Genomic DNA, 115,343 nt, shown 5'->3' on the forward strand with positions numbered 1-115,343 from the left:
TCAAACAAACGTTCCAGATTAGCGGGAACCTGGCCGGACATCGTATTCGTAATCATCACGTTCACACAGTCACTGTCACGCTCAAGGTGTATCGCTGTACAGGTGTTATCGGGAGAATACTTGATTGCATTGGAAAGCAGGTTACTGAAAGCACGTCGGAGCATATCGCTGTCTCCGGCAACAACGCCCTCTCCTTCAACCGTGATTGTCTTTCCTGTTTCGTCTGCCAGGGGCTCGAACAACTCACGTAATTCATTCAGTTCGGCTGCCAGATCCACATCATGTTTATCCAGCCGCAGCAGACCATGCTCTGAACGTGCCAGAAAAAGCATGTCACTGGTCATTCGTGACAACCTTTTCAGTTCTTCCAGGTTAGCGAATAAAATTTCGCGGTAATGCGAAACATCCCTTTCCTTAGCCAGTGCAAACTGCGTCTGCATCATCAGATTACTGACTGGTGTGCGCAGCTCATGCGCGATGTCAGACGAGAAATCTGACAGTTTCCGGAATGCCCCCTCCAGGCGATCAAACATATTATTGAACTCCTGCATGGTCTCAGAGATTTCCGGCGGAGCCAGATCGGGATTTAGACGCTGATCCAGGCTGTGTACGGTCATGGAGGAAGCCAGACTGGTCATTTCCCGTAGCGGTTTCAGACCAATACGTGTGGTCAGCCAGCCCAGAAAAACAGAAATAAAGACCAGACCGATATTGAACCAGAACAGCCAGGTACTGAGTTTGTCCATAAACAGGGTGTGATACCCAGTATCCGTGGCAACCGTAATGATGACATGTTTGCTTTTACCCTGTTCCGGCGTCACGGCAACCCGCCGCGAGATACTGCGGTACACGGTGTTATTTTCTTCCGTCTGGATCATATAGTCGAGAATATCACCCGACTTATTAAGCAGGACCGCTGGAACAACAGAATTTTTGGCATAGAGTTCAACAATTTTTTCATTTTCCATGTTTTTTATAGAAATGAATAAGCCATTGTGCCCCACCATCGCATCGTTTATTTTTTCTGATAATGACTTAATATCCGTTTTGTTCCTGAACGTCTCTGTTTTAAGAAACTCTTCGGTGAGCTGAAGTTTACCTGTCAGAAAATCGCGGTCCTGATTATCGAAATAGCCATTAAGGGTGCTAATCAGGATAAAACTTGATAACCACCATACCGTAAGCATCACCGCGGCTTTGTTGAATAAATCGAACTTTTGCTGAGTTGAAGGATCAGATCACGCATCTTCCCGACAACGCAGACCGTTCCGTGGCAAAGCAAAAGTTCAAAATCACCAACTGGCCCACCTACAATAAAGCCCTCATCAACCGTGGCTCCATAACTTTCTGGCTGGATGATGAAGCTATTCAGGCCTGGTATGAGTCGGCAGCGCCTTCTTCACGAGGCAGACCTCAGCGCTATTCTGACCTTGCCATCACGACTGTGCTGGTCATTAAACGCGTATTCAGGCTGACCCTGCGCGCTGCGCAGGGCTTTATTGATTCCATTTTTTCTCTGATGAACGTTCCGCTACGCTGCCCGGATTACAGCTGTGTCAGCAGGCGGGCAAAGTCGGTTAATGTCAGTTTCAAAACGCCCACCCGGGGTGAAATCGCACACCTGGTAATTGATTCCACCGGGCTGAAGGTCTTCGGTGAAGGCGAGTGGAAAGTCAAAAAGCATGGCCAGGAACGCCGCCGTATCTGGCGTAAGCTGCATCTCGCCGTTGACAGTAAAACACATGAAATCATCTGCGCTGACCTGTCGCTGAACAACGTTACGGACTCAGAGGCCTTCCCCGGGTTAATCCGGCAAACCCACCGGAAAATCAGGTCAGCCGCCGCCGATGGCGCTTACGATACCCGGCTATGTCACGATGAACTGCGGCATAAGAAAATCAGCGCGCTTATCCCTCCCCGAAAAGGTGCGGGTTACTGGCCCGGTGAATATGCAGACCGTAACCGTGCAGTGGCTAATCAGCGAATGACCGGGAGTAATGCGCGGTGGAAATGGACAACAGATTACAACCGTCGCTCGATAGCGGAAACGGCGATGTACCGGGTAAAACAGCTGTTCGGGGGTTCACTGACGCTGCGTGACTACGATGGTCAGGTTGCGGAGGCTATGGCCCTGGTACGAGCGCTGAACAAAATGACGAAAGCAGGTATGCCTGAAAGCGTGCGTATTGCCTGAAAACACAACCCGCTACGGGGGAGACTTACCCGAAATCTGATTTATTCAACAAAGCCTCGTTAAGGTTAACCTAAGATTTCAGAATGATAATCTCTGCTTTGCAGCGAATAAGGCAATCATAATATTAGATTGAATTGTTGTAATTATCATCAATGTTTTTACTGGTTTACTATTTTCCGGAGGTGTTAATGCCTGTACTTTTCAGGGTGAAAGTTATTCCGCTGGTTTTACTTCTGGCAATGATCTTTGCGTTTTTACTTAACTGGCCAATATTGCTGCATTTTTACGAGATTTTGTCGCATTTAGAGCATGTCAAAATTGGTTTTGTCATTTCTATTCCCTTTGTTCTGGTTGCGGCGCTTAACGTTGTTTTTATGCCTTTCTCAGTTCGTTTTCTGCTGAAACCTTTCTTTGCTTTACTGTTTATCACTGGCTCACTGGTCAGTTATTCGACACTAAAATATAAAGTAATGTTTGATCAAACGATGATTCAAAACATTATTGAAACTAACCCCCAGGAAGCGCATTCCTATCTTAATGGCTCAATTATTATATGGTTCGTCTTTACCGGTATCCTTCCTGCCATCCTCCTTTTTTCAATAAAAATTCAATATCCTGAAAAATGGTATAAAGGCATTGCTTACCGTTTGCTCTCCGTGCTGGCATCGTTGAGTTTGATTGCAGGTGTTGCCGCACTTTATTATCAGGATTATGCCTCTGTCGGCCGCAATAACTCGACATTGAATAAAGAGATCATCCCGGCGAACTACGCTTACAGCACTTTCCAGTATGTTAAGGATACGTACTTTACGACTAAAGTGCCTTTCCAGACGCTGGGGAATGATGCTAAACGCGTCGTCGCTCACGAAAAACCCACGCTGATGTTCCTGGTGATTGGCGAAACGGCACGCAGCCAGAATTTCTCGATGAACGGTTATTCGCGTGATACCAATGCCTTTACCAGCAAATCCGGCGGCGTTATTTCGTTTAAAAATATGCATTCCTGCGGTACCGCTACCGCAATATCCGTTCCGTGCATGTTCTCGAATATGAATCGCACCGAGTACGACAGTAAAAAAGCATCTAACAGTGAAAATTTCCTCGACATCGTGCAGAAAACCGGTGTCTCGCTGTTATGGAAAGAGAACGATGGCGGTTGTAAAGGCGTATGTAGCCGCATCCCGACTGTCGAAATTAAGCCTAGTGATAACCCGAAACTGTGCGATGGCAAAACGTGCCATGACGAGGTGATGCTGGAAAACCTTGATGATGAAATCGCCAAAATGCCAGGTGATAAGCTTGTCGCCTTCCATATCATTGGCAGCCATGGACCGACTTATTACCTGCGTTATCCGGCTGAGCATCGCCACTTCATGCCCGAATGTGCACGTAGCGATATCGAAAACTGTACTCAGGAACAATTGGTCAACACCTACGACAACACCCTTCGTTATACAGACTATGTATTAGCTGAGATGATTGAAAAGCTAAAAAATTACAGCGATCAGTACAACACCGTGCTGCTTTATGTGTCCGATCATGGTGAATCATTGGGCGAAAGCGGGCTATATCTGCACGGCACGCCGTACAAACTGGCACCGGATCAGCAGACGCATATTCCGATGCAGGTCTGGATGTCACCGGGCTTTATCGCCGGGAAACACATCAACATGTCTTGCCTTGAAAATAATGCGGCGAAAAAATCATATTCCCACGACAACCTGTTCTCATCGATTTTGGGGCTGTGGGACGTAAGCACCAGCGTCTATAATCCTGACCGCGATTTGTTCCGCGAATGCCGTGGCTAATCGATTGTTAGTATAACAAAAAGCCTTACGGCAACCTGGTTGCCGTAAGCTGCAAGAATGCAATAAGGCTTATAATATGAAACAACTTACTTTCAACGACCTACGCAAGCAAAGCGCACAAGCCGCAAATTCCCCCCGCTTACGTGCCCATCATAATTTCCACCCTGAATTGAGCGACCCGGTGCAGCGTCTGGCTATTGCTATGGAACCGGGAACTTATGTTCGCCCTCATCGCCACCCGCATACTTTTGAACTGCTGACATCCCTTACCGGTCGCTTTTTGGTATTGAACTTTGATGACCTGGGTAACCTGACCCAGCGCGTCGTGTTAGGTGAGGACTGTAAAGTGCTGGAGATGGATGCAGGCACCTGGCATACCGTATTGTCACTGGATGAAGGCGGCGTTATTTTTGAGGTAAAACACGGTAGGTACCAGCCTGTTGCTGATCAAGATGCCGCCCCATGGGCCCCCGCCGAAAACGAGCCGGGAACTGCAGAGCTGATGAAATGGTACACACAGGCGCAAGTAGGTGATGGCGGATATCCGCGGTAATTAATGCGTTGCACGGAGTGCCATTCTCTCCTTCGCGCCAACTTCAAAGGCTAAGACGCTTCCTCCCAAATCACCTACTCGTAAACCTGTGGCAAGAGTAGAGGCACTGTTGCAAATAGTCGGTGGTGATAAACTTATCATCCCCTTTTGCTGATGGAGCTGCACATGAACCCATTCAAAGGCCGGCATTTTCAGCGTGACATCATTCTGTGGGCCGTACGCTGGTACTGCAAATACGGCATCAGTTACCGTGAGCTGCAGGAGATGCTGGCTGAACGCGGAGTGAATGTCGATCACTCCACGATTTACCGCTGGGTTCAGCGTTATGCGCCTGAAATGGAAAAACGGCTGCGCTGGTACTGGCGTAACCCTTCCGATCTTTGCCCGTGGCACATGGATGAAACCTACGTGAAGGTCAATGGCCGCTGGGCGTATCTGTACCGGGCCGTCGACAGCCGGGGCCGCACTGTCGATTTTTATCTCTCCTCCCGTCGTAACAGCAAAGCTGCATACCGGTTTCTGGGTAAAATCCTCAACAACGTGAAGAAGTGGCAGATCCCGCGATTCATCAACACGGATAAAGCGCCCGCCTATGGTCGCGCGCTTGCTCTGCTCAAACGCGAAGGCCGGTGCCCGTCTGACGTTGAACACCGACAGATTAAGTACCGGAACAACGTGATTGAATGCGATCATGGCAAACTGAAACGGATAATCGGCGCCACGCTGGGATTTAAATCCATGAAGACGGCTTACGCCACCATCAAAGGTATTGAGGTGATGCGTGCACTACGCAAAGGCCAGGCCTCAGCATTTTATTATGGTGATCCCCTGGGCGAAATGCGCCTGGTAAGCAGAGTTTTTGAAATGTAAGGCCTTTGAATAAGACAAAAGGCTGCCTCATCGCTAACTTTGCAACAGTGCCTGGAGTCGGTGAGGCTCCTGAACTGGACACCGTGCTTGTGCAGATCGCCGACCAGATCGACCAGTTGCTTGACCGACCGGCCCAGCCGGTCGAGCTTCCAGACGACCAAAGTATCGCCTTCGCGCAGCATTTCGAGCGTCTTGGCCAAGCCAGGCCGGTCTGCCCGCGTGCCACTCACCTTGTCCTCGAAGACCTTTTTACATCCGGCCTTGCTCAAGGCTTCGCGTTGCAGCTCCAGGTTCTGATCCTGCGTCGAGACGCGCGCATAGCCAATCAACATGGCTTGTCTCGCGCCCGGTCGATGCGTTCCTGCATCGCCTGCATCACTTCTTCGTGGGTGTACGATCTGGCGTTGGCGTCGGTGGCTTGCCGCAGGGCTTCCTCAACCTCGCGCGTCATCCGCTCGTAATCCTCCGGCCACAGCGCTTGCTCCATGCGCAGCGACGCCTGACCCAGCAGGTGCAGCAGGCTGAACAGCCGCATGTCGTTGGTGGCGACGATGCGCTCCCGAATCTGCTCCTGAATAGCTTCGCTAGCCCGATGCGCTTGTGGTGTGGCAGTCCCCTCGTAGTCAGCGGGGAATTCCGCTTCCTCGGCAATCCTTGCCCAGGCGCTGGCCAGCGCCTCGATGGTTGACGTGCTCATTTCCGCCGCTCCTGTGCTCTTTGGCGAATCAACCGGCCAAGGGGCCTCGACGCGAAAACCAGCAGCATCACGCCTATCGGATACCAGGTCGAGAAGACCACCAAGGCATCGAAGGCTGGCCGTCCGGTGTTGGTAGGCAGTACGGCGGTCACAGCCATCAACCCGCCGACCGTCCAGATGATGCGCCACACGTAGGGCATCACGCGGGGCACGTAGCCGTCATCGAAAGCGGTCTGGTAGTAGCGGCGCAGGCCGCGCTCGGCAAGCGCCTGGCGCTGCCGCTCCGACAGCGCATCCGTCCGGCCATACCAGCGCCGGAATGGTGGACAGCGCAGCAGCAAAGGGGTGAAGAGGATCATCACCGCCACGATCGCGACACCCCACGCCATGACGGCGCCGGCATCGGGCCGCTTGGCGTTCTCGATCACGGGCGCGAAGACGCCCGGAGCACCGATCATCTAGAACAGCGCAATGTGCTGATGGAAGGAGAGCTTCATTTGCTCATCCACTTGCGCAGCAGGCGCTTTTTCAGGGAGGCGCGTTCTTGCGGGTTGCGTCCCTTGTGATTGGCGATGCGATCCGCCGTGGCGGCCTGGCGCTTGACGGGCCAGTAGGAGCGGCCATCCTTGCCCATCGACCAGACGCTGCTGGCCTGGTTTTCCAGCAGGGGCAGATGGGCGCTCAGGGCTTCGGGCGACGCGCTGGTCAGCGCCGTGCGCTCACGGGTGCGCCAGCGCTGATGCCAGAGCTTCTTGTCCTCGCGCTCGCTGCCGCAGGTCGTGTGCCCGACGATGGGTGTTTTGCGGCGGCTGCGGCTCATAACGTAGTGGTCTCCAAGAACATTCAGGACTGATCCCAGGCGTCGATGGTCAAGACCTGATCGGCAGGACAGGCGGCTACGCGGTCGGGAACTGGATGGTGTTCAGTCTCATGCCGACCCCATTCGATTGATCGCGTCGCTTGCGGCACGCTGCGACGCAAGGAGGTTTGCGACCTGGTTTAGCAGCCGTGTCCGCTGCATGTCTGTTACCTATCTCCCCGACCGCTCATTGGACCAACTCCAGAGATTGGGCTCTATCGCTCAGCCAATACGAAACCGGCATTGGCTGATGCCACAACCGAGACGAACACAAATGGCTCGGTACCTGTATTTCGCGCCCCGTGCACTTGGCCCGGTCTTGCCACGGCTATCTCACCTTCCCTGAGGGCACGAACAATCCCATTGCCCTGAAAGTAATCAGCCATTCCCGACAAAACAGTCCACGTGTCTTGGCCGTGAGGATGAATGTGAGCCGCAATTTCCTGCCCGGGATGGACATGCCAAACCACGATAATTGAGTCTCGGGTTTCAAGCACAACGGAACGAATAGGCTCGCCTTCGGACGGCTGAACATACTCGGCTACAGAAAATATTCTCGATTCAACAGTCATCGGAGATTCCTCTTTCACAGTGCCCACAGACAGGCTGGATATGAGTTCTAACTCGAATTTGAACGGGAGGCTGGTCGTGCGGTCGTGCAGTTGCCGATGAGCGTGTCGGCTGCTGCCTCCTTGCCCACCAGCGAACTCACGTCCGTTGCGGCCATCCAGAAGGTCTTGCCCGAGCGCGGCTCATAGGTCGCGGGATCGAACACGCCAGAGGGGCCGAACATCGGCGGCTTGATTGGTCATGGCTCCATGCCTTTGTCGTTACGGTCTTCATCGTCGGCATCCTGACGCACGGCGGGCAATTGCTGGAGCAACGCCGGCAGCCATTCCTGTACCGTCTCCCACACCACATCGAGGTTGATGTCGAAATAGCCGTGAGCCATGCGATTACGCATATTGCGCATGCTGCGCCACGGCACGTCGGCATGCGCCTGGGTGAACTCGACGTAGCCATCCATCACCTTTGTGGCCGCCTCGCCGATGACGATCAGGCTCATGATGACGGCCTGCTGGGTGCGCTTGTCGGCCAAGAAGTCGTCCTTGGCCATCCCTTCCACGAAGCTGCGCGCATCGGTTGCGGCCTGCTGAATGTGGTCGAGGTAATCGGGCAGGCGGTTCTCGCTCATATCGGTTGCGCCTCCGCGAGCACCTTGGCCCGGAACTTCGGCGGCAGGTCGCCGGGAGTCAGCAGATCGACGTCAACGCCGAGCAGCGATTTCAGTTCTTCTTCCAAATCGCCCAAGTCCAACAACGTGGCACCGGGCAGCGCATCGACCAACAGGTCGAGGTCGCTGCCATCCCGGTCGGTGCCATGCAGCACCGAGCCGAAGACGCGCGGGTTCGCGGCGCGAAAGCGGCCTACCGCTTCACGCACTGCGCTTCGCTTCATGTCAAGCACAACAGACGGTCGCATGGGCATCCTTTCTTATCGAAACTCGTTGAGATGATATGCAATCAAGAATAGAATTTCAAGAACTATTTTCGAGAATCGCAATGCCTTGATTCCCGTGCCGCGCCGGTTGCCTTGGCGGGCTTGTCACAAACCTACGTTTTCAAGAAGAAGGAAACCGCATGCCCCGCCGTTCGATCCTCTCCGCCGCCGAGCGCGAAAGCCTGCTGGCGTTGCCGGACACCAAGGATGAGTTGATCCGTCACTACACGTTCAGCGAAAGCGACCTCTCCATCATCCGGCAGCGGCGCGGCCCGGCCAATCGGCTGGGCTTCGCGGTGCAGCTCTGCTACCTGCGCTTTCCCGGCGTCATCCTTGGCGCTGATGAGCCACCGTTCCCGCCATTGCTGAGACTGGTCGCCAACCAGCTCAAGGTCGGCATCGAAAGCTGGGACGAGTACGGGCAGCGTGAGCAGACCCGACGCGAGCACCTGGTCGAGCTGCAAACGGTGTTCGGCTTCCAGCCGTTCACGATTGGCCACTACCGGCAGGCTGTCCAGTTGCTGACCGAGCTGGCCATGCAAACCGACAAGGGCATCGTGCTGGCCAGAGCCTTGATCGAGCACCTGCGGCGGCAGTCGGTCATTGTGCCCGCCCTCAACGCCGTCGAGCGGGCGAGCGCCGAAGCGATTACCCGCGCCAACCGGCGTCTCTACGACGCCTTGGCTGAGCCGCTGACGGACGTGCATCGCCGTCGCCTCGACGATCTGCTCAAGCGCCGCGACAACGGCAAGACGACGTGGCTGGCCTGGCTGCGGCAATCCCCGGTCAAACCGAACTCGCGGCACATGCTGGAACACATCGAACGCCTCAAGGCGTGGCAGGCGCTCGACCTGCCCTCCGGCATCGAGCGGCTGGTTCACCAGAACCGGCTGCTCAAGATCGCCCGCGAGGGCGGCCAGATGACGCCCGCCGACCTGGCGAAGTTCGAGCCGCAGCGGCGTTACGCGACCCTGGTGGCGCTCGCCATCGAGGTCATGGCCACCGTCACCGACGAAATCATCGACCTGCATGACCGCATCCTGGGCAAGCTGTTCAATGCCGCCAAGAACAAGCATCAGCAGCAGTTCCAGGCATCCGGCAAGGCGATCAATGCCAAGGTGCGGCTGTTCGGGCGCATCGGCCAGGCGCTGATCGAGGCCAAGCAAGCGGGCCGCGATCCGTTCGCCGCCATCGAGGCCGTCATGTCCTGGGATGCTTTCGCCGAGAGCGTCACCGAAGCGCAGCGGCTCGCGCAACCCGAGGACTTCGATTTCCTGCACCGCATCGGCGAGAGCTACGCCACGCTGCGCCGCTACGCGCCGGAATTTCTCGACGTGCTCAAGTTGCGGGCCGCGCCCGCCGCCAAGGACGTACTCGACGCCATCGAGGTGCTGCGCAGCATGAACAGCGACAACGCCCGCAAGGTGCCCACCGACGCGCCGACCGAGTTCATCAAGCCGCGCTGGCAGAAGCTGGTGATGACCGACACCGGCATCGACCGGCGCTACTACGAACTGTGCGCGCTGTCGGAGCTGAAGAACGCGCTGCGCTCCGGCGACATCTGGGTGCAAGGCTCGCGCCAGTTCAAGGACTTCGAGGACTACCTGGTGCCGCCCGCGAAATTCGCCAGCCTCAAGCAGGCCAGCGAATTGCCGCTGGCCGTGGCCACCGATTGCGACCAGTACCTGCATGACCGGCTGACGCTGCTGGAAACGCAGCTCGCCACCGTCAACCGCATGGCGCTGGCCAACGAGCTGCCGGACGCCATCATCACGGAGTCGGGCCTGAAGATCACGCCGCTCGATGCGGCGGTGCCCGATACCGCACAGGCCCTGATCGACCAGACGGCGATGATCCTACCGCACGTCAAGATCACCGAATTGCTGCTGGAGGTAGACGAATGGACGGGCTTCACCCGGCACTTCGCCCACCTGAAGTCAGGCGACCTGGCCAAGGACAAAAACCTGTTGCTGACCACGATCCTCGCCGACGCGATCAACCTGGGCCTGACCAAGATGGCGGAATCGTGCCCCGGCACGACCTACGCCAAGCTGGCCTGGCTGCAAGCCTGGCACATCCGCGACGAAACCTACGGGGCGGCACTGGCCGAGCTGGTCAACGCGCAGTTCCGACATCCCTTCGCCGAGCATTGGGGCGACGGCACCACGTCATCGTCGGACGGCCAGAACTTCCGCACCGGCAGCAAGGCCGAGAGCACCGGCCACATCAATCCGAAATACGGCAGCAGCCCAGGGCGGACGTTCTACACCCATATCTCCGACCAGTACGCGCCGTTCCACACCAAGGTCGTGAACGTCGGCGTGCGCGACTCGACCTACGTGCTCGACGGCCTGCTGTATCACGAATCCGACCTGCGGATCGAGGAGCACTACACCGACACGGCAGGGTTCACGGACCACGTCTTCGCGTTGATGCACCTGCTGGGCTTCCGCTTCGCCCCGCGCATTCGTGACCTGGGCGACACCAAGCTCTACATCCCGAAGGGCGATGCCACCTACGAGGCGTTGAAACCGATGATCGGCGGCACGCTCAACATCAAGCACGTCCGCGCCCATTGGGATGAAATCCTGCGGATGGCCACCTCGATCAAGCAGGGCACGGCGACGGCCTCGCTGATGCTCAGGAAGCTTGGCAGCTACCCGCGCCAGAACGGCCTGGCCGTCGCCCTGCGTGAGCTGGGACGCATCGAGCGCACACTGTTCATCCTGGACTGGCTGCAAAGCGTCGAGCTGCGCCGCCGCGTGCATGCCGGGCTGAACAAAGGCGAGGCGCGCAACGCGCTGGCCCGCGCCGTGTTCTTCAACCGCCTGGGGGAAATCCGCGACCGCAGCTTCGAGCAGCAGCGCTACCGGGCCAGCGGCCTCAACCTGGTGACGGCGGCCATCGTGCTATGGAACACGGTCTATCTGGAGCGGGCCGCGAACGCCTTGCGTGGCCACGGTCAAGCCGTCGATGACGGCCTGTTGCAGTACCTGTCGCCGCTCGGCTGGGAGCACATCAACCTGACCGGCGATTACCTCTGGCGCAGCAGCGCCAAGATCGGCGCGGGCAAGTTCAGGCCGCTACGGCCGCTGCAACCGGCTTAGCGTGCTTTATTTTCCGTTTTCTGAGACGACCCCTTCAAGGTCTTCAAAGCGTATTGAGTGTTCATAAGTGATCTTCCGTATCGACGGGTTAACAAGCACAACGAATGGATTTACAGCAGATAAGCTGTAATACTCATTAACAGACTATAGGCTGTAATACGCCTCTTGCCAAGATTCGGCATCTTTCAAAAACAAGGCCGTGTTGAGTAAGCAGTACTGGTATCTAGCACCCCTGACCACTTTGCTTGAGAGTGACCCAGTGACATTTATCGTGATCGTAGGTCTTTTAGACGTTGTTGCTAACCGGCATCATACTCAGGTGGTAACCCCCAGGGATACTCGGGAAGTGATAATTTATTCCCGCCCTAATCAAAATATATAACCCTATCTTATTAGCTTTCTTAGTAGTTTATAAATGAAGTAAAAATTAGCGAAGAAGCTTTACATTAAAAAGTGAGCAAAAATTTTTACCATTGAACCGGCAAAATTTGCAATCTGCGGCTTTTAGCCTGAGAAAATCCACATTAACAGAATAATCATCAAGTCCAACAGAGGCATAACTTACGTCCTCGAATAAATCGGTAATAAATGAGTTGAAATTACAAAAATTAACCTCACTCAATATCCTGAACACCGCAGAAATATAACTACTATGCATTATCCTGACTTCAATAACCTTTAATAAACTAGAATGCGATTTACTTTTAAAGAGGTCAAAGAGAAAGTAAACCAGCTCATTTTTATTGTCAGAAATCCATTTTAAAATTTTATCCCTGGCACATGGCAATAAATACACTGGAGTTTTGAAAGGATTTGAAATGTCAACCACAAGGGAACAATAACCATGAGGATTTATTCCACTTATAATTAAGTCACTAAGTCCTTTCACTGCATCCAAATAGTTGTCAAAACAAACCTCATATAAACAGGTACTATGAGCTGCACATTTAGATTCAAACAACCATCTATGACGAAGATAACCAATGCCTTTAGAGTGTATATCTTCAATAATACATTTATGGCAGTAATGAATCTTTGAGATGTTTACCAATGGATATGAATTAGTTATGTGTAAATTATTTCGACAGGCATCTTCAACAGCGTTGAAATACCCGTAAACACCAGAAGATAACGACACTATATTGGAAGTTAGTATATAACCATTTCTTGTGGCAAGAATGTCATATATATCCTGCAAACTATGCAATTTGTACATATCAATCAGTTCGAGCCGAGGAAAGGCATCGTACCTTAGTTCACCATGCTTAGATATTATGTTCCTGCAATTGGATAAGTTATACATTATCTGTGAACGCAGAAGAAAACTGTGCCACAATTCATTTTCGTAAACCATATCACTCCCTCTTATTTAATTAGATTCTTTTTCCTGAGAAGTGTCATTGTCATTGGTAGTTTATCTCTGTATTTCAAAAGCCAGTTATGCCCCCCCCAGTAAAGCATCCAGGCTTGTAAGTGACATCGGGTATTGCCCCTGAGATAAAACAACATTTATTAATGATGATGAGATTATATCTCTCTCGCTCCAGTCTACTCTTTTATTTCTATAACATCGTACTGCTTTAGGAAGACAGGAATTAAGCCAGCCATTTTCATGTTTATTTAGCCAAAAGAAACTAGCATAACAACTTTCCTTGACTAACTTTCGCGTTACAGAAATGGATTGATTATGTATAAATCTTAATATTTTCTGCTTATGACGCCGTCTTAAAGAATCTTTTTTACATTTTTTACGCCATGAGCATAAACCGTAACAAGATGAAATTACAGAGGATACAGTTCCTTCCGATAATGAGTTTTTCTCAGCTATGGATGCCAGACTAAACCCCCTTACAGCCATAGACTTGATAAGCAATTCAGTGAATATATTAATTTTTGTGTTTCGCTTAAACGCCCTCAGGTATTTTTTATAAATAAGTGTTTTAATGTAACATCTGCTGCGATTAAATTCTCTCCCAAGGTTGCTAACACTAGTATTATTTTCAGCCATATGAAAGCTGTATTCCTTATGACTTTTAAAGATTTCTTTCTTTTTATTAGGACGACTTCCTGCATACGTTGGCCAGCAAGTATTTAACAAACAATAACAAAGCAAAAGGTGTTTTGTGGGATGCTGACAACATTTATCTTTGAGTATAGGCTCCCAGTAGTGATAATCAGTAAGGGATGTCGGTAGAAGCTCCGATGAACCCTCCCCAAATAACTGGCACTTAGCATAAACATGTGCGTAAAATACATTTTTCTTCAGATTCCCGTCCAATGATAATAAATTTAACTTTTTAAGTACATCCATGTAATTTGGGTGACAAATTTCTTTTCTTCTGATTATATTTATGGACTCATAACAAAATTTAGCAAAATCGAAGTCTGTCTCATTGCTGAGTTGTTCTGTATACGAAACAGGAGGCATCAGTCCAATACGTATGTGCGGTGCAGAAGGGACATTGATGCTTTCAAGCACTACCTGGTGCCGATGGCAGGTTGTAACCCCATGAAGTTGATGCGCCAGATGCCAATAAGTAACACCATAATGAAAAGTATCTTCACGAGCGCAAACCGGGCAAAACTTCAATAGTGTCCGCTGTCCTAGTGAAAAATTACTAAGGCGGCACAATCGATTAAGCCTGGCAGGGGTCGTGTTGAAATCCATAATTTCATTACGACTGATTGGTAGTGCCCAGGCAAACAGAGGGAGTAAAGTCTGTTCATGCCAGAGCTGGTCTGCACTTTCGGATGTATGAAGAGAAATAGCCTTTAATCCTGAATTGAGAATTGGATGGACGCTCATATCAGGTTTGTGGAAAATGATCGTTAACAGAGAAGATGGGGACATACCGTACACGGTAGCTGTCCGACAAAACCGACTGAACAAGGATTCATCAGGTAAAACAGACAACATTCTCATTTACCCCACCTCTCTTTGACCGTTACGAACTGATGACCTCATTACAATTTATTAAGTGGATCTGTATTTATAAGCCCGCAACGCTGAAGAGCATCGTAGGTATTTTTCTTTTCAGCTGTTCTGGTGATAACAAGATCATGGTCAAGAGACAGTATTTTCTCGTCGAAATTGCGCATAACCTCGTCTATTTTTCTTACGAATTCCTTGTGCTGTGGCCTGTCTATATCTCCAGGGATCAAAGCTTTTAAGGGCTTCTCTGACATGAACTTAGCCGAAGCATCACTTTCATTAGATGCAGAGAGCCATTTGGCTTCCTCGTCTTCAGTCGCTGCCCCCGGGAGTAAAGTATCCTTATATTCCTCCGTATGGCTTACGAGTACCGGTACAGAGGCCGACAAGACTGCACCAGTTATGATTTCATTACCGCTACCGATAACCTTTAATTGTGCCCCCCGATAAATCATCTGAGCCAATCCAATGTTGCCTTTAGATAAAATGAATAATTTTTCGTTTAACTCATCATTTAATGGTGTTTCAACATTTGTCCATTGTAATGGCCATAAATAATGAATAAACGATTGCCAGTCTTGTGAGTCGTATCTGACATTTGAAATTTTCATATAACCACCAGACTCTGCCCGCCTGGCAATTCTCATTTTCTTTGTCAGAGTCTCGTCAAAAGGATGATTTCCACAAAAAACCATAGATACCCCCATCGAATCTACAATTTCATGTAAAAAATCAATCAACTTACTCTCACCTCCAGTTCTTGAAAATTTTAGCCTCTGCATTTCATCAATAACAAGGATACCTAAAAATGATGATTTTATTCTTTGCGCAATCTGGCGAGCCAGAGCACCATTTCTAATCTCTGGTGTAGTTCGTTCAATACCAATTGCATCATCTAATTTTTGTAAAATCTCTTCACAAAGGTCTCTCACACTTGAGTTGTATGGACAATTAATCTTTACCCATACGATTTGCTTACTGAAGCCGGGAAAAACTCCTTTATAGCTGCTGTGTTCTATAATCTGAGGGAAATGATCCATGACTTGCTCGATCATGGTAGTTTTTCCAGAACCACTCATTCCAACTATCGTAATGGTTTCAGCCTGGGATTTAAAATATCCACTTTCGGGTTCAATATCAGGACGCTCAGTCCCATAGTAATGAAGATATTGAATAGTTCCGCTTTTTAAAGGATTACGGGCTGCATAGCTTTCCCTAAGTGCCCGTAAAATCATTTTATAAGCCTGGATAAGATTGGTTTGAGGGCAACGGAATTTCTTTATACGTTCGACATACTGCTCTCTAACATTCGCCGGGGCAGTCCAGCGGATTTTTTCGTCAATTTCGGGAAAATAACTCATTTCCAGAAGTACTTCATCTTCCGTAAGCGCTTCAGGAAGTGCTTCAATTAAGGGGTTGCCACGATACTCAGGTAACTCCTGTTCTTTATATATCGCTGAAACGCTCCGTATAAGGTTCATTATTCTGCGTCCTCAGTCTTCTTCTTACCTTTTAACCATCTTTGTTTCTCCTCCCGGCCAGGCAAAAGCAGAACCTTACTGGATGACGGAAGTAGGGGTTCAGGTCTTCCATTAGCAACATCAGTTCGCCCTAATGAATCAAGTTCATTTTTCCTGTTCTTTTTAATATCTTTACCATGTACCCGTCGAGATTCGTATATTTCATTTAATCTTTCGTTACCTTTCTTGTTAAAATCATCTTTATTATTGATATTGCTGAGTGAATTCAGAGTAAATAAATTAATTTCTTTTTGAGTATCTACCCAATCAGCCATTACATCTGTATCAAGATGAGCTTTACCTTTAAATATATCTCTTTTCTTAAGCAGGTAATGCTTTTTGAAAATGCTATTTTTGTCAAATCTTACATATATATAATCTACGCAATTGTCATCTATTCTTGCTTCACAAGTGGTTCTTCCAAATACTCTGGCACCTGATGCAATGTCTGGATCACATTCATAAAAAAGATTATTGTACTGAATCCCACCGGCGGTAATGTTAGCGTTCACAGGGATCAACAATCGTGCGATCACTTCGTCGGCCCCAACGGCTCTTGCGCTGAATCTCCCGTGCTTTAAGCTTATCATCCAACTATTTTTTGGTGATATTACGAGATCATTTTCAATCAGTAAGGGATTGATATAAGCCAGTTCTTCATATGTTCTCTGATTATGTGCAAGTATCTCCCGAATCAGTAAAGACGTGACCTCCTGAATCGTTAAACAAGCCCTGGATTGCGGTGTTGGCTCTCCTTTAACAATCTTACCCCTTCGTGTTGTTCCAATAAGCCTATGAATAACTTCATCATTTAGAATACCGAAACAGCGTTCAACAATGCTTTTTCTGTCGCCTCTACCGACTGGCGCAAACTCAAGTTTTGTCAGGGGGGTCATCTTTTCCTGAGGTTTAAGACCAATCATCTCCCCGTTGTCACACATCAATGTTAATGGAATATGAGAACAAGGCCAATCATCATTAGTAATAGAGATTCCAAATAATCTACAATATTCTTTTTTTGGCATAAAGCAATTTGCTAACGCTTGTCGGGCAGCTCGCCATGAAGCATGGTATAAAGAAACATGAAGGCCAACAATCATTCTTGTTGCGCGATCCACCACTGTATAAATAGTTGGGCGCCCAATGACTTTTCGTCTGTTTAAACTCGAAATAAGATGTACATCAGCGACAGTTGAGTCTATTTCGAAAACATCACCCGGTAAAACAGTTGTATTAGCCGCACTACCTAAAAGCGCCCGCATTTTGAGGTCTATTTCTTTTTTCGTGTTCTTCTTCTTTATCGAGAAATCTTTAGTGAAGAGTTTTTTATTCCAGTATGAAAATTGTTTTAAAGAAGGAACATATGGAGCTCTATTTTCTAAGTTCGCTGTTTTAATTTCATCCCTAAAATACAAATCAATATGTCTCTCTAATGTTTTCTTTATCGTATCTCCGTTAACTTTATAATGATACATAATGAGAGATTTTCTAATATTATTTATATCTCTTTCATTAAGAATGAAAACACGTGAACGTTCATTAGGTAATGCTCTGTTTTTCTTGGAATTCCCAAGTTTAATTTCATGTTTGATTCTACTTTTCCCAGCGGCACCACAGTTCGAGAATGCGGGTAGTAATGCATAAACATCCTGCCCATGTCGCCAGTACAACGCCAGAAGCGTTCTGATAGTATATTGTGATATTTTTTTATTTCTGGAGTAGTCCATTAAAAGGTGAGACTTTTTATGTAATGCATAGTCGAACAGAAACATTCTGTCATCTACAAGATCTTTAATGATATTGTAATTTTCATCTCGCCTTCCCCTGTCTTCATCTGTTATTTCTTTCTCATCTACTAACATATATGAAGGGTATATATAATCTTTACAAGTTATGCTATTTGATTCAATATAATATTTAAACAATGAAAATGAGAAAGGAATTGGCTTACCCGTTCTTTCTGATTTTATTTTAAACAAAATTAACAAATCAACCTTTTTGTCAAAATCCAAAACACGATAAAGCCCCTCTGCAAGCAAATCAGTGCCTTGAGAGAGCCAGACTGAATTTCTAATAATATCCATTTGCGTTCAGTCCTATATAGTGGCCATTGGATATTATCTTTATCAGACCGGTTTCGAGTATTGGATATGATAAATCAATTTTTATCATTTTTAATCCAATCATTGCCTGCAATAACATCATCGCTTCTTGTGCATCTACCCCAATGATTGATGAAATCATTGCACGTAGTCCCACTATGGGATAAACATCTGGTTTAAGCTTCCATAGGATTTTATCAAGAGGATATTTATCATAAAATTCAGAACCATCTCTTAATACAGAAGTAGCCCAGCAAATGTTTTTACCGACGACGTTATTGAGTTCCGAGCCAACATAAATTTGAAACTCAACATCAATCAACTGCCAAAACATCCTCTCTATTTCAAGTTTTTGGGCTTCGCGTTCAGGTATGCTCTCGTTATGTTTTACTGCTATAGCTTTGTATCGAAGTCCGCCTTCAGGAGTTCTCAAGGTCAGTAAAAAATCGGTTGTCATAACATTCAGAACTTCGACAGGTACTCCTCTTACTCCCCTCACCATAGGATGTTGAAAATGTAGATGATTTGCTATTTGTTGGGTAAGCCGGAGAGGAAAGAGTGGGAATTGTTCCCGGATATCAATCACCGAGTCATTAAACTCAGCCAGATAGAAAAAGTTACTTTCGACAGAAGAAAGGAGATGATGGTTTCGAAACGTCTTAAGGCCAAAGACTATCGAACGGTTTCCACGGGATTTAACGTCCTGAGCTCTAAGCCAGGGCTGATAACTTTGGCCATAGCCCACTCCTATGCCGTCACCTAGCGCATTTTCATAATCCAAATAGGATTTGAGACGCCTACCCCTACCCATGATCGTACCCAAAAAACGACATTGATACGTACCTATATGTGCATTTTATAGTCTCCAACCCTATAACCACACATTCAGTAAGTATACAACATTAGCGTCGTTTTTTGAGAATGGTTACAACTTTAGTGCTTTGTGTACAACTTTATTGTCTTCGGACAGCAGGATCGTAGAGTCTTTCGCCTCTGATACCCGGTTCACGAAACTTTTATCGATTTTAATATAATCAATCGCCAGCGCGTGCAGACAGGAGAGTCCGGAATACCCGGTCCCAAAGTCATCAAGCGCAATGACGAAACCGGCGTTATGTAACGCAGTGAGATTTTCCACCAGATGAGGATTATCGATCAGCGGTTCACGCTCGGTCACTTCGAGAACCAGTTTGACCTCTTTACCATAAAAGCCTTTTCCAAAGACCCGGCAGTCAGCGATAAAAGAAGGCGCATTGATGTGTCTGGCGCTGATGTTCACTCCGATGTGAAATCCGTCCGGCAACTTAGGCAAAAGCGGCTTAAGCTCGGTCACCACTTTCGCCATTAACCCTTTGGTCAGCGGAATTATCAGGCCGCTGCGCTCGGCAATCGGAATAAAAACATCCGGTGGGATAAAGCCTGATTTTGGGTGCTTCCACCTTGCCAGTACTTCCACGCCATACAAACCGCCGGTATCGCCATTCACGATCGGCTGATAGTACGGAACGATCTGGCCGTGGATGATGGCTTTACGCAGATCGTCTTCAAACGAGCTGCTTTTCCCCCTGTAGCGACGGATAAGAATGCCAACAGCTACAGATAACGCAAGGATAAGCAGTATGAGGCTCCATCCCTGGTGCAGTAAACGCGTCAGGCTGAAAAAGGCGGGAGGCTGCCAGGCCATGCTAAACGGAAAATGTGCCGATGCTGTTATGGAGCCCGCCCACTTCACGGGGGGCCAACTGGTCACATCGCCCGCGCCGGCTATTGCTTTATCGCCAACAACCAGCCTCAGTCCCGTGCTGTTTGCTGCACTCGCAATAACATCCCGCAAATGCGCGTCGCTAACGCTTACGATAACGCGCCCTTTCGCGACGGGCATCTGAAAAAGTAACACCGGAATGCCGTTCACCAGGCGATTACCGGGGAGCAGCATCAATCCTTTGTTGGGCAGCGTCTGCGGGCGAACAATCAATACGCCGTTTCCGGGAAGGGAGGTACAGACGATCCTACCCTGCTGCTCAATCATAATGGCGCGAAGATGCGGTTTCAGCGCAGCTTCCGAACCCAGTTCACGCTGTCCGGTGTCGGTACACCCTGCAGCGGCGACCCGTTTTGCTGTATCTGCAGCACTGACAGCCTCAGCAAGAATGGCCTCAATTTTACGCGTGCTTGCGGCGGCGGTTTCGGCATAATTTGACCGGGCCATATGCCACAACTGCCAGTTAATGATCAGCATGCCACTCAGAAACACAAATAAGGCACACAGAATGGGGAGCATAACGTTGCGCACGATTTTTTCCTTAAGAGAAAAACGCTCATTTATGACCTGTATAAGGCGATCGCCTGGCAAACTCTGCGCTGCTTAAAGCAATGTGAAAAGTTTAGTTAAGATTTATCTTAAAAAACTGGTACTTCCGCATGAGTTACTCTGACTGAATAAGATAAACCTCCGTTATTATCAGGCTTGTGCCTTGCCCTGGCTGTGTTAAGATTTGTCAAATCAGGGAGCGAACGGGACAACTGGAAAATGAAAAAGATCATTGCCGTTGCTATCATTTCAACGTTGCTGGTCGCCCTCTCTCTCTACGCGGTTAATGCGGTTATCGTGGCCCAGCAAAAGAGCAAACAGCTCGAGGTTTCCCATTCCCTTTTGCAATATTCAGAAGGCCTCTCTCAAAGTGTGGCGCAGGCGCTCAAAAGCATTACTACACAGGGTTGTGATAAAACCAGTCTCGATAGTTACAGGCAGATAAAGTTAGATAGCCTCTATTTCGGGGATATCGGTTTTATTGAAAAGGGGAAAATAGCCTGTACTGCTTTTTGGGGTAAACTCGCCACTCCCGTTGCCCTTCCTGCAGAGCTGCATAAAACGCCACGGGGTTTTCTTCTGGCACAGTTTTCCAGAAAAGATTTTTTTACAGGCAATGCGGCAATTTATAATAGCGTGATTATATTCACCTCCCGCTATGCTTACGATAAGTTCACGCCGATTACGGCGAACTATTCACTGAGTACGACGACCAAAGATTTCGGCAGAACATTTTTCTCAGCCTCCCCGGTGATAAAAGAACAGAGCTGGCTGCATTCGAATCTGTTTACCTTAACCCTGACGCAGTGCAGCGCCGTATGGGATTTGTGTGTGATCGTGAAGCATCACAACGCAGGGCTGGCTTCATTGTCTCTGGTGGTGTTTACCCTTCTCACGGCAATTCTGGCTTTCATCTGGATAGCGATCACGCTGTTTTTCTTCCGCATCTATGAAGATCGGTTCTCACTGGAGCGCACGCTGGTTAACGCGGTAAAAGCCAATACCATCAGCGTTAACTACCAGCCCATTATTCGAATCCAGGATAAAAAAATGGTGGGCGTTGAAGTTCTGTCGAGATGGCGCGATAACAATCATGGAGAGGTCTCGCCTGAGCTCTTTATTCCCTTAATTAAGAAAATTGGCCTGTATCAAAAGTATTATATCAATATCATCGAAAAATCCCTGGCAGAAATCGCCTCGCTGGCGATTAAACATCAGCTGGTGATTTCATTAAATATTGGCCGAACCGAGATTGAAGACGGGCAATTCATTAAGATTCTGTGTCGTGAGTGTTTAGTGAATAGCATTCCACTCTCCTTGATAAAAGTCGAACTCTCTGAAAAGGCGGTTTCCACTGCGGATGTTCTCGAAGGGTTCTGTCAGGCGTTAAAATCATTGGGTGTGAGAATATCAATTGACGATTTTGGAGTACAAAACTCTAACCTCGCCCGCATATCGCTTCTGGAATACGATGAGATCAAAATAGACAAATCGCTGGTAGATGGTATTAATGAGCATTATAAACAGAATATATTCGTCATCTTTAGTGACGCCCTCGCCAGACTGAATAAAACGCTCGTCTTTGAAGGTGTGGAAAGCGAAACGCAATATCGCTTTATCGCTGACCGGTATCCTGATGCCCTGATTCAGGGGTGGTATTTCTCTAAATCACTGACCATTGGTGAACTGACGCAGCAACTTAACAACGATAAGCAAAAACCAGCGCGTTAACGTGTCAACATTGACGACGTGACGGCTCTGCATAGCGTCCAGTTATAATTCACGACGTTGAGTTTTAGCTCTCCGCAAACCTCACCGTAACGCTGCATGCGGCGCTCCCGGAAAAACGCCCTCAGTGATTCAGGCAGACAGTCTGCCTGGTAGCGCAACAGCGTAGTGTGCCAGAACGGCGCTGGCAAAGGGGTATTGCCATGGCGTAAGCGCAACGCCGCTTGCCAGTCCGTGGTTAACAGACGTTCACAAAACGCCTGCCGCTGCCTCAAGGCAAGTGTATCGGGTATGCCTGCAAGCAAGAGCTGGTTGGGCAATGCCACCAGCCTGAGTTCCCGAACCGTGATGCCCAGACCGGCAAAAGGGGTCCATGCGTCGATAAGCTGATGCGTCTTCGCCGGTAACGGTGCATTCTCGTCGTAGAGAGGGAGCGTTATGGGTACGAAGGTGAAATGGAAGCCGGATGGCGGCTGGAGGTCTACTAACGAGTCGTGGCGGGTCAACGCCCGCAGTTCCCGAAACAACATGTCGAGAGACGCGGTCATTTCCGGCTGGAAACCTGTCGCCAGTGCGAGCTTTTGCGTAGCATAAAACGGCTCCCTTACCGCTCCGATACCGTCCCGCTTTTCCCAGAGCGCCAGCGTCTTAGCGTTGGTGTCGTGGTAATGTTTTTCCAGATCAGACGTTTCCATTTCTTTCCTAAAAACATATAGTCGTCACATTCAGACCGTAGATTACCCTGAAGCACACTCTCATTTGGTTAAAACGTGAAAAATTCTCTGTTGTTTCCGCTGGTACTCTTTTTCCTGATCGTTATTTTCGCCCTGCTCATCGGTAAACCCTCAACGCACATCCCGGATAAAAAATGCATGTGGTCCGATAGCGTGATGCTGAGCTGTTTAGCAAAGCATCATCACAACGGTTTTTGAGGCGGACTATTCATTTCCCCACTGATTGAGGAAGTTCGCAATATCATCAATGCGCGCGCTACGGATGCCGGCTTCACTCGCCATCTCTTGCTGGGCTTCCTCGCTGATCTCTTCATTGTTCGATAAACGGGTGAGCAGCAACTGGAAATAACAGGCAAGAGGATCGCGCTCTGCCTCACTTACCGGCTCCGCGGCTTCCGACGCGTATTCATCGACGATGTCATAATACTTAAGTGGAATTTCATTGGGCATAAACAGTCTCTTCTCTGACCTTTAAGGGTAATGCGTAAGTATATCGGACGGCACTCTTAGACCAAAGCCTTGTTAATCAACGCAACCACAATGCAATCAATGCAGCCAGCGCCGGTAAAGCCTGAACATAGAGTATTTTTCGGCTGGCGGTCATGGCACCGTAAATGCCCGCAATCAGCACGCAGGTCAAAAAGAAGAAGACCACAGGAACACCGCTTTCACCAAGCCACAGTCCCCAGAGCAGTCCCGCCGCCAGAAAACCGTTATACAACCCCTGATTTGCGGCCAGCACACGGGTATCGCGTACAAAATCAGGGCTGAGATTAAATGCCTTGTGGCCTGTTTTTGTGTTCCACAGGAACATTTCCAGCACAAGTATGTAGAGATGAATTAATGCAACAATAGCGACAAGGATCGTAGCTAACATCTTGCAGTCTCCCGCAGGCAGAGGAAAAAAACGGGGACCTTCTGGCCCCCGTTCACGTTTAACCCAGAATCTGGATGACATATTCGCGATGATCGCGTCGCCAGACTCTGAACATTTTAGCATCTTCTATAGCGTTAACGATCGGGCCAGCGACTTCAACCATTTTATATGGCGCATCAACGTGACACCGGAACGTACATTAACTCAGAACGCTTCCGTTCCATACCTCTCCGAGATTTATTACCCGGTCATTATTGTATGCACCAGAGGCATTCAGGTTTTTCAGCGGGCTCCAGTCATTGTTCCAGGGGATAAACATGGTTGCTTTAGGGTATTTCTGAAGAATAACACTCACTAAATTTGCATAATCAAACTGGCCGTTAATTGTTGATGGCCCCACCTCAGCAAAGGCAAACGGCTTATTCAATGCCACCATTTCATCGTAACCGTTTACAGTGGCAGGATTGTCTGTATACAAGTCCAGGCCAGTAATATCAACATACTCTGCGCCAGGGTAATAAGATGTCTTATAATCCCGGTTTGCATCAGGAGAGAAGACCCAGAGTAAATTGTTTAACCCTTTCGTTTTAACGAAATAGTTAAAGATATCCTGATACAGGCGTCGATACAGATCCATACGTACAGTATCGTTTGTATTCTCACCGGTTGCCCCCCACCAGAACCACTCGCCATTCATCTCATGCAAGGGTCGATAAAAGACGGTGACACCTTTCTCATTCAGTTGCTGTAGGCCCTGAGCGACCTTATCAAGCATTGCCAACCAGCGTCCACGCGACGGTGTTCCAGACTGTAAGATTGCAGAAAATTCATCATTACTCACAGGATGCTTGAGAGCCCCCTTTCCATCACCAGGATTATTCCCCGCAAAACAAGGGTTTGGTAAATGGTGGCTGATCGCGACCAGTCCGCCTTTTTTCCAGTGGTCGATCAGATCGGCATTACAACCAAAATCGATCAAACTGGCTTCCTCTCCTGGGGTACAGGCATCCCAGCCACGGGCATAGTCAGCGCTATAAATAGCGGGGAATTTCCCGGTCAGGGCCTGCAGGTCTTTTCCTTGTTGCAGGGAAAAAGCATCGACGCCGCCGATATTGCTATAGCCACCAAAAATACCTGAAATGAGCTTTTTACCCCGTCGATCGGACAGACCACTCAACCACTGATAAATCATTTTCGCATTATTATCTGCAGACTGATTTGCGGGTACTACAGTAAAAGTACTCATTTGTAGAATATCCTTACGTCTCGATTGGAAAATACATGGCAATGAATGACCATGCGTGTTTGCTACGTACACAATAAAACTGATATTGCCCGGCTTTATTTTTTCGTACAGTTTGTCTGGCTTTTCCCACTTCTGCGGACAGTGCCAGCGCAGCAATACCGTTTGATTAGACAACTTGCTGCGACAGGGATATTTATATCAGCCGCCTGCTTAAAATGATGCTAATTCACGTTGTGCTATCTCCCGTAATACGAGTGATATTCCGCACACCAGAAAGTTATGCTGACAACAGAATTAATGAGGGTTTCACCGTAATCGCGTCGTAGCCGATAAGTCAGATCAGGTATTCATGAGCGCGGCACCGGGTGAGGCCGGACACCATAACAATGAATTTAGTGAGACGTGGAATTAAGATATTCAAGAAATTTTGGGGCATACATCGCCGAATCAAACGGCGAAAGCGCATGATGGCCCGGTAAAGCGTGGACGGTAAATGCTATTGAAGGGAGGGGTTTTAATAACCGTACGAAATCGAATAATAAAAAACGGGAACCCATCGGCTCCCGTTCTTGTTTAACCCAGCAAGTGGATTACATGTTCGCGATAATCGCGTCGCCAAACTCTGAGCATTTCAGCAGCTTAGCGCCTTCCATCAGACGTTCGAAATCGTACGTTACGGTTTTGGCGTTAATCGCGCCTTCCATACCTTTAACGATCAGGTCTGCGGCTTCGAACCATTCCATATGACGCAGCATCATTTCTGCAGACAGGATGATAGAACCTGGGTTCACTTTATCCTGGCCGGCATATTTTGGTGCCGTACCGTGGGTCGCTTCGAACAGTGCGCACTCGTCACCGATGTTCGCACCAGGAGCGATACCAATACCGCCAACCTGCGCCGCCAGGGCGTCGGAGATGTAGTCACCGTTCAGGTTCATACAGGCGATAACGTCATATTCAGCAGGACGCAGCAGGATCTGCTGCAGGAACGCATCGGCGATCACATCTTTAATGATGATCTCTTTGCCGGTGTTCGGGTTCTTGATCTTCTGCCATGGACCACCGTCAATCAGCTCACCACCGAACTCTTCCATCGCCAGCTGGTAGCCCCAGTCTTTGAATGCGCCTTCGGTGAACTTCATGATGTTGCCTTTGTGAACCAGCGTCACAGAGTCACGGTCGTTGGTGATCGCGTATTCAATGGCCGCACGCACCAGACGTTTAGTCCCTTCTTCGGAGCAAGGCTTGATACCGATACCGCAATGCTCAGGGAAGCGAATTTTCTTCACGCCCATCTCTTCGCGCAGGAATTTAATCACTTTCTCTGCGTCAGCAGAGTCCGCTTTCCACTCGATGCCCGCGTAGATGTCTTCTGAGTTTTCGCGGAAGATAACCATGTCGGTCAGTTCAGGGTGCTTAACCGGGCTTGGGGTGCCCTGATAGTAACGAACCGGACGCAGACACACGTACAGGTCCAGCTCCTGACGCAGCGCAACGTTCAGGGAACGAATACCGCCACCGACTGGAGTTGTCAGAGGGCCTTTAATAGCAACGCGGTAGTCGCGGATCAGGTCCAGCGTTTCAGCTGGCAGCCAAACGTCCTGGCCATAAACTTGAGTAGATTTTTCACCGGTGTAAATTTCCATCCAGGAAATTTTACGCTCGCCTTTGTAGGCTTTCTCAACAGCGGCATCAACCACTTTCAGCATTGCCGGGGTAACGTCTACACCGATACCGTCACCTTCGATGAACGGGATAATCGGATTGTGAGGAACGTTAATCTTGCCGTTTTGCAGGGTGATCTTTTTACCTTCCGCCGGAACAACTACTTTGCTTTCCATTAACCTCTCCTTCGAGCGCTTCTGGTTGTTACTGATCTTATGTTAATAAATTGTAATGAGCCCTTCGATAGTACCTGATTGTCCGACGCCATGAAAGGTCTTCGTTAATAGGCTATAATGCGGCAATTGATAACGTCTGAAAATACCATGAAGAAAACTTCTTTTACAAAACACCGGGTTGAGCGATTCAGCTCACGACAAGCCGCCAGAAGACCACAAGAATCCCAGCCAAAGCGGGTTATTTTGTTCAATAAACCCTACGATGTTTTGCCGCAGTTTACTGACGAAGCCGGACGCAGCACGCTGAAGGATTACATTCCTGTTCAGGGCGTCTACGCCGCTGGCCGTCTGGACCGGGATAGCGAAGGACTTCTGGTCTTAACCAACGATGGTGCCTTACAGGCCAGGCTCACTCAGCCGGGCAAACGCACGGGAAAGATTTACTTCGTCCAGGTTGAAGGTGAACCGGATGAAGAGACGCTGGCGACATTACGCCGCGGCGTGACGTTAAACGATGGTCCTACCTTGCCTGCAGGTATTGAGCTCGTCAGCGAGCCGGAATGGCTGTGGCCACGCACGCCGCCTATCCGCGAGCGCAAATCCATCCCGACGAGCTGGCTCAAGATCACCCTTTATGAAGGCCGTAATCGCCAGGTTCGCCGGATGACCGCACACGTGGGCTTCCCTACCCTGCGACTTATTCGCTACGCAATGGGCAACTACACCCTGGATTCACTGGCAAACGGTGAATGGCGGGACGTTACCCCTTAAGGAGTCACTATGTTTAAACCGCATGTCACGGTCGCCTGCGTGGTTCACGCGCAGGGTAAGTTTCTGGTCGTAGAAGAAAGTATTAACGGCAAGGCGCTGTGGAACCAGCCAGCCGGGCACCTTGAAGCCAATGAAACCTTACTGCAGGCCGCCAAACGCGAACTGTGGGAAGAAACAGGTATCCACGCGGAGCCGCAGCACTTCATCCGTATGCACCAGTGGATTGCCCCTGATCACACCCCGTTCCTGCGCTTTTTATTTGCCGTCGAGCTTAGCGAAACGTGCGCCACAGAGCCGCAGGACGATGATATCGATCGCTGCCTGTGGGTCACTGCCGAAGAGATCCTGAACGCGCCAAACCTGCGCTCCCCGCTGGTTGCCGAGAGTATGCGCTGCTGGCAGTCTGCCGGTCGCCTGCCGCTTGAGGTGATTGGAGAATTTAACTGGCCGTTTACAGAGGGTGCCAATGGTGGGGGGGCGTGATAGAATACGCCGCCTTGAAGTTCAATGTCGTGAGTATTCCATGTCAGATAACAGCCAGAAAAAAGTGATCGTCGGCATGTCCGGCGGTGTCGATTCCTCCGTTTCCGCCTACCTGTTGCAACAACAGGGGTATAAGGTGGAGGGCCTGTTCATGAAGAACTGGGAGGAAGATGATGGCGAGGAATATTGCACTGCTGCTGCGGATCTCGCCGATGCGCAGGCGGTGTGCGATAAGCTGGGCATTGAACTGCACACCGTTAACTTTGCCGCAGAATACTGGGACAACGTCTTCGAGCTTTTTCTGGAAGAGTACAAAGCCGGTCGTACCCCGAACCCGGACATTCTGTGCAACAAAGAGATCAAATTTAAAGCCTTCCTGGAATTCGCCGCAGAAGATCTGGGCGCAGACTATATTGCGACCGGGCACTACGTGCGTCGTGCCGATGTGAATGGCAAAAGCCAGCTGCTGCGCGGTCTGGATGGCAACAAAGATCAAAGCTACTTCCTTTATACACTCAGCCACGAACAGATTGCGCAAAGCCTGTTCCCGGTAGGCGAGCTTGAAAAGCCGCAGGTGCGTAAAATCGCCGAAGAGCTGGATCTGATCACCGCGAAGAAAAAAGACTCCACCGGTATCTGTTTTATCGGCGAGCGCAAATTCCGCGATTTCCTTGGTCGTTACCTGCCGGCACAGCCGGGCAAAATCGTTACCGTCGACGGTGATGAGATTGGTCAACATCAGGGGCTGATGTACCACACGCTGGGCCAGCGTAAAGGGCTGGGTATTGGCGGCACCAAAGAAGGCAGCGAAGATCCGTGGTACGTCGTAGATAAAGATGTCGAAAACAATATTCTGGTTGTTGCTCAGGGCCACGACCATCCGCGTCTGATGTCCGTCGGCCTCATCGCACAACAGCTGCACTGGGTCGATCGTGAGCCGCTGAAGGGTACGCTGCGCTGCACGGTAAAAACACGCTATCGCCAGACCGATATCCCTTGTACCGTCACCGCGCTGGATGATGAACGCATTGATGTGCGTTTCGACGAGCCGGTTGCGGCGGTCACCCCAGGCCAGTCCGCCGTATTCTACAGCGGCGAAATCTGTCTGGGCGGCGGGATCATTGAACAGCGCCTGCCGCTGCCGGCCGTTTAACACGATTGCACACATAAAGGAGAACGTGTGGCGAAGAACTATTATGACATCACCCTGGCACTGGCTGGAATTTGCCAGTCTGCCCGTCTGGTGCAACAGCTGGCGCATCAGGGTCATTGCGATGCTGACGCGCTGCACGTTTCACTCAACAGCGTTATCGACCTCAACCCCGGTTCGACTCTGGGTGTCTTCGGTGGGAGTGAAACCAATCTTCGTCTCGGTCTTGAAACTTTGCTTGGCGTGCTTAACGCCAGTAGCCGTCAGGGGTTGAACGCGGAGCTGACCCGCTACACGTTAAGCCTGATGGTGCTGGAGCGTAAGCTCAGCGCGGCTAAAGGCGCGCTTGATACGCTCGGTGACCGCATTGCCGGGCTGCAGCGCCAGCTCGACCATTTTGATCTCCAGTCCGAAACGCTGCTCAGTGCCATGGCCGGCATTTATGTTGACGTCATCAGCCCGCTGGGCCCACGTATTCAGGTCACCGGCTCTCCTGCCGTGCTGCAAAGCCCGCAGGTTCAGGCAAAAGTTCGCGCCTCCCTGCTGGCGGGTATTCGTGCCGCCGTGCTGTGGCATCAGGTTGGCGGTGGCCGCCTGCAGTTAATGTTTTCTCGTAATCGCCTGACGACTCAGGCAAAACAAATTCTTGCTCATTGTTAACCTCCCGGAGTTGCGAATTATGGAATTATCCTCACTGACCGCCGTATCCCCTGTAGATGGACGCTACGGCGATAAAGTCAGCGCGCTGCGCGGGATCTTCAGCGAATATGGTTTGCTGAAGTTCCGTGTTCAGGTTGAAGTACGCTGGCTGCAAAAGCTGGCCGCCCAGGCAGCAATCAAGGAAGTTCCTGCTTTTGACGCCCAGGCAAACGATTACCTCGATAAAATCGTTGCTGAATTCAACGAAGAAGATGCTGCGCGCATTAAAACTATTGAGCGCACCACCAACCATGACGTAAAAGCGGTTGAGTATTTCCTGAAAGAGAAAGTGGCAAGCGTGCCTGCGTTGCATGCCGTGTCTGAATTCATTCACTTCGCCTGCACCTCAGAAGACATTAACAACCTGTCTCATGCGCTGATGCTCTCCACCGCGCGCAAAGACGTGGTGCTGCCTTACTGGCGTAAAATCATCGACGCGGTAAAAGCACTGTCTGTCGAATATCGTGATATTCCGCTGCTGTCCCGTACCCACGGTCAGCCGGCCACTCCCTCCACGATGGGTAAAGAGATGGCAAACGTGGCGTACCGTATGGAACGTCAGTATCGTCAGCTGGAGCAGGTCGAGATTCTGGGTAAAATTAACGGTGCGGTAGGTAACTACAACGCCCACATCGCCGCCTACCCGGAAGTGGACTGGCATCAGTTCAGCGAAGCGTTCGTGACCTCTCTGGGCATTCAGTGGAACCCGTACACCACCCAGATTGAGCCGCACGACTATATCGCGGAACTGTTTGACTGCATCGCTCGCTTCAACACCATTCTGATCGATTTCGATCGTGACGTGTGGGGTTACATCGCGCTGAACCACTTCAAACAGAAGACTATCGCCGGTGAAATTGGCTCCTCAACCATGCCGCACAAAGTCAACCCAATCGACTTCGAAAACTCCGAAGGCAACCTGGGCCTGGCGAATGCGGTGCTGCAGCACATGGCGAGCAAACTGCCGGTTTCCCGCTGGCAGCGCGACCTGACTGACTCCACCGTGCTGCGTAACCTGGGCGTGGGTATCGGCTACGCGCTGATCGCGTATCAGTCCACCCTGAAAGGTGTAAGCAAACTGGAAGTGAACCGCGACCGTCTGCTGGACGAGCTGGATCACAACTGGGAAGTGCTGGCAGAGCCCATTCAGACCGTCATGCGTCGTTATGGCATTGAAAAACCATACGAGAAACTGAAAGAGCTGACGCGCGGCAAACGCGTAGACGCCGAAGGCATGAAACAGTTTATCGACAGTCTGGAACTGCCGGAAGACGAGAAAACCCGCCTGAAAGCGATGACCCCGGCAAACTATATCGGCCGTGCCATCACCATGGTTGACGAGCTGAAGTAACCTCCCTTCCCCCTTTCCGCCTGGAAAGGGGGCTGCTTTTCCCCGGTTTACTTAATGTTTATCCCCACAACAACATAATCAGCGTTAAACTATTCATACCATTCATATAGGGAGAAAAGATGATGCGCGTACTGGTTGTTGAGGATAACGCATTGCTACGCCATCACCTGAAGGTTCAGCTTCAGGAGATGGGTCATCAGGTGGACGATGCCGAAGATGCAAAAGAAGCCGATTATTATCTCAATGAGCACCTGCCGGACATCGCCATCGTCGACCTCGGATTGCCTGATGAAGACGGTTTGTCGTTGATTCGTCGCTGGCGGAGCCATGATGTCTCCCTTCCGGTTCTGGTGTTGACCGCACGTGAAGGCTGGCAGGACAAGGTTGAAGTGCTCAGCGCGGGCGCGGATGATTACGTCACCAAGCCGTTTCACATCGAAGAAGTGGCGGCACGCATGCAGGCACTGCTACGCCGCAACAGCGGCCTGGCCTCCCAGGTGATTTCGATTCCCCCTTTCCAGGTTGATCTCTCCCGTCGTGAATTCTCGATCAATAATGAAGTCATTAAGCTGACCGCGTTTGAATACACCATCATGGAAACGTTAATCCGCAACAGCGGCAAAGTGGTGAGCAAAGACTCCTTAATGCTTCAGCTTTATCCGGATGCCGAGCTGCGTGAGAGCCATACGATTGATGTGTTGATGGGACGTCTGCGCAAGAAAATTCAGGCGGAGTACCCGCAGGACGTGATCACGACCGTCCGTGGTCAGGGCTATCTGTTCGAAATACGCTAAATGAAAGGGATCTTGCGTCATATTCTGCCCCTCTCGCTGCGGGTTCGCTTTTTACTGGCAACGGCCGCCGTCGTGCTGGTGTTATCCCTCTCCTACGGCATGGTGGCTCTGGTGGGCTACAGCGTCAGTTTTGATAAAACAACTTTTCGACTGTTGCGTGGTGAAAGCAACCTGTTTTATACCCTGGCGAAATGGGAAAACAACACGATCACCGTCGAAATGCCGGAAAACCTTAACCAGCAAAGCCCGACCCTAGCCCTGATTTATAACGAAAAGGGAAAACTACTTTGGGCACAACGCGATATCCCATGGCTGGTTAAAAGTATTCGTCCGGAATGGCTTAAGACCAATGGTTTCCACGAACTTGAAGCCGATCTGAACACCACCAGCTCGCTGCTGCGCGAGGACCGCTCCCTGCAGCAAAAGCTGAATGAGATCCGCGCAGACGATGCCGAAACAGAAATGACGCACTCCGTGGCGATTAACCTCTACCCGGCCACGATGAACATGCCGCAGTTAACCATCGTGGTGGTCGATACCATCCCGGTCGAACTTAAACGTTCTTATATGGTATGGAACTGGTTCGTCTATGTTCTGGCCGCGAATCTGCTGCTAGTAATCCCGCTGCTGTGGCTCGCCGCGTGGTGGAGTTTACGCCCCATCGAATCGCTGGCGAGAGAGGTGCGCGAGTTGGAAGAACATCATCGTGAGAAGCTCAACCCGGACACTACCCGCGAGCTGACAAGCCTGGTGCGTAACCTCAACCGTCTGCTAAAAAGCGAACGTGAGCGCTATGATAAATACCGCACCACCCTCACCGACCTCACGCATAGCCTGAAAACGCCGCTGGCGGTGATGCAAAGTACCCTGCGTTCGATGCGCAGCTCAAAGCTGAGCGTTGATGACGCCGAGCCGGTGATGCTGGAACAGATCAGCCGTATTTCTCAGCAAATTGGTTACTATCTGCACCGTGCCAGCATGCGTTCCGGCAGCGCGTTATTGAGCCGCGAACTGCATCCTGTGGCACCGCTTCTGGATAACCTCACCTCCGCGCTCAACAAGGTTTACCAGCGCAAAGGGGTCAATATCAGCCTCGATATCTCTCCCGAAATCAGCTTTGTTGGTGAAAAAAATGATTTCATGGAAGTGATGGGCAATCTGCTGGATAACGCCTGTAAATATTGCCTGGAATTCGTGGAAGTTTCCGCGCGTCAGACGGATAACGAATTGCATATTATCGTTGAGGATGATGGCCCGGGGATCCCGCGCAATAAACGTGATGTGGTATTCGACCGCGGTCAGCGTGCGGATACGTTGCGCCCCGGCCAGGGGGTTGGGTTAGCGGTGGCACGCGAAATCGTCGACCAGTACGACGGAAAAATTGAAACCGAAGACAGTTTACTCGGAGGCGCCAGAATGGAGGCCATTTTCGGTCGCCAGCAGCCCACATCGAACGATAGTTAACCCGTTATGTGAAAAATGCGAGGATCTCGCACCCAGGCTCCTGTGCTTCCGTTATAATCCGAGTCAGTAAGAGCCTGCGGAATAAAAAAATATGGATTATCACTTAACACTTAACTGGCCCGAATTTATTGAACGTTACTGGCAGAAACGCCCGGTCGTTCTTAAACGCGGGTTCAGCAATTTTGTCGATCCCCTCTCCCCTGACGAACTGGCCGGCCTGGCCATGGAGAGCGAAGTCGACAGCCGCCTGGTAAGCCACCAGGACGGGAAATGGCAGGTCAGCCACGGTCCTTTCGAAAGCTACGATCACCTCGGTGAAAACAACTGGTCATTACTGGTTCAGGCGGTTAACCACTGGCATGAACCGACTGCGGCGTTAATGCGTCCGTTCCGCGCCCTGCCCGACTGGCGAATGGACGATCTGATGATCTCCTTCTCCGTGCCAGGAGGGGGCGTTGGTCCGCATCTGGACCAGTACGACGTGTTCATCATTCAGGGTACAGGCCGCCGCCGCTGGCGCGTGGGCGACAAAGTGCCGATGAAACAGCACTGCCCGCATCCGGACCTGCTTCAGGTCGATCCGTTTGAAGGGATTATCGATGAAGAGCTGGAGCCGGGTGATATTCTCTATATCCCACCTGGGTTCCCGCACGAAGGGTATTCGCTGGAAAACTCGCTGAACTACTCCGTCGGATTCCGCGCACCAAGCGGTCGCGAAATGATCAGCGGCTTTGCTGACTACGTGCTGCAGCGTGAACTGGGCAGCCATCGTTACAGCGATCCGGATGTGCCTGCACGCGAGCACCCGGCTGATATTGTGCCAGCCGAACTGGACAAGCTTCGCGGCATGATGCTGGATTTGATCAATGAACCGGCGCATTTCAGCCAGTGGTTTGGTGAGTTTATCAGCCAGTCACGCCATGAGCTGGATGTGGCACCGCCAGAGCCGCCATACCAGGCCGACGAGATTTATGACGCATTGCAGCAGGGCGACAAACTGGTTCGTCTGGGCGGGTTGCGCGTACTGCGCATCGGTGAAGATGTTTTCGTTAACGGCGAGAAGCTGGACTCCCCTCACCGTCCGGCGCTGGAGGCTATTGCCAGCCACTTGACCTTAACGGCCGATACCTTTGGCGATGCGCTGGAAGATCCCTCTTTCCTCGCGATGCTCGCCGCGCTGGTGAACAGCGGGTACTGGTTCTTTGAGGACTAAACCGTAAAGAAAAGCGTGCCGGGTGGCGGCTTCGCCTGACCCGGCCTTTTTTTTGTCCTTACCGCGCCGCGGTCAGCTCCGCAATTCGCACAATCACCTTCACCGCTTTTTCCATTCCTTCCAGCGTCACGAATTCGTGCTTGCCGTGATAGTTGTAGCCACCGGTAAACAGATTCGGGCAAGGCAGCCCCATGAACGACAGCTGCGAACCGTCTGTGCCGCCACGAATCGGTTTTAACAGCGGTTCAATATCACAGTCACGCATTGCCTGCTGCGCGATATCGAGGATATGCGGATGCGCCATCACTTTCTCGCGCATATTGTAGTAGCTGTCTTCGATAATCAGCTCGATATAGCAATCCGGATGCAGGCCCTTACCGACCTTTTTGGCTATCTCCATCATCTTACGTTTACGCGCTTCAAATGCTTTACGGTCAAAGTCGCGAATGATGTAGTGCATCTGCGCACTGTCTACGGTGCCCTTAATGCTGGTCAGGTGATAAAAACCTTCATAACCGTCGGTCTGTTCCGGGCTCTCTTCTGGCGGAACTTCCGCATGAATACGCGCCGCCAGCGACAACGCGTTCACCATGACCCCTTTGGCGGAGCCAGGATGAACGTTGTTTCCGACGATTTTGATTGTCACGGACGCGGCGTTGAAATTCTCGAACTCCAGTTCCCCTACGCCGCCACCGTCGACGGTATAGGCCCACTTCGCGTTAAAGGCCTCTACGTCGAAGTGTTTTGCCCCCTTGCCGACCTCTTCATCCGGCGTAAAGGCGACACGGATATCCCCGTGCGGGATATTTTTCTCTTTCAGCACCGCCAGCGCCGTCATGATCTCGGCAATACCCGCTTTGTCATCGGCACCCAGCAGCGTTTTGCCGTCGGTGGTGATGAGCGTCTGACCGAGCAGCTGGTGCAGCACCGGGAACATCACCGGCGACAGCACTTCGTCACCAATCCCCAGCGCAATGTCACCGCCGCGGTAGTTTTCAACAATCTGCGGGTTCACATGTTTACCGCTAAAATCCGGAGAGGTGTCGACATGGGAGATAAAGCCAATCGCCGGGATATCGCCGGAGACATTCGCAGGCAGCGTTCCCATCACAGTGCCTTTCTCGCTTAACGTGACGTTAACCAGCCCCATGGCGTCGAGCTGCTCTTTGAGCAGGTTTAATAACTTCCACTGGCCTTCGGTGCTTGGCACCTGGCGGACACCCGGTTTAGATTGGGTATCCAGCGAAACGTACTGTAAAAAACGCTCAAGTAATTTATCCATGCAGTCACCCTCACTTTTTGTGACAACATTATCAATAAGCATCAAAAGGCAAATATTGCGTCAGGTCACTTTTATCCCGCAAACGAGAATATTTTCCGTTTATATCGTATCCGTTAGTAAATGTAGCTTATGAATCAGTGACAAGGATTGGCGATTACAGTGGTTTGCCGTAGAATGTCCGCCCTCATTACGAGTCACCAAGGTGGTTACACACAAACCCCGCTTCGGTCTGCATCCCGGAGCGTCTATATGGGACAGCGCAAAAATTGAATACACAATCCCGTTCACGTTCACCGCTGGTGCAACTGGAACGAATTCGTAAAAGTTTTGATGGTAAAGATGTTATTTCCGGGCTCAACCTGACCATCAATGACGGTGAGTTCCTCACGCTGCTTGGCCCCTCTGGCTGCGGCAAGACAACCGTACTGCGCCTTATCGCCGGACTGGAAAACGTCGATAGCGGTCACATCCACCTTGAACACCAGGATATCACCCAGGTCCCCGCCGAAGAGCGGCACGTGAATACCGTCTTTCAGAGCTATGCCCTGTTTCCGCACATGACCGTGTTCGAGAACGTCGCATTTGGCCTGCGGATGCAAAAAACACCGGCCAGCGAGATCCCTGCTCGCGTTACCGACGCGCTGCGCATGGTGCAACTGGAAGAATTTGCCCAGCGTAAGCCACACCAGCTTTCCGGCGGCCAGCAGCAGCGCGTTGCTATCGCCCGCGCTGTGGTCAATAAACCGCGTCTGCTCCTGCTGGATGAGTCACTTTCCGCGCTGGACTACAAACTGCGCAAGCAGATGCAGAACGAGCTTAAAGCCCTGCAGCGCAAGCTCGGCATTACCTTTGTCTTCGTTACCCACGATCAGGAAGAGGCACTCACCATGTCGGACCGTATCGTGGTGATGCGTGACGGCAAAATCGAGCAGGACGGCACGCCACGTGAAATCTATGAAGAGCCGAAAAACCTGTTCGTGGCCAGCTTCATTGGGGAGATCAACATTTTCAACGCCACGGTGATTGAACGCCTGGACGAACAGCGCGTGCGGGCCAACGTAGAAGGCCGCGAGTGCAATATCACCGTGAATTTCGCCGTCGAAAAAGGGCAAAAGCTCAACGTCCTGCTGCGCCCGGAGGATCTGCGCGTTGAAGAGATCCACGGCAATACTGATGCCGAGGGACTGATTGGCTATATCCGGGAGCGCAACTATAAAGGGATGACGCTGGAGTCTGTCGTCGAACTGGAAAACGGTAAGATGGTGATGGTCAGCGAGTTCTTTAATGAGGACGACCCTGATTTCGACCACTCCCTCGACCAGAAAATGGTTATCAACTGGGTAGAAAGCTGGGAGGTTGTACTGGCTGATGAAGAACACAAGTAAATTCCAGAATGTGGTGATTGCTACTATCGTCGGTTGGCTTGTGTTGTTTGTCTTCTTACCCAACCTGATGATCATCGCCACCAGCTTCCTGACCCGCGACGATACTGACTTCGTAAAGCTGGTCTTTACGCTGGACAACTACTCGCGTCTGCTCGATCCGCTCTATTTTGACGTGCTGTTGCACTCGCTCAATATGGCGCTGATCGCCACCGTTGCCTGCCTGGTGCTGGGTTATCCCTTTGCATGGTTTCTGGCGCGTCTGCCGCAAAAAGTGCGTCCACTGCTGCTCTTTTTGCTGATCGTGCCTTTCTGGACCAACTCCCTGATCCGCATCTACGGGCTGAAAATTTTCCTCAGCACCAAAGGCTATCTGAACGAGTTCCTGTTGTGGCTGGGCGTGATTGATACGCCAGTGCGCATCATGTTTACGCCGGGTGCGGTCATTGTGGGTCTGGTCTACATCCTGCTGCCCTTTATGGTGATGCCGCTCTACTCCAGCATTGAGAAGCTGGATAAACCGCTGCTGGAAGCTGCGAGAGACCTGGGCGCCAGCAAACTGCAGACCTTTATCCGGATTATCATTCCGTTGACCATGCCTGGCATCATTGCAGGTTGCCTGCTGGTAATGCTGCCGGCAATGGGCTTGTTCTACGTGTCCGACCTGATGGGCGGCGCGAAAAACCTGCTTATCGGCAACGTGATTAAGAGTCAGTTCCTGAACATTCGCGACTGGCCGTTCGGTTCCGCTACCAGCATTACGCTCACGGTGGTGATGGGTCTGATGCTGTTGATCTACTGGCGTGCTTCACGATTACTGAATAAAAAGGTGGAACTCGAATGATCGGTCGACTGCTTCGCGGCGGTTTTATGACCGCCATCTATGCGTATCTTTATATTCCGATCATTATTTTGATCGTGAACTCGTTTAACAGCTCGCGTTTCGGCATCAACTGGCAAGGTTTCACTACCAACTGGTACAGCCTGCTGATGAACAACGACAGCCTGCTGCAGGCTGCTCAGCACTCCCTGACGATGGCGATTTTCTCCGCCACCTTCGCCACGCTGATTGGTTCGCTTACCGCCGTGGCGCTCTACCGCTATCGCTTCCGGGGTAAACCGTTCGTCAGCGGGATGCTGTTTGTGGTGATGATGTCGCCGGATATCGTCATGGCGATTTCGCTGCTGGTGCTGTTTATGCTGCTGGGCGTCCAGTTGGGCTTCTGGTCACTGCTGTTCTCCCACATCACTTTCTGCCTGCCGTTTGTGGTGGTCACCGTCTTCGCACGCCTGAAAGGGTTTGACGTGCGCATGCTGGAAGCCGCAAAAGATCTGGGTGCCAGTGAGATGACCATTCTGCGCAAAATCATCCTGCCGCTGGCGATGCCCGCCGTTGCTGCCGGATGGCTGCTGAGTTTTACCCTGTCGATGGACGATGTGGTGGTCTCCTCCTTCGTCACCGGCCCGAGTTATGAAATTCTGCCATTGAAGATCTATTCAATGGTGAAAGTCGGCGTCTCGCCCGAGGTGAACGCGCTGGCGACCATACTGTTAGTGTTCTCGCTGGTGCTGGTGATTGCCAGCCAGGTTATTGCTCGTGATAAAACAAAATCTCAGGGGACAATGAAATGAAAAAAATGCTTGCCGCTGCGGCACTGGTGCTCGGAATGGGTGCCGCGCACGCTGATGACAGCAAAACGCTCTATTTCTATAACTGGACCGAGTATGTGCCACCAGGCCTGCTGGAGCAGTTCACGAAAGAGACGGGCATCAAGGTTATCTATTCTACCTATGAGTCGAATGAAACCATGTACGCCAAGCTCAAAACTTACAAAGAAGGCGCGTACGATCTGGTCGTCCCGTCGACCTATTTCGTCGATAAAATGCGCAAAGAGGGCATGATTCAGAAGATCGATAAAACGAAGCTCACTCACTTCAACAATCTCGATCCGGAGATGCTTAATAAGCCGTTTGACCCGAATAACGACTACTCCATTCCTTACATCTGGGGCGCAACCGCCATTGGTGTCAACAGCGAGGCTATCGATCCGAAAACCGTTACAAGCTGGGCCGATCTGTGGAAACCGGAATACAAAGGCAGCCTGCTGTTAACCGACGACGCGCGCGAAGTGTTCCAGGTAGCATTGCGTAAGCTCGGCTACTCAGGCAATACGACGGACCCGAAAGAGATTGAAGCGGCCTATAACGAGCTGAAAAAGCTGATGCCTAACGTGGCGGCATTCAACTCTGATAACCCGGCAAACCCGTATATGGAAGGCGAAGTGAATCTGGGCATGGTGTGGAACGGCTCCGCGTATGTTGCCCGTCAGGCCGGTACGCCGCTGGAGGTAGTGTGGCCGAAAGAAGGCGGGATCTTCTGGATGGATAGTCTCTCTATTCCTGCAAACGCGAAGAACGTTGACGGTGCCCTGAAGCTAATTAACTTCCTGCTGCGCCCGGACGTCGCGAAACAGGTTGCGGAGACCATTGGTTATCCCACCCCGAACCTCGCTGCGCGTAAGCTGCTCAGCCCGGCCGTCGCGAACGACAAATCGCTCTATCCGGATGCGCAAACCATCAGTAAAGGCGAGTGGCAAAACGATGTAGGTGACGCAAGCCGCATCTATGAAGAGTATTACCAGAAATTAAAAGCGGGCCGGTAAGCGGCCAGGCTTTCTTCCTCACTCCGTCTTAGCGGAGTGAGGAACGATTAACTGACGGCGTTCTCCCCGGCCCAGATCGTGGCCTTCCTCATCGCCTCTACGATGTCTTCCTCTGCCAGCCCCAGCGCGTGACTTATTCTGCTTGCCTCATCCCACTGCTGCTGCTCGTAGTAATGGCAGAGGCGAACCATGTCCGCTAACTGCCCTTCCTGATGGCACAACGCATTACTCACGCTCTGCGGGACAGCAATTTGCGTCATCAGCTCTGCCATCGGCAGCTCAAGCAGGGTATCAAGCAGTGAGAACAGACCGCACATGAACGCATTCTCAGCCAGCATCGGCTCGTTCAGTTTCTCGGCAATCAGTTCACAGAATTTCCCGCGCATCATACTCATCGGGTAAAGCTCGGTGACGGTGTCGTTGGCTGCACTTGCCAGCACTACAACGGCTACAAACCTTCTGAGCTGATTTTCTCCAAGATACCTCAGCACTTCACTCAGCGTTAACTTGCTGAAATTACAGGCCCCCATGTGTTTAAAAGCGGTGTGCTTCATATAGCGCATGATTTTATAGGACAGCGTGAGGTCGCTTTTGATTAACGCCTCGATGATCCGAAAGTCAGGTTTATTGCGTCCTACTTCCATTTGCAGACGGAAAATTGCAAGCTGATTTTGCGATAGCCGTTTATATTTAATCACCTCCGGACGACAGAAAAAATATCCCTGAAAAAGAGAAAATCCGGCATCGCTGTATTGTTTGAATTCCTCTTTAGTCTCAATTTTTTCAGCCAGATATTTAATATGCCCGGTCAGGCTTTTACGCTCACTCAGGTAATTTTTAATTTGCGCTAAGGTGTAATTCTGGACATCAAATTTGATGATGGAAATATAGGGCAAGAAAACATCCCATTCCGGTGCGAGAGTGAAATCATCGAGCGCAAAGCAGTACCCGTGCTCATACATTTCTCTCACGGCCTGCAAAAGCGCCTCACCCGGGTCAGCATCTTCCAGGATCTCAATGACCACGTTGTTTTTGTCCAGCGCCTCAGCGCTGCGGTCGATGATCATCCGGGAAGGAAAATTGATAAACGACGTATGTTCCCCGGCGATGCGCTGAGATGGCACGGATAAGAACTGGTCTGATATCATTCTGGACGTGGCATATTCCGCCGACACATCGGGGAAACGGTTGGTCATTCCGTCTCTGAAAAGCAGCTCATAGGCCACGGTATTCATATCGAGGTTAAAAATGGGTTGTCTCGCGATAAATCCATACATATCCCATCCTCCTGAACGTCTTTATATTTATTAGCATCCCCTATCTGCACAACGATAACGAGCATTATCGAACACTAATTTGATTGAATGCACAAAATAAAAGCATCCACACTAATTAACGGGAATTAGCGATCAAAAATTTAAATTAAATATACCCGGTGCTCTACAGAAACATGGCGAAATATCCGATAAGTGATCTGTGCCTGCCCGACATGCACGTCATTACGGGAGTTGAGAATGAAAGACGCCATGGTCCGAAAACAAAAAATAAGAGTCAAGACGTTGATGCTATTGTCCATTTTCCTCACCGTGACGGTGGGCTTTACGGCAACGATCGGTTTTATGATGTGGCAGTGGATGGATCAGCAAGAAGTGCTGGCTAAAAAACACATCCGCCAGATTGCTGAAGTGCAGTCGTTGCAGGTCAGTAAACAGATGGATTCCGCTCTGGCGGCCGCGCGTGACATGGGAAACAGCGCTCAGGCACTGCGCGACGCGGGCATCGCTGATCGACAGGGACTCAACCAGCTGCTAATCCATTATCTCTCAGCGCACCCTCAGTTTCTTTCAATGTCGATGGCCTTTGAACCTGATGCCTTCGATGGCAACGATGCCACCTTTGCCGGTCAGAGCGGTGAAGATCCCGCCGGACGTTACGCCCGCTACGTTGACCGCGACGCCACAGGCAAACCGGCATTACATCTGCTGACGGACATCGAAACGCCCGGCAGCGGTGATTATTATCTGCTGCCGAAGCAACGGCAAAAAGATGTCATCATCGAACCCTATATTTATCCCTACAATGGGGTGGACCTAATGCTCACCTCGATTGCCGCCCCCATCATGCGTGAGGGTCAATTCCTGGGGTCCGTCACGTCGGATTTCTCACTCGCTACCCTGCAATCGATGATCGGGGCGATTAAACCGTGGAACGGTACAGGCTACGCCCTGCTTCTGTCGGCGGGCAACAGCGTGGTTTCCAGCCCGGATAAACGTGCCGTAGGCAAGCCTTACACCGGAACTGTCACAGGGGATGAGGTGATACGCACAAACGATCCTCAACTGAAGGAAGAGGCGTTTATCACCTGGCAGGCGATTACCATCGGCAACAGTCAGACGCCCTGGAAGCTGTCTATCGTCACCCCGGTCAGCGAAGTGATGGCCGAGGCAAGACAATTTTTACTGAAAGCCATCCTCCTGATGGTGTTAAGCATTGTGGTTGTCAGCCTGGTCATGGCGCAAATCTTTACCCGTAAAGTGGACCGCCCGGTGGGGGGCGAACCGTCAGATGCCGCCGGGATCGCGCTGGCCGTGGCCGAAGGCGACCTGAACAACGCTATCCCGGTGCGTCCCGGGGATACCAGCAGTATTTTTTACGCCCTGCACACCATGCAGATGCAGCTCAAGCGCATCGTGGGTAACATCAGCGAAGCCAGCCACTCCGTTCACGGTGGCACCAGTGAAATTTCGGCAGGCAATCTCGATCTGGCCTCACGCACCGAAGAACAGGCAGCGGCGATTGTCGAAACCGCGGCCAGCATGGAAGAGATTTCGGTCACGGTGAAAAATAACGCCGACAATGCGCACAAAGCTACCACCCTTACCGATCGCGCCGCGACCCTTGCCGGACATGGCGAGACGCTGGTCAACGATGTCGTGGTGGTGATAGGGGAAATTGACGAAAGCGCCCGTAAGATTGGAGAGATCAACAGCATTGTGGACGGTATCGCCTTCCAGACCAATATTCTGGCGCTGAATGCCGCCGTAGAAGCGGCGCGCGCGGGCGAACAGGGGCGCGGTTTTGCAGTGGTGGCGGGTGAAGTGCGCAACCTTGCCCAGCGAAGCGCCAACGCGGCAAAAGAGATCTCGCAGCTGATAGCCGAGTCTTCAGGCCGTGTCAGCAAAGGCGTTGAGCTGGTCAATGAAACCGGCGTCATGATGAAGCAGGTCATTGAGGCCGTGTCGCATGTGCATCTGGTGATTAACGATATTGTTCAGGCTCTGGATGAGCAGAATCGGGGAATTAGCCAGGTCAGCATTGCCGTCAATCAGATGGACAGCACGACCCAGCAGAACGCGTCCCTGGTACAATAGATCTCGGCAGCGGCCCTGTCGCTGGACGAACAGGCGAAATCGCTGGAGAAAACGCTGGCGTACTTTACGCCATAAACAAAAAAAGGCACCCGCAGGACGGGTGCCTTTTCAGGCTATCGCGATTACAGCCCTTTCAGGAGCTTATCGACAAACTCCGGTACGACGGTACTGGCCAGGCCATAGTGCTTCTCTTCGAACTCACTGCCCACCTGGCTCGGCTCAAGATTCAGCTCAACCGTATGCGCGCCGTGCAGCCGCGCTTCGTGAACAAAGCCGGCCGCCGGATAGACATGGCCAGATGTGCCAATGGCGATAAAGACATCCGCCATGGCCAGTGCGCTGTAGATGTCATCCATACCAAGCGGCATTTCACCAAACCAGACCACATGCGGACGCAGGCGCGACGGAAACTGGCAGCAGTGGCACTTATCTTCAGGCAGCACGTCCTCTTTCCAGTCCAGCACCTGACCGCTCCAGGCGCAGCGAACTTTCAGCAGTTCACCGTGCATATGGATGATGTTTTTGTTACCAGCCCGTTCATGCAGATTGTCGATATTCTGCGTAACCAGTAAAAAACGATCGCCAAGCGCCTCTTCCAGCTTCGCCAGCGCCAGATGCGCCGGGTTAGGCACAACCTCTGGCTGCTGCAGCTGACGACGGCGGGCGTTATAAAACGCCTGCACAAGATCCGGATCGCGGGCAAAGCCTTCCGGCGTCGCCACATCCTCAACACGGTGCTCTTCCCATAACCCGTCCGCAGCGCGGAAAGTGCGAATACCTGACTCTGCGGAGATCCCCGCCCCGGTCAGCACCACCACTCTGGGTTTATCCATCGCTTCTGGCATCATTCTGTCTCTGAAAAAGATCCGCTGGCGCAAGCGCTCACGTAAGCGGCATTTATTTTTGCGAAAACGGCTGAGTCGACCTAAGCGACGCGACAGCATAAAAACCTCGTAAACTAATCGGTGAGATGAAGGAATGCGGCTCCGCGCATCCCTCCTGCGTCCCCGTGTCGCGCACGTTCAATACGCGGCACGCGGGCAACCGGCAATAAATGTCGGGGCAAACGCCCGGACAGCTGTTCCGTTAACGCGCTAAAGTTTGAAAGCCCTCCCCCAATCACCAGCAGATCCGGGTCGACGATGGTGAGAATATTTCCCAGACACACCGCCAGCAGATCCAGATAGCGCTCAACGTGCTCTCGCGCCTGCGCATCCCCCTGCTCCCACAAGGTAATGATTTGAGGGGCTTCAAGTTTCTGATGATAGAAGTGTTCGTAAAGCCATGCAAACCCACGTCCGGAGAGGTAGTTCTCAATACAGCCATGCTGACCGCAACCGCAGCGGGTCAGCGGGAAGTCGCGCCCGACGACCGCCAGGGCATCAACCGGCAGGCGGATATGGCCGAACTCTCCCGTAATGTAACTGCGCCCGGTAATCGGCTTACCGTTGATGACGATCCCTCCCCCTACGCCCGTGCCGAGGATCAGCCCCATCACCAGCGGATAGCGCTGAAACTCATCGTCCCAGGCTTCGGAGAGTGCAAAACAGTTGGCATCATTATCTAAACGCACGTCGCGTTCAAGCAGAGCGGAGAGATCGGCGCGCAGCGGTTTACCGCTGGCAGCAGGAACGTTGGCCGCATACAGCGTACCATCGTCAGTTTCGGGCATTCCCGGAATACCAATGCCGACGCTGCCTTTCACGCCAAAACGTGAATCAGCTTGCGCCACCAGCGCGGCAATGGCAGTTAAAAATTCATCATAGCTTTCGCGTGGTGTGGGAACGCGGGTTTCCCACTGCAGTTTGAGGTTTTTATCAAACACGCCCAGCGCAATTTTGGTGCCGCCAATATCAAATCCATAATACATCACGCATTCCTCTTTTTGATTTGGCGGCCTGACGACCGCTAAATCATGACGTAATTACTGGCCACTTAGTACCCTCGCCGGATCAATTCGGCTTGCGCGACGCGCCGGATACCAGCTTGCCAGCAGACTCAGTAAAAGTGCCGTTACCAGCACATAAAAAACGTCCAGCCAGTGCAATTCAGACGGCAGGAAGTCAATAAAATAGATATCACCTGACAGGAACTGGTGGCCAATAAGCGCCTCGATGCCATTGATAATTGGCGTCAGCTGCAGAGAAACCACCACGCCAATCACCACGCCGCAGAGGCTCCCGAACAGCCCAGCCAGCAGACCGTACCAGACAAAGATGGCGCGAATAAGACCGTCTTTTGCCCCCAGGGTACGCAGGACGGCGATGTCGCCGCTCTTGTCTTTGACCGCCATCACCAGCGTCGAGACGATATTAAAGCACGCGACCCCAATCACCAGCACCATCGCCAGATACATAATGGCGCGGATCATCTGGATATCACGGTACATATAACCGTAAGTGCCAATCCAGCTTTTGATGTAGACATAGTTATTGGTCACGCTACCGGCATCACGCACCAGCTTATTGGCGTTGAAGACGTCGTTGACCTTAATGGCAATCCCCGTCACGCTGTCGGCCATGTCGAGATACTGGCGCGCATCTTCCATCGGTACCATCGCAAAGCTGTGATCGAGCTGGCCGCTTAACTGAAGAATACCGGTGACGTGCAGGCGTACACGTTTAGGCTGCTGCAGCTTGTGGTCGGCACTGGCGTTCGGGATCATGATAGAGACCCAGTCGCCCTGCTTAACCTTCAGGGCCTCGGCAACGCCTTTGCCCATAATAATTTGCTGTTCACCGGCCTTAAAGTTTGCCCACGCGCCGTTTTGCACATATTTCGGCAACGCGCTGAGGCGCTCTTCCTGCACCGGGTTCACCCCTTTTACCTGAATGGCGCGCAGGTTAACGCCGCTCTCGACCAGCCCGGTAAAGTTAATGTAGGGTGCTGCCGCCACGATGCCTGGCACTTTTTCGATTTTGCTCAGGGCATCGCTCCAGTGCGTCCACGGCTGATTCACCGGTTCGATTTCACCGTGCGGGACCACCGCCAGGATGCGGTTATTCAGTTCACGCTCAAAACCGTTCATGGCGCTAAGGCCCACGATCAGCACCGCCACCCCCAGCGCAATACCGATGGTGGAGATCACCGAGATCAGTGACACCATGCCGCCGCGACGACGTCCGCGGCTAAAACGCAACCCTATGAGTAACGATAACGGTGAAGCCATTACTCCGCCCCCATCAGGGTCAGTTCTGGGTTCAGATGACCGTCGCGCATCTCAAGCTGACGTCCCATCCGTTTTGCCAGCTGGAGATCGTGGGTTACCACCAGAAACGCGGTTCCCTGCGAGGCATTCAACTCACCCAGCAGCTGGAAAATACTGTCCGCGTTGCGGGCGTCCAGGTTACCCGTTGGCTCATCCGCCAGTACCAGGCGCGGATTGTTGACCAGCGCACGCGCAATGGCCACACGCTGGCGTTCACCGCCGGAAAGTTCAGAAGGACGATGGCTACCGCGATGCCCAAGCCCAACCGCTTTCAGCATATCGCTGGCGCGGGTGTTAATTTCTGCGGGTTTCTTTTTACCAATCAGCAGCGGCATCGCCACGTTTTCCAGCGCCGTGAAATCCGGCAGCAGGTGGTGGAACTGGTAGATAAAGCCCAGCTCGCGGTTACGCAGCTCCGCTTTTGCCGCAGATGACATTTTGCTCATTGGCTGGCCGGAGAAAATCACGTCACCGCTGGTGGGTGTATCCAGCCCACCGAGCAGGTGTAATAACGTACTTTTGCCGGAGCCGGAACTGCCCACAATCGCCATCATCTCACCTTCTCCCACGCTGAAGCTCACATTGTGCAGCACGTCAGTCTGCACAGTGCCTTCCTGATAGCGTTTGGACAGGTTGTCGCATTGCAACAGGATCTTATTCATAACGTAAAGCCTCAGCGGGTTGAGTGGCGGCAGCGCGCCAGGAAGGATAAAGCGTAGAAAGCAGCGCAATGGCCATCGCAGCCAGCGCAATCCCAATCACCTGTAACGGTTCGATAGCCACGGGCAGAGCCGCACCATCAAGCAGAGCGCCGATGATCGGCATTAAATTGTTAAGCTGGCTGGCGAGCAGCGCCCCCAGCACCGCACCGAGTAGCGCACCGATAATCCCGGCACTGGCACCCTGCACCATAAATACCGCCATGATCTGGCGCGGCGTTAGCCCCTGAGTCTGCAGAATGGCGACCTCACCCTGCTTTTCCATCACCATCAACCCCAGTGAGGTGATGATGTTGAAGGCCGCGACCGCCACGATCAGGCTCAGCAGCAGCCCCATCATATTTTTTTCCATCCGCACGGCCTGGAACAGCTCGCCCTTGCGTTCACGCCAGTCCTGCCATTTGGTCCCTTCCGGCAACGTTTGCTGGCTGAGGGTATCCACTTTTAGCGGGGCGTCGAGCCACAGGCGCCAGCCGGTGATATTCCCCGCCGGATAGCGCATCAGACGTGACGCGTCCTGAATATTCACCAGCATCTGATAACCATCGACTTCGCTGTTGGCGGCAAACGTGCCAACCACCGTGAACAAGCGCTGGCTTGGCAAACGTCCCATCGGCGTAAACTGACTGGCCGACGGCACCATTACGCGCAGCTGGTCGCCACGGTTGACGCCAAGCTGCCCGGCCAGTTGCTCGCCGAGGATCACGTTATATTTGCCGGCTTCCAGGTCGGTCTGCTTCACGTTCACGAGGAACGGCGTCAGCGGGTCGTTTTGCGCCGGGTCAATGCCCAGCATCACGCCGACCGCCACGCTACGGGCGCTTTGCAGCACCACATCGCCCGTGGTTAACGGCGCAACGCGCGTGACACCCTGTAACTTCGCCGCGCTTTCCGGGAGCTGTTGTGGGTTAACGGAACCGTTGGTTGAGGAGAGGATAGCCTGCGGCATCAGCCCCAGGATGTTGTTTTGCAGCTCGCGCTCAAAGCCGTTCATGACGGAAAGAACCGTCACCAGAGCCATTACGCCAAGCGTAATGCCAATAGTCGAAAGCCAGGAGACAAAGCGACCGAAGCGGTCCGCGGCGCGCCCACGCATATAACGTAAGCCTATGAAGAGTGCGACAGGTTGGTACATGAAATCCGTCTGTTTGCTGATAGCAGACCCACGAGTATATAAGCGAATCCCTTAAGCGTAAATGACTGAAACCGTAAGCTTTGGTAATCATTTTTCTGAAAAATTCAGATAAATCAGGGTACTACTCTCTGAAACCTCACTGTACAGCCTCCACCTTTTCCGAAAAACCTCCTGATACAGACTGTTACCCGTTACATCACGGTTTTGTTTAACAACAATTGTTCGTTCGTTTATGGCAAAAAGGTAGTCGCGAACAATGAAGCAAAAAGCATTATGGATTAACCAGATAAAAGGGCTGTGTATCTGCCTGGTGGTTATCTACCATTCAGTCATCACCTTTTATCCCCATCTCAATGGGTTACAACATCCGTTATCCGGTCTTCTCGCCAAATGTTGGGTCTATTTTAATCTCTATCTTGCTCCCTTCCGCATGCCGGTGTTTTTCTTCATTTCCGGCTATCTGATTCGACGTTACATCGATGAGGTGGACTGGCGTACCAGTCTCGATAAACGGATCTGGAGTATTGTCTGGGTGCTGGCGCTGTGGGGCGTTCTGCAATGGCAGGCGCTGAGCCACCTCAACGCCTGGCTTGCTCCCGAGCGTGAACTGGCCACTTCCTCCAATGCGGCCTATGCCGATTCCCTTTCCGGGTTTGTGAAGGGAATGCTCACCGCCAGCACCAGTCTCTGGTATCTGTATGCCCTGGTGGTCTATTTCACGCTGTGTAAACTGCTGAGCCGCTGGAAGCTGCCGGTACTGGGGCTGCTGGCACTGGCGAGCGTCGCGATAAACTTCCTGCCGCTGCCGTGGTGGGGAATGAACAGCGTGGTGCGCAACATGATCTACTACAGCCTCGGCGCGTGGTATGGCGCTGAGCTGATGGCGTGGATGAAAGGGTTCAATCTGCGTCGCGCCTGGCTGGCATTAGCCGCGTTCGCTGCCGTTTCTGTGGTGCTGTGGTTTGCTAACGTCCCGCTGCTGCTCTCCCTGCTGTCGATTGTGTTAATCATGAAGCTTTTCTACAGCATTGAGCAACGTTATGCCGTCCATCCTAATAATCTGCTTAACGTGATCGGTTCTAATACCATCGCGATTTATACCACCCATCGCATCCTGATTGAGGCCTTTAGCCTGTTCCTGATTGGTGAGATGAATGCCGCATACTGGCCGGTCTGGGCGGAACTGACGTTGATTCTGGTCTACCCGTTTGCCAGCCTGTTGCTCTGCACCGTTGCCGGGCTTGGGGTCCGTAAGATCTCCACCGCACTGTTTGGTGATGTGTTCTTCTCCCCGCCTTCCACGCTTTCTCCGTCATCGGCCAGCCGCTGATGCGCTTTTCGCCCCCTTTTGGGGGCGAATTTCCTCCCTGTGCGGTTCCGGTTTGATTATGTAAAACGATCGAGGATAATAAAGACATTGCGTATCAGTGATATGCCCCAATACTGTTGGTATATCCCCAAGAGACTCTGACATAGCCATGCCTGAACACTATCGATATTCCTTGCCTGTCAAAGCGGGCGATCAGCGCCAGCTGGGCGAACTTACTGGCGCGGCGTGCGCCACGCTGGTGGCAGAAATCGCTGAGCGACACCCGGGTCCGGTGGTACTGGTTGCCCCGGATATGCAAAATGCCCTGCGTCTGCATGATGAAATCCGCCAGTTCACTGACAATCTGGTGTTCAGTCTGGCCGACTGGGAAACGCTGCCGTATGACAGTTTCTCGCCGCACCAGGAGATCATCTCCTCTCGTCTGTCGACCCTGTATCAGTTACCGACGATGCAGCGCGGCGTGCTGATCGTCCCCGTAAACACCCTGATGCAGCGCGTCTGTCCGCACAGCTATCTTCATGGCCATGCGCTGGTGATGAAAAAAGGCCAGCGCCTGTCCCGGGACGCCCTGCGCGCGCAGCTCGACAGCGCCGGTTATCGCCATGTCGATCAGGTGATGGAGCACGGGGAATATGCCACGCGTGGTGCACTGCTCGATCTTTACCCGATGGGCAGCGACCAGCCGTATCGTCTGGATTTCTTCGATGATGAAATCGACAGCCTGCGCGTGTTCGACGCCGACACGCAGCGCACGCTGGAAGAAGTGGACTCCATCAATTTACTGCCCGCACATGAGTTCCCGACCGACAAAACCGCAATCGAGCTGTTCCGCAGCCAGTGGCGCGACAGATTCGACGTCAAACGCGATGCCGAACATATCTATCAGCAGGTCAGCAAAGGGACGCTGCCGGCGGGTATTGAATACTGGCAGCCGCTGTTTTTTAACGAGCCTCTGCCCGCGCTGTTCAGCTATTTCCCGGCCAATACGCTGATTGTTAACACCGGTGATATCGACGCCAGCGCCAGCCGTTTTGAGAGCGAAACCCGCGCCCGCTTTGAAAACCGGGGCGTGGACCCGATGCGTCCGCTGTTGCCACCGGAAGTGCTGTGGCTGCGCACTGATGAGCTGAACGCCGAGCTCAAACGCTGGCCGCGTATGCAGCTCAAAACCGATTCGCTCGCCGACAAGGCCGCCAATACCAACCTCGCCTTCCGCACGCTACCGGATTTATCCGTTCAGGCGCAGCAGAAGTCGCCGCTGGATAATCTGCGCAAGTTCCTCGAGTCCTTTACCGGGCCGGTCGTGTTTTCCGTTGAAAGTGAAGGCCGTCGGGAAGCGCTGGGTGAACTGCTGGGGCGGATCAAAATTGCGCCGAAACGTATTTTGCGCCTGAGTGAAGCCACCGATAATGGCCGTTATCTGATGATTGGCTCCGCCGAGCACGGGTTTGTGGATACCCTCAACAATCTGGCGCTGATTTGCGAAAGCGACCTGCTGGGGGAACGCGTGGCGCGCCGCCGTCAGGACAGCCGTCGCACCATTAATCCGGACACGTTGATCCGTAACCTCGCCGAACTGCACCCCGGCCAGCCGATTGTTCACCTCGAGCACGGGGTTGGCCGTTATCAGGGCATGACGACGCTGGAAGCCGGTGGCATCAAGGGCGAATACCTGATGCTGACCTACGCCAATGACGCCAAACTCTATGTGCCGGTCTCTTCCCTGCATCTCATCAGCCGCTATGCCGGCGGTGCAGAAGATCATGCGCCATTACATAAACTGGGCGGCGACGCCTGGGCGCGCGCGCGGCAGAAAGCCGCGGAAAAAGTGCGTGATGTGGCGGCAGAACTGCTGGATATCTACGCCCAACGCGCGGCCAAAGAAGGCTTTGCCTTCAGGCATGATAAACAACAGTACCAGATGTTCTGCGATAGCTTCCCGTTTGAAACCACGCCGGATCAGGCTCAGGCCATTAATGCTGTGCTGAGCGACATGTGCCAGCCGCTGGCGATGGACAGGCTGGTTTGCGGCGATGTCGGCTTCGGCAAAACCGAAGTGGCGATGCGCGCCGCCTTCCTCGCGGTAGAAAACAACAAACAGGTCGCGGTGCTGGTGCCTACCACCCTGCTCGCCCAGCAGCATTTTGACAACTTCCGTGACCGTTTCGCCAACTGGCCGGTTCGTATTGAGATGCTGTCACGTTTTCGCAGTACCAAAGAGCAGACGCAGATTCTGGAACAGGCCAGCGAGGGTAAGATCGATATTCTGATCGGCACCCACAAGCTGCTGCAGAGTGATGTGAAGTGGAAAGATCTGGGGCTGTTGATCGTCGATGAAGAACACCGCTTCGGGGTCCGTCATAAAGAGCGTATTAAAGCGATGCGTGCCGACGTCGATATCCTCACCCTCACCGCCACACCGATTCCGCGAACGCTGAATATGGCGATGAGCGGCATGCGCGACCTGTCGATTATCGCCACGCCGCCGGCACGTCGTCTGGCGGTAAAAACCTTTGTTCGTGAGTACGACAACCTGGTCGTCCGCGAGGCTATTCTGCGTGAAGTACTGCGCGGGGGTCAGGTCTATTATCTCTACAACGACGTGGAAAATATCCAGAAAGCGGCGGACAGGCTGGCAGAACTGGTGCCGGAAGCGCGCATCGCTATCGGTCACGGTCAAATGCGCGAGCGCGAGCTGGAGCGGGTGATGAACGATTTCCACCACCAGCGCTTTAACGTCTTGGTGTGTACCACCATCATTGAGACCGGGATCGATATTCCGACGGCCAATACCATCATTATTGAGCGCGCGGATCACTTTGGACTGGCGCAGCTTCACCAGCTGCGTGGCCGCGTTGGCCGCTCGCACCATCAGGCCTACGCCTGGCTGCTGACCCCGCATCCGAAAGCGATGACTACCGATGCGCAAAAACGTCTGGAGGCTATCGCATCGCTGGAAGATCTGGGCGCGGGCTTCGCGCTGGCGACACACGACCTTGAGATCCGCGGTGCAGGTGAACTTCTGGGCGAAGACCAGAGCGGCTCGATGGAAACCATCGGCTTCTCGCTCTATATGGAGCTGCTGGAAAATGCAGTCGATGCCCTGAAGGCCGGACGTGAGCCATCGCTGGAAGATCTGACCAGCCAGCAGACTGAGGTGGAACTGCGCATGCCTTCCCTGCTGCCGGATGATTTTATTCCGGATGTGAACACACGTCTGTCGTTCTACAAACGTATCGCCAGTGCGAAAAATGAGAACGAACTGGATGAAATTAAGGTAGAGCTGATCGATCGCTTTGGCCTGTTGCCGGATGCCGCGAGAAACCTGCTGGATATTGCGAGGCTGCGCCAGCAGGCACAGAAGCTGGGCATTCGTAAACTCGAAGGCAATGAAAAAGGTGGCGTGATTGAATTTGCCGAGAAGAATCACGTTAATCCGATGTGGCTAATCGGTCTGCTCCAGAAACAGCCGCAGCATTTCCGTCTGGATGGTCCAACGCGTCTGAAATTTACGCAGGAGCTGACGGATCGTAAAAACCGGATGGAGTGGGTTCGTCACTTTATGCGTCAGCTGGAAGAGAACGCTGTCGCATAATTCCCCTTCCCCCCGTTGGCGCAATGCTTACGGGGGGACAATTTACAAACTCTTTGCACTTCACCTGGATTTCCCGACATACCCATTCGCCATAATTATCGTTAACGCCTTATAAAACAATAACCTTATTATTTATATGGATTATGGTGATGATGAACTCTTCGCGTTTTACCCGCTGGATAACCGTGTTTGCGCTGGCAGCAACGGTCGCTGTTGCGCTTCCTGCACGCGCAAATACCTGGCCTCTTCCCCCTGCTGGCAGCAAGGTCGTGGGCGAAAACCGTTTTCATGTGGTTGAAAATAATGGGGGATCGCTCGAAGCGATTGCCAAAAAATATAACGTAGGCTTTCTGGCTCTGCTGCAGGCTAACCCTGGCGTCGACCCCTATGTGCCACGCGCTGGCAGCGTCCTGACCATCCCGTTGCAGACCCTTCTCCCGGATGTCGCGCGCGAAGGGATCGTGATAAACCTTGCCGAGCTGCGTCTTTACTATTACCCACCGGGTAAAAATGAAGTCACCGTTTATCCAATCGGTATTGGCCAGCTGGGCGGCGACACGCTGACACCAACAATGGTCACCACCGTATCGGATAAACGTGCCAACCCAACCTGGACGCCAACGGCTAATATTCGTGCTCGCTATAAAGCACAGGGAATTGATTTACCGGCTGTGGTGCCAGCGGGTCCGGAGAATCCGATGGGTCACCACGCGATCCGTCTTGCGGCCTATGGTGGCGTTTACCTTCTGCATGGAACAAATGCGGATTTCGGTATCGGGATGCGCGTCAGTTCCGGCTGTATTCGTCTGCGCGATGATGATATCAAGACGCTCTATAGCGTGATCACGCCTGGTACCCGAGTGAATATTATTAATACGCCCATTAAGGTTTCTGAGGAGCCGGGTGGCGTAAGACTGGTTGAAATTCACCAGCCGTTATCGAAAAACATTGGCGACGATCCGCAGACACTGCCAATTAATCTGAATGCCGCGATGGTGAGCTTTAAAACGAATGCCCGCACGGATGGCATCGTGATGGAGCGTGCGATGGAGGCGCGTTCCGGGATGCCCACCGATGTCACCCGGCATCAGGATGTCACCCAGCAGTCGATGTGATCCCCAATAAAAAAAGCCCTGCTGAGCAGGGCTTTTTTACAGTGGCATCGCAGTGGCATAAATGAGGGTTTAGCCCGGCTTATTTGTAGATAACAGCGGTGCCGTGCAGGGTGTTAGGACCGGTCACTGAGGTGATGCGGAAAGATTTTGCACCCATCTCGTCAGCTTTCTGCGCCAGCTGATCTTCCAGTGAGCCCAGGTTAGTCCCGGCAGAAGCAGAGATAGTCCCGACTTTATGCTGATCAGCAGGGGTTGATTGCACTTCAACCGCAGCGAAGCTTGCAAAAGAAAGTGAACTCAGAACAGCAGCAGCGATGAGGGTTTTTACGTTTTTCATGATTTTTACCTTTGGGCAGATGATTTGGAGGTCGTTAGCCATTTAGTTAACGATCGATAGGTAAATAATAAATGTGATCCAGCTCACGCGTCAACATCTTTTTATAACGAACATTAATTAAATTTTAAATTCGTTATTTTTCATACCCATATGATTAATTTATTTTTCTCTCATCAGTGCTGGTGGTCACCCGCGATTATTTTTATAATGATTATTCAACAAACCAACAGAGGACCAACGGCAAATGACAACCGACGTGACGAGTTGCGCGAAGAAAAGCCGTGGCCGACCAAAAGTGTTCGACAGGGATGCAGCGCTTGATAAGGCCATGACTCTCTTCTGGCAACATGGGTATGAAGCGACCTCGCTTTCCGATCTGGTGGAAGCTACCGGTGCCAAAGCACCCACGCTGTATGCTGAATTCACCAATAAAGAGGGGCTGTTCAGGGCAGTGCTGGACAGATACATTTCGCGCTTTGCGGCGAAACACGAAGCCCAGCTGTTTTGTGAAGAGAAAAGCGTAGAACAGGCGCTACGGGACTACTTCACCACCGTCGCGACCTGCTTCACCAGTAAAGATACCCCTGCGGGCTGCTTTATGATTAACACCTCTGCCACCCTTGCGGCCTCCTCAAAAGAGATTGCCAACACGGTGAAATCGCGCCATGCCATGCAGGAAGAGACGCTAAGCGCGTTCCTGTCTCAGCGCCAACAACGAGGTGAAATTCCTGCGCATTGCAATCCACAGATGCTGGCGCAATACCTGAACTGTATTTTGCAGGGTATGTCGATAAGCGCCCGTGAAGGGGCTACGCTGGAAAAACTGCAAACAATTACCGCGACCACGCTGAAACTGTGGCCTGAACTGCTCAAAATCTGACGCAAAAAAAAGCTCCTCAGCCTGAGCGCTTGAGGAGCTAAGTTCAGAGAACATCTTTTTTACACTTTGTTATTCAGTACCAGCTGGCCGTTTCCATCCAGCGGAATTTGAGTGCCCGGGTCTTTATCCATGCGGATCTTGCCCTGCTGATCGCCAATTTTGTACGTCACGTCGTAACCCAGCATTTTCTCCGACTTGTCATAGACGGTTTTGCAGCGCTGCTGAGTCGTCGTGTACGTGTCGTTATCCTGCATAGCGCCCTGCACCTGGTTACCGGCATAGCCGCCGCCCAGCGCGCCGACCACGGTCGCCACATCTTTACCACGACCACCACCAAACTGATGGCCAATCACACCACCGGCAACCGCACCCAGTACTGAACCGGCGATACGGTTTTCATCCTGTACCGGACGGCGATGGGTCACGGAGACGTTACGGCACTCCTGACGAGGCGTTTTCACGGTTTCTTTAATCGGGGTAGCAGACACGACCTGTGCGTATTGTGGGCCGCGATCCAGTACGTTGAGACTGGCAACGGCAGCCACACCTAACGCAGCAGCGACGCCAATCCCTATACCCGCCAACATTGATTTATTCACGGGACTTCCTCCTTTGTTGCTATTGGTAACAATTTTGCAATGCAGGTCGCGCTTCGCCAATAAGACAAAGGATCAAAAAGTGGACGTGGAGGAGAGATATATCGTGTTTAGGAGAACTCTTAAGCACTCAATGTACGTTGAGCAGCATGATATGCTAAAAATTCCCTCCGGAGGCCCCGGAGGGAGAGAATATTAGTGCAGCTTCAGGCGTGGTCGAATAACGCGGTTGATTCGTCCCACCAGCATCATCAGCCCGGTTTTGAAGTAACCGTGCAGGGCAATCTGGTGCATACGATAGAGCGAGATATAGACAAAGCGTGCAATACGCCCTTCCACCATCATAGAGCCGCGCATCAGGTTACCCATCAGGCTGCCGACAGTAGAGAAGTTCGAGAGCGATACCAGAGAACCATGGTCTTTATAGACATAGGCTTTCATCGGCTTACCTTTGTACTGCGCCAGAATATTGTGCAGTACCAGGCTTGCCATCTGGTGCGCTGCCTGAGCACGCGGAGGCACAAAACCGCCCTCCGGACGCGCGCAGGAAGCACAGTCGCCGATGGCGAAAATGTCCGGATCACGTGTGGTTTGCAGGGTCGGCTCGGTCACCAGCTGGTTAATACGGTTCGTTTCCAGCCCGCCAATCTCTTTCATAAAATCAGGCGCTTTGATGCCAGCAGCCCAGACCATCAGGTCTGCTTTGATGTACTCGCCATCTTTGGTGTGCAGGCCGCCGTCGTCCGCGCTGGTCACCATGGTTTGGGTCAGAACCCGCACGCCCAGCTTGGTCAGTTCATTATGCGCCGCACCGGAAATGCGCGGGGGCAGCGCCGGCAGAATACGTTCACCCGCTTCAACCAGCGTCACGTTCAGCGCGTCATTGGTTAAGCCTTTATAACCGTAGCTGTGCAGCTGTTTCACCGCGTTGTGCAGCTCAGCAGAAAGCTCGACGCCCGTCGCCCCCCCACCAACAATCGCGATATTAACCTTCCCGTTCGCACCCATATTGCTGGTGTACTTCAGGAACAGGTTCAGCATTTCCTGGTGGAAACGACGTGCCTGATGTGGGTTATCGAGGAAGATACAGTGCTCTTTTACACCTGGTGTGTTGAAGTCATTGGAGGTACTGCCCAGCGCCATGACCAGCGTGTCATACGGCAGTTTGCGCTCAGGAACCAGCAGTTCCCCTTTTTCATCGCGCAGCTCTGCCAGGGTAATGGTTTTGCTCTCACGATTGATATCCACCACGGAGCCCAGCTGGAACTGGAAATGGTGATTGCGCGCATGTGCCAGATAGCTCAGCGCGTCCACGCCCTCATCCAGTGAACCGGTCGCCACTTCGTGCAACAGCGGTTTCCACAGATGGCTATGGTTACGATCCACCAGCGTAATTTTGGCTTTTTTGCCGCGACCGAGCTTCTTGCCTAACTGTGTAGCCAGCTCCAGCCCGCCAGCACCACCGCCGACAATCACTATCTTTTTCAATGGCGTAGTCAACGTGACCCCCTCAAATTATTAACCAATTGTTAATTAAAAGTTATAAAAATAACCCTTAATTAACAACAGGTTACAGCACTGAAACCATTCAGGTGCATTGAGAATACCACGACAGGCGCATTGGTCATACCAAAATTGATATGCATCAAGTTTTGATGGCTTAAAAGTAGACAATTCTGGACAAAAAGAAAGCCCGGCGCGCTTTCGCGGCCGGGCCTGGCAGGTCGTACGCAGTGGCTTAGCCCAGGGTTTTGAAGGCTTTGATCCGCTGCAAATGCGGGGAGATGTTCTTGAATTTGTGGGTCTGTTCTTCATCCCAGACAATTTCATAGTAATGATGCAGCAGCTCAGCCGCCCGGTGGCTGTTAAGGGCTTCATCATTACGCGACAGGATCACCAGACAACGGTCGCGGTTTTTCTCCCGAAAATTACTGACGCACTTGGTGGCAATATCGACATACTCTTCAGGGCGGTCAATTTTACCTTCCATGTTCTCATTCGGGAAAAGATTAGGATTGAACACCACCTGGCGGATATCGCACAGGAATCCAATCCGCTCTGCCCAGTAGCCACCTAATCCCACGCCACAAATCAGTGGACGGTCATCGATGTTGAGCTGCAACATCTTGTCCACCTCTTTGAGCAGGTGCTGCATATCATGCTTTGGATGGCGTGTGCTGTAACTGATCAGCCGGACATCCGGATCGATAAACTGCAGCTGCAGGACCTTCTCATGATTACCAGGACTGTTTGAGTCAAAACCGTGTAAATAGATGATCATTGTCTTCTCACCACGCTACGCCTTCCGGGAGGATTTACAGGCTGGCTTTATGTGCCTGCCAGCGTTCATTCAGGGCTTCAAGCTGCGCGTTGACCGTCTTCCAGCGCGCCGAGTCCATCAGCTCCTGACGGCTAAATGAACCTTTATGATACAATTGTGTAACACGCTGTGCATTGATCGGCGACAGGTTATCCAGCACGCTGACGGCACCTTTACGATTATTGCAGACGAGGATCATATCGCAACCTGCGTCCAGCGACGCCTGACCGCGCTCCGCGTAGCTGCCCATAATCGCCGCCCCTTCCATCGACAAATCGTCTGAGAAAATCACGCCATTAAACCCCAGCTCCTGACGCAAAACGGTTTTCAGCCAGTGCGCGGACCCGCTTGCAGGACGCGGGTCGACGTCGCTGTAAATCACGTGTGCTGGCATGATGGCGTCCAGCTTGTTATCGGTAATCAGGGAGCGGAACACCGACATATCTTTGGCACGAATGTCAGCTTCCGGACGCGGATCGCGCGGCGTCTCTTTGTGCGAGTCGGCGGTCACCGCACCGTGTCCCGGGAAATGTTTCCCGGTGGCTTTCATTCCCGCGTCGTGCATACCGTCAATGAAACAGCTCGCTATCGCCAGCGCAATACGCGGATCTTCATGGTATGAGCGTTCGCCAATGGCGGCGCTGATATGCCCCACGTCCAGAACCGGCGCAAAACTGATGTCGATATCCATGGCAATCATCTCGCTGGCCATCAGCCAGCCGGCCTCTTGCGCCAGTTTGCCCCCCTCTTCCGTGCCCAGTAATGCCGCAAAAGATTGGGCGGCAGGCAGGCGAGTAAAGCCTTCGCGGAAACGCTGTACGCGTCCGCCTTCCTGATCGACGGCCACCACCAGATGATTGCGCGATGCAGCACGGATCTGGCGCACCAGTTCTCGCAGCTGCGCCGGATCGTGATAGTTGCGGGTGAACAGGATCAAGCCTCCCACCAGCGGGTGCGCCAGTATTTCACGCTCCTCCGCATCCAGTTCAAACCCTTCTACATCCAACATGACTGGACCCACACCAACCTCTCTTATCCTTTAGTTTGTAACTGACGCCAGGCATCATCTGCCAGCGCAATAAATTGTTTGTCTCGGGATTGCTGAAAGCGCATTTCAAACCAGCCAGCCATCAGCATGACTACCCACGGTCGCCAGCGTCTCACCTGACGCCTCAGGGCGTCGGCATTCATGTGCGCTATCCGGGCGTAGTCGGTGATGAGCCGCTGTCGCGCAGTATCATCTTCCGACCAGACGGCCGCCAGCTCCAGCGCCACGTCTCCGTCACCGGCATACTCCCAGTCGATAAGCCTCGCACCGAGAGACGTATGAACAATATTTCCGGCATGAACATCCATATGCAGCGGCGAGAGCCGAAGCGGCTGCGGTTCGCCCGTTTTACGCAGCCGTTTTAGCTGTGCCAGCCAGAAGGGGGTTCGCCTGTCGGCTGAAGCCTGCTGCCAGTACTGTTCAAGCAACGGCAGCAGCGTCACCCGCCATCCCAGACGCGGTTGCCGGTGCAGATGACAGAGCATAGCCGCAAGCACTGCCGTTTCCGGTAGCGTGTAGCCGATCTCCCCTGCCAGATACTCCACGGCCATCCAGCCCTGGCGGTAAAAACGGGGCTTTGGCACCAGATCCGCCGGAAGGCGTTTCAGTGCCCGAAACTGACGGCGGAAATGGGATGATGACGCTAAGGGATCGTGATTCTGCCGCAATACCAGACGTTGCTCGCCCTGCTCTATAATGCAACTCGCGCCGCCAAGCCCGGAAGGGGCCTGCGGCGCGATAAGGCGATACTGTGGAAAATAACGCGTCAGGATCTCTTCACGCGTACAGTCAGAGTTGCGTAACGGCACCTTTACCTGACCAGATAATCTCGCCTGTCTGAACCAGCATCAGCTGCATCTGCAGGGCTGGCGTGTTCACGTTACCGGTGGCACTGGAATAAAGCACATACTGCGCACCGACGTTACGGGCAATCCCAATCGCCTTGCTGCGTGAACCGAGGCTGTCCTGCGGTGACAGGCCCAACTGCTGCTTGGCTACCGCGAGCTGCTGTGCCGAGACCAGCGTAAACTTACCGTTATTGGCCAGGGCATTGCGCAGGGTTTCTGTCGCTTCGCCTGCGTTCAGCGAACCGTTGGTACGGTTATTCACGCTATCAACCAGCAATACGCTGCCCGCGGTCACACCCTGAGCCTGCAGCATTTTGCCGACCATCGGTTGCATCGCACCGTTCCAGTCATAATGACGAACGCGCGGCGCAGGCTGCGATGTCTGATCCGGATGTTCAATTGGACCAGGCTGCGACGGAATAGACGGCACAGTCGGTACGGTTGGCGGCGGCTGCGTTGGCTGTGTCGGCTGCTCGGTACCCGGTTTGGCCTCTTCCACAGGCGCAGGCTCTTCAGTTCGGGTCACACACCCTGCGAGGAACAGAGCGAAAGCAGTCACGAGCGCATAACGGCTCAAATTTTTAATCAAGGTTCACCCCTTACAGATAAAGATAAAGTCTCACCTTATGTGCACCCAGATAGTTGGCGCTGCCATAGAGCGTTACCGACGATCTTGCCGGAATAGTGACGCTGCGCGGCGCTTCCAGCGGATGCATTTCAAGACCTCGTACGTCATACCAGAAAAAACGGTAGTGCACCGTCACTGGTTCTTGTCTTTCATTAAAGAGCGTAGAGGAAGCAGAAGAGTTGATTTCACTGATCGACAACGCAGGTTGTTGCGCCGTGATGCCCGCAGCAAGTACGGAGGATTCCATCACCAGCGTCTGTTCATCGCTGACGGGGATCGCCGGACGCGTGCTGCACCCTACGATCAACATCGTCATTACCAGCGCTGCAATACGCCCTTTAAGCATGTCAAAGACCTTTATGTGCCAGCATCGGCCCCAGAGGACGTCCACCCAGCAGATGCATGTGAATATGATAAACTTCCTGACCACCGTGGCGATTACAGTTCATGATGAGACGGTAACCGTCATCAGCAATCCCTTCCTGCTCAGCAATTTTTGCGGCCACTGTCAGCATACGACCTAACGCTACTTCATGCTCGGTTTTTACGTCGTTTACGGTCGGAATCAGAATATTAGGAATAATAAGGATATGTGTCGGAGCCTGAGGAGAAATGTCCCGGAAAGCCGTCACCAGCTCATCCTGATAAACGATATCCGAAGGGATTTCGCGGCGGATAATTTTACTAAAAATCGTTTCTTCAGCCATGACCTTTTCCTTTTTTGTTTAATCTGGCGTAGTGCGCCGCCATTAACACATTCTCAGTATTACTGTGTGACACAACACAAGAGTATGAGCGAGATTCTCCTGTCCTTTCAACCTTCTCCACCGATTTCTTTCCTGAATGTCCTCCAGCTGCCTGGAGAGTGAGCGCTGACGCGTCGCGATCGCCTGAAACATTATTTCAGTTCCTTTTGACACATCTGTTTACACCGTTAATCTCAATGCGTATATTTCGCATTTGCATTTTCATGCGCATTTTCAACATAGAAAACGACATTAGCCCGCACACGCGGGACTGATGCAGACCACCTTCACCATTCATTAAGGGTTTGATGATGTCTTTCATTACTCATACCAGGGATGGGCAACGCCAGCCTGTCGCAACACCTTCGTTGCTGACAGCCTGTATTGCTATGGCATTGATGCCAACCGTCAGTTTTGCCGCCTCCACGACCGAAGATACGGTAGTTGTGGAGGGTGGCTTTGATAACGTACAAGATCCCTCCAGCGGACAGGATCAGGACTACAGCGTAAAAACCACCACCACCGGGACCAAACTGTTACTTGTTCCCCGCGATATCCCCCAGTCCGTCAGCGTGATTAGCCAGCAGCGCATGGCAGATCAGAACCTGCAGTCAGTCGGCCAGGTGTTAACCAACACCACCGGCGTAACGGCCCAGGTACAGGACAGCGACCGCACCGTATTTTACTCACGCGGATTCTTCGTCAGTAACTATGCGTTCGATGACCTGCCGACCTCCATCAGCGAAGTATGGAACTTTGGCGACACCGCCGCCGACACCGCCATTTATGACCGTATAGAGGTGGTTCGCGGCGCTACCGGGCTGATGTCCGGCACCGGTAACCCATCCGCCTACGTCAATATGGTACGCAAGCACGCAGACAGTAACGTATTCAAAGGGAACGTCTCCGCCAGCTACGGCAGCTGGGACAAGCAGCGCTATGTGCTGGATTTACAGGCCCCGCTGGTAGAATCCGGCAAGGTGCGCGGTCGTCTGATCACCGGTTACCAGGACAACGACAGCGCTGTGGATAACTACCACTACCGTAAAAAATTCCTCTATGGCGTGGTGGATGCCGACGTCACCGACAGCACGACCCTCTCCGTAGGCTATGAATACCAGGAAAGCCACACCGCCGATCCCACCTGGGGCGGGCTGCCAACCTGGTATAGCGACGGAAGCAAAACCCATTACGACCGCAGCCAGACCGTTGCGCCTGACTGGGCTTACTCGGATAAAGACAACACCCGTATCTTTGCCAACCTGACCCAACGTTTTGACAACGGCTGGGAAGCGCACATCAACGGCATGCATGCGGAAACCCATTTCGACAGCAAACTGATGTATATGTCCGGCTATCCGGATAAAGAGACCGGGGCGGGCATGGTCGGCTACGGCGGCTGGAACCGCGGTGAACGTAAGCAGGATGCCATCGACGCCTTCCTGCGTGGCGATTTCAGCCTTTTTGGTCGTCAGCATGAGATGATGTTTGGCGGGAGCTTCAGCCGCCAGCGTAACCATTACGATAACAGCATGCCGGATGCGTTATACGGTATGGTGGATGTGGGTAATTTTAAAAACTGGAATGGCACTATCGCCGACCCGCAGTGGACACCGTGGAAGCTCTATAGCCAGGACGACATTCGCCAGTCATCGGCGTATACCTCGGCCCGATTCTCGCTGGCCGACCCGCTGCACCTGATCCTTGGCGCGCGTTACACCAACTATAACATTCGCTATAACCCGGCAGGCTCCCCGGATACCCGTCTGGAAAGTTCCAAAGATGACGTAACGCCTTATGCAGGACTGGTTTATGACATCAATGAAGACTGGTCGACCTATGTCAGCTACACCTCTATTTTCCAGCCACAGGACAAGCGTGACGCGAGCGGCCGTTACCTCGACCCTACGACCGGGAAAAGCTACGAAACGGGGGTGAAAGCGGACTGGTTCAACACCCGCCTGACCACCTCACTGGCCGTTTTCCGTATTGAACAGGATAACGTGGCGCGCAATACCTACACCTATATGCCGAGCGGTGAATCTATTTATGAATCACTGGATGGCGTGGTCAGCAAAGGGATTGAATTTGAGCTAAACGGTGCACTGACCGACAACTGGCAGTTAACCTTCGGGGCGACACGGTTTATTGCAGAAGATAAGCGCGGGAATGCCGTCAGTTCCGATCAGCCACGCACGACCATGAAGCTGTTTACCCGTTATCAACTGCCTATGCTGCCAGAACTGGCGGTGGGCGGCGGGGTGAACTGGCAGAATAAAGTGTGGACGGATGTAGAGGGTGGCCCGGCAGGCCAGTCCCGTGCAGAACAGGGCAGCTATGCGCTGGTGAATCTCTTCAGCCGTTATCAGGTCACCAGGGATCTGGCCTTGCAGGCCAACGTTAACAACCTGTTTGATAAAAAATACTACGACTACGTCGGGTCATACGTTGTCTATGGCGCGCCGCTGAACGTCTCCGTCAGCGCGAATTACTCTTTTTAAGTTTCTACCCATAAAAAAGGCAGCCATTCGGCTGCCTTAGTCTCCCCAGGTCACAGCTTAGCTGTTGCGGATGTACTCATCCATTTCGGTTTTCAGGTTATCGGATTTAGTCCCGAAGATTGCCTGAACGCCCGAACCAGCAACAACAACCCCTGCTGCACCCAGTTTTTTCAGACCCGGCTGGTCTACTTTCGCGACGTCGGCAACGCTAACACGCAGACGAGTGATGCACGCGTCCAGGTTAGTGATGTTCTCTTTCCCGCCGAATGCGGCAACCAGAGCCGGAGCCATTTCGCTTGTCGCGGTGGCTTTGCTGTCTTCTGACGCATCTTCACGACCTGGTGTTTTCAGGTCCAGTGCTTTGATCAGCACGCGGAAGATGGTGTAGTAAACAACGGCATAGCACGCACCAACGATTGGGAACAGCCACAGTTTGCTGCTGTTACCGGACAGAACGATGAAGTCGATCAGGCCGTGAGAGAAGGACGTACCGTCACGCATACCCAGCAGGATACAGATTGGGAACGCCAGACCCGCCAGAACCGCGTGAATGATGTACAGGATCGGCGCAACGAACATGAAGGAGAACTCGATCGGCTCGGTGATACCGGTCAGGAACGAGGTCAACGCTGCGGAGATCATGATACCGCCCACTTTTGCACGGTTCTCTGGTTTAGCAGAGTGCCAGATAGCAATTGCCGCTGCCGGCAGACCGTACATTTTGAACAGGAAGCCACCAGACAGTTTACCTGCAGTTGGGTCACCCGCCATGTAACGTGGGATATCACCGTGGAATACCTGACCTGCTGCGTTGGTGAATTCACCAATCTGCATCTGGAATGGAACGTTCCAGATGTGGTGCAGACCAAATGGTACCAGGCAACGCTCGATGAAGCCGTAGATACCAAACGCCACAACCGGGTTCTGATAAGCAGCCCACTGAGAGAAGGTCTGGATAGCGGAACCGATTGGTGGCCAGATGAAGGACAGGATCACGCCAGTGAAAATCGCTGCCAGACCAGAAATAATCGGAACAAAACGCTTGCCCGCGAAGAAGCCCAGATACTCAGGCAGCTTGATGCGATAGAAGCGGTTGAACATGTACGCTGCAATCGCACCGGAGATGATACCGCCCAGAACACCGGTGTCTGCCAGGTGTTTCGCAGCGATCTCTTCTGCCGGTAAATGCAGAACCAGTGGCGCAACCACTGCCATGGTTTTCACCATGATGCCGTAGGCAACAACTGCAGCCAGCGCAGAAACGCCGTCGTTATTGGTGAAGCCCAGCGCCACACCGATAGCGAAGATCAGAGGCATGTTAGCAAAGACGGAACCGCCTGCTTCGGCCATCACGTGGGAAACTACGGCTGGCAGCCAGCTGAAGTTAGCAGAACCGACACCCAGCAGGATACCTGCGATAGGCAGTACGGATACTGGCAGCATCAGCGATTTACCGACCTTTTGCAGGTTAGCAAATGCATTCTTAAACATAATTGAGAGTGCTCCTGAGTATTTGTGCTTTTTTTACGCTTTCACGCATTGGCCCGGGGGGAGTACCGTGCCGTGGACAGGACATCTAAGCGCCCTTTATTTATTACACAGAGTAAAATAATTCCCTCTGAGTTTGTTTGACGGCTATCACGTTTCAGCTTAAGACGGTCGAAAAACTTTCAGTTATTTACAAAAAGCGTTTCTGGATGTGTCTAAATACACCTTCACCGCCCCAAATGAGGCGGTGAACTTTACTCGTTTTATGTATTAATTACGAGCCTAAAAAAAACAGGCGTATCAAACAGATTGCAGGCGGGCGGGGTCGATATGGAACAGCGTAGAGAAGTTGTCCGTCGTGACGCGGGCCAGCTCTTCAATGCTGACGCCTTTAAGCACGGCCATGTACTCGGCTACGTCTCTCGTCATGGCTGGCTGATTTTCTTTACCGCGATGCGGCACCGGTGCCAGATACGGAGAGTCTGTTTCCACGAGGATGCGATCGAGCGGAACATAGCGTGCAGCCTCGCGGAGTTGCTCAGCGTTACGGAACGTCACGATCCCCGAAAACGAGATATAAAACCCTAAATCAAGCAGTTTACCCGCTGTTTCTCTGTCTTCTGTGAAACAGTGTAGTACGCCACCGCAATCCGTCACCTTTTCTTCCTTCAGGATCGCCAACGTATCGGCGCGCGCATCACGGGTATGGACAATCACTGGCTTGTTGAGCTCGCGACCAGTGCGAATATGATGGCGGAACGACGCTTGCTGGCGCGGTTTCGTTTCCGGCGTGTAGTAGTAATCCAGCCCGGTTTCCCCCATCGCCACGACGCCCTCTTCTGCGGCCAGCCGGCGCAGTTCCTCAACGTCATACTCTTCATCCTGATTGAGCGGATGCACGCCACAGGAGAAAACAACGTTCTCGCGCTCGCCCACCAGCTCACGCATGGCGCGATACCCCGGTAGCGTTGTCGCCACGGCAAGGCAAAACTTCACATCACGGGCAGCGGCTTTGGCCAGCACGTCGTCCACGTTTTTATGCAGGGATTGATAATCCAGGCCATCAAGATGGCAGTGTGAGTCGACTAAAAACATAATGTCTCTCTCAGAGATGGGAAACAGGCGGTGTCACGCCTGGTTGCAGGTAATGTTCGATACGCAGCAACTGGTCGGTCAGTAAAAGCTCGCGATTAAGACCGGTCACTGTTAAAAGTTGTTCACGACTCTGACAGATATCGTGAAGGATAGCGTGTAATGATGCGCCTGACAGGCTGTTCGCCAGCGTGTTAACCAGCGGCCAGACGTCCGGGTTGGTCAGTAGCGTTGCCCCTTGCTGGAGTTTGAGCGCATCCAGAAGTAAGGAGGCCAGCCAGTGCAGACGTTCCGCGGCCTGCTCGCCGTTAAGCACAGGCAATAAACTTAGCCAGTCGCGGCTGGTGATGGAAGACTCAACGGCCCGGCAGAGCGCGTCTCGCTGTGACCAGACCTCTGGCTGCAGTAATGCCAGCGCCGCCGCGGGCGCACCGCTGCTCAGGCGCAACGCAGAGAGCGCCCCTTCCTGTGACGTTGTCACCTCTCGTTCAAGCCAGCTCAGCGCCCATGATTCCTGAGGCACCGCGAGGTGATGAAGACGACAACGGCTGCGCAGCGTTGCCAGCAAACGCCCCGGGTCACGACAGGAGAGAAGGAACCACGTTTTCTCCGGCGGTTCTTCCAGCGTTTTAAGCAGCGCATTCGCCGCCGCCTCGGTAAGCTGTGCTGCGTCTTTGAGCCAGACGACTTTTGCGCCGCTGAGCCGCGCATGTTCGTACAATTTTTCACTGACTTCACGCACGGCATCAATACCGAGCGCGCTTTTGCCCTTCTCGGGCTCGAGCGTGTAATAGTCAGGGTGCGTGCCCGCCTGCATTAACTGGCAGCCACGGCATTTACCACAGCTTTTATGGCCTTCCGGCTGCTGACACATCAGGAAGCGGGTGATGGCGTAAATCAATGCATCATCCCCCATTCCCGGCAGTGCCTGAATCAGTAACGCATGATGCCCCCGACCAGCCTGATAGCTTTCGATCAGCTTTTCAAAATGCGGGCGCAACCATGGGTACCATTTCATGCCTGTTGCTCCTGTAGCCACTGCGTAACCGTCTTCTGAATAGCGCGGGTGACCTCTTCCAGGGATAGCGTCGCATCAATGGTGCGAATACTGCCATCCTGATCCGCCAGTTCCAGATAGCGCGCGCGGGTACGGTTAAAGAAATCAAAAGACTCCTGCTCAATGCGGTCCAGCTCACCGCGAGCACGGGCGCGCTTGAGACCCACTTCCGGCGTCACATCCAGATAGAGCGTCAGGTCAGGGCGAAAATCACCCAGCACCGCATCGCGCAGCGTGGCCAGCATCGTCTGGTCAATACCACGCCCACCGCCCTGATAAGCCTGGGTCGACAGGTCATGACGATCGCCAATTACCCACTTACCATTAGCCAGGGCCGGTTTAATGACCGTCTCCACCAGCTGCACGCGTGCCGCGTAGAACATCAATACTTCGGCTTTATCTGTGATGACCTCGTCACCAACGGATTTGATATCCAGCACCAGGCTTCGCAGCTTTTCGGCCAGTTGCGTACCGCCGGGCTCGCGGGTAAATACCATGTCCGCAACGCCAAGCGATTTGAGCGTATCCACCACCACGTTGCGGGCCGTGGTTTTACCCGCCCCTTCGAGTCCCTCAATGACAATGTATTTACTGCGCATTTTTTTCCTTAAGTGCCTTCAGATAGTCCTGAACGGAGCGATTATGGCTGGCAAGGTTGGTGTTAAAGGTATGCCCCCCTTTTCCATCAGCCACAAAATAGAGATACGGTGTTTTAGCAGGATGCGCAGCCGCACGCAGGGAAGCCTCGCTCGGCGTGGCAATCGGGCCCGGCGGCAGACCGCTAATCACGTAGGTATTATACGCCGTTGGCGTCTCCAGATCTTTTCTTGAAATCTTACCGGTATAACTCTCGCCCATTCCGTAGATGACGGTGGGGTCCGTTTGCAGACGCATGCCGATACGCAGACGGTTAATGAAGACCGATGCCACCTGATCGCGTTCGGCGGCGACGGCCGTCTCTTTCTCAATAATTGAGGCCATCGTGACAAACTGGTTTTGATCTTTGTATGGCAGACCGTCCATGCGCCCTTCCCAGGCGGAATCGACGGCTGCAACCATCTTTTTATGCGCCCGCTTGAGGATAGCCACATCGGTCGTGCCTGCGGTGTACATCCAGGTGTCTGGCCAGAACCAGCCTTCCACCCACTCAGGGTGTTCAAATTTCAGTACCTCGGCCACCGTCTGATAGCGGTCATCTTTCAGGGTATGCTTAATGTACGGAGCATCGCGCAGCTGCTCGAGATAATCGCTCAGGCGCATCCCCTCAACAAAACGCAGCGGGAACTGCGCTTCTTTACCGCTTTCCAGCAGCTGCAGCATCTCTTTGACGGTCATCCCCGGCGTAAAGCGATAGGTACCGGCTTTGAAATGAGACAGTTCAGGCTCGATACGTAACAGCCACTGAAACACGCGCGGACGGTTAATGATCTTGTCGCCATAAAGCTGTTCGCCAAGCGCCAGGCGGCCCGTCCCCGCTTTCAGGGTAAAAATCGTCTCGTCTTTAATCAGGATCTTACTGTTCGCCAGCTGACGAACTTTCCACACTCCCGCTCCGCCGGCAACACCCAGCGCAACGATAAGGAGGAGGACAAAGCGCAACATTTTCTTCATGACTATCGGGTTTGCTCACATATCGGGGCTAAAAACTGAAACAGCTCGCGCGAGGACAAGCTGTATTGACCATACGCGCGGACGGGTACAACCGGCATCAGCGCATTACAGATGATAATTTCATCAGCCTGGTGCAGCGCCTCTTCTCGCGCGCTCACTTCGACAACGCGAAAGCCAGAGTGTGCCAGCTGCTGCAAACAAAACTGACGCATAATCCCGTTGACGCCGGCCTGCTCAAGCGACGGCGTAAAAACATCGTTCCCCTGCCGCCAGAGTAAATTAGCCGCACAGCATTCCGTAATAAACCCTTCGCTGTCAAGAACCAGCGCCTCATCAGCGTCCGTCTGTTCAAGATGAGTGCGAATCAGTACCTGTTCAAGGCGGTTGAGGTGTTTTATACCGGCAAGCATAGGGTTTCGCCCCAGACGTACCGGGCTGAGCGTTAGCGTAACGCCCTCTTCACGCCAGCGCAGATAATGAGCAGGACAGGCAGACACCGAAAGGATCCGCGTTGGGTGCTGGCAAGCTGTACCGCTGTATCCCCGGCCACCGCTGCCGCGGCTGATAATCACCTTCAGAACACCGCTTTGCTTCCCGGCCGCCAGCTGGCACATCTCCTGACGCAATGTGTCCCAGTGCGTGAAGGGGATCATCAAGGCTTCACAACCCTGCTGAAGACGACGAAGGTGCGCCTCGAGCAGGCAGACATTGCCGTCGAGAATGCGCGCTGTCGTAAAGCAGCCATCACCAAACTGAGTTGCCCTGTCACCAGCAGGCAGCGTGTTTTGCTCAAGGCCATTGATTAAAAACATGGTGGCTCCTTATGCGTGGGCATTTAGTCTGGCAGGATGCCATGCAGCCGACAAGAAGATTAGGCTTAATAAAAAAGGCCCGACAAGCGGACCTTTTTTAATCGCCATGATGCAGTCAGGCTCAGATCTTTTTGAAGATCAGTGAACCGTTAGTACCACCAAAGCCGAAGGAGTTACACAGGGTGTACTCCATACCACTTACCTGACGCGCTTCGTGAGGAACGAAGTCCAGGTCACAACCTTCATCCGGATTATCCAGGTTGATGGTTGGCGGAACAGCCTGATCGCGCAGCGCAAGGATAGAGTAGATAGACTCTACTGCACCCGCCGCACCCAACAGGTGACCGGTCATGGATTTCGTGGAGCTCACCAGCACGCGGCTGGCGTATTCGCCGAAGATAGACTTAACAGCCTGAGCTTCTGCTTTATCGCCTGCAGGCGTAGAAGTACCGTGCGCGTTAACGTAACCAATGTGCTCCGGGGTAAGACCCGCGTCGCGAATCGCGTTGGCCATTGCCTGCGCGGCGCCCGCACCATTTTCTGGTGGTGACGTCATGTGGTATGCATCGCTGCTCATCCCGAAGCCGACAACTTCAGCATAAATCTTCGCGCCACGTTTTTTAGCATGTTCGTACTCTTCAAGTACGATCATACCCGCACCGTCACCCAGCACGAAACCGTCACGGTCTTTGTCCCACGGACGGCTTGCCGCCTGCGGGTTATCGTTGCGGGTAGACAGCGCACGCGCTGCACCAAAGCCACCCACTCCCAGCGGAGTACTGGCTTTTTCCGCACCGCCCGCAACCATAGCATCTGCATCGCCGTACGCAATCATGCGCGCGGCCTGGCCGATGTTATGCACGCCAGAGGTACATGCGGTAGCGATAGAAATGCTTGGCCCACGCAGGCCGAACATGATGGTCAGATGACCTGCCACCATATTAACAATCGTGGACGGAACGAAGAACGGGCTGATTTTTCGCGGGCCGCCATTCATCAGAGATGTATGGTTTTCCTCGATCAGACCCAGACCGCCAATCCCGGAACCGATAGCGGCACCGATACGGGTTGCGTTCTCTTCCGTAATTTCAAGGCCAGAATCCTGCATGGCCTGAACGCCAGCGACAATTCCATATTGAATGAAGGCATCCATCTTGCGCTGTTCTTTGCGCGAGATGATCTCTTCACAGTTAAAATCCTTTACTAAGCCAGCAAATTTCGTTGCATAGGCGCTAGTATCGAAATGGTCGATTAGGCTGATGCCGCTCTGACCGGCAAGGAGAGCTTTCCAGGTGGACTCTACGGTATTGCCGACAGGAGACAACATGCCAAGTCCGGTCACAACTACACGACGCTTAGACACGTTTGTCCTCCAGGGAGGGATAAAAAAGGGATTCGTGGGACAAAAAAGATAAAACTCAGGCGGTCGAATGACCGCCTGGAGATGTTCACTTACGCCTGGTGACCGTTGATGTAATCAATGGCAGCCTGAACGGTGGTGATCTTCTCAGCTTCTTCGTCCGGAATCTCAGTATCAAACTCTTCTTCCAGAGCCATTACCAGCTCAACGGTGTCAAGAGAATCTGCGCCCAGGTCTTCAACGAAGGAAGCGGAGTTCACAACTTCTTCCTGCTTAACGCCCAGCTGTTCGCCGATAATTTTCTTAACGCGTTCTTCGATAGTGCTCATACTCTTAAATTTCCTATCAAAACTCGCTTTCGCGATGGTTTTCGTAGTGTATAAAATGTTGAAAAATTTGCAACTAAATCCCGGCAGTTCTTACCACGATTTTACGTTATTTTGAGGCCATTCGCCCTAATAACGCAAATATTTTTCATCGTGATTAAACCATGTACATCCCGCCGTTGACGTGGAGGGTCTCACCAGTGATGTAACCCGCTTCGTCAGAGGCTAAAAATGCAACCGCGCTGGCAATTTCTTTAGGGTCGCCTAAGCGGCCCGCTGGAACAGCTGCCAGCGTACCCGCACGCTGCTCATCAGTTAGCGCACGCGTCATGTCCGTTTCAATAAAGCCCGGAGCAACAACGTTTACAGTAATACCGCGGGACGCAACCTCACGTGCCAGCGACTTACTGAAACCGATCAGACCTGCTTTCGCCGCAGCGTAGTTAGCCTGACCAGCATTTCCCATGGTACCAACCACAGAACCGACAGTGATAATACGACCATGACGCTTTTTCATCATAGCGCGCATTACCGCTTTTGACAGACGGAATACAGATGACAGGTTGGTTTCGATGATATCGTTCCACTCGTCGTCTTTCATTCGCATTAACAGGTTATCACGAGTGATCCCGGCATTATTTACCAGAATATCCACTTCGCCAAATTCTGCGCGAATATTTTCCAGAACAGATTCGATAGATGCAGGTTCGGTCACATTCAGAACCAGACCTTTACCGTTCGCACCCAGATACTCGCTGATGGCCTTAGCGCCATTCTCGCTGGTTGCTGTACCAATCACTTTCGCGCCGCGCGCAACCAGTGTTTCAGCAATTGCACGCCCGATACCGCGGCTTGCGCCAGTGACCAGGGCAATTTTTCCTTCAAAACTCATGGTATTCCTCTTTTATTGCGAGAGTGCCGCTGACATCGCGTCCGGCTCGTTAATTGCCGAAGCAGTCAGGGTGTCAACAATACGTTTTGTCAGACCGGTGAGGACTTTACCTGGGCCGACTTCATACAGATGCTCAACGCCCTGAGAGGCCATAAACTCAACGGTTTTGGTCCACTGTACCGGGCTGTAGAGCTGGCGAACCAGCGCATCACGGATAGCGTCCGGCGAGGTTTCGCATTTCACATCGACGTTGTTCACAACGGAAATTGTCGGTGTGTTAAAAGTAATTTTTTCAAGCTCAACGGCCAGTTTATCGGCAGCAGGTTTCATCAGTGCGCAGTGGGACGGTACGCTGACGGGCAGCGGCAGAGCGCGCTTCGCCCCTGCAGCTTTACAGGCTGCACCAGCACGTTCAACCGCGTCTTTATGACCGGCGATAACCACCTGGCCTGGCGAGTTGAAGTTAACGGGAGACACCACCTGACCTTCAGCGGATTCTTCACACGCTTTTGCAATCGCAGCATCATCGAGGCCGATGATAGCAGACATGCCACCGGTGCCTTCAGGTACTGCTTCCTGCATGAACTTACCGCGCAGTTCAACCAGACGCACCGCGTCAGCAAACGCGATAACACCGGCACACACCAGCGCAGAGTATTCACCCAGGCTATGGCCCGCGAGCAGCGCTGGCGCTTTACCGCCCTGCTGCTGCCAGACACGCCACAGCGCAACGGACGCCGTCAACAGCGCTGGCTGAGTCTGCCAGGTTTTGTTCAGCTCTTCGGCTGGCCCCTGTTGGGTCAGCGCCCACAAATCATAACCCAGCGCAGCGGAAGCTTCACGGAAAGTCTCTTCGATAACCGGATACTTTGCTGCCATTTCAGACAACATCCCAACGGCCTGAGAACCCTGGCCCGGGAACACAAAAGCAAATTGCGTCATTATTTAATCCTTATACTAGAAACGAACCAGCGCGGAACCCCAGGTGAACCCGCCACCAAAGGCTTCAAGCAAGACCAACTGGCCCCGTTTGATTCGTCCGTCACGTACCGCTTCATCAAATGCGCACGGTACTGACGCCGCAGAGGTATTGCCGTGACGATCCAGCGTCACCACAACGTTATCCATCGACATGCCCAGCTTTTTAGCGGTCGCGCTGATGATGCGCAGGTTCGCCTGATGCGGCACCAGCCAGTCGAGTGCGGAGCGGTCAAGGTTATTCGCTTCCAGCGTTTCATCGACAATGTGCGCAAGCTCAGTCACCGCCACCTTGAACACCTCATTACCCGCCATCGTCAGGTAAATAGCGTTATCCGGATTAACGCGATCGGCGTTAGGCAGGGTCAGTAATTCGCCGTAGCTGCCATCGGCATGCAGATGCGTAGAGATGATGCCCGGCTCTTCGGACTGACCGAGCAGTACCGCGCCCGCACCATCACCAAAAATAATGATCGTCCCGCGATCGGTTGGATCGCAGGTACGTGCCAGCACGTCAGCACCGATGACCAGCGCATATTTCACGGCACCGGATTTAACATACTGATCGGCAACGCTCAGCGCATAGGTGAACCCTGCGCACGCTGCGGCAACGTCAAATGCCGGGCAGCCTTTAATGCCGAGCATGTTTTGCACCTGGCACGCTGCGCTTGGGAAGGCATGCGTGGCAGAGGTCGTGGCAACCACGATCAAGCCAATCTGATCTTTATCGATGCCCGCCATTTCGATAGCACGCTGCGCGGCTTCGTAACCCATGGTCGAAACGGTTTCGTCTGGCGCGGCAATACGACGTTCACGGATACCTGTGCGCGTGACAATCCACTCGTCAGACGTATCTACCATTTTTTCAAGATCGGCGTTGGTACGCACGTGTTTTGGCAGGTAGCTGCCGGTACCTAAAATCTTCGTATACATGTACGCTCAGTCACTTTTAGCTAATACAGATTCCAGGCGAGCGGCAATCCGCTGAGGGACTTGTCGCTGCACCGCCTGCACTGCCTGTTCAATGGCGACAGTAAATGCTCGCTGATTGGCGGCACCATGACTCTTAATCACGATGCCGCGCAATCCTAACAGACAGGCGCCATTATACTGGTCGGGGTTGAGGTGACTGAATCGCCGCGTCAGGCTTTTTTGTAACCAACGCTTTAATAAAATCAACCACCAGGCGCTTTTTTTGCCTTCTCCCTGCGATTTAAGCAGTGAGAGAAACATTCGCACGACCCCTTCCATGGTCTTCAACGTTACGTTTCCGGTGAAGCCATCACACACCAGAACATCCGTTTTCCCCGTCAGCAACTCATTGGCTTCGAGATAACCAATATAGTTGATGGAGGGAACCTGTTTGAGCAATTCGGCAGCTTCGCGAATGCTGTCCAGGCCTTTGGTCTCTTCTTCACCGATGTTCAATAACGCAACACGGGGATTGTTTATCCCGACCACTTCTTCTGCCAGCACCGACCCCATCACGGCAAACTGAGCCAGCATTGTACTATCACAATCGACGTTAGCACCCAAATCGAGCACCACGGTCTTGCCCTTCTGCTGATGCGGTAATACCGTCACCAGCGCCGGACGCTCAATACCTTCAATAGGTTTGAGCAACAATTTCGACAGCCCCATCAGCGCGCCGGTATTTCCCGCACTGACGCAAGCCTCCGCGCGTCCTTCCTTCACCAGCTCCAGCGCCATTCGCATAGAACTGCCCCGGCTATTGCGAATCGCCTGCGATGGACGTGCATCACTGGCAATAACTGACTGCGCAGGAATAATCTGCAGACGTGAACGTTGTTCGAAGTCAGCTTTTGCAAGTAATGGCGTGATTGTGTCGGGATTGCCGACTAAAAGAAGTGTGAGTTGCGAATTAGAATTCAGTGCCTGCAAAGCTGCAGGCACTGTCACGGAAGGGCCAAAATCCCCTCCCATGACATCTAACGCCAGGGTTAGACGTGTCAAGGTATCGTCACAGCCTGGTTCGGTAAATTCCCCGTTTGCACGGGGAAATCCTCACTAAGCCTAATCACGCTGACGCGTGATTACTTAGTGATAACCTTGCGGCCGCGGTAGAAACCGTCAGCGGTGATGTGGTGACGCAGGTGTTTCTCACCAGAAGTCTTGTCTACAGACAGGCTGGTAACTGCAGTCAGCGCGTCATGGGAACGACGCATGCCACGTTTGGAACGGGTTGGTTTATTCTGTTGTACGGCCATGGACCTTACTCCTCAATTACTTACGCTTTAAGCTGGCTAATACGGCAAATGGGTTTGGTTTTTGCGCTTCATCAGGCAGTTCCCCAAAGACCATGTCCGCCTCGGACACTTCACAGTGTTCAGATTCATGCACCGGAACGACTGGCAAGGAGAGGATGATTTCATCTTCAACCAGAGCCAGAAGATCGATTTCACCGAATTCATTAACTTCAATCGGTTCATACGCTTCCGGGAGTGCTTCAGCCTGTTCGTCAGAACGGACCGGACTGAAACAATACGTTGTGTGAACATGCTGTACAAACGGTTTCCCGCAACGCTGACATTCGAGGGTTACCGTCACCTTTGCATCACCGGTTAAAACGGCGAGACGCTGGTTATCGATAGCGAACGACATGGAGCATTCTACATCACTGTCCACACTGACTACGGATTCGGCGACACGCTCAGCCTGATCGGAAGTATAAATACCTTCGTAATCGAGGCGTTTTTGAGCCGTGCGAACCGGATCAAGAGTCAGGGGTAATTTTACCTTTTGCATAGGGCGCGCATATTAACTTTGTAACGTCATATAGTCAAAGAAAAAGGCAACCACAGCTGCCTTTTGCCAATTATTCGCACACATTGCGGCCTGTAGTTTAAAATGGCTGGCATCGATACGCTATATCTGGTGATAAAAATATGCCAAATCTCGTTCTTGCCTCCACCTCACCCTACCGCCGAATGTTGCTGGAAAAGCTCGGGATCCCGTTTGAATGCGCGGCGCCGGAAGTTGACGAGACGCCGCAGCCGGGCGAATCACCGCGTCACCTGGTCACCCGTCTTGCGAAGGAGAAAGCGCAATCACTTGCCGCACGCTACCCTTCGCATTTGATTATAGGCTCCGATCAGGTTTGTGTGCTGGACGGTGTTATCACCGGAAAGCCGCACACTGAAGCGAATGCCTGTCAGCAGCTTATGCAAGCGCGGGGCAATATCGTCACCTTTTATACGGGTCTGGCACTCTACAACTCCGCCTCGGGTCACCTGCAAACCGAATGCGAACCTTTCGACGTCCATTTTCGCCATCTTAGTGAGCAGGAAATCGCCGACTATGTGCGTCGGGAGCGACCGCTCAATTGCGCCGGAAGCTTCAAAAGTGAAGGTCTGGGGATTGCCCTGTTCGACAAGCTGGACGGACGTGACCCAAACACGCTGGTTGGGTTGCCGTTGATAGCATTGTGCCAGATGCTCAGACGCGAGGAGTGTAATCCGCTGAAGATGTGAGTATTACGATTGATGCATCACTCACCGGCCTGAGAGACCTCAGGTCGGTAAGTGCCAGCCAAATCAGCCGCGCAGCACCTTCAGGCAGCGTTTTAACTGCTCATCAAGGGGGGCTTCAATGCGAATTGTTTCGCCGGTATTCGGGTGAGTGAACGTCAGTGCCGCCGCATGCAGGAACAGGCGTGACAACCCGGTGCCCGCCAGTTGCTTATCAAACTCCCTGTCGCCATAGCGGTCATCAAATGCGATCGGATGACCGGCATACTGCGTATGTACGCGGATCTGGTGGGTACGGCCGGTTACCGGGCTGCAGCGCACCAGCGTGGCGAACGCATAGCGCTCTTCCACTTTGAAACGCGTCTCAGACGGCTTCCCTTCCTGATTCACACGTACAATGCGCTCACCGCTTTGCAAAATATTCTTCAGCAAAGGTGCCTGCACTGCCTTAACGTGGGACTGCCAGTGGCCGCGAACCAGCGCCAGATAATCCTTCTGCATCCCTTTTTCACGCAGCTGCTCATGCAGGGAACGCAGGGCAGAACGTTTTTTTGCGACCAGCAACACGCCGGAGGTATCGCGATCGAGACGGTGAACCAGTTCAAGGAAACGGGCTTCAGGGCGCAGCGCACGCAGGCCTTCAATCACGCCAAAGCTGAGACCACTCCCGCCATGGACAGCGGTACCTGACGGTTTATTCAGCACCAGGATATAATCATCCTCATAAAGGATAACGTCACTCAGGGCGGCCACTTTCTGCAACCTGGGTGAAACGACCTCTTCTTCGCGTTCCTCAACACGGACCGGTGGGATACGCACTTCATCACCGGCTTCGAGTTTGTACTCAGGCTTTACGCGTTTTTTGTTAACCCGCACTTCACCCTTGCGCAGGATGCGGTAAATCATGCTCTTTGGCACGCCTTTGAGTTGGGTGCGCAAAAAGTTATCGATACGTTGCCCCGCGTCGTCTTCCGCGATGGCAACCATTTTTACGGCTGGAGTCTCTGTTTTCATGGTTGGCGATTCTAAATATCGTCAGCCATTAGCGCCACTCATTTTTCTATGCTTATATTTACTTTTATCCGGCCTGTCCCCTGTTTCACGCAATCGATTTGGTGGTTATTAAACCAATCACCACCTTGAAGTGAAGAAACTGTGAGTAACCGGGTGATAATTGGTAAAAGTCATCTTGCTATAACCCGGCGAGCAGTGGAATAATGAACTCGTTTTCCGTGTTAAATCCTGGTTAAGTAAGGATCTCGACGGAATGACCAATTTTGTCTGACCGATCATCCACGCAGCAATGGCGTAAGACGTATTGATCTTTCAGGCAGTTAGCGGGCTGCGGGTTGCAGTACTTCCCGGTATAAGGATTGTTCTCTGGAGAGTTCTACCCAGGCAATTCCCCTGATAATTGCGCTGTGTTTCCGTATGAAATACAGGCAACCGACACTCTGCGCCTCTTAAGCGAGCGACAACCGTGAGGTTGGCGACGTGAATAGACACGAGGCCATCGGTTCATACCCCGGAAAGCGTCACCTTGCCCGCAGCTTTGTCGTCAATGTAAGAATAACGAGTAAGTTACGATGAAAAGAATGTTAATCAACGCAACTCAGCAAGAAGAGTTGCGTGTCGCCCTTGTGGATGGGCAGCGCCTGTACGATCTGGATATCGAAAGTCCTGGACACGAACAGAAAAAAGCGAACATTTACAAAGGTAAAATCACCCGCATTGAACCAAGCCTTGAAGCTGCATTTGTCGATTACGGTGCTGAGCGTCACGGTTTCCTCCCTCTGAAAGAAATCGCCCGCGAATATTTCCCTGCAAACTATAACTCCCATGGCCGCCCAAACATCAAAGATGTGCTGCGTGAAGGTCAGGAAGTCATTGTTCAGATTGATAAAGAAGAGCGTGGCAACAAAGGTGCCGCACTGACCACCTTTATCAGTCTTGCGGGAAGTTATCTGGTTCTGATGCCAAACAACCCGCGTGCCGGTGGTATCTCTCGCCGCATTGAAGGTGATGACCGTACCGAGCTGAAAGAAGCGCTGGCAAGTCTTGAGCTGCCTGACGGCATGGGGCTTATCGTGCGTACCGCAGGCGTCGGCAAATCTGCCGAAGCGCTGCAGTGGGACTTAAGCTTCCGTCTGAAGCACTGGGAAGCAATCCAGAAAGCAGCAGAAAGCCGCGCAGCGCCGTTCCTGATTCACCAGGAAAGCAACGTGATTGTGCGTGCCTTCCGTGACTACCTGCGTCAGGACATCGGTGAGATTCTGATCGATAACCCGAAAGTGCTTGAGCTGGCGCGCCAGCACATTGCTGCGCTGGGTCGTCCGGATTTCACCAGCAAAATTAAACTGTACACCGGTGAAATCCCGCTGTTCAGCCATTATCAGATCGAATCGCAGATTGAATCCGCTTTCCAGCGTGAAGTGCGTCTGCCATCCGGTGGTTCTATCGTTATTGATACGACCGAAGCACTGACCGCCATCGACATCAACTCCGCACGTGCTACGCGCGGCGGTGATATCGAAGAGACCGCCTTCAACACCAACCTTGAAGCCGCTGATGAAATCGCCCGCCAGCTCCGCCTGCGTGACCTGGGTGGTCTGATTGTTATCGACTTTATCGACATGACCCCGGTTCGCCACCAGCGTGCGGTTGAAAACCGTCTGCGCGAAGCGGTACGTCAGGATCGTGCTCGTATCCAGATTAGCCATATCTCACGCTTCGGCTTGCTGGAGATGTCCCGTCAGCGTCTGAGCCCTTCACTCGGTGAATCCAGCCATCACGTCTGTCCGCGCTGCTCCGGTACTGGTACCGTTCGTGATAACGAATCTCTGTCCCTCTCTATTCTGCGTCTGATTGAAGAAGAAGCGCTGAAAGAGAACACCAAAGAGGTTCATGCCATTGTTCCCGTGCCAATTGCGTCCTACCTGCTGAACGAAAAACGTGCAGCCGTCAGCGCAATTGAATCACGCCAGGGCGATGTTCGCTGCATCATCGTGCCTAACGATCAGATGGAAACTCCGCACTACCACGTGCTGCGTGTCCGTAAGGGTGAAGAGACCAGCACGCTCAGCTATCTGCTGCCTAAGCTGCATGAAGAAGAGATGGCGCTGCCTTCCGATGAAGAACCTGCCGAGCGCAAACTGCCAGAGCAGCCAGCCTTAGCGACCTTCATCATGCCTGAAGCTCCGCCAGAAACGGCGCTGGAAAAACCTGTGACCAAACCGGTTGCGCAAAAACCAGAAGCCGTTGCGGTCAAAGCCCAGCCAGAACAACCGGGTCTGCTGAGCCGCCTCTTCGGTGCGCTGAAGAAGATGTTTGCAGGCGAAGAAGTCCAGCAGCCTGAGCAACCGAAAGAAGCACCGAAAGAAGCGAAACCTGAACGTCAGCAGGACCGTCGTAAACGTCAGAACAACCGCCGTGACCGTAACGATCGTAATGACCGTAACGAACGCCGTGACAACCGTTCGGACAATAATGAGGGTCGTGAGCAACGCGAAGACAACCGTCGCAACCGTCGCGAGAAGCAACCGCAGAATGTTGAAGATCGTGAAATTCGCCAGCAGGCGGGCGATGAGTCTGAGAAGAGCAAACAGCGCGACGAGCAGCAGCCACGCCGTGAGCGTAGCCGTCGTCGTAACGACGAGAAGCGCCAGGCGCAGCAGGAAGTCAAAAACCTGAACCGCGAAGAGCCTGTTGAACAACAGGAAAGCGAGCAGGAAGAACGTACTCAGGTTATGCCGCGTCGTAAGCAGCGTCAGCTGTCACAGAAAGTGCGTGTAGGTGCCCTGCCGGTGGAAGAGACCGTCATCGTCCCTGCAGAAGCAAGTGACACTGCACCAGGCACTCAACTGGCGAAAGTGGATCTGCCTGCCGTCGTCGAAAACAACGCTGAGCAAGACGATAACGGTGAAGGCCGTGATAACGCGGGTATGCCACGTCGTTCACGCCGTTCTCCGCGTCACCTGCGCGTCAGCGGTCAACGTCGTCGTCGTTATCGCGATGAGCGTTACCCGACACAGTCGCCAATGCCATTAACCGTGGCGTGCGCGTCTCCTGAAATGGCATCCGGTAAAGTCTGGATCCGCTACCCGGTTGCTCGTCAGGAGCAGGTTGTGGAAGAACAGGCTGTCACCGAAGAGGTGATTGCCCCGGTAGCCGCAACTGAAGAAGCGGTAAATGAAGCCGCTATCGTGGTTGAGCCACAGGCCGTTGAGTCAGAAGCGCCTCATGCAGTAGACGTTGAAACCACGCACCCAGAAGTGATTGCCGCGCCGGTTGACGCCGCACCGCAGCTTATTGCTGAAGAAGACACCGTGGTCGCTGAAGACGTTGTTGCTGAGGTTCAGCCAGCAGCAGCGGTAGAAGAGACCCCGGACGTGGTTGTTGAAACCGTGACTGAAGACGTGGTTCAGGACGTTGAAATTGACGTCGAACCGGTGCGTGAAGCCGCGAAAGCAGAAGAGCCAGAAGTGAAAGCCGAGCCGGTAACCACAGCGCCGGCCCCTGCTCACGTTGCGACAGCCCCGATGACTCGCGCACCAGCGCCGGAATATGTGCCGGAAGCGCCGCGTCACAGTGACTGGGTCCGCCCTGCGTTCAACTTTGACGGTAAAGGCTCTGCCGGTGGCCACAGTGCAACGCATCAGGCGACGGCACCGGCTACCCGTCCGCAGTCTGTTGAGTAACGACACATAGCGTAAAAAGCCGACCTTCGGGTCGGCTTTTTTATTGCTCGCGTGCCGGCTTTCTCATACCCGCAATGTCCGGCATCACCCTCTTCATCATCTCCAGAAAACGGCGTAAACGCGCCGGATAATAACGCGACCACGGATAAACCAGATGAACCGGGAGCGCGGCGGGCTGCCACTGTGGAAGCAAATGCACTAAGCGCCCTTCCTGGATATCCTGCTTGACCGTCCAGCTTGAAACCATCGCCACCCCTAATCCTGTCAGGGCGGTATTGCGCGCAACATGCAGGCTATCCGTGCTTAGCCGCGGCGCAATGGAGATGCGTTTTACCTGCGCAAGATCATCCCACAACTCCACATGTCGCTGATAAAACGTGCTGATGGCAATCCAGGGAAGCGCCTGCAGATCCTCCGGTGTGTGAACCGGCGCAAACTGGTCCAGCAGCGCAGGCGAAGCCACCACACAGCGTGGCACTTCCGCCAGCAGCACGGAGACGGTTGCCGGATCCACCTCTGCGCCAACTCGAATAGCACAATCCAGATTGTCGCTCAGAAAATCCACCGACTTATCGTTGAGCATCCACTCCACCGACAGCTGAGGATAACGCTGCAAAAACTCCGTTAACGGTCTCAGGAGCTGATCCTGCCCAAAGGCGTGCGGTGCACGTACCCGTAACACCCCGACCGGCTCGTCCTCCGTCTGGCCGATTTCATCTTCCAGTGCCAGCCAGCTATCAATGACCCGCCGGGCATGTTGATAGCAGCGCTCGCCGTCATCGGTAAGTTTTGTTGCATGGGTGGTTCGCAATAAAAGCCGTACCCCCAGCAGCGTTTCCAGAGACTGAAGGCGGCGGCTCACCGTGGCCTGGCTCGTCGCAAGCAGTCTTGCCGCCCCGGATAGCGATCCGCTTTCCACAATACGAACAAATGTGCGCATGAGTTCCACCCTGTCTATACGCTCAACTCGCTTCATCATTTTTCCTGCTATACGCCAAACGTATAAGCGTTTTACCACCAGGCCCTCTACCGTCGCAAGGCGTAGTGATAAAAAATAGCGGCACATTATGAGTGAGGAACGTCTTATGAACACAACAACTGCTCCCCATGCCGCCAGTCGCTGGGTGATTTTTATGCTGGCTCTGGGGGCTGGCTTTAGCGTCGCATCCATTTACTACGCGCAACCGCTGCTGCCGCTGATAGGCGCCGACCTTCATCTTAGTATTGAAGGGATGGGGCTGGTCCCGACGCTGACCCAGGCAGGCTACGCGCTCGGTATTCTTTTTCTGTTGCCACTTGGCGATCGTCACGACCGCAGGACGTTAATCCTGATAAAAAGCGCCGCCCTGGCACTGTTTCTGCTGGGCTGCAGCCTGACCGGGCAGCAGCACTCACTGCTGATGGCAAGCCTGCTGATTGGCATGGCCGCGACCATGGCACAGGATATCGTTCCCGCAGCGGCTATCCTCGCCCCCGAAGGGAAGCAGGGAAAAACCGTGGGAACCGTGATGACAGGGTTGCTGATGGGCATCTTGCTGTCGCGAACCGTCAGCGGTGTGGTGGGTGAAGCTTTTGGCTGGCGCGTCATGTATCAGCTGGCCGCTGTAAGTATCGCATTCATTGGGGCGGTGATGTGGCGGGTACTCCCGCGTTTTGCCATTCACTCCACGCTGAGTTATCCCGCCCTGATGCGCTCAATGGAACATCTGTGGCGTCGTTATCCGGCTCTGCGTCGTGCAGCACTGGCACAGGGTTTTCTGTCGATTGCCTTTAGCGCCTTCTGGTCAACGCTGGCGGTTATGCTGCTGGAGCGCTATCACCTGGGGAGCGCCGTCGCGGGTGGTTATGGTATTGCCGGGGCCGCGGGGGCCTTAGCCGCCCCGCTGGCGGGAGGTCTGGCGGACAAGCTGGGCGCCGGAAAAGTCACGCAGCTTGGCGCAGCACTGGTTACCGTCTCGTTTGCCCTGATGTTCCTGATGCCCGCGCTGGGTCTTCATGGACAACTGATTCTGATTGCTGTCTCAGCCATCGGGTTTGATCTGGGCCTGCAGTCCAGTCTGGTGGCGCACCAGAATCTGGTCTATAGCCTTGAGCCTCAGGCCAGGGGGCGTCTTAATGCCCTGCTCTTTACGGTGGTCTTTATCGGCATGGCGTTGGGTTCGGCTGCGGGGAGTAAAATCTACACGCTGGCTGGCTGGACGGGCGTGGTTGCCCTGGCAACGGTATGCGGTGTCATTGCGCTGGCAATACGTCTGATTGAAAGTGCACGCGTCGCCTCCGCACCGGCAGAAATCGCGTAAAAAAAATGCCCAATCCACACGGATTGGGCAGTAAAACATGCCCAGTTTCAAGACATGTTCCAAGAGGTCAAGATGTTATCTGTTCAGCTGGAACAGGGACATGCCCTGCATATCGCTAAACGCTTTATAAGATGCCTGCAGCGCGGCCTGCTGCATGGTGTAAGAGGAGATCGCTGCGTTCCAGTCCACATCAACCAGGTCGCTCATCTGCTTAGTCTGGCCCAGTGCACGATCGTCACCAAGTGTATCCAGCTTTTCAAGCTCGTTCATCTTGGTACCCACATCAGCAACAACAGTAAGGATATTGTTCTGGGAATTTTTGATACCAATTTGAGCATTTGCAATCACCTGAGCTTGCGCAGCTGCAGCTGTCGGATCGTTCTCAATCGGCGTTTTCAGCGAGGCAACGGTGGCATCAAGGATTTTGAACATATTTGTTTCGCCATATCCCCCACCCGGCACTTCCTGTGCATTACTCGTAATGCTCTCGAAAATTTGCTGCCCAGTATGGCTAATTGCCATGTTTCGTGCCGTATCGACTTGCTGAGTGATCGGCTCAAGGCCACCTTTGTAATCCCCGGTAGCAGAATCAAACGGTGCACTTTCTGTTTTATATCCTGCAAAGATAAAACGACCATTACCATCGGCTGTATTGGCCAGGTTCATGAGCTGATCGCGCACGCCCTGGATATCAGTTGCCAGGGAAAGGCGGTCATCATCACTTAATGTCCCATTTGCAGCGTAAACTAATTTCTCACGCACGCTCGATAAGGCGGTGTTAACCTGAGCCAGTACATTATCCTCGAGCGAGACTTTTTGCGTAGCAAACGTACGCGCCAACGCAAACTGGCTATTTTGTGACTGTGATTGTGACAGAACAATAGCCTGCGACGCCGCGATGGGATCGTCCGACGGACGATTGACACGCTTGCCGGTGGACATTTGTTCACCATAACTCAACCACTTGCTCTGGGAATCGGTGATCCCGCGCATGTTTTGGTCGTACATCATCTGGGTGCTAATACGCATGTTTCACCTCAGCCTTAGCGAATATTAATGATTGCATCAAAGAGCGAGCTGGCAGTTTGTAGAACCTGCGCATTAGCGAGGTAATACTGCTGATAGCGCTGCAAATTGCCGTACTCTTCGTCAAGGTTTACCCCTGAGATCGACTGCTGCTGTTTGGTTAACTGCGTCGCCACATTCGCTTTCGTTTCGCTGCTGGTTTTCAGTGCCGCTGTTGAGCTACCAACGGTACTGACGAGGGAAGCATAAGCATCATTGAAAGACTTATTCCCGCCGACAAGCTTGCTATTTTGCAGATCCAGCAATTTTTGACCGTTGCGGTTGTCACTTTCGCCACCGGCGCTTGTCGATGCCATCGCCAGTTTGGACTCATCATTAAACTTGAGTTCCATGTTTACGATGACATCAGAAACGGGCTTCACAACAAAACTGTCTTTGTTATTCACGGTACCGCTCACGTTGACATTCAGGCCGTCGAAAGACAGATTGCCGCTCGCATCCGGACTCATCGTGAAACTGGTCTTATCCGACGTACGCGTAATGGTCCAGTCGGTTCCGTTGAACTGCAGCTTATAATCCGTTGCCTGGACTTTGGTACTGTCAGCCACGGAGGCTGTCAGCGCAGCGGTACCTGAATTCTTGCTGTTGGACACAACCGCAGGCGAGCCAAAGTCAAAGAGCTTGCCGCCAGCATCGCCGTTAGCATCAAAACCCGCTTCATGCTGCTTGTTCATCGCGTCAGCAAAGGCCAGCGCCATCTGGTTAAGGCTATTACGCGCTTTATCCAGATCTTCAGAGCGGAAGGTGAGTAAACCGCCAAGGGTGCCGGTGGTAATCAGCTTCTCAGGAATTTCGATATTGCCGGAAACATCATCGGTATAGGCCAGCGTTGTACGGGTTGGGTCTGCGCTGGAATTCACCGCAGCCAGCTGGTTCGCTTTGCTCCCCTGTACCAGGCTGTAACCGGTGCCAAATGAGACGTTATACGTGCCGCCATCCTGCACAGAAACTTCAACACCGACAATTTTATTCAGTTCGCTCACCAGCTGATCGCGTTGATCGAGCAGGTCATTTGGTGATGAGCCAGCACCCACGCCGGTCAGACGGGAAATCTGATCGTTCAGGTTCGCAATCTGTTTGGCGTAGTTATTAATTTGATCGACGCTGGCAGAAATCGCGGTATTCACCTGAGAATCCTGATCGCGAAGATACTGATCGTTGGTTTTAAACTGATTGACCAGGCCATCCGCTTTGCCCAGCACCGTCTGGCGCGCAGCCGGATCTTCTGCGTTGCTCACCAGCGTCTGCAGACTTTTGAAGAAGTCCTGCAGCGTGGTAGAGAGCGAGTTGGTGGTATCCGAGAGCACATCATCGATCTTTGACATCTGCTGATAGCGCGTAGTCAGGCCGCTGCTCTGGGTCTGCGCGGCGCGCAGCTGGTTGGTAATGAATGCATCATACTCACGCTGGACACCGGAGACATAAACCCCGTTACCTACCCAGCCACCGCCGGTCAGCGTGCTGTTTGACGCGCCCAGCACTGTCGTCTGGCGGGTATAACCTGCCACGTTATAGCTTGAAATATTATTACTGACGGTATTGAGTGCCGACTGCGCAGCACTGAGGCCACTCATGGCACTGTTAATCAAACTGGACATGGGGGTTCCTTTTATACGTTCAGACACGAGTCCTGATGAAGGTTATCGGCAGCCTCCACCGGGACTTGAGAACTTTCAGAACAGATTTTCGATATCTGTGCTATAGGCTTTACTGACCTTCTCGCCCATCGATTTCAGCTGCTGAATCATACTGGTGAGCTTACGCGCATAGTTCGGATCGGTGGCGTAGCCCGCGTTCTGCAGTGCCTGAGCGCCCTGCTCCGCGGTTGCCGCCTGTGTAACGGCGGTGTAACGCGGATTTCGGCTCAACAGGCCCACATAGTCGGATAAGGCTTCCAGATAGGAGCTATAGACGCGGAATTTGGCTTTAACCTTCACCGCCGCACCGTTTTCATATTCAGTGGTGGTGATCTCGGTGGTCGGCCCCTTCCAGCTCGACGTGGCCTTCACGCCGAAGATGTTAAAGCTCGGATCGCCGTTTTCTTTACGGATCTGCCGCTGACCCCAGCCTGACTCCAGCGCCGCCTGCGCGAGGATCAGGTGGTGAGGCACGCCGCTCTGTTCACTGGCAAGACGTGCCGGCAGCGAGAGCTGCGCCAGGAAGTCTTTGCTGTCGCCAGAAAGTGGCTCATCGCTGGTGCTCGTGGCCTTCGGTACGGCTTTGCGCACCATCTGCGTCAGGGCCTGATTCTGATAACTGGTCACCGTTTGCAGGTCGAACTTCATAGGCACCTGCTGTGGCTTATCATCCGGCTGGATGCCCTGCGCGGCTTCGGTCTGTTTGACAATCATATCAGCCAGACCGAGGCCTTTCCCGGCGGTCATCTGCTGCGCAATCTGCTGGTCATACATGCTGGTGTAAAGACGGGTTGAATCACTGCTGAACATCCCGTCTTTCGGCAGGGTTTCACGCATGCTTTTCAGCATCATCTGTACAAACATCCCTTCCACCTGGCGGGCGACCGGGCGGATATTCGCCGCCGGGTCCTTACCTGCTTTGGTTTTCAGTTCGTTGAGCGACTGGGCATCCCAGGCAGCACCGGTCAACAGCTTGCTATCGGTCAGCATCAGATGATTTCCAGTTTGGCGCGCAGACAGCCCGCGCTTTGCATGGATTGCAGAATCGACATCAGATCCATCGGCGTCGCCCCCAGGGCATTCAGGGCCCGAACCACGCTATTGAGGTTCGCGCTGGAGCGTACGCTCTGCAGCGATCCACCGCTCTGGCGCAAATCAATCTGCGTTTGTGGCGTCACCACGGTCTGGCCACCCCCGAACGGGGTATCAGGCTGACTGACGTTGGCGGAACGGTTAACCGTCACGGAGAGGTTACCCTGCGCCACGGCACAGCTGTCGAGCGACACTTCGCGGTTCATTACGACCGAACCGGTGCGCGAGTTGATAATCACTTTGGCATCCTGAACCGGAACATTCACTTCCATATTCTGGATATCAGCCAGCATACGGACCTGGTTGCTGCTGCCGGTAGAGGTGCGGATCTGCACGGTACGGGCATCCAGTGCCGTGGCGCTGCCGTAGCCGCGGCTACGGTTGATGGTGTCGGCAATCTGCTGCGCCATCGTGAAGTCTTCATTATTCAGCTGCAGGTTAATGGTGTTGCCTGCGCCAAACTGGGTCGGCAGTTCACGCTCAATGATCGCACCATTGGTGATACGCCCGCCGTTCAGCTGGTTCACCTGCACACTGCTGCCGCCCGCAGACGCGCCGGCACCGCCGACCAGAATGTTCCCCTGCGCCAGCGCATAAACCTGGCTGTCGACCCCTTTCAACGGAGTCATCAGCAGCGTGCCGCCACGCAGGCTTTTGGCGTTACCCATTGACGAGACCACGACATCAATCGTCTGCCCCTGGCGCGCGAACGCCGGATAGGAGGCGGTGACCATGACCGCGGCCACGTTTTTCAGCTGCATGTTGGTTCCCGCCGGGACGGTAATACCGAGCTGGGAAAGCATGTTGTTCAAACTTTGAGTCGTGAATGGCGTCTGGGTGGTCTGGTCGCCCGTTCCGTCCAGACCCACCACCAGGCCATAGCCAATCAGCGAGTTTTCGCGTACGCCCTGAACGCTGGTGAGATCGCGAATACGGTCAGCCTGGGCAAACGTTGCCACCAGCGCCAGCGCCACGGCGAAGATCGATTTAAACATGGGTCACCTCGCTTACATCGGCGATAAGTTAAGGAAGAAACGCTGCAGCCAACCCATATTTTGCGCTTCATTGATGTAGCCGTTACCGACGTACTCGATGCGCGCATCCGCCACCTGGGTGGACGGAACGGTGTTGGTGCCGCTGATGGTGCGAGGATTAACCACGCCCGAGAAACGAATGAACTCAGTGCCCTGATTGATGGCGATCTGTTTTTCACCCACAACGTGTAAATTGCCGTTAACCAGCACCTGGTCAACCGTCACCGTCAGCGTGCCGCTAAAGGTATTGCTGGCATTCGCGCCACCTTTACCGTTAAAGGTATTGCCGCCAGAGGCCTCGACATCAGCACGCGCATTGCCGAACAGGCCCTGCAGATAGCGTGGAACGGTATCGAAACCGAAATTGGTTTTGCCATCGCGGCTGGCATTCGCCGACGAGCTCTTGCTCGCGCTGACGTTTTCCTGCAGCACAATGGTCAACGTATCGCCGACATTACGCGGGCGGCGATCTTCAAACAGCGGTTGATAGCCATAATTGATTGGCTGCGCGGTCTGGAAAATGGAGCCGTTCACCACTGGCGCCGGGCCAGGAACGGGTTGGGCGGTAGTCGCACCCTGCACTAAAGGTTTAGACGGGATCAAGGCACACCCGCTGAGGGTGACAGCCAGAACAGTCAGTATCGGATAACGAAACGCCGCGTTTTTTTGCATTGCCTTCATCTTCGAAAACAGGGAGCCGGCGCGGCGTTGACCGCACCGGGCTACACCTTAGAGTTGCGTCAGTTTCTGCAGCATCTGGTCGGTCGTCGACACTGCTTTACTGTTAATTTCATACGCGCGCTGAACCTGGATCATATTCACCAGCTCTTCCGCAACGTTCACATTCGAGGTTTCCACATAACCCTGATACAACAGACCCGCACCGTTGAGGCCCGGGGTGCTTTCATTTGGCGTACCGGAGGATTGCGTTTCGGTGTAGAGGTTCTCACCAATGCTTTCCAGACCGGTGTCGTTCATGAAGGTGGTCAGGTTTAGTTGTCCAACCTGAACAGGTGCGGCCTGCCCCTGCTGCGTCACACTCACCACGCCGTCACGCCCGATAGTAATACTCAGGGCATTCGCCGGGATGGTAATCGCAGGCTGAACCTGGAAACCACCCGCCGTCACCAGCTGACCATTCTGATCGACCTGGAACGATCCGTCGCGGGTATAGGCAGAAGTACCGTCAGGCAACTGCACCTGGAAGAACCCCTGGCCTTTGATTGCCACGTCTTTGCTGTTGTTGGTCTGAGACAGGTTGCCCTGGCTATGCAGACGCTCGGTGGCTACCGGACGAACACCGGTACCAATCTGCAGACCGGATGGCAGCGTCGTTTGTTCAGAAGACTGCGCTCCCGGCTGGCGGATGGTTTGATAAAGCAAATCTTCGAAAACGGCACGCTGACGCTTGAAACCATTGGTGCTGACGTTTGCCAGGTTGTTGGCAATCACATCCATGTTGGTTTGCTGCGCGTCCAGGCCAGTTTTCGCGATCCATAAAGAACTGATCATAAGGAGTCCTGTTAACTCATAGCCAGAAGTTGGTTAGCCTTGCCCGCGTTTTCATCAACGCTGCTGATAATCTTCATCTGCATTTCAAAACGACGGGCACTGGCGATCATGTCGGTCATCGCTTCGACCGGCTTGACGTTACTGCCTTCCAGAACGCCGGACATCACGCGGATGCTCGGATCGGCCTGTAACGTGGCACCCCGAGTGGCCTGGGTCGCCTGGGTCAGACGGAACATCCCGTCATCGCCACGCTGCACCTCTTTGCCTTCCGCCTTCACCAGCTTCAGACGCCCGACGGGCGCAACGGTATTGGCCGGATCGCCCGGGTTCAATGCCGAAATGGTCCCGTCGGCCGCTATAGTCAGCTCAGACCCTTCCGGCACCGTCAGCGGACCCGCTTCACCCATTACCGGATGACCCTGAATCGTCAGCTGGCCCGTGGCACTCACCTGGATGTTACCGTTACGGGTATATCCTTCACCGCCGTCAGCGGTCTGCACCGCCAGCCAGCCGTCCTGTTGCAGGGCAACGTCCAGCGGGCGTGAGGTGTAATCCATCTGGCCTGGCGTCATATCCGCACCCGGCGTAGAGGCCGTAACCAGCGTACGCGTCGGCAGGGAGAGCCCTTCCACCGGGACCGCACGCAGCGCATTAAGCTGCGCACGAAAGCCCGGTGTAGAGGCGTTTGCCAGGTTGCTGGCAGTAACAGCCTGCTGATTGAGCGTCTGGCTTGCCGCGCCCATCGCGGTATATATTGCGTGATCCATTGCGCTTTCCTGTCAGCCGCTTAACGCAGGTTAACCAGCGTGTTGAGGATCTGATCCTGGGTTTTGATGGTCTGCGCGTTCGACTGATAGTTACGTTGCGCGACGATCATGTTCACCAGCTCTTTACTCAGATCCACGTTAGACGCTTCCAGCGCACCGTTGGTCAGCGTACCGAAGTTACCGGAGCCCGCGGTACCCAGTAGCGCCACGCCGGAAGACTGGGTGGCAGACCAGACGTTATCGCCTTCAGACTTCAGACCTTCGTTGTTGGCGAAGTTAGCCAGCACGATCTGGCCCAGGGCCTGGGTCTGTTCGTTGGAGTAGTTACCCACCACGGTGCCGTCGTCGTTGATCTGGTAGCTCACCAGGTCTCCCGGTTTGTAACCGTTCTGGTTGGTTGCCACGATGTTATTCGCGCCGGTGTTCTGCTGCATGGAATTGGCGAAGCTCATCGCAAACGTGGCTGGCGTTGCACCTGGAACGGTGCCGGTAGTGATATTGATGCTGCCGCCGCCGGTCAGTACGCCGCTGGTGTTGAAGGTCAGCGTGGTCGCCAGGGATGGCGTGCTTCCTGCAACGCTGCCGTCCTGGGCATAGACTTTCCAGGAGTTTGCCGGAGTCGCGTCTTTAACGTAAAACAGGTTCATGTTGTGCGCATTACCCTGGCTGTCAAAGACCGTCACCGTCCCTTTTTTGTTGTAGCTGTCAGGGTTGGTCGGATCAAAGGCCGTGGTTGGCGCGGTGTCAGTAGAGTTCAGGTTGATCTGCTGGGACGCGGTGGAGGTGGATTTCGCCGCCATCAAGGTCGTTGGGATATTGATCGCCTGCGGGTTAGCGCCGGTCTGAACCGTTGGCGGGGTACCTGCAACAGGATAACCGGTTAATTGCAGACCCTGCATGTTCACCAGGTTACGGTTTTCGTCCAGTTTGAACTGACCGTTACGGCTGTAGAACACAGAGCCGTTGGAATCGACCATACGGAAGAAACCGTTCTGGCTGATGGCGACGTCCAGACCACGACCGGTGTTGGTCGTCGTACCGTCGGTAAAGTCCTGAGTGATGCCCGCAACTTTCACGCCCAGACCTACTTTGGAACCGGCAAACATATCTGCAAATGAGGCAGAACCGGATTTAAAACCATAGGTCGCGGAGTTGGCGATGTTGTTGCCAATGACATCCAGGTTGGTGGCCGCAGCATTCAGGCCGCTGACCGCTTGAGAAAAGGCCATGACTTACTCCTGATAAGTGTTAAGGCTTAGATAATCTGCCGAACTTCGTCGAGCGTGGTGGTACCTGAGGTACCCAAATCCAGTTTGTTACCGCCAGCGCCTTTAATCACGCCCTGAACCAGTGCGAACTGCAGCGGCTGCGCCACCAGTTGGGTGGTTCCGTTGCTGGCGCTGATCGCCACTTTGTAAGAACCGTTTGGTGCTTTCGTGCCGTCGGTCAGGCTGCCGTCCCAGGTAAAGGTGTGTACGCCTGCCTTCAGCTCACCAATCTCAATGGTGCGTACCACTGCCCCGCTCGCATCGCTGATCGTCGCAGTCACTTTGTCAGCCGGCTGCTGCAGCTCAACGCCAAACGGCGTGGTGGTCGTGGTTGACGTCCCCTCGGTAGTACTGGTGCCGGCAAGGATCGTGGTCCCCGGGATCATCACCCCATGACCAATCAGATTCGCAGCCTGCAGAGACTGGCTGTTGTCAATCTGACCGGAAACGGAGCCAAGGGTGGTGTTGAGTTTTTCAATGCCGCTGACGGTACTGATCTGTGCCAGTTGCGTGGTCAGCTCGTTGTTCTGCATCGGATTGGTGGGATCCTGGTTCTTCAGCTGCGCCACCAGCAGCGTCAGAAAGCTGCTCTGCAGATCGGACGCGTTACTGCCCGTCAGGGCGTTGGAACCCGTCGAACTTTTGGCGCCATTAACACCTGAGTTCGTGGGATCATTCACATTTACGGCGATGGACATGCATGTCTCCTTTACTGGCCGAGAGTGAGTGTTTTGAGCATCATGCTCTTCACGGTATTAAGCACTTCGACGTTTGCCTGGTAACTGCGTGACGCCGACATGGAGTTCACCATCTCACCCACCACATCCACGTTAGGCATTTTTACGTAACCGTTCGCATCCGCCAGCGGGTTGCCAGGCTCATACACCAGCTTGTCCGGTGCCTGGCTCTCAACCACATCAGAGACTTTCACACCGCCGGTGGCCGCGCCTGGCGCCGCATCGACCTGAAAGACGACCTGTTTCGCACGATAAGGCTGACCGTCTGGTCCGGTCACGCTGTCGGCGTTCGCCAGGTTACTGGCGGCTACGTTCAGACGTTTGGACTGCGCGGTAAGCGCCGAGCCGGCGATATCAAAAATATTCAGCAAGGCCATTTATCAGTTGCCCCCCTGCAGGACGTTCATCATGCCTTTGATTTGTCCGCCGAGAACGGTCAGGCCTGTCTGGTATTTCAGGCTGTTATCGGCAAACTGTGTACGTTCCCGGTCCATGTCCACGGTGTTACCGTCGAGTGAAGGCTGGTCGGGAATGCGATAAAGCAAATCGGTCGTTGGTGCGGTCATCGTCTGAGCGGGAATATGGCGTGAGGAGGTCAGCGCGAGCGCGACACCGCTCCCTTCTGCGCGTCCACGCTCCATCACTTTTTTAAGCTCACTGGAAAAATCAATATCGCGCGCCTGATACCCTGGCGTATCGGCGTTAGCGATATTGGCGGCTAAAATTTCCTGCCGCTGGGCACGTAAATTGAGCGCTTCCTGCTGAAAACGTAACGCGGCGTCGAGTTTATCGAGCATGTCTCCTCCGCTGATGGCAAAATTTCAGTTCACAGCTTAAATCTCAACCCATCCGCCTTATCGACGGAATAAGCGCAAAATGCGTCGCTATTTATTGCGTTGATGAAAAACCACTGCAGGTAGAATTCACTCAATTCTGGAAACGGTGGAACTTGCGATGCAAACGTTAAAACGTGGCCTGATGGCAACTTTCTTGCTTTTTAGCCCCCTGGTGCAGGCGGATGGTTTACAGGATCAGCTAAACACCTTTTTTGCCCAGAAGCTGGCGGGCTTTAGCGATGAAGTTGTCGTCACGGTACGCACGCCACCGAATCTTTATCCCTCCTGTGAGCAGCCGTCATTTACCGTGACCGGCACCACCAGACTGTGGGGGAACGTGAATGTGCTGGCACGCTGCGCCAACGAAAAACGGTATTTACAGGTTGCAGTCCAGGCGACAGGCAATTATGTTGTCGCCGCTGTCCCCATTGCCCGGGGTACCGCACTGCAGGCCAACAGCGTGACGTTGAAACGTGGCCGTCTGGATCAGCTGCCGCCACGGACAATGCTTGAAATTAACCAGGCGCAGGACGCCGTCAGCCTGCGTGATGTCGCACCGGGCCAGCCGATACAGCTGTCGATGCTGCGCCAGGCGTGGCGCGTCAAGGCGGGTCAACAGGTGATGGTGGTGGCCAATGGAGATGGCTTCAGTATCAACAGTGAAGGGAAAGCGTTAAACAATGCCGCGGTGGCGCAAAATGCCCGCGTCAGAATGTCTTCAGGGCAGGTGGTTAGCGGAACCGTCGATTCTGATGGGAATATTCTGATTAACCTATAATCTTTTTAAAGATTTCGCTGCAGCTGCCGATAAATATTCAACTATTGATGATGTCAGGCGCCAACGCCGCGAACCCTCGATGAGGACAACACTATGAGCATTGATCGTACATCAGCCCTGAAGCCGGTAAGCGCTGTACAACCTCGCGAAACGAATGACGCTACGCCGCAGAAAACGCATCTGGAAAAACCGTCAACGTCTAACAGCACCAGCGTAACCCTGAGCGATGCCCAGGCAAAACTGATGCAGCCAGGCGGCAACGATATCAACATGGAACGCGTTGAAGCGCTGAAAACGGCTATTCGTAACGGCGAGCTGAAAATGGACACCAGCAAAATTGCTGACGCCCTGATTCAGGAAGCGCAGAGTTTCTTACAGAGTAACTAACCGTATGAGTCGACTGTCAGAAATACTGGATCAAATGACGGTTGTCCTGAACGACCTGAAAACGGTAATGGACGCTGAGCAACAGCACCTCTCTTCCGGTCACATCAACGGCAGCGCGTTGCAGCGTATTACTGAAGACAAAAGCTCGCTCCTGGCGACGCTGGATTACCTTGAGCAGCAACGTCGCGCTGAGCAGGATCCTAAGCGCAGTGCTAACGACGATATCGTTGAGCGCTGGCAGACTATTACAGAAAAAACCCAGCACCTTCGCGATCTCAACCAGCATAACGGCTGGCTGCTTGAAGGTCAGATAGAGCGTAATCAGCAAGCGCTTGAGGTGTTAAAACCGCATAAAGAAACCGGGCTGTACGGTGCGGATGGGCAGACAGCGACGGCACGTATTACGGGCGGGAAAAAGATTTCGATTTGAAGCATAAGCGACAAATCAAGCAGTGGGGAGCACCATAAGGTGAACTCCCCTTTTGGCGTTTATGCCGTACGGCGGGCAAACTCTTTCACTTTGAAGCCCAACACGGCGAGGGTGGCAAAGTAAGCCACAACCCCAACACCCACCACTGCCATCAGTCGCAGCAGACGATAAGGCATGGTGCCAAGCGACCACTCCGGCATCACGTGCATCATGCCGAGCAACGCCGCTGCCATCACCAGCACCGCGATAACCAGTCGCACAAGGAAACTCGCCCAGCCCGGCTGCGGCGTGAAGATATCCTGCTTACGCAGCTGCCAGTACAACAGCCCGGCATTCAGACAGGCCGCCAGACCAATAGACAGAGCCAGACCCGCGTGCTTCAGCGGGCCAATAAACGCCAGGTTCATCAACTGGGTCATCACCAGCGTCACCAGGGCAATCTTCACCGGCGTTTTAATGTTCTGACGGGAGTAGAACCCTGGTGCCAGCACTTTAACAACAATCAGCCCCATCAATCCCACCGAGTACGCCACCAGCGCCTGCTGAGTCATGGACGCATCATGGGCTGAAAATTTACCGTACTGGAACAGCGAGACGGTCAGCGGTTTCGCGAGGATCCCCAGCGCCACCGCGCTTGGCAGTGCCAGCAGGAAACAGAGGCGTAAGCCCCAGTCCATCAGGCGGCAATACTCATCATGGTTGCCGCTGGCAAAGCTTTTAGAGAGCGACGGCAGCAGAATCGTCCCCAGCGCGACGCCCAGTACGCCAGAAGGAAACTCCATCAGACGGTCAGCGTAGTACATCCAGGAGACCGAACCGGACACCAGGAAAGAGGCAAAGATGGTATTGATGATAAGTGAGATCTGGCTGACAGAAACCCCGAGGATTGCAGGTCCCATCTGCTTCATGACGCGCATTGCGCCAGCATCACGGAAATTAATGCGCGGCAGAACCAGCATGCCAATTTTCTTCAGATGCGGCAGCTGATATGCCAGCTGCAGGACGCCGCCCACGGTCACCGCCCAGGCCAGCGCCAGTACCGGCGGGTTGAAATGCGGTGCGGCAAACAGGGCAAAGCCAATCATGCTGACATTCAAAAACGTCGGCGCAAACGCCGGAACGGAGAAGCGGTTCCAGGTATTGAGGATTGCCCCCACCAGCGAGGCCAGCGAGATCAACAGGATATAAGGAAAGGTAATGCGCAGCAGCTGGGTGGTAAGCGCAAATTTATCAGCGGTGTCGGCAAACCCCGGCGCGGTCACCATAATCACCCAGGGCGCAGCCAGCATCCCCAGGACTGTCACAATAGCCAGCGCCAGCGTCAGCAGCCCGGAGACGTAGGCGACAAACACCCGCGTAGCATCTTCGCCCTGCTTGCTTTTATATTCCGCCAGAATTGGAACGAAGGCCTGCGAGAAAGCGCCCTCAGCAAAAATACGGCGCAATAAATTCGGCAGTTTGAACGCGACGAAAAAGGCGTCCGTTGCCATCCCAGCACCAAAAACCCTTGCCACAATGGCATCGCGCGCAAAACCCAGTACGCGAGAAAACATGGTCATCGAGCTGACGGCTGCCAGCGATTTTAATAAGTTCATTAATGTGAATTTCCACAACCATACGGCAAAACGCCTGCAGAGCAGGCGTAATGAATGCCCGACGGCGTTGCGCTTGCGCAGGCCTTCGGATTTGCAGGCCGGGTAGGCGAAACGCCTCCCGGCGAAACCAACAATCGGCGCTTAGTCTACCCGGATTTAAGGGAATTACTATCGGCAGATGTTACAGAGGGTTATTCACTCATGGCCTCTCGCCAGAGCCGTTCCACGATGCGTTGCGCCATGATGGCCTGTTCACCGGCGGTTTCCGGAACCGTCTGATTTTGCACGCAGCTAATGAAGTGACGGGCGCATCCCGCGAAGCCGCGTTGCTCCAGAGTGCTCTGCCAGCCCGGCGCCGGAAGCGTGACCACACCGTTGCCCTTCTCTTCACGCCACTCCCGCATGTCGGTGATGTCATACAGCGCACCGTCAGTGACGGCCTGGACAAACTCCCGCTGACTGCCCGCACGACGATGCATGCTGGTGGTCACCTGCAGATGTTCCAGCGCAAAGTGGTGCTCGGCGTAGACCATTTCGCCCAGATCGTTGGTCATCAGGGTCCCGCTTTTCAGCTGAGCCTGGCCGTTTGTCAGCCAGAGCGCCGTGTCCACCACGTGCAGATAATCATCGAGAAGCGTAAAGCGCAGATCGTTTGGCCCGACGCTGTCGGTACGGTGTTTATCCATCCTCAGGGAGGCCAGCGCGCCCGGCTGTGACTTCAGCTGCTGATAAAGCGGAGCGAAGCGGCGGTTAAAGCCCACCATCAGCGTCAGGTTCTTGCGTGCCGCCAGCTCTATCAGTCGCTCGGCATCCTGAACGTTCTCCGCCAGGGGCTTATCCACACAGACGTGAACACCGGCATTCAGCAGTTCGCTGACCACCTGATAGTGTGTTGCCGTTGAGGTATGCACAAATACCGCGTCACACTCGCGGGCAAGATCCGACAGCGAAGCGGCGTATGGTATCCGCCAGGTTGCGCAGATGCGTTCAGCCTTCTCGCGGGTAGGTGACCACGCGCCCTGAAGCGTCCAGTCCGTTGCCGCGCCTAATACCGGTAACCAGGCTTTTTGTGCAATACCGCCAAGCCCCACCACGCCTACACGTAATTTTTTCACTGTTAATCTCCCAAATGTGCCAGCAGTGCGTCCAGGCGCTGTTTCAGCCCAGCGACCTCCTCTTCCAGCGCGTCCACGCGCGCCGTCAGGCTGCCGCTGACAACAGTGGACTCTTGTTCCGTTGCCAGCGTCGCGGTATCCACCTCGCCACTGAAGAGATGCATATAGCGGCTCTCACGCTTGCCCGGTTCGCGTGCCAGACGCACCACGTAAGGGCCATCCTCGCGGGTTGCAAGCCCTTCGAGGGTTTGTTCCACTTCCTGCATATCCGCAAACTCATGCATACGGGAAGCCCGTGTGCGCAGCTCGCCGGGAGTCTGTGCCCCGCGCAGTAAAAGGGTCGCGATCACCGCCACTTCCGCGGCGCTCAACTTCAGGTCGCCGAATTCGGAATTACAAAAACGTTGTTCGTACTTGGTGACGCGGTTTCCGAAGCCGCTGACGGTGCGCAGATAATGGCGTTTCACCAGTTCATCCAGCACATCCTGAACGTCATGCTCGCTGAGGTTCATTACCGGCTCGCGGTTGGTCTTTTGGTTGCAGGCCATCATGACGGCGTTGACAGAGAGCGGATATTGCTCCGGCGTCGTGACCTGTTTTTCCAGCAGGCATCCGACGACGCGCGCTTCTGCACCGCTTAACTGATATTTCATCTCTTCTCCTTAGCGACCCGCTGTCCAGTCCCGGGTGGTTAATGCCGTGAGGACATGGTCGCGCCATTCTCCATCTATCAGCAGATAGTCTTTGGCGTAACCCTCTTTCTCAAACCCTAAACGCGCCAGCAAATTACCGCTGCGCTGATTATGCGGCATATAGTTCGCCATAATACGATGGATATGTTGCGTGCGTTGCATATAACGGATTGCCACCGTTAATGCTTCATACATCAGCCCCTGCCCCTGCCATTTCTGACCGATGGAGTAGCCGAGGTAGCAGGCGTGAAACGATCCGCGCACGACGTTTGAAAAGTTGGCGATGCCGATGATCTCTTTTTCTTCAGGATCCAGCAGCGCAAAATAAAACGCACTTCCCTGCTTATGAAATTCCGCAATCATACTGAGGCGCGCCTGCCAGCCGGATGGGTAACAATGGCTCTCATCCCGAACGGGTTCCCAGGGTTTTAAAAACTGGCGATTCTCGGCGTAATAATCCGCCAGACGCCAGGCATCACGCTCATGCACCAGACGAACGACCAGCCTGTCCGTTGTCAGACGCACTTTTGGCACATTACTGCGATAGCCAAACATCGATACCACTCCTTCCCGTCACTTCTGCTAACCCATTAGCTTTACTATACCTGTGCCTGCGCCGTCTGTGAAAACAGTGACATACCATTTTGACCTCTTTTCACATTTTTCGATGAGAACTCTCTATCAAAGCGCTCTTTTGATAAAAAAATATTGTCACGCCCAGGGGTGGGAAAACGCGCAGTAACCCCGCAGAATGTTAGCGTGCTCACCATCCTGTTTTCCCTGGAGGGAAAATGTCCCGCGTATCACAGGCGAGGAGCCTGGGTAAATATTTCCTGCTAGTCGATAACATGCTGGTCGTGCTCGGCTTTTTTGTCGTGTTTCCTCTTATCTCGATCCGCTTTGTCGATCAAATGGGCTGGGCGGCGCTGATGGTTGGCATCGCGTTGGGTTTACGCCAGTTTGTCCAGCAAGGCCTTGGGGTGTTTGGCGGTGCCATTGCTGACCGCTTCGGCGCGAAACCGATGATTGTGACCGGTATGCTGCTTCGTGCGGCAGGCTTTGCCACGATGGCGGTTGCCCATGAGCCCTGGCTTCTGTGGTTCTCCTGCTTTCTCTCCGGGATCGGCGGAACCCTGTTTGACCCGCCGCGCACCGCGCTGGTAGTGAAGTTAATTCGCCCGCAGCACCGCGGACGTTTCTTCTCGATTTTGATGATGCAGGACAGCGCGGGCGCGGTAATTGGCGCGCTTCTGGGGAGCTGGTTGCTGCAGTACGATTTCCGCCTGGTCTGCGCGGCTGGCGCGGTGCTCTTTATTCTGTGCGCCCTCTTTAATGGCCTGTATCTGCCAGCATGGAAATTGTCGACGGTGAAAGCGCCGGTACGCGAAGGGCTGGGCCGCGTCCTGCACGACAAACGTTTTGTCACCTACGTATTGACCCTGACGGGTTACTACATGCTTGCCGTGCAGGTGATGCTGATGCTGCCTATCATGGTCAATGATATTGCAGGAACCCCGGCCGCCGTGAAATGGATGTACGCCATCGAAGCCGCGCTTTCGCTGACGCTGCTCTATCCGATTGCCCGCTGGAGCGAACGGCGTTTTCGCCTGGAACATCGTCTGATGGCCGGGCTGTTTTTAATGACGCTGAGCATGATGCCCATCGGTCTGGTGAATTCTCTCCAGCAGCTGTTTACGCTGATTTGCACCTTCTATATCGGCTCTATCATCGCCGAGCCGGCTCGTGAGACGCTGAGCGCCTCGCTTGCAGATGCGCGTGCCCGCGGCAGCTATATGGGGTTCAGCCGACTCGGTCTGGCCTTTGGTGGGGCTTTGGGTTACGCCGGCGGCGGCTGGCTGTTTGATGCAGGCAAAGCGCTGAATCAGCCGGAACTGCCGTGGATGATGCTCGGCGCGGTGGGCTTTATGACGCTGCTGGCCCTCTGGTGGCAGTTCAGCCAGAAGCGCAGCGCAAGCGGTATGCTCGAACCGGGCGCGTAGCCCTTCCCTCTGGCGGGAGGTCGCTCCCGCCTCACTTCTCAGTTTTTTCTGCTGGTTTCTGCCATTTCACACTGACATACTGACGTAACAGGACAGAAGCGCCGATTTTTCGTTGAGGAACACTATGAAGAAAATTGTCATTGCCGCTGCATTCATTGTCAGCGGTCTGCTGGTGGGCTGTAACCAGCTTACGCAATACACCGTCAGTGAACAGGAAATTAATCAGGCGCTGGAAAAACATAACAACTTTTCAAAAGACATCGGCGTGCCCGGGCTTGCCGATGCGCATATCGTCCTCAGTAACCTGACCAGCCAGATAGGACGTGAAGAGCCAAACAAAGTGACGCTGAACGGGGATGCAAACCTCGATATGACCTCCCTCTTCGGCAACCAGAAAGCCAATATCAAGCTGAAGCTAAAAGCGCTGCCGGTCTTTAACAAAGAGAAAGGGGCTATTTACCTGCAGGAGATGGAAGTCGTCGATGCGGAAGTCACGCCGGACAAGATGAAATCTGTGCTGCAAACCCTGATGCCTTATCTGAATCAGTCGCTGCGTAACTATTTTAATCAGCAGCCAGCCTATGTCTTAAGTGAAGATAAGAGCAAGGGTGAAGCGCTTGCGAAAAAGTATGCTAAAGGGATAGAGGTGAAACCGGGAGAAATCATTATTCCCTTCACTGATTAACCCGTAGGGCGCCGAGGCGCCCTTTTTTTTACGGAAAAGTGTGCAAACGAAAACGTTTCCGCTTATGATTTGTGTCCGGCAAAAACAGCCATCCGAATGACTGATTCCTGACAAGCCGGAGCTTCCATGACTGCACAACCCCAGGTTCTTAAAATCCGCCGCCCTGACGACTGGCATATCCATCTGCGCGATGGCGATATGCTCAAAACCGTCGTGCCTTATACCAGCGAAATTTATGGCCGCGCGATTGTCATGCCTAACCTGGTGCCACCAGTCACCACCGTCGATGCGGCAATTGCGTATCGCCAGCGTATTCTGGATGCCGTCCCGGCGGGCCATGATTTCACCCCGCTGATGACTTGCTACCTGACCGATTCCCTGGATCCAAACGAAGTGGAGCGCGGGTTTAACGAAGGCGTATTCACCGCTGCGAAACTTTACCCGGCCAATGCCACCACCAACTCCAGCCACGGCGTTACCAGCATTGATGCCATCATGCCGGTGCTGGAGCGCATGCAGAAACTGGGTATGCCGCTGCTGGTTCACGGTGAAGTCACGCATGCCGAGATCGACATCTTTGACCGTGAAGCCCGTTTTATCGACACCGTGATGGAGCCCCTGCGTCAGCGCCTTCCCGCGCTCAAAGTGGTCTTCGAGCACATCACCACCAAAGATGCCGCGGAGTATGTCCGCGACGGTAACGAGCTTATCGCCGCCACCATCACGCCACAGCATTTGATGTTTAACCGTAACCACATGCTGGTTGGCGGTGTACGTCCACATCTGTACTGCCTGCCGATCCTCAAGCGTAACATTCACCAGCAGGCGCTGCGCGAACTGGTTGCCAGCGGTTTCTCCCGCGCGTTTCTGGGCACGGATTCCGCACCTCATGCGCGTCATCGCAAAGAAGCAAGCTGCGGCTGTGCGGGCTGCTTTAATGCCCCAACTGCTCTCGCCAGCTATGCAACCGTGTTTGAAGAGATGAATGCCCTGCCGCATTTCGAGGCGTTCTGCTCACTCAATGGCCCCCGTTTTTATGGGCTGCCGGTCAATGAGACCTTCATTGAGCTGGAACGTAAAGAGAGCCAGGTTGAGGAAGCCATTCCACTGACCGATGACACGCTGATCCCATTCCTGGCAGGTGAAACCGTTCGCTGGACGGTAAAACGCTAAAAAATCAGTGCCCCTTGTTGTCAAACCGATAATATGCCTGTATAAATACACAGTATATTACACAGGGGGCATTTATGCGTATTGAAGTCACCATAGCCAAAACTACTGTTCTGCCTGCTGGCGCGCTTGATGCGCTTGCAGGCGAATTATCCCGTCGTATTAACAACACCTTTCCCGAAAACGACGGTGCCGTAACGGTGCGTTACGCGGCCGCAAACAACCTCTCCGTCATTGGCGGCGCGAAAGAAGATAAAGCGCGTATCACCGAAATCCTGCAGGAAACGTGGGAAAGCGCCGACGACTGGTTCATCACAGATTAACACTGCTCCCTCATTGTGTTTTTTTGCCGGGTCGCCCCGGCTTTTTTTCGCCTGAAAATCCAGAAAGTTCAAATTAATTCGGCAACTTCTTTAAAAATCGTGAACAACATGGTGTTTTATTGTTCGAACAATCCTAAAAAGCAGAAAAATGTGTTGCTAGCTGTTTATTTTTCCCTTAGGAACCCTTATTACTTGTATACTGAAGTTGCTTCAGAAAAACATGCATTGAACCTCGAAGTCGTTGTCTTCTAACACGCATTATGGGGGTTATAATGGAAAAGAATAGCGAAGTCATCCAGACCCACCCACTCGTTGGCTGGGATATCAGTACCGTAGACAGCTACGATGCACTGATGCTGCGTTTGCACTACCAGACCCCAAATCAGCTGAACCGTGAAGAAGCGGAAGTTGGACAGACGCTGTGGCTTACGACAGACGTCGCCCGTCAGTTTATTTCTATTTTGGAAGCAGGCATCGCAAAAATAGAATCTGGCGACTACCAGGAAAATGAGTATAAACGGCATTAGCGTTTAGCCCACTTTTCACTCTACAGGCACCCTCGGGGTGCCTTATTTATTTCTCCCTTGTATAAGCCCCCGATGTTAATTACTCTGCTAACAAAGCGTTAGTTTAAGAGATGCCCATGAAATATGATCTGATTATTATTGGTAGCGGCTCCGTTGGTTCTGCCGCCGGATATTATGCCACCCAGGCTGGCCTCAAGGTTCTGATGATAGATGCCCATCTTCCCCCTCATTCAGAGGGAAGTCATCATGGCGATACTCGCCTCATTCGTCACGCCTATGGTGAAGGCGAGCGCTATGTCCCGCTGGTACTTCGCGCGCAAGCGCTCTGGGACGAACTGGCTAAACAGACTGAGGAGCGCATTTTCGAACGCACGGGTATCATTAACCTTGGTCCTGCCCGCTCTGATTTTCTCGCCAGCGTCGAACGCAGCGCGAAGACATTCAACCTGGACGTTGAGAAGCTCGACGCGGCGGGGATCATGTCACGCTGGCCGGAAATCACCGTCCCGGACGATTATGTTGGTCTCTTTGAAGCCCATTCTGGGGTGTTGCATTGCGAAACAGCAATAAAAACCTGGATAGCGCTGGCCGCGAAAGCAGGCTGCGCCCAGCTTTTCAATTGCCCGGTCGAGGCCATTAAACATGACGCTGACGGCGTCACGGTGACAACCCTGGACGGAGAGTACACGGCCTCCCGATTGCTCATCAGTGCAGGTACCTGGGTAACCCGTCTGCTGCCAGACCTGCCCGTACAGCCGGTGCGCAAGGTCTTCTCCTGGTTCCAGTCTGATGGCCGTTACAGTACGCAGAATAAATTCCCGGCGTTCACCGGCGAGTTACCCAACGGCGATCAGTTCTACGGCTTCCCTTCGGATAAAGACGCGCTCAAAATCGGGAAACACAATGGGGGACAAATTATCTCCTCTCCTGAAGAACGTAAACCGTTTGGCGCCTACCCACAGGATGGCTCTGAAGCCTTCTCGTTCCTGCGAAATATTCTGCCGGGCGTCGGTGGCTTACTCTATGGCGCGGCATGCACCTACGACAACACCCCGGACGAAGACTTTATTATCGATACGCTGCCCGGGCATGAGAACACATTGCTCATCACCGGTCTGAGCGGTCACGGCTTTAAGTTCGCGTCGGTGCTGGGTGAAATTGCCGCGCAGTTTGCCCAGGGTATTACACCGCAGTTTGATCTGACGCCCTTCTCTCTTTCACGTTTTAACGGATAATCCACCACGGGCTTCGGACGTTCCGGAGCCCGTCTTTTTGTTACGGTTTACGGGGCGCTATGCGCAAAGTTGTGGGTTTTCTCATCAATAATATTCGTGAGCATTTGATGCTCTATATCTTATTGTGGGCGCTGCTGGCCATCATTGATTTTATTTACATTGTATTTTACTGAAAGCCTGCCTGACATTTATTGACATTACTTTATATTTACTTAAGTTAGAACAATTCCTCAATTAGCCCTTTGTTAAGTCTTGCACGAAGACATTGAATTACCTTTGCGGATCATTTTCAAAACCGCTGAAATAAATAAAATAAAAATCAATATCGACTTATTTCAGTTGCAATATCATTCCTTCCCGTTCATTTTTACTGCTCTGTTTATTTGATAATGGTAATCCTGATGCAATTGCGTAACACCTCCCGGCGCTATGGAATAATATCCATAAGCTTGCACTGGATATTTGCTATTGCGGTCTATGCCATGTTCGGACTTGGCCTCTGGATGGTGACGCTCAGCTATTACGATGGCTGGTATCACCAGGCCCCGGAGCTGCATAAGAGTATCGGCGTGCTGCTGATGATGGGGCTGGTTATTCGCGTGATCTGGCGACACATTTCACCGCCGCCTGCCGCGCCAAAGACCCACAGTAAATTTACCCGTATCAGCGCTGTTGCCGCGCATATTACGCTTTATGCGCTGCTCTTCGCTCTTCTGATCAGCGGCTATCTCATCTCGACAGCAGAGGGTAAGCCAATAAGCGTTTTTGGCATTTTTGATGTCCCGGCAACGCTTGCCGATGCGGGATCACAGGCCGATATTGCCGGGGTGATTCACCTCTGGCTGGCATGGAGCGTGGTTATCCTGTCCGTGCTGCACGGGCTTGCCGCCCTTAAACATCATTTCATCGATAAAGACGATACGCTAAAGCGCATGCTTGGCCGCTCGTCAGTTGACTCTGGAGCTTAAAATGAAAAAACACCTGCTGGGTATCGCACTGGGTTCTCTGTTATTTACCACCGGCTCAGCCGTTGCTGCTGACTATAAAATTGATAAAGAGGGCCAACATGCTTTCGTCAATTTCCGTATTCAGCATCTCGGGTATAGCTGGCTGTATGGCACCTTTAATGATTTTGACGGCACATTCAGCTTTGACGAAAAAAATCCTGCCGCCGATAAAGTCAACGTGACCATTAATACCAACAGTGTCGACACCAATCATGCAGAACGCGATAAACATTTGCGCAGTGCGGAATTCCTGAACGTGTCTAAATTCCCACAGGCTACCTTCACCTCCACGGAAGTGAAAAAAGATGGCGATAAGCTGGATATTACCGGCAACCTGACGCTCAACGGCGTGACAAAACCGGTTACGCTGAATGCAAAATTAATGGGCCAGGGTGACGATCCGTGGGGGGGTAAACGTGCCGGATTTGAAGCCGCAGGTAAAATTCACCTGAAAGACTTTAATATTACTACCGATTTGGGCCCGGCTTCTCAGGATGTCGAACTGATTATTTCCGTTGAAGGCGTTCAGCAGAAGTCATAATAACGACGCCCGGCAGGCTTTCACACTGCCGGGCATCAGCCTTATTCAGGGTCGGGAATACCCAGTTTGGTGTTCAGACGGCCACGGGATTTATTAAAAATCTTGTTACCGTTTTCCCGTCCTGCACGACGACGGCGCTGCTCCTCTTCCGGCAGCATACTCTCTTCACTGCACAGTTCGCTGCAGCATCCGTTAAATTTCTCGGCACAGGTCGGACACTGAATAAACAGCAAATGACATCCGTCATTTTTGCAGTTGGTATGGGTATCACACGGCGTACCGCACTGGTGACAGTGGGCAATCACATCCTCTGAAATACGCTCGCCCATTCGTTCGTCAAAGACAAAGTTCTTACCGATAAAACGCACCGGTAAACCCTGCTCACGGGCACGGCGGGCGTACTCTATAATGCCGCCTTCAATGTGCCAAACCTTATTAAACCCGTTGTGCTTCATCCAGGCGCTGGCCTTCTCACAGCGGATCCCACCGGTACAGTACATCACGATCTTTTTATCTTTATGTTCCTGCATCATCTCAACCGCTTTTGGCAGTTGCTCGCGGAAGGTATCAGCCGGAATTTCCATCGCGTTTTCGAAATGCCCCACTTCATACTCATAGTGGTTACGCATATCGATGAACACCGCATCCGGATCGTCCAGCATCGCATTCACTTCCGCCGCTTTCAGGTATTCCCCGACATCAGCGGCGTTAAACGCCGGATCGTCAATACCGTCCGCGACAATGCGTTCACGCACTTTCATGCGCAGTACCCAGAATGATTTACCGTCATCATCCAGGGCAATGTTCAGGCGTACACCGTTGAGAGCCGGATCGAACCCGTAAAGCAGGTCGCGGAAGGCGTTTACTTTGCTTTCCGGTACGCTGATCTGGGCATTGATGCCTTCACGGGCAAGATAGACGCGACCGAAAACATTCAGCGTCGTGAAGGCCTGATAAAGCGCATCGCGGGTCGCTTGTGGATCGTTGATGGTGAAGTATTTGTAGAATGAGATTGTCGTGCGCGGTTCGGTTTCAGCCAACATACGCGCCTTTAACATCTCATTCGAAACGCGGTTGTGTAACACTGGCATGGTGTACAAGTCCTGCAATCGTTAGAGAGAATGAAAAATCGGTCGGCATCATATAGCAAACAATGACAATTTACATCCACACAATTTACGCTACATTTCACACACCCTAGTTAGTCAGACTTATCAATTGCTGCATTCGTACACGTTTCGAAGACAGACATTTTGGCTACGCCTCAAAAAATGAGACAATAGCTAAACAGGACGTTAGAACACAGGAAAGACATGACCCAGTTACCGAAATTTACTGTCGCCCTTTTGCATCCCCGCTATTGGTTGACCTGGCTTGGCATTGGTTTTTTATGGCTGATGGTCCAACTCCCTTACCCTGTGATTTTCCGTGTGGGCAAATGTGTGGGCCGTATTGGTCAAAAATTCATGAAACGCCGCGCCAGGATTGCCTACCGCAACCTTGAGCTGTGCTTCCCGCAGATGAGCGAGGCGGAACGTCATGAGATGGTTACCAGGAATTTCGAATCCGTTGGCATGGGGCTGATGGAAACCGGTATGGCGTGGTTCTGGCCAGACAAACGGATGGCCCGCTGGAGTGAAGTCACTGGGACGGGTATGGAGCCTGTGCATACGCTTCAGGCCAATAAGACAGGCGTACTGCTGATTGGCGTGCATTTTCTGACGCTGGAGATCGGTGCGCGTATGTTTGGCATGCAGGCACCCGGTATTGGTGTTTATCGCCCTAACGATAACCCGGTGATCGATTTAATCCAGACCAATGGTCGTATGCGCTCCAATAAAAGTATGATCGACCGTAAAGACCTGAAGGGGATGATCCGCGCGCTGAAATCAGGTGAAGTGATCTGGTATGCCCCTGACCACGATTATGGCCCGCAATCCAGCGTATTTGTCCCGTTCTTCGCCGTTGAAGAGGCGGCCACAACCACCGGTACCTGGATGCTGGCGAAAATGTCCAAAGCCGCGATCGTCCCGTTTGTCCCGCGTCGCAAGCCGGATGGCTCAGGCTACGAGTTAATGATGCTCGAGCCGGAACTCGCGCCGCCGCTGGACGATGCGGAAACGACCGCTCGCTGGATGAACAGAGTGGTTGAGAAATGCATCATGCTCGCGCCGGAGCAGTATATGTGGCTCCATCGTCGCTTCAAAACGCGGCCAGAGGGTATGCCGTCGCGCTATTAATTTTCCGTGCGGCCATCAGGGCCGCACGCTCATTTAGCTTTAAAAGCGCCTCCGCATTGCAGCGATCATAACCCAGGCGCATACTTAGCAGGCTTATTACTTCAGGCCTATGGTGCTCTGCACCTCATTATGCGGATTGTTATGTCACCCTCAGATGCCCCCATAAACTGGAAGCGTAACCTCACGGTTGCGTGGCTTGGCTGTTTTCTCACCGGTGCGGCGTTTAGCCTGGTGATGCCCTTCCTGCCGCTTTACGTTGAACAACTTGGCGTCACCGGTCACAGTGCGCTCAATATGTGGTCTGGCCTGGTCTTCAGTATCACCTTTCTCTTTTCCGCGATTGCTTCGCCCTTCTGGGGTGGCCTTGCCGATCGCAAAGGACGAAAGATCATGCTGCTGCGTTCGGCACTGGGGATGGCCATCATCATGGCGCTGATGGGCCTTGCGCAGAACGTCTGGCAATTTCTGATTTTGCGCGCGTTACTGGGCCTGCTGGGGGGCTTTATTCCTAACGCAAATGCGCTCATCGCCACCCAAATTCCGCGACACAAAAGCGGCTGGGCGCTCGGCACGCTCTCCACCGGTGGCGTGAGCGGCGCATTGCTGGGACCGCTGGCAGGCGGACTGCTGGCGGATAACTACGGCCTGCGTCCGGTCTTTTTCATTACTGCCAGCGTCCTTTTTCTCTGCTTTATCGTCACGCTGCTCTGTATCCGTGAACGTTTCACCCCGGTCCCCCGAAAAGAGATGCTCCACGCACGGGATGTGCTGACCTCGCTTAAAAACCCCAGGCTGGTGCTAAGCCTGTTCGTAACGACCCTGATTACTCAGGTAGCAACCGGGTCGATTGCCCCTATTCTGACGCTCTACGTTCGCGATCTGGCCGGTGACGTCAGTAATATTGCATTTATTAGCGGGCTTATCGCGTCGGTGCCCGGCGTGGCGGCGCTGCTCAGCGCCCCGAGGCTGGGAAAACTGGGGGACCGCGTGGGCCCGGAAAAAATCCTGATATGCGCCCTGGTGATTTCCGTTCTGCTCCTCATTCCGATGTCGATGGTACAAGCGCCGTGGCAACTTGGCTTGCTGCGTTTCTTACTGGGAGCGGCAGACGGCGCGTTACTGCCTGCGGTTCAGACCCTGCTGGTTTACAACTCAACGAACCAGATAGCCGGCCGCATTTTTAGCTATAACCAGTCATTTCGCGATATCGGCAACGTCACCGGACCGCTGGTCGGTGCCGGGATTTCCGCCAGTTTTGGTTTCCGCGCCGTGTTTATCGTCACCGCGGGCGTGGTGTTGTTTAATGCGATTTATTCGTGGTTCAGTTTATCGAGGGCTTTACGACCGGTCGTTAATAAGACAAACGCGTGACAGCTTATTTTTGCATTCATACTTGCAGAACCCGATATTCAGCTATTCTTTCCCTGAAACCTTCAGGAAAACAGGGAGACACCAATGACCATGTACGCCACACTGGAAGAAGCTATTGATGCCGCTCGTGAAGAGTTCCTCGCCGATAATCCTGGCGTTGATGAAGAAAATGCTGACGTGCAACAACTTAATATCCAGAAATACGTTCTGCAGGACGGGGATATTATGTGGCAGGCCGAATTCTTTGCTGATGATGGCGAGGAAGGAGAATGTTTGCCGGTCCTGAGCGGAGAAGGTGCGCAGGCCGTCTTTGATGGCGACTATGACGAAATCGAACTACGGCAGGAATGGCTTGAAGAAAACACCCTGCACGAGTGGGATGAGGGCGAATTTCAGCTCGAGCCGCCGCTGGATACGGAAGAAGGACAGACCGCAGCCGATGAGTGGGATGAGCGTTAATTTCCCCTATTCATAAGGGCCGTGCTGAGCGTCGATCGGCAGCAATAGCGTATCGAATACCAGTGAAAACGGTAAATCGAGCACGGTGAGATAGCGCCACGCTGAGTCACGTACATCCCATTTTACCCCGGGGTAGTACTGATTACCGTGGCCTTGCCCTGGAATGGTGCGGCTGATGATGCTGCCACAGCCGCTGAGTAAACACGCCATCATCACGGCGAGGATTATTTTCATCAATGACCTCTAAAAAAATACCGGCTTTTCAGCCGGTATTTTTATTTGCCGGGTAGCATAACGCCGCCGGGCACAGAAGGCTTACTTCGCCTTCAGCGCGAGTGGATTAATTTTAATCTCTTTATAGTGGCTGACCCACGAAGAGTATTTTTCCGGCGCAGACCACACACGGTAGTGAAGGCGTGCCATCGTAACCGGATCGCTCAACAGCACCAGACGACGGTCGCGGTTGAGTTTTTCCGGCGTATCATTCAGCGCCTGCTCAACGTGACGATCGCGGGCAATCTCAAGTACCTGGCTTGCACGGTGACGCGCTGTCGCCATGGCCGTCGCCAGAGCGTTAAATGACGGGTTAAACACCGCGTGCATAAAACCATCTTCCAGCGAACGTTTGCGGTTCTGCTCCAGATACGTGTCGGTATCCACCAGCACCTGTGGCGGCGAATACTCTTCCGGGATCAGGAACAGTTTCCAGCGTTTGGTACGCAGCCCCACCGTTGAACGGCTCGAAATCACTGACACAAACGGTGACAGGATCAGCGAGAAGACAATCGGTGCCAGCCAGAACAGGAAGCGCAGATCCAGCCAGGCCATACCTGCCGCCCATACCAGACCCAGCAGCAGCTGCGAGCCATGACGCATGAAGGCTTCCCCCCACGGCGTGGAGTCATCATCACGCTGCGGTGAATTCCAGACCACTTCCCAGCCGAGGAACGCGCTGACCACAAACACGGTATGGAACAGCATACGCACCGGCGCCAGCAGCACCGAGAACAGCACTTCCAGCAGAAGCGAGAGCGTCACGCGGCAGAAACCACCGTACTCTTTCGAGCCTTTGCACCAGATCAGAATGATACTGAGCAGCTTAGGCAGGAACAGCAGCACCATGGTGGAGGCAAACAGCGCAATCGCCAGCTCCGGACGCCACTGCGGCCACACCGGGAACAGCTGGCGCGGTTGCAGGAAGTATTGCGGTTCCGTCAGAGCATGCACCACCTGTAGCGCAGTAGAGAGCGCAAGGAACATAAACCACAGCGGTGCGGAGAGATAAGACATTACGCCAGTCAAGAACACAGCACGGTGAACCGGGTGCATCCCTTTTACGAGGAACAGGCGGAAGTTCATCAGGTTACCGTGACACCAGCGGCGGTCACGCTTGAGCTCATCCAGCAGGTTCGGCGGCAGCTCTTCGTAAGATCCCGGCAGGTCGTAGGCGATCCAGACGCCCCAGCCAGCACGACGCATCAACGCCGCTTCCACGAAGTCGTGCGACAGAATAGACCCCGCAAACGAACCTTCACCCGGCAGCGGAGCCAGCGCACAGTGCTCAATGAACGGCTTCACGCGGATAATGGCGTTGTGACCCCAGTAGTGAGACTCACCCAGTTGCCAGAAGTGCAGACCAGCGGTAAAGAGCGGCCCGTAGACGCGGGTTGCAAACTGCTGGCAGCGCGCATAAAGCGTGTCCATACCGGACGCTTTTGGCGAAGACTGGATAATCCCCGCATTCGGGTTGGCTTCCATCAGACGCACCAGACCGCTCAGGCAGTCGCCGCTCATTACGGAGTCAGCATCCAGCACGACCATGTAGCTGTACTGATTCCCCCAGCGACGGCAGAAGTCATCGATGTTTCCGCTTTTACGCTTCACACGACGACGACGACGGCGGTAGAAGATCTGGCCTTCACCCTGCACTTCCGCGATCAGTTCCATCCAGGCTTTTTGCTCGGCAACGCAGATGTCCGGGTTGTAGCTGTCACTCAGGATATAGACGTCAAAATGCGCCGCGTTACCGGTTGCCTTTACGGACTCCCAGGTCGCACGCAGACCCGCAAATACGCGGTCAACGTCTTCGTTACAGATAGGCATGATCAGCGCCGTACGGTGCTCAGGATTAAGGGGTTCATCCCCGACCGTTGAGGCTGAAATGCTGTATTTGTCCCGCCCCATCAGCAGCTGCAGGAAGCCCATCAGCGCGGTCCAGAAACCGGCTGACACCCAGCAGAAGAGAACGGCAAACAGCAGAAGAATGCCGCTCTGCAGGATATACGGCAGCAGCTGCATGAAGGAGACCCAGATATCCTGGCCCATCATGTCTGCAGGGTTGATAAGTGCCCAGCCCTGGTAAGGCAGAATGGTTTTCATGTACCAGGTGGCGACCACGGTCTGCGCCAGCGTCAGTAACAGCAGAATGTAACGACGAATGGTCCCCACGGTACGCCATTTCTGTTCGGAGGCCTGCTCTTCTTTCGTCAGGCGCGACAGATAGCGCGGCGTAACATCACGCCCACGCAGGCGATCCCAGAAGCGGCCAACCGGGTTGGTGCGCCACGGGTCAGGGAACATTGAGGAACGCGTGGCTTTCGGCATTGCCTGAAGCTGATCGCGTCCTTCGTCGTCTTTAATCAACTGCCCTTCTGCCAGCGAGTCTGGCCATGCCTGCTCCAGACGCGCCTTTACTGACCCCAGCGGCGTATCATCGTCACGGGAAAACGGACGATGTTCGCCATCCAGCGCGGTATGCACCGCGCGGATGTCGCTTTTAGGCAGCGCCGCTTTTTCAATGTCCGTCAGCGGCATGGCATCAATATATTCAGATGTATTATTCATTGGCAGGTAGCTGATAGCTCCAGGTTTCACTCAGCGGCTGATCGTTACTGACCAGCGCAGCACGCATTTCAGTGGTCTGTTTCGGATCTTTCACTTTCACGCGCAGCGTCAGACGCCAGCCTTTCGTTACCGGGTTATAGCGTACGGTGTTCTCAACGATTTCACCGTTATCACCGATGCTGGCCTGAGCCGCAACGGCAGTATCCGGGGACAGTTTTTTCATATCCTGGCCCGCGAAGTCCACAACAAAGGCCACGGTGCCATCAGGCTGACGGATCAGGTTAGACTGCTTCACATCACCCGTAGAACGGCGAGTCTGCATGACGTACGCGTTATCCGGCGCATGCAGTTTGTCTTCGTCGCGGCTAAAGGTAATGGTGTATTTGAAGTTCATCTCTTTACCGGCTTCCGGCAGCTGATCCGGCGTCCAGTAAGCAACGATGTTATCGTTGGTTTCGTCATTGGTTGGAATTTCAACCAGCTCAACCTTACCTTTACCCCAGTCACCTTTCGGCGTGACCCAGGCGCTTGGGCGCAGGTCATAGCGGTCATCCAGATCTTCAAATCGGGAGAACTGACGGCCACGCTGCAGGAGGCCGAAACCTTGCGGGTTTTCCATCGCAAAACTGCTGACAGCCAGATGTTTCGGGTTATTCAGCGGACGCCAGATCCACTCACCATTACCTGCATGAATAGAAAGACCGTTGGAATCGTGCAGTTCCGGGCGGAAGTTCGTCGCCGGTGACGGCTGATTCGGCCCAAACAGGAACATACTGGTCAGCGGTGCAACGCCCAGTTTGCCGACTTTATCGCGCAGGTAAACTTTGGACTGCACGTCAACGACCGTGTCACGGCCAGGCATAATCACAAAGCGATAAGCACCGGTCGCACGCGGGGAATCCAGCAGTGCATAAATAGTCAGGCGTTTGTCGGTAGGTTTTGGACGTTCAATCCAGAACTCGCGGAAACGCGGGAACTCTTCACCTGATGGCAGCGCGGTATCAATGGCGAGGCCACGCGCAGAAAGCCCGTACACCTGCCCTGCCCCGATCACGCGGAAGTAGCTGGCACCGAGCATGCTGACGATTTCGTCGTTTTTATCTTTGCTGTTGATCGGGTAAAGCACCTTGAAGCCAGCGAAGCCCAGGTCTTTAACCGTATCTTTATCGTGCTGAACATTGCCAAAATTGAAGTAATCCGGGCTGTACTTGATTTTACGTACCGCGGTAGCCGTCACTTCATTAATGGCAACAGGCGTGTCGAAGTACATTCCCTGATGATAAAACTCAAGCTTGAACGGGGTTTTAATGTTGTTCCAGTACGCTTTGTCATGGTTGAACTGGATCTGCTGATAGTCCGCATACTT

General features: G+C 53.2%; 109 protein-coding genes and 3 pseudogenes (1 of these 112 running past the window's edge). 42 read left to right on the forward strand and 70 right to left on the reverse strand.

The features are described 5' to 3' along the window. The coding region (pcoS, locus tag F8561_RS15925; protein ID WP_151887695.1) for a copper resistance membrane spanning protein PcoS at positions 1 to 1,187 on the reverse strand (1,187 nt) is incomplete at its 3' end. Between the two features lie 38 nt (positions 1,188 to 1,225). Between pcoS and F8561_RS15930 the strand changes: the two genes are divergently transcribed. The 4 genes from F8561_RS15930 (at position 1,226) to F8561_RS15945 (ending at position 5,425) form a co-directional block, all read left to right on the forward strand. Then, positions 1,226 to 2,194: an IS5-like element IS903B family transposase gene (locus tag F8561_RS15930; RefSeq protein ID WP_072196614.1), complete on the forward strand. Its 969-nt coding sequence runs from the start codon at positions 1,226 to 1,228 to the stop codon at positions 2,192 to 2,194. A gap of 188 nt (positions 2,195 to 2,382) precedes the next feature. Then, positions 2,383 to 4,002 (forward strand): phosphoethanolamine--lipid A transferase MCR-9.1, encoded by a 1,620-nt coding sequence (locus F8561_RS15935; protein WP_001572373.1) that lies wholly within the window; start codon positions 2,383 to 2,385, stop codon positions 4,000 to 4,002. A gap of 76 nt (positions 4,003 to 4,078) precedes the next feature. Then, positions 4,079 to 4,555, forward strand: coding sequence for a WbuC family cupin fold metalloprotein (locus F8561_RS15940; RefSeq protein WP_001572372.1), 477 nt, complete (start codon positions 4,079 to 4,081; stop codon positions 4,553 to 4,555). A 165-nt stretch (positions 4,556 to 4,720) separates the two neighbouring features. After that, entirely contained in the window at positions 4,721 to 5,425 is a 705-nt protein-coding gene (locus F8561_RS15945) for an IS6-like element IS26 family transposase (RefSeq protein WP_001067855.1), read from the forward strand. Positions 5,426 to 5,478: 53 nt separating this feature from the next. Here F8561_RS15945 and F8561_RS24220 read toward each other — a convergent pair. From F8561_RS24220 to F8561_RS15980, 7 genes and pseudogenes are all read right to left on the reverse strand, one after another. Further along, positions 5,479 to 5,757: pseudogene (locus F8561_RS24220) on the reverse strand (recombinase family protein); the annotation flags it as partial. Continuing rightward, on the reverse strand, positions 5,751 to 6,122 hold the full coding sequence (locus F8561_RS15955; protein WP_003100853.1) for a hypothetical protein: 372 nt from the start codon (positions 6,120 to 6,122) through the stop codon (positions 5,751 to 5,753). The pseudogene F8561_RS24220 and the gene F8561_RS15955, both read right to left, overlap by 7 nt. Beyond that, a complete protein-coding gene (locus F8561_RS15960; protein ID WP_011137969.1) occupies positions 6,119 to 6,580 on the reverse strand; it encodes a hypothetical protein in 462 nt (153 codons plus the stop codon). The genes F8561_RS15955 and F8561_RS15960 overlap by 4 nt, the downstream gene beginning before the upstream one ends. A gap of 35 nt (positions 6,581 to 6,615) precedes the next feature. Next, on the reverse strand, positions 6,616 to 6,942 hold the full coding sequence (locus F8561_RS15965) for a hypothetical protein (protein WP_003100858.1): 327 nt from the start codon (positions 6,940 to 6,942) through the stop codon (positions 6,616 to 6,618). Between the two features lie 254 nt (positions 6,943 to 7,196). After that, entirely contained in the window at positions 7,197 to 7,553 is a 357-nt protein-coding gene (locus F8561_RS15970; protein WP_003465043.1) for a cupin domain-containing protein, read from the reverse strand. Positions 7,554 to 7,789: 236 nt separating this feature from the next. After that, positions 7,790 to 8,176: a DUF86 domain-containing protein gene (locus tag F8561_RS15975; protein ID WP_003100872.1), complete on the reverse strand. Its 387-nt coding sequence runs from the start codon at positions 8,174 to 8,176 to the stop codon at positions 7,790 to 7,792. Further along, a complete protein-coding gene (locus tag F8561_RS15980; RefSeq protein WP_001247892.1) occupies positions 8,173 to 8,463 on the reverse strand; it encodes a nucleotidyltransferase family protein in 291 nt (96 codons plus the stop codon). The genes F8561_RS15975 and F8561_RS15980 overlap by 4 nt, the downstream gene beginning before the upstream one ends. Before the next feature lie 158 nt (positions 8,464 to 8,621). Between F8561_RS15980 and F8561_RS15985 the strand changes: the two genes are divergently transcribed. Then, positions 8,622 to 11,588 (forward strand): Tn3-like element ISPa38 family transposase, encoded by a 2,967-nt coding sequence (locus F8561_RS15985; protein WP_151887696.1) that lies wholly within the window; start codon positions 8,622 to 8,624, stop codon positions 11,586 to 11,588. A gap of 427 nt (positions 11,589 to 12,015) precedes the next feature. On the opposite strand, the gene F8561_RS15990 is transcribed toward F8561_RS15985, so the two are convergent. From F8561_RS15990 to F8561_RS16015, 6 genes and pseudogenes are all read right to left on the reverse strand, one after another. Then, positions 12,016 to 12,942: a hypothetical protein gene (locus tag F8561_RS15990; protein WP_033144814.1), complete on the reverse strand. Its 927-nt coding sequence runs from the start codon at positions 12,940 to 12,942 to the stop codon at positions 12,016 to 12,018. 11 nt (positions 12,943 to 12,953) lie between these two features. Beyond that, positions 12,954 to 14,511: pseudogene (locus F8561_RS15995) on the reverse strand (TnsD family Tn7-like transposition protein). 41 nt (positions 14,512 to 14,552) lie between these two features. Then, positions 14,553 to 16,001, reverse strand: coding sequence for an ATP-binding protein (locus F8561_RS16000; RefSeq protein WP_001049182.1), 1,449 nt, complete (start codon positions 15,999 to 16,001; stop codon positions 14,553 to 14,555). Beyond that, entirely contained in the window at positions 16,001 to 18,124 is a 2,124-nt protein-coding gene (locus F8561_RS16005) for a transposase (protein ID WP_024551181.1), read from the reverse strand. Before F8561_RS16005 ends, F8561_RS16000 begins: the two co-directional genes overlap by 1 nt. Further along, positions 18,111 to 18,953 (reverse strand): TnsA endonuclease N-terminal domain-containing protein, encoded by an 843-nt coding sequence (locus F8561_RS16010; RefSeq protein WP_024551180.1) that lies wholly within the window; start codon positions 18,951 to 18,953, stop codon positions 18,111 to 18,113. The genes F8561_RS16005 and F8561_RS16010 overlap by 14 nt, the downstream gene beginning before the upstream one ends. Positions 18,954 to 19,067: 114 nt before the next feature. Further along, positions 19,068 to 20,435 carry a cyclic diguanylate phosphodiesterase gene (locus tag F8561_RS16015; RefSeq protein ID WP_226778069.1) on the reverse strand — a complete coding sequence of 456 codons (1,368 nt, stop codon included), beginning with the start codon at positions 20,433 to 20,435 and terminating at the stop codon, positions 19,068 to 19,070. A gap of 237 nt (positions 20,436 to 20,672) precedes the next feature. Between F8561_RS16015 and F8561_RS16020 the strand changes: the two genes are divergently transcribed. After that, a complete protein-coding gene (locus F8561_RS16020) occupies positions 20,673 to 22,184 on the forward strand; it encodes a cyclic diguanylate phosphodiesterase (protein ID WP_151887697.1) in 1,512 nt (503 codons plus the stop codon). On the opposite strand, the gene F8561_RS16025 is transcribed toward F8561_RS16020, so the two are convergent. From F8561_RS16025 to icd, 5 genes are all read right to left on the reverse strand, one after another. After that, a complete protein-coding gene (locus F8561_RS16025) occupies positions 22,181 to 22,876 on the reverse strand; it encodes a hypothetical protein (protein WP_148575879.1) in 696 nt (231 codons plus the stop codon). The two genes, F8561_RS16020 and F8561_RS16025, sit on opposite strands and share 4 nt — an antisense overlap. Before the next feature lie 243 nt (positions 22,877 to 23,119). Beyond that, the gene (locus F8561_RS16030) at positions 23,120 to 23,365 is read right to left on the reverse strand and encodes a YmjA family protein (RefSeq protein ID WP_047744441.1); all 246 of its coding nucleotides are present in this window, start codon (positions 23,363 to 23,365) and stop codon (positions 23,120 to 23,122) included. A 76-nt stretch (positions 23,366 to 23,441) separates the two neighbouring features. Beyond that, complete coding sequence (locus F8561_RS16035; protein ID WP_151887698.1) at positions 23,442 to 23,792, reverse strand: DUF1304 domain-containing protein; 351 nt, start codon at positions 23,790 to 23,792, stop codon at positions 23,442 to 23,444. Positions 23,793 to 23,991: 199 nt separating this feature from the next. Further along, on the reverse strand, positions 23,992 to 25,038 hold the full coding sequence (locus F8561_RS16040) for a glycosyl hydrolase (RefSeq protein WP_151887699.1): 1,047 nt from the start codon (positions 25,036 to 25,038) through the stop codon (positions 23,992 to 23,994). Positions 25,039 to 25,628: 590 nt separating this feature from the next. Further along, on the reverse strand, positions 25,629 to 26,879 hold the full coding sequence (gene icd / locus F8561_RS16045) for an NADP-dependent isocitrate dehydrogenase (protein ID WP_014169617.1): 1,251 nt from the start codon (positions 26,877 to 26,879) through the stop codon (positions 25,629 to 25,631). A gap of 117 nt (positions 26,880 to 26,996) precedes the next feature. Between icd and rluE the strand changes: the two genes are divergently transcribed. The 8 genes from rluE (at position 26,997) to F8561_RS16085 (ending at position 34,804) form a co-directional block, all read left to right on the forward strand. Next, complete coding sequence (gene rluE / locus F8561_RS16050) at positions 26,997 to 27,650, forward strand: 23S rRNA pseudouridine(2457) synthase RluE (protein WP_032681233.1); 654 nt, start codon at positions 26,997 to 26,999, stop codon at positions 27,648 to 27,650. A 9-nt stretch (positions 27,651 to 27,659) separates the two neighbouring features. Continuing rightward, positions 27,660 to 28,133 carry an NUDIX hydrolase gene (locus F8561_RS16055; protein WP_151887700.1) on the forward strand — a complete coding sequence of 158 codons (474 nt, stop codon included), beginning with the start codon at positions 27,660 to 27,662 and terminating at the stop codon, positions 28,131 to 28,133. Positions 28,134 to 28,173: 40 nt separating this feature from the next. Beyond that, complete coding sequence (gene mnmA, locus F8561_RS16060) at positions 28,174 to 29,286, forward strand: tRNA 2-thiouridine(34) synthase MnmA (protein WP_032670452.1); 1,113 nt, start codon at positions 28,174 to 28,176, stop codon at positions 29,284 to 29,286. A 27-nt stretch (positions 29,287 to 29,313) separates the two neighbouring features. Further along, positions 29,314 to 29,943: a high frequency lysogenization protein HflD gene (gene hflD, locus F8561_RS16065; protein WP_014169611.1), complete on the forward strand. Its 630-nt coding sequence runs from the start codon at positions 29,314 to 29,316 to the stop codon at positions 29,941 to 29,943. A 19-nt stretch (positions 29,944 to 29,962) separates the two neighbouring features. Then, a complete protein-coding gene (purB, locus tag F8561_RS16070; RefSeq protein WP_063214578.1) occupies positions 29,963 to 31,333 on the forward strand; it encodes an adenylosuccinate lyase in 1,371 nt (456 codons plus the stop codon). Positions 31,334 to 31,455: 122 nt separating this feature from the next. After that, positions 31,456 to 32,127 carry a two-component system response regulator PhoP gene (gene phoP / locus F8561_RS16075; RefSeq protein WP_032670531.1) on the forward strand — a complete coding sequence of 224 codons (672 nt, stop codon included), beginning with the start codon at positions 31,456 to 31,458 and terminating at the stop codon, positions 32,125 to 32,127. Next, complete coding sequence (gene phoQ / locus F8561_RS16080) at positions 32,128 to 33,591, forward strand: two-component system sensor histidine kinase PhoQ (protein WP_151887701.1); 1,464 nt, start codon at positions 32,128 to 32,130, stop codon at positions 33,589 to 33,591. It begins immediately after the preceding gene. Positions 33,592 to 33,682: 91 nt separating this feature from the next. After that, positions 33,683 to 34,804: a cupin domain-containing protein gene (locus tag F8561_RS16085; RefSeq protein WP_032677894.1), complete on the forward strand. Its 1,122-nt coding sequence runs from the start codon at positions 33,683 to 33,685 to the stop codon at positions 34,802 to 34,804. 58 nt (positions 34,805 to 34,862) lie between these two features. On the opposite strand, the gene pepT is transcribed toward F8561_RS16085, so the two are convergent. Then, a complete protein-coding gene (pepT, locus tag F8561_RS16090) occupies positions 34,863 to 36,086 on the reverse strand; it encodes a peptidase T (RefSeq protein WP_032681239.1) in 1,224 nt (407 codons plus the stop codon). Positions 36,087 to 36,319: 233 nt separating this feature from the next. Here pepT and potA point away from each other — a divergent pair, with 233 nt between their 5' ends. The 4 genes from potA to potD are packed head-to-tail and all read left to right on the forward strand — an operon-like array spanning position 36,320 to position 40,131. Next, a complete protein-coding gene (gene potA / locus F8561_RS16095) occupies positions 36,320 to 37,471 on the forward strand; it encodes a spermidine/putrescine ABC transporter ATP-binding protein PotA (protein ID WP_181240015.1) in 1,152 nt (383 codons plus the stop codon). Then, on the forward strand, positions 37,455 to 38,312 hold the full coding sequence (gene potB / locus F8561_RS16100; protein ID WP_020884651.1) for a spermidine/putrescine ABC transporter permease PotB: 858 nt from the start codon (positions 37,455 to 37,457) through the stop codon (positions 38,310 to 38,312). Before potA ends, potB begins: the two co-directional genes overlap by 17 nt. Continuing rightward, positions 38,309 to 39,100, forward strand: coding sequence for a spermidine/putrescine ABC transporter permease PotC (gene potC / locus F8561_RS16105; protein ID WP_014169603.1), 792 nt, complete (start codon positions 38,309 to 38,311; stop codon positions 39,098 to 39,100). The genes potB and potC overlap by 4 nt, the downstream gene beginning before the upstream one ends. Further along, entirely contained in the window at positions 39,097 to 40,131 is a 1,035-nt protein-coding gene (potD, locus tag F8561_RS16110; RefSeq protein WP_014169602.1) for a spermidine/putrescine ABC transporter substrate-binding protein PotD, read from the forward strand. The genes potC and potD overlap by 4 nt, the downstream gene beginning before the upstream one ends. Positions 40,132 to 40,178: 47 nt before the next feature. On the opposite strand, the gene F8561_RS16115 is transcribed toward potD, so the two are convergent. Continuing rightward, complete coding sequence (locus F8561_RS16115; protein ID WP_020884653.1) at positions 40,179 to 41,408, reverse strand: EAL and HDOD domain-containing protein; 1,230 nt, start codon at positions 41,406 to 41,408, stop codon at positions 40,179 to 40,181. Between the two features lie 237 nt (positions 41,409 to 41,645). Here F8561_RS16115 and F8561_RS16120 point away from each other — a divergent pair. Then, positions 41,646 to 43,577, forward strand: a pseudogene (locus F8561_RS16120) (methyl-accepting chemotaxis protein). Positions 43,578 to 43,624: 47 nt separating this feature from the next. Here F8561_RS16120 and cobB read toward each other — a convergent pair. Genes cobB through lolC form a run of 5 tightly spaced genes read right to left on the reverse strand, consistent with a single transcriptional unit; the run spans position 43,625 to position 48,564 of the window. After that, positions 43,625 to 44,446: a Sir2 family NAD+-dependent deacetylase gene (gene cobB / locus F8561_RS16125; RefSeq protein WP_151887702.1), complete on the reverse strand. Its 822-nt coding sequence runs from the start codon at positions 44,444 to 44,446 to the stop codon at positions 43,625 to 43,627. 14 nt (positions 44,447 to 44,460) lie between these two features. Then, a complete protein-coding gene (gene nagK / locus F8561_RS16130) occupies positions 44,461 to 45,372 on the reverse strand; it encodes an N-acetylglucosamine kinase (RefSeq protein ID WP_025204444.1) in 912 nt (303 codons plus the stop codon). 54 nt (positions 45,373 to 45,426) lie between these two features. Then, a complete protein-coding gene (gene lolE / locus F8561_RS16135) occupies positions 45,427 to 46,671 on the reverse strand; it encodes a lipoprotein-releasing ABC transporter permease subunit LolE (protein ID WP_014169597.1) in 1,245 nt (414 codons plus the stop codon). Beyond that, positions 46,671 to 47,372, reverse strand: coding sequence for a lipoprotein-releasing ABC transporter ATP-binding protein LolD (gene lolD, locus F8561_RS16140; protein ID WP_041162538.1), 702 nt, complete (start codon positions 47,370 to 47,372; stop codon positions 46,671 to 46,673). Before lolD ends, lolE begins: the two co-directional genes overlap by 1 nt. Further along, positions 47,365 to 48,564, reverse strand: a complete 1,200-nt coding sequence (lolC, locus tag F8561_RS16145) for a lipoprotein-releasing ABC transporter permease subunit LolC (RefSeq protein WP_025204446.1) — start codon at positions 48,562 to 48,564, stop codon at positions 47,365 to 47,367. The genes lolD and lolC overlap by 8 nt, the downstream gene beginning before the upstream one ends. Before the next feature lie 256 nt (positions 48,565 to 48,820). On the opposite strand from lolC, the gene F8561_RS16150 reads away from it, so the two are divergent. The 3 genes from F8561_RS16150 (at position 48,821) to ldtC (ending at position 54,604) form a co-directional block, all read left to right on the forward strand. Continuing rightward, positions 48,821 to 49,894, forward strand: coding sequence for an acyltransferase family protein (locus tag F8561_RS16150; protein WP_047366428.1), 1,074 nt, complete (start codon positions 48,821 to 48,823; stop codon positions 49,892 to 49,894). A gap of 148 nt (positions 49,895 to 50,042) precedes the next feature. After that, a complete protein-coding gene (gene mfd / locus F8561_RS16155) occupies positions 50,043 to 53,489 on the forward strand; it encodes a transcription-repair coupling factor (RefSeq protein ID WP_113656783.1) in 3,447 nt (1,148 codons plus the stop codon). Between the two features lie 149 nt (positions 53,490 to 53,638). Further along, positions 53,639 to 54,604: a L,D-transpeptidase LdtC gene (gene ldtC / locus F8561_RS16160; RefSeq protein ID WP_151887703.1), complete on the forward strand. Its 966-nt coding sequence runs from the start codon at positions 53,639 to 53,641 to the stop codon at positions 54,602 to 54,604. A gap of 79 nt (positions 54,605 to 54,683) precedes the next feature. Here the strand turns inward: ldtC and bhsA are convergent, their stop codons facing one another. Then, a complete protein-coding gene (gene bhsA, locus F8561_RS16165) occupies positions 54,684 to 54,941 on the reverse strand; it encodes a multiple stress resistance protein BhsA (protein ID WP_013097102.1) in 258 nt (85 codons plus the stop codon). Between the two features lie 244 nt (positions 54,942 to 55,185). Here bhsA and comR point away from each other — a divergent pair, with 244 nt between their 5' ends. Continuing rightward, positions 55,186 to 55,821, forward strand: coding sequence for a TetR family copper-responsive transcriptional repressor ComR (gene comR, locus F8561_RS16170; RefSeq protein ID WP_014169591.1), 636 nt, complete (start codon positions 55,186 to 55,188; stop codon positions 55,819 to 55,821). 59 nt (positions 55,822 to 55,880) lie between these two features. Here comR and F8561_RS16175 read toward each other — a convergent pair whose 3' ends face one another. From F8561_RS16175 to hinT, 8 genes are all read right to left on the reverse strand, one after another. Further along, complete coding sequence (locus F8561_RS16175) at positions 55,881 to 56,420, reverse strand: glycine zipper 2TM domain-containing protein (protein WP_008500779.1); 540 nt, start codon at positions 56,418 to 56,420, stop codon at positions 55,881 to 55,883. Between the two features lie 192 nt (positions 56,421 to 56,612). Further along, positions 56,613 to 57,917 (reverse strand): NAD(P)/FAD-dependent oxidoreductase, encoded by a 1,305-nt coding sequence (locus tag F8561_RS16180; protein WP_025204449.1) that lies wholly within the window; start codon positions 57,915 to 57,917, stop codon positions 56,613 to 56,615. 238 nt (positions 57,918 to 58,155) lie between these two features. Further along, entirely contained in the window at positions 58,156 to 58,698 is a 543-nt protein-coding gene (gene ycfP, locus F8561_RS16185; protein WP_013097106.1) for an alpha/beta hydrolase YcfP, read from the reverse strand. A gap of 34 nt (positions 58,699 to 58,732) precedes the next feature. Then, on the reverse strand, positions 58,733 to 59,758 hold the full coding sequence (nagZ, locus tag F8561_RS16190; RefSeq protein ID WP_151887704.1) for a beta-N-acetylhexosaminidase: 1,026 nt from the start codon (positions 59,756 to 59,758) through the stop codon (positions 58,733 to 58,735). An 11-nt stretch (positions 59,759 to 59,769) separates the two neighbouring features. After that, a complete protein-coding gene (gene thiK / locus F8561_RS16195) occupies positions 59,770 to 60,594 on the reverse strand; it encodes a thiamine kinase (RefSeq protein WP_151887705.1) in 825 nt (274 codons plus the stop codon). Beyond that, positions 60,575 to 61,222 (reverse strand): penicillin-binding protein activator LpoB, encoded by a 648-nt coding sequence (gene lpoB / locus F8561_RS16200; RefSeq protein WP_014169586.1) that lies wholly within the window; start codon positions 61,220 to 61,222, stop codon positions 60,575 to 60,577. The genes thiK and lpoB overlap by 20 nt, the downstream gene beginning before the upstream one ends. A gap of 10 nt (positions 61,223 to 61,232) precedes the next feature. Next, positions 61,233 to 61,607, reverse strand: coding sequence for a YcfL family protein (locus F8561_RS16205; RefSeq protein ID WP_014169585.1), 375 nt, complete (start codon positions 61,605 to 61,607; stop codon positions 61,233 to 61,235). A gap of 1 nt (position 61,608) precedes the next feature. Next, positions 61,609 to 61,968, reverse strand: a complete 360-nt coding sequence (hinT, locus tag F8561_RS16210; protein ID WP_014169584.1) for a purine nucleoside phosphoramidase — start codon at positions 61,966 to 61,968, stop codon at positions 61,609 to 61,611. Positions 61,969 to 62,318: 350 nt separating this feature from the next. Here hinT and fhuE point away from each other — a divergent pair, with 350 nt between their 5' ends. Next, complete coding sequence (fhuE, locus tag F8561_RS16215) at positions 62,319 to 64,508, forward strand: ferric-rhodotorulic acid/ferric-coprogen receptor FhuE (protein ID WP_151887706.1); 2,190 nt, start codon at positions 62,319 to 62,321, stop codon at positions 64,506 to 64,508. Positions 64,509 to 64,565: 57 nt separating this feature from the next. Here the strand turns inward: fhuE and ptsG are convergent, their stop codons facing one another. The 14 genes from ptsG to yceD all read right to left on the reverse strand — a co-directional run bounded on the left by ptsG (position 64,566) and on the right by yceD (position 76,890). After that, the gene (gene ptsG, locus F8561_RS16220; RefSeq protein ID WP_014169582.1) at positions 64,566 to 65,999 is read right to left on the reverse strand and encodes a PTS glucose transporter subunit IIBC; all 1,434 of its coding nucleotides are present in this window, start codon (positions 65,997 to 65,999) and stop codon (positions 64,566 to 64,568) included. Positions 66,000 to 66,296: 297 nt separating this feature from the next. After that, positions 66,297 to 67,091, reverse strand: coding sequence for a metal-dependent hydrolase (locus F8561_RS16225; RefSeq protein WP_151887707.1), 795 nt, complete (start codon positions 67,089 to 67,091; stop codon positions 66,297 to 66,299). 10 nt (positions 67,092 to 67,101) lie between these two features. Continuing rightward, a complete protein-coding gene (gene holB / locus F8561_RS16230; RefSeq protein WP_047744340.1) occupies positions 67,102 to 68,106 on the reverse strand; it encodes a DNA polymerase III subunit delta' in 1,005 nt (334 codons plus the stop codon). After that, positions 68,103 to 68,744 (reverse strand): dTMP kinase, encoded by a 642-nt coding sequence (tmk, locus tag F8561_RS16235; RefSeq protein WP_040017144.1) that lies wholly within the window; start codon positions 68,742 to 68,744, stop codon positions 68,103 to 68,105. Before tmk ends, holB begins: the two co-directional genes overlap by 4 nt. Next, the gene (gene yceG, locus F8561_RS16240) at positions 68,734 to 69,756 is read right to left on the reverse strand and encodes a cell division protein YceG (RefSeq protein WP_014169578.1); all 1,023 of its coding nucleotides are present in this window, start codon (positions 69,754 to 69,756) and stop codon (positions 68,734 to 68,736) included. The genes tmk and yceG overlap by 11 nt, the downstream gene beginning before the upstream one ends. 2 nt (positions 69,757 to 69,758) lie before the next feature. After that, positions 69,759 to 70,568 carry an aminodeoxychorismate lyase gene (gene pabC / locus F8561_RS16245; protein ID WP_151887708.1) on the reverse strand — a complete coding sequence of 270 codons (810 nt, stop codon included), beginning with the start codon at positions 70,566 to 70,568 and terminating at the stop codon, positions 69,759 to 69,761. 121 nt (positions 70,569 to 70,689) lie between these two features. Further along, on the reverse strand, positions 70,690 to 71,931 hold the full coding sequence (gene fabF / locus F8561_RS16250) for a beta-ketoacyl-ACP synthase II (RefSeq protein WP_014169576.1): 1,242 nt from the start codon (positions 71,929 to 71,931) through the stop codon (positions 70,690 to 70,692). An 89-nt stretch (positions 71,932 to 72,020) separates the two neighbouring features. Continuing rightward, positions 72,021 to 72,257, reverse strand: a complete 237-nt coding sequence (acpP, locus tag F8561_RS16255; protein ID WP_003857954.1) for an acyl carrier protein — start codon at positions 72,255 to 72,257, stop codon at positions 72,021 to 72,023. 154 nt (positions 72,258 to 72,411) lie between these two features. After that, positions 72,412 to 73,146: a 3-oxoacyl-ACP reductase FabG gene (gene fabG / locus F8561_RS16260; RefSeq protein ID WP_014169575.1), complete on the reverse strand. Its 735-nt coding sequence runs from the start codon at positions 73,144 to 73,146 to the stop codon at positions 72,412 to 72,414. 12 nt (positions 73,147 to 73,158) lie between these two features. Further along, positions 73,159 to 74,088: an ACP S-malonyltransferase gene (gene fabD, locus F8561_RS16265; RefSeq protein WP_014169574.1), complete on the reverse strand. Its 930-nt coding sequence runs from the start codon at positions 74,086 to 74,088 to the stop codon at positions 73,159 to 73,161. A 15-nt stretch (positions 74,089 to 74,103) separates the two neighbouring features. Then, a complete protein-coding gene (locus F8561_RS16270) occupies positions 74,104 to 75,057 on the reverse strand; it encodes a beta-ketoacyl-ACP synthase III (protein WP_014169572.1) in 954 nt (317 codons plus the stop codon). 6 nt (positions 75,058 to 75,063) lie between these two features. Continuing rightward, entirely contained in the window at positions 75,064 to 76,098 is a 1,035-nt protein-coding gene (gene plsX, locus F8561_RS16275) for a phosphate acyltransferase PlsX (protein WP_014169571.1), read from the reverse strand. Positions 76,099 to 76,178: 80 nt separating this feature from the next. Then, positions 76,179 to 76,352, reverse strand: a complete 174-nt coding sequence (gene rpmF, locus F8561_RS16280; protein ID WP_003857964.1) for a 50S ribosomal protein L32 — start codon at positions 76,350 to 76,352, stop codon at positions 76,179 to 76,181. A gap of 16 nt (positions 76,353 to 76,368) precedes the next feature. Next, positions 76,369 to 76,890: a 23S rRNA accumulation protein YceD gene (gene yceD, locus F8561_RS16285; RefSeq protein ID WP_014169570.1), complete on the reverse strand. Its 522-nt coding sequence runs from the start codon at positions 76,888 to 76,890 to the stop codon at positions 76,369 to 76,371. A gap of 140 nt (positions 76,891 to 77,030) precedes the next feature. Between yceD and F8561_RS16290 the strand changes: the two genes are divergently transcribed. After that, complete coding sequence (locus F8561_RS16290; protein ID WP_032677877.1) at positions 77,031 to 77,615, forward strand: Maf family protein; 585 nt, start codon at positions 77,031 to 77,033, stop codon at positions 77,613 to 77,615. Positions 77,616 to 77,678: 63 nt separating this feature from the next. Here the strand turns inward: F8561_RS16290 and rluC are convergent, their stop codons facing one another. Further along, positions 77,679 to 78,626 (reverse strand): 23S rRNA pseudouridine(955/2504/2580) synthase RluC, encoded by a 948-nt coding sequence (gene rluC / locus F8561_RS16295; RefSeq protein WP_151887709.1) that lies wholly within the window; start codon positions 78,624 to 78,626, stop codon positions 77,679 to 77,681. 572 nt (positions 78,627 to 79,198) lie between these two features. On the opposite strand from rluC, the gene rne reads away from it, so the two are divergent. Next, a complete protein-coding gene (gene rne, locus F8561_RS16300) occupies positions 79,199 to 82,309 on the forward strand; it encodes a ribonuclease E (protein WP_151887710.1) in 3,111 nt (1,036 codons plus the stop codon). 40 nt (positions 82,310 to 82,349) lie between these two features. Here rne and F8561_RS16305 read toward each other — a convergent pair whose 3' ends face one another. Then, positions 82,350 to 83,375, reverse strand: coding sequence for a LysR family transcriptional regulator (locus F8561_RS16305; RefSeq protein WP_081308084.1), 1,026 nt, complete (start codon positions 83,373 to 83,375; stop codon positions 82,350 to 82,352). 19 nt (positions 83,376 to 83,394) lie between these two features. On the opposite strand from F8561_RS16305, the gene F8561_RS16310 reads away from it, so the two are divergent. Next, complete coding sequence (locus F8561_RS16310; protein ID WP_025204459.1) at positions 83,395 to 84,609, forward strand: MFS transporter; 1,215 nt, start codon at positions 83,395 to 83,397, stop codon at positions 84,607 to 84,609. A gap of 75 nt (positions 84,610 to 84,684) precedes the next feature. Here F8561_RS16310 and flgL read toward each other — a convergent pair whose 3' ends face one another. From flgL to flgB, 11 genes are all read right to left on the reverse strand, one after another. Continuing rightward, a complete protein-coding gene (flgL, locus tag F8561_RS16315; protein WP_050736632.1) occupies positions 84,685 to 85,638 on the reverse strand; it encodes a flagellar hook-associated protein FlgL in 954 nt (317 codons plus the stop codon). Between the two features lie 14 nt (positions 85,639 to 85,652). Further along, positions 85,653 to 87,293 (reverse strand): flagellar hook-associated protein FlgK, encoded by a 1,641-nt coding sequence (gene flgK / locus F8561_RS16320; RefSeq protein ID WP_151887711.1) that lies wholly within the window; start codon positions 87,291 to 87,293, stop codon positions 85,653 to 85,655. Positions 87,294 to 87,368: 75 nt separating this feature from the next. Then, on the reverse strand, positions 87,369 to 88,322 hold the full coding sequence (gene flgJ, locus F8561_RS16325) for a flagellar assembly peptidoglycan hydrolase FlgJ (protein ID WP_014169562.1): 954 nt from the start codon (positions 88,320 to 88,322) through the stop codon (positions 87,369 to 87,371). Then, positions 88,322 to 89,419 carry a flagellar basal body P-ring protein FlgI gene (locus F8561_RS16330; RefSeq protein ID WP_014169561.1) on the reverse strand — a complete coding sequence of 366 codons (1,098 nt, stop codon included), beginning with the start codon at positions 89,417 to 89,419 and terminating at the stop codon, positions 88,322 to 88,324. Before F8561_RS16330 ends, flgJ begins: the two co-directional genes overlap by 1 nt. A gap of 12 nt (positions 89,420 to 89,431) precedes the next feature. Next, complete coding sequence (gene flgH / locus F8561_RS16335) at positions 89,432 to 90,130, reverse strand: flagellar basal body L-ring protein FlgH (protein WP_023311139.1); 699 nt, start codon at positions 90,128 to 90,130, stop codon at positions 89,432 to 89,434. A 57-nt stretch (positions 90,131 to 90,187) separates the two neighbouring features. Beyond that, the gene (flgG, locus tag F8561_RS16340) at positions 90,188 to 90,970 is read right to left on the reverse strand and encodes a flagellar basal-body rod protein FlgG (RefSeq protein WP_008500810.1); all 783 of its coding nucleotides are present in this window, start codon (positions 90,968 to 90,970) and stop codon (positions 90,188 to 90,190) included. Between the two features lie 11 nt (positions 90,971 to 90,981). Then, positions 90,982 to 91,737 (reverse strand): flagellar basal body rod protein FlgF, encoded by a 756-nt coding sequence (locus tag F8561_RS16345; RefSeq protein ID WP_014169559.1) that lies wholly within the window; start codon positions 91,735 to 91,737, stop codon positions 90,982 to 90,984. Between the two features lie 20 nt (positions 91,738 to 91,757). Continuing rightward, positions 91,758 to 92,966, reverse strand: a complete 1,209-nt coding sequence (gene flgE / locus F8561_RS16350) for a flagellar hook protein FlgE (protein WP_151887712.1) — start codon at positions 92,964 to 92,966, stop codon at positions 91,758 to 91,760. A gap of 26 nt (positions 92,967 to 92,992) precedes the next feature. After that, positions 92,993 to 93,703 (reverse strand): flagellar hook assembly protein FlgD, encoded by a 711-nt coding sequence (flgD, locus tag F8561_RS16355; protein WP_014169557.1) that lies wholly within the window; start codon positions 93,701 to 93,703, stop codon positions 92,993 to 92,995. A gap of 11 nt (positions 93,704 to 93,714) precedes the next feature. Next, positions 93,715 to 94,119 carry a flagellar basal body rod protein FlgC gene (gene flgC / locus F8561_RS16360; RefSeq protein WP_013097138.1) on the reverse strand — a complete coding sequence of 135 codons (405 nt, stop codon included), beginning with the start codon at positions 94,117 to 94,119 and terminating at the stop codon, positions 93,715 to 93,717. 3 nt (positions 94,120 to 94,122) lie between these two features. Then, positions 94,123 to 94,539, reverse strand: coding sequence for a flagellar basal body rod protein FlgB (gene flgB / locus F8561_RS16365; protein WP_014169556.1), 417 nt, complete (start codon positions 94,537 to 94,539; stop codon positions 94,123 to 94,125). Positions 94,540 to 94,696: 157 nt separating this feature from the next. On the opposite strand from flgB, the gene flgA reads away from it, so the two are divergent. The 3 genes from flgA to flgN all read left to right on the forward strand — a co-directional run bounded on the left by flgA (position 94,697) and on the right by flgN (position 96,173). Continuing rightward, complete coding sequence (flgA, locus tag F8561_RS16370; RefSeq protein ID WP_020884679.1) at positions 94,697 to 95,356, forward strand: flagellar basal body P-ring formation chaperone FlgA; 660 nt, start codon at positions 94,697 to 94,699, stop codon at positions 95,354 to 95,356. A 93-nt stretch (positions 95,357 to 95,449) separates the two neighbouring features. After that, on the forward strand, positions 95,450 to 95,743 hold the full coding sequence (gene flgM, locus F8561_RS16375; RefSeq protein WP_151887713.1) for a flagellar biosynthesis anti-sigma factor FlgM: 294 nt from the start codon (positions 95,450 to 95,452) through the stop codon (positions 95,741 to 95,743). 4 nt (positions 95,744 to 95,747) lie between these two features. Continuing rightward, positions 95,748 to 96,173: a flagella biosynthesis chaperone FlgN gene (gene flgN, locus F8561_RS16380; RefSeq protein WP_025204463.1), complete on the forward strand. Its 426-nt coding sequence runs from the start codon at positions 95,748 to 95,750 to the stop codon at positions 96,171 to 96,173. 59 nt (positions 96,174 to 96,232) lie between these two features. Here the strand turns inward: flgN and murJ are convergent, their stop codons facing one another. The 4 genes from murJ to rimJ form a co-directional block, all read right to left on the reverse strand. Further along, positions 96,233 to 97,768 (reverse strand): murein biosynthesis integral membrane protein MurJ, encoded by a 1,536-nt coding sequence (gene murJ, locus F8561_RS16385; RefSeq protein WP_020884681.1) that lies wholly within the window; start codon positions 97,766 to 97,768, stop codon positions 96,233 to 96,235. Positions 97,769 to 97,959: 191 nt separating this feature from the next. After that, entirely contained in the window at positions 97,960 to 98,883 is a 924-nt protein-coding gene (locus F8561_RS16390; RefSeq protein ID WP_020884683.1) for a Gfo/Idh/MocA family protein, read from the reverse strand. Positions 98,884 to 98,885: 2 nt separating this feature from the next. After that, the gene (locus F8561_RS16395) at positions 98,886 to 99,536 is read right to left on the reverse strand and encodes a YceH family protein (protein ID WP_014169549.1); all 651 of its coding nucleotides are present in this window, start codon (positions 99,534 to 99,536) and stop codon (positions 98,886 to 98,888) included. 9 nt (positions 99,537 to 99,545) lie between these two features. Further along, positions 99,546 to 100,130 carry a ribosomal protein S5-alanine N-acetyltransferase gene (gene rimJ, locus F8561_RS16400; protein ID WP_013097146.1) on the reverse strand — a complete coding sequence of 195 codons (585 nt, stop codon included), beginning with the start codon at positions 100,128 to 100,130 and terminating at the stop codon, positions 99,546 to 99,548. Positions 100,131 to 100,366: 236 nt separating this feature from the next. On the opposite strand from rimJ, the gene mdtH reads away from it, so the two are divergent. The 9 genes from mdtH (at position 100,367) to F8561_RS16445 (ending at position 107,063) form a co-directional block, all read left to right on the forward strand. Further along, positions 100,367 to 101,575, forward strand: a complete 1,209-nt coding sequence (gene mdtH / locus F8561_RS16405; protein WP_014169547.1) for a multidrug efflux MFS transporter MdtH — start codon at positions 100,367 to 100,369, stop codon at positions 101,573 to 101,575. 124 nt (positions 101,576 to 101,699) lie between these two features. Then, positions 101,700 to 102,260, forward strand: coding sequence for a lipoprotein (locus F8561_RS16410; protein WP_020884685.1), 561 nt, complete (start codon positions 101,700 to 101,702; stop codon positions 102,258 to 102,260). A 126-nt stretch (positions 102,261 to 102,386) separates the two neighbouring features. Continuing rightward, entirely contained in the window at positions 102,387 to 103,433 is a 1,047-nt protein-coding gene (pyrC, locus tag F8561_RS16415) for a dihydroorotase (protein ID WP_149376674.1), read from the forward strand. A gap of 74 nt (positions 103,434 to 103,507) precedes the next feature. Beyond that, positions 103,508 to 103,753, forward strand: coding sequence for a DNA damage-inducible protein I (gene dinI / locus F8561_RS16420; protein WP_020884687.1), 246 nt, complete (start codon positions 103,508 to 103,510; stop codon positions 103,751 to 103,753). 272 nt (positions 103,754 to 104,025) lie between these two features. Then, complete coding sequence (bssS, locus tag F8561_RS16425) at positions 104,026 to 104,280, forward strand: biofilm formation regulator BssS (RefSeq protein ID WP_008500827.1); 255 nt, start codon at positions 104,026 to 104,028, stop codon at positions 104,278 to 104,280. Between the two features lie 116 nt (positions 104,281 to 104,396). Then, on the forward strand, positions 104,397 to 105,515 hold the full coding sequence (gene solA / locus F8561_RS16430) for an N-methyl-L-tryptophan oxidase (RefSeq protein WP_020884688.1): 1,119 nt from the start codon (positions 104,397 to 104,399) through the stop codon (positions 105,513 to 105,515). 59 nt (positions 105,516 to 105,574) lie between these two features. Continuing rightward, positions 105,575 to 105,688, forward strand: a complete 114-nt coding sequence (locus F8561_RS16435; protein WP_032670549.1) for a DUF2770 family protein — start codon at positions 105,575 to 105,577, stop codon at positions 105,686 to 105,688. Positions 105,689 to 105,916: 228 nt separating this feature from the next. Next, positions 105,917 to 106,483 (forward strand): cytochrome b, encoded by a 567-nt coding sequence (locus F8561_RS16440; RefSeq protein WP_032670551.1) that lies wholly within the window; start codon positions 105,917 to 105,919, stop codon positions 106,481 to 106,483. A gap of 1 nt (position 106,484) precedes the next feature. Continuing rightward, positions 106,485 to 107,063 carry a YceI family protein gene (locus F8561_RS16445; RefSeq protein ID WP_020884691.1) on the forward strand — a complete coding sequence of 193 codons (579 nt, stop codon included), beginning with the start codon at positions 106,485 to 106,487 and terminating at the stop codon, positions 107,061 to 107,063. A gap of 41 nt (positions 107,064 to 107,104) precedes the next feature. Here F8561_RS16445 and F8561_RS16450 read toward each other — a convergent pair whose 3' ends face one another. Then, positions 107,105 to 108,154 (reverse strand): rhodanese-related sulfurtransferase, encoded by a 1,050-nt coding sequence (locus F8561_RS16450; RefSeq protein ID WP_032677865.1) that lies wholly within the window; start codon positions 108,152 to 108,154, stop codon positions 107,105 to 107,107. A gap of 222 nt (positions 108,155 to 108,376) precedes the next feature. Between F8561_RS16450 and F8561_RS16455 the strand changes: the two genes are divergently transcribed. The 3 genes from F8561_RS16455 to F8561_RS16465 all read left to right on the forward strand — a co-directional run bounded on the left by F8561_RS16455 (position 108,377) and on the right by F8561_RS16465 (position 111,133). Then, positions 108,377 to 109,303 (forward strand): Kdo(2)-lipid IV(A) acyltransferase, encoded by a 927-nt coding sequence (locus F8561_RS16455; RefSeq protein WP_014169534.1) that lies wholly within the window; start codon positions 108,377 to 108,379, stop codon positions 109,301 to 109,303. A 141-nt stretch (positions 109,304 to 109,444) separates the two neighbouring features. Continuing rightward, complete coding sequence (gene mdtG / locus F8561_RS16460; protein WP_151887714.1) at positions 109,445 to 110,674, forward strand: multidrug efflux MFS transporter MdtG; 1,230 nt, start codon at positions 109,445 to 109,447, stop codon at positions 110,672 to 110,674. An 84-nt stretch (positions 110,675 to 110,758) separates the two neighbouring features. Beyond that, entirely contained in the window at positions 110,759 to 111,133 is a 375-nt protein-coding gene (locus tag F8561_RS16465; RefSeq protein ID WP_086532695.1) for a MysB family protein, read from the forward strand. Between the two features lie 6 nt (positions 111,134 to 111,139). On the opposite strand, the gene F8561_RS16470 is transcribed toward F8561_RS16465, so the two are convergent. The 3 genes from F8561_RS16470 to mdoG form a co-directional block, all read right to left on the reverse strand. Further along, a complete protein-coding gene (locus tag F8561_RS16470; protein ID WP_020884695.1) occupies positions 111,140 to 111,367 on the reverse strand; it encodes a YceK/YidQ family lipoprotein in 228 nt (75 codons plus the stop codon). Positions 111,368 to 111,448: 81 nt separating this feature from the next. Further along, entirely contained in the window at positions 111,449 to 113,977 is a 2,529-nt protein-coding gene (gene mdoH / locus F8561_RS16475) for a glucans biosynthesis glucosyltransferase MdoH (protein WP_032681268.1), read from the reverse strand. Then, a protein-coding gene (gene mdoG / locus F8561_RS16480; protein WP_025204472.1) for a glucans biosynthesis protein MdoG crosses the window boundary here: on the reverse strand, positions 113,970 to 115,343 show its 3' portion. It continues 180 nt past the right edge of the window; the window shows 1,374 of its 1,554 coding nt (coding positions 181-1,554); its start codon lies off the right edge, out of view; the stop codon is at positions 113,970 to 113,972. The genes mdoH and mdoG overlap by 8 nt, the downstream gene beginning before the upstream one ends.

Source organism: Enterobacter sp. 198, assembly GCF_009025585.1.
GTDB classification, from domain to species: domain Bacteria; phylum Pseudomonadota; class Gammaproteobacteria; order Enterobacterales; family Enterobacteriaceae; genus Enterobacter; species Enterobacter ludwigii.

Bases quoted from the DNA above. Each gene is read 5' to 3' on its own strand.
- F8561_RS15935 (WP_001572373.1), top strand. From the start codon at position 2,383: ATGCCTGTACTTTTCAGGGTGAAAGTTATTCCGCTGGTTTTACTTCTG.
- F8561_RS15940 (WP_001572372.1), top strand. From the start codon at position 4,079: ATGAAACAACTTACTTTCAACGACCTACGCAAGCAAAGCGCACAAGCC.
- F8561_RS15945 (WP_001067855.1), top strand. From the start codon at position 4,721: ATGAACCCATTCAAAGGCCGGCATTTTCAGCGTGACATCATTCTGTGG.
- F8561_RS15955 (WP_003100853.1), bottom strand. From the start codon at position 6,122: ATGAGCACGTCAACCATCGAGGCGCTGGCCAGCGCCTGGGCAAGGATT.
- F8561_RS15960 (WP_011137969.1), bottom strand. From the start codon at position 6,580: ATGATCGGTGCTCCGGGCGTCTTCGCGCCCGTGATCGAGAACGCCAAG.
- F8561_RS15965 (WP_003100858.1), bottom strand. From the start codon at position 6,942: ATGAGCCGCAGCCGCCGCAAAACACCCATCGTCGGGCACACGACCTGC.
- F8561_RS15970 (WP_003465043.1), bottom strand. From the start codon at position 7,553: ATGACTGTTGAATCGAGAATATTTTCTGTAGCCGAGTATGTTCAGCCG.
- F8561_RS15975 (WP_003100872.1), bottom strand. From the start codon at position 8,176: ATGAGCGAGAACCGCCTGCCCGATTACCTCGACCACATTCAGCAGGCC.
- F8561_RS15980 (WP_001247892.1), bottom strand. From the start codon at position 8,463: ATGCGACCGTCTGTTGTGCTTGACATGAAGCGAAGCGCAGTGCGTGAA.
- F8561_RS15985 (WP_151887696.1), top strand. From the start codon at position 8,622: ATGCCCCGCCGTTCGATCCTCTCCGCCGCCGAGCGCGAAAGCCTGCTG.
- F8561_RS15990 (WP_033144814.1), bottom strand. From the start codon at position 12,942: ATGGTTTACGAAAATGAATTGTGGCACAGTTTTCTTCTGCGTTCACAG.
- F8561_RS16000 (WP_001049182.1), bottom strand. From the start codon at position 16,001: ATGAACCTTATACGGAGCGTTTCAGCGATATATAAAGAACAGGAGTTA.
- F8561_RS16005 (WP_024551181.1), bottom strand. From the start codon at position 18,124: ATGGATATTATTAGAAATTCAGTCTGGCTCTCTCAAGGCACTGATTTG.
- F8561_RS16010 (WP_024551180.1), bottom strand. From the start codon at position 18,953: ATGGGTAGGGGTAGGCGTCTCAAATCCTATTTGGATTATGAAAATGCG.
- F8561_RS16020 (WP_151887697.1), top strand. From the start codon at position 20,673: ATGAAAAAGATCATTGCCGTTGCTATCATTTCAACGTTGCTGGTCGCC.
- F8561_RS16025 (WP_148575879.1), bottom strand. From the start codon at position 22,876: ATGGAAACGTCTGATCTGGAAAAACATTACCACGACACCAACGCTAAG.
- F8561_RS16030 (WP_047744441.1), bottom strand. From the start codon at position 23,365: ATGCCCAATGAAATTCCACTTAAGTATTATGACATCGTCGATGAATAC.
- F8561_RS16035 (WP_151887698.1), bottom strand. From the start codon at position 23,792: ATGTTAGCTACGATCCTTGTCGCTATTGTTGCATTAATTCATCTCTAC.
- F8561_RS16040 (WP_151887699.1), bottom strand. From the start codon at position 25,038: ATGAGTACTTTTACTGTAGTACCCGCAAATCAGTCTGCAGATAATAAT.
- icd (WP_014169617.1), bottom strand. From the start codon at position 26,879: ATGGAAAGCAAAGTAGTTGTTCCGGCGGAAGGTAAAAAGATCACCCTG.
- rluE (WP_032681233.1), top strand. From the start codon at position 26,997: ATGCGGCAATTGATAACGTCTGAAAATACCATGAAGAAAACTTCTTTT.
- F8561_RS16055 (WP_151887700.1), top strand. From the start codon at position 27,660: ATGTTTAAACCGCATGTCACGGTCGCCTGCGTGGTTCACGCGCAGGGT.
- mnmA (WP_032670452.1), top strand. From the start codon at position 28,174: ATGTCAGATAACAGCCAGAAAAAAGTGATCGTCGGCATGTCCGGCGGT.
- purB (WP_063214578.1), top strand. From the start codon at position 29,963: ATGGAATTATCCTCACTGACCGCCGTATCCCCTGTAGATGGACGCTAC.
- phoP (WP_032670531.1), top strand. From the start codon at position 31,456: ATGCGCGTACTGGTTGTTGAGGATAACGCATTGCTACGCCATCACCTG.
- phoQ (WP_151887701.1), top strand. From the start codon at position 32,128: ATGAAAGGGATCTTGCGTCATATTCTGCCCCTCTCGCTGCGGGTTCGC.
- F8561_RS16085 (WP_032677894.1), top strand. From the start codon at position 33,683: ATGGATTATCACTTAACACTTAACTGGCCCGAATTTATTGAACGTTAC.
- pepT (WP_032681239.1), bottom strand. From the start codon at position 36,086: ATGGATAAATTACTTGAGCGTTTTTTACAGTACGTTTCGCTGGATACC.
- potB (WP_020884651.1), top strand. From the start codon at position 37,455: ATGAAGAACACAAGTAAATTCCAGAATGTGGTGATTGCTACTATCGTC.
- potC (WP_014169603.1), top strand. From the start codon at position 38,309: ATGATCGGTCGACTGCTTCGCGGCGGTTTTATGACCGCCATCTATGCG.
- potD (WP_014169602.1), top strand. From the start codon at position 39,097: ATGAAAAAAATGCTTGCCGCTGCGGCACTGGTGCTCGGAATGGGTGCC.
- F8561_RS16115 (WP_020884653.1), bottom strand. From the start codon at position 41,408: ATGTATGGATTTATCGCGAGACAACCCATTTTTAACCTCGATATGAAT.
- cobB (WP_151887702.1), bottom strand. From the start codon at position 44,446: ATGCTGTCGCGTCGCTTAGGTCGACTCAGCCGTTTTCGCAAAAATAAA.
- nagK (WP_025204444.1), bottom strand. From the start codon at position 45,372: ATGTATTATGGATTTGATATTGGCGGCACCAAAATTGCGCTGGGCGTG.
- lolE (WP_014169597.1), bottom strand. From the start codon at position 46,671: ATGGCTTCACCGTTATCGTTACTCATAGGGTTGCGTTTTAGCCGCGGA.
- lolD (WP_041162538.1), bottom strand. From the start codon at position 47,372: ATGAATAAGATCCTGTTGCAATGCGACAACCTGTCCAAACGCTATCAG.
- lolC (WP_025204446.1), bottom strand. From the start codon at position 48,564: ATGTACCAACCTGTCGCACTCTTCATAGGCTTACGTTATATGCGTGGG.
- F8561_RS16150 (WP_047366428.1), top strand. From the start codon at position 48,821: ATGAAGCAAAAAGCATTATGGATTAACCAGATAAAAGGGCTGTGTATC.
- mfd (WP_113656783.1), top strand. From the start codon at position 50,043: ATGCCTGAACACTATCGATATTCCTTGCCTGTCAAAGCGGGCGATCAG.
- ldtC (WP_151887703.1), top strand. From the start codon at position 53,639: ATGATGAACTCTTCGCGTTTTACCCGCTGGATAACCGTGTTTGCGCTG.
- bhsA (WP_013097102.1), bottom strand. From the start codon at position 54,941: ATGAAAAACGTAAAAACCCTCATCGCTGCTGCTGTTCTGAGTTCACTT.
- comR (WP_014169591.1), top strand. From the start codon at position 55,186: ATGACAACCGACGTGACGAGTTGCGCGAAGAAAAGCCGTGGCCGACCA.
- ycfP (WP_013097106.1), bottom strand. From the start codon at position 58,698: ATGATCATCTATTTACACGGTTTTGACTCAAACAGTCCTGGTAATCAT.
- F8561_RS16205 (WP_014169585.1), bottom strand. From the start codon at position 61,607: ATGCTTAAAGGGCGTATTGCAGCGCTGGTAATGACGATGTTGATCGTA.
- hinT (WP_014169584.1), bottom strand. From the start codon at position 61,968: ATGGCTGAAGAAACGATTTTTAGTAAAATTATCCGCCGCGAAATCCCT.
- fhuE (WP_151887706.1), top strand. From the start codon at position 62,319: ATGTCTTTCATTACTCATACCAGGGATGGGCAACGCCAGCCTGTCGCA.
- ptsG (WP_014169582.1), bottom strand. From the start codon at position 65,999: ATGTTTAAGAATGCATTTGCTAACCTGCAAAAGGTCGGTAAATCGCTG.
- F8561_RS16225 (WP_151887707.1), bottom strand. From the start codon at position 67,091: ATGTTTTTAGTCGACTCACACTGCCATCTTGATGGCCTGGATTATCAA.
- holB (WP_047744340.1), bottom strand. From the start codon at position 68,106: ATGAAATGGTACCCATGGTTGCGCCCGCATTTTGAAAAGCTGATCGAA.
- tmk (WP_040017144.1), bottom strand. From the start codon at position 68,744: ATGCGCAGTAAATACATTGTCATTGAGGGACTCGAAGGGGCGGGTAAA.
- yceG (WP_014169578.1), bottom strand. From the start codon at position 69,756: ATGAAGAAAATGTTGCGCTTTGTCCTCCTCCTTATCGTTGCGCTGGGT.
- pabC (WP_151887708.1), bottom strand. From the start codon at position 70,568: ATGTTTTTAATCAATGGCCTTGAGCAAAACACGCTGCCTGCTGGTGAC.
- acpP (WP_003857954.1), bottom strand. From the start codon at position 72,257: ATGAGCACTATCGAAGAACGCGTTAAGAAAATTATCGGCGAACAGCTG.
- fabG (WP_014169575.1), bottom strand. From the start codon at position 73,146: ATGAGTTTTGAAGGAAAAATTGCCCTGGTCACTGGCGCAAGCCGCGGT.
- fabD (WP_014169574.1), bottom strand. From the start codon at position 74,088: ATGACGCAATTTGCTTTTGTGTTCCCGGGCCAGGGTTCTCAGGCCGTT.
- F8561_RS16270 (WP_014169572.1), bottom strand. From the start codon at position 75,057: ATGTATACGAAGATTTTAGGTACCGGCAGCTACCTGCCAAAACACGTG.
- rpmF (WP_003857964.1), bottom strand. From the start codon at position 76,352: ATGGCCGTACAACAGAATAAACCAACCCGTTCCAAACGTGGCATGCGT.
- yceD (WP_014169570.1), bottom strand. From the start codon at position 76,890: ATGCAAAAGGTAAAATTACCCCTGACTCTTGATCCGGTTCGCACGGCT.
- F8561_RS16290 (WP_032677877.1), top strand. From the start codon at position 77,031: ATGCCAAATCTCGTTCTTGCCTCCACCTCACCCTACCGCCGAATGTTG.
- rluC (WP_151887709.1), bottom strand. From the start codon at position 78,626: ATGAAAACAGAGACTCCAGCCGTAAAAATGGTTGCCATCGCGGAAGAC.
- rne (WP_151887710.1), top strand. From the start codon at position 79,199: ATGAAAAGAATGTTAATCAACGCAACTCAGCAAGAAGAGTTGCGTGTC.
- F8561_RS16305 (WP_081308084.1), bottom strand. From the start codon at position 83,375: ATGTGCCGCTATTTTTTATCACTACGCCTTGCGACGGTAGAGGGCCTG.
- F8561_RS16310 (WP_025204459.1), top strand. From the start codon at position 83,395: ATGAACACAACAACTGCTCCCCATGCCGCCAGTCGCTGGGTGATTTTT.
- flgL (WP_050736632.1), bottom strand. From the start codon at position 85,638: ATGCGTATTAGCACCCAGATGATGTACGACCAAAACATGCGCGGGATC.
- flgK (WP_151887711.1), bottom strand. From the start codon at position 87,293: ATGTCCAGTTTGATTAACAGTGCCATGAGTGGCCTCAGTGCTGCGCAG.
- flgJ (WP_014169562.1), bottom strand. From the start codon at position 88,322: ATGCTGACCGATAGCAAGCTGTTGACCGGTGCTGCCTGGGATGCCCAG.
- F8561_RS16330 (WP_014169561.1), bottom strand. From the start codon at position 89,419: ATGTTTAAATCGATCTTCGCCGTGGCGCTGGCGCTGGTGGCAACGTTT.
- flgH (WP_023311139.1), bottom strand. From the start codon at position 90,130: ATGCAAAAAAACGCGGCGTTTCGTTATCCGATACTGACTGTTCTGGCT.
- flgG (WP_008500810.1), bottom strand. From the start codon at position 90,970: ATGATCAGTTCTTTATGGATCGCGAAAACTGGCCTGGACGCGCAGCAA.
- F8561_RS16345 (WP_014169559.1), bottom strand. From the start codon at position 91,737: ATGGATCACGCAATATATACCGCGATGGGCGCGGCAAGCCAGACGCTC.
- flgE (WP_151887712.1), bottom strand. From the start codon at position 92,966: ATGGCCTTTTCTCAAGCGGTCAGCGGCCTGAATGCTGCGGCCACCAAC.
- flgD (WP_014169557.1), bottom strand. From the start codon at position 93,703: ATGTCCATCGCCGTAAATGTGAATGATCCCACGAACTCAGGTGTTAAT.
- flgC (WP_013097138.1), bottom strand. From the start codon at position 94,119: ATGGCCTTGCTGAATATTTTTGATATCGCCGGCTCGGCGCTTACCGCG.
- flgB (WP_014169556.1), bottom strand. From the start codon at position 94,539: ATGCTCGATAAACTCGACGCCGCGTTACGTTTTCAGCAGGAAGCGCTC.
- flgA (WP_020884679.1), top strand. From the start codon at position 94,697: ATGCAAACGTTAAAACGTGGCCTGATGGCAACTTTCTTGCTTTTTAGC.
- flgM (WP_151887713.1), top strand. From the start codon at position 95,450: ATGAGCATTGATCGTACATCAGCCCTGAAGCCGGTAAGCGCTGTACAA.
- flgN (WP_025204463.1), top strand. From the start codon at position 95,748: ATGAGTCGACTGTCAGAAATACTGGATCAAATGACGGTTGTCCTGAAC.
- murJ (WP_020884681.1), bottom strand. From the start codon at position 97,768: ATGAACTTATTAAAATCGCTGGCAGCCGTCAGCTCGATGACCATGTTT.
- F8561_RS16395 (WP_014169549.1), bottom strand. From the start codon at position 99,536: ATGAAATATCAGTTAAGCGGTGCAGAAGCGCGCGTCGTCGGATGCCTG.
- rimJ (WP_013097146.1), bottom strand. From the start codon at position 100,130: ATGTTTGGCTATCGCAGTAATGTGCCAAAAGTGCGTCTGACAACGGAC.
- mdtH (WP_014169547.1), top strand. From the start codon at position 100,367: ATGTCCCGCGTATCACAGGCGAGGAGCCTGGGTAAATATTTCCTGCTA.
- F8561_RS16410 (WP_020884685.1), top strand. From the start codon at position 101,700: ATGAAGAAAATTGTCATTGCCGCTGCATTCATTGTCAGCGGTCTGCTG.
- pyrC (WP_149376674.1), top strand. From the start codon at position 102,387: ATGACTGCACAACCCCAGGTTCTTAAAATCCGCCGCCCTGACGACTGG.
- dinI (WP_020884687.1), top strand. From the start codon at position 103,508: ATGCGTATTGAAGTCACCATAGCCAAAACTACTGTTCTGCCTGCTGGC.
- bssS (WP_008500827.1), top strand. From the start codon at position 104,026: ATGGAAAAGAATAGCGAAGTCATCCAGACCCACCCACTCGTTGGCTGG.
- solA (WP_020884688.1), top strand. From the start codon at position 104,397: ATGAAATATGATCTGATTATTATTGGTAGCGGCTCCGTTGGTTCTGCC.
- F8561_RS16435 (WP_032670549.1), top strand. From the start codon at position 105,575: ATGCGCAAAGTTGTGGGTTTTCTCATCAATAATATTCGTGAGCATTTG.
- F8561_RS16440 (WP_032670551.1), top strand. From the start codon at position 105,917: ATGCAATTGCGTAACACCTCCCGGCGCTATGGAATAATATCCATAAGC.
- F8561_RS16445 (WP_020884691.1), top strand. From the start codon at position 106,485: ATGAAAAAACACCTGCTGGGTATCGCACTGGGTTCTCTGTTATTTACC.
- F8561_RS16450 (WP_032677865.1), bottom strand. From the start codon at position 108,154: ATGCCAGTGTTACACAACCGCGTTTCGAATGAGATGTTAAAGGCGCGT.
- F8561_RS16455 (WP_014169534.1), top strand. From the start codon at position 108,377: ATGACCCAGTTACCGAAATTTACTGTCGCCCTTTTGCATCCCCGCTAT.
- mdtG (WP_151887714.1), top strand. From the start codon at position 109,445: ATGTCACCCTCAGATGCCCCCATAAACTGGAAGCGTAACCTCACGGTT.
- F8561_RS16465 (WP_086532695.1), top strand. From the start codon at position 110,759: ATGACCATGTACGCCACACTGGAAGAAGCTATTGATGCCGCTCGTGAA.
- F8561_RS16470 (WP_020884695.1), bottom strand. From the start codon at position 111,367: ATGAAAATAATCCTCGCCGTGATGATGGCGTGTTTACTCAGCGGCTGT.
- mdoH (WP_032681268.1), bottom strand. From the start codon at position 113,977: ATGAATAATACATCTGAATATATTGATGCCATGCCGCTGACGGACATT.